This window comes from Pseudomonas sp. N-137, assembly GCF_034555295.1.
Classification (GTDB): domain Bacteria; phylum Pseudomonadota; class Gammaproteobacteria; order Pseudomonadales; family Pseudomonadaceae; genus Aquipseudomonas; species Aquipseudomonas rhizophila.
The window spans coordinates 400,524-513,771 of record NZ_JAXUDQ010000006.1; the positions used below are offsets into that span (position 1 = coordinate 400,524).

The window sequence follows — 113,248 nt, forward strand, 5'->3', positions numbered from 1 at the left end:
CAGGTAACGCCCGGACGCCGAGATACGCGAAATGTGCACCGCGTAACCGGTGTCGATCAGCTTGACGATCTTTTTGCTGTCGCCGTCGACCAGGGCAATCTTGCCGTCATCGCGCAGGGTGACTGAAAACAGGTTTTGCAGGTTGAGTGAATTGAGTTGCCGGGTGGGCCGGTCTTCAGGTTTGACCAGCACCTTCCAGGTCTTGAGGGTTTCGGCCATGCCCCATTCCGGTGGGGTAGGCGGGGTGTGTTGGATGAACTTGGCCATTACCGTGATCTGGTCTTTGGTCAGGGCGTTGGAGGTGCCCCAGTTGGGCATGCCGGCGGCTGAACCGTAGGTAATCAGCGCCTCCAGGTAGGCCTGGCCGCGGCCCTGGGTGATGTCGGGTGTCAGCGGTTTACCGGTGGCGCCCTTGCGCAGCACACCATGGCAGCCGGCGCAGCGCTGGAAGTAGATTTGCTTGGCCGCGTCGAAGTCGGCCTGGCTCAGATCCGGCGCGCCTTCGGTCTTGACCATGCGGGCGTCTTGCGGCGCAGCGGGTGGGTTGGCGAAGGCATTGAGTGCAGCCAGCGCCGTACACAGCGCCCCGACCCCCATGACCCACGATTTTTTGTGGCTGATCAGCATTCCATTTCTCCTCAGGCATGACCCGCGCGGCCCTGCAATTGACGTTCGGCGCGCAGATTCTTGGTGCGCTGCAAGGCTATGCCCAGGCCGGTGGTTACCCGCTTGACGGCGATCAAGTTTGCCGGCCACAGCCCTTGCCAGGTTGTCGCAGGGGCCCGTAGCGTGGCTGGCAATCGTGTTATCTGATCAGGTCATGCCATGAACGCTATCCACACCCTTGAACACCCGGCCGAACCTTTCTACCAACCCCAGGACAACGAGCTGGCGTTGTTCGAACAGGCCTGGCGGCACGGCATGCCGGTGCTGGTCAAAGGCCCCACCGGTTGCGGCAAGACCCGTTTTGTCCAGCACATGGCTCACCGTCTGAAATTGCCGCTGTACACCGTGGCCTGCCACGATGACCTGAGCGCAGCCGACTTGGTGGGTCGTCACCTGATCGGCGCCCAGGGCACTTGGTGGCAGGATGGGCCTCTGACCCGAGCGGTGCGCGAGGGGGGCATCTGTTATCTGGACGAGGTGGTGGAGGCACGCCAGGACACCGCAGTGGTGTTGCATCCCTTGGCCGATGATCGCCGGCAGCTGTACCTGGAACGCACCGGCGAGGTTCTCCAGGCACCGCCGTCGTTCATGCTGGTGGTGTCGTACAACCCCGGTTACCAGAACTTGCTCAAGGGCATGAAGCCCAGCACCCGCCAGCGTTTCGTGGCGATGCGCTTTGGCTATCCCACGGTTGCCGATGAAGAGCGCATCGTTGCCCGCGAGGCCGGAGTGGATATGGCTCTGGCGGCCCAGGTGGTGCGGTTGGGGCAGGCGCTGCGTCGGCTAGATCAGCATGATCTGGAGGAGGTGGCCTCCACGCGTCTGCTGATTTTCGCCGCGCGCATGATCGGAGCCGGCATGGACCCGCGCCAAGCCTGTCTGGCCTGTCTGGCCGAGCCGTTGAGCGACGATCCGCAAACCGTTGCCGCATTGATGGATGTGGTCGATGTCCACTTCGGCTGAAGCCGCTGCGCTGTCCACCCGGCGATTGCCAGGGGATCTGGCAATGTGGTTTTTCATCCTCGCCGAACTGACGGTGTTTGCCTTGCTGATCCTGGCATTCGCCGTCGCCCAGGCATTGAACCCGCCGTTGTTCAGCGAAGGCCGGCAGTTGCTGGATCGCTCCACCGGCCTGGCGATGACCCTCAGCCTGCTGAGCGCCGGGTTATTCGCAGCCTTGGCCCAGGAGCAAGTCCGACAGGACCGGCCACGCCAGGCGGCGCTGCTGTTGTGGCTGGCCTTGTTGGTTGCCGGCGGCTACGTGGCGCTCAAGCTCATCGAGTACGCCCACTTGTTGGCCAACGGTCTCGGCCTGGAGCACAACACCTTCTTCACCTTGTACTGGATCCTCACGGCGTTTCACTTTCTCCATGTGTTGCTGGGCATGGTGATCCTTGCCTGGCTGGCCGAGGGTTGCCGGCGGCGGCGTTACGGGGCGCAGCAGTGCAGCGGGCTGGAATCCGGCGTGCTGTATTGGCACATGGTGGACCTGGTCTGGGTGTTGCTGTTTCCGGTTGTCTACATTCTCGGTTGAGCGGAGGTGCTCATGTCGGTTTCCCGTGTCTTGATCGTCTGCTGGATGACACTGGCCGTGCTGAGCATCGGCACCGTTGCCCTAGGCCAGGTCGCTGCCACCGGGCTGGTGTCCATCGCCATCCTCGCGGTGGCGGTGACCAAGGCCTGGTTGATCGCCGACGGCTTCATGGAGCTGCGCCATGCGCCGCGATTGTGGCGCTGGCTGGTGTTGAGCTGGGCGGCGCTGCTCGCGATTGTGATCTCGTTCGCGCTCTGAATCCCGACGTACTCCCTGTGGCGAGGGAGCTTGCTCCCGCTGGGCTGCGCAGCAGCCCCTACAGCAACAACTCAATCCATCTGACACTCCGCGTCAGCAGGTTTTAGGGTCGCTTCGCAACCCAGCGGGAGCAAGCTCCCTCGCCACAACAGCTCACCTGGCTTCCTGGCTGTGCTGGAACAACCCACTAAAACCATCGGAGATTCTTGATCGCCATCAAGCGGGTTCTGGACCCTCGCTTCCTAGAATGGACACGCCAAGCAATGAGGAAGTGACCATGTCAGATACCTTTACCAAAGGCATGGCCAGGAATATTTATTTCGGGGGAAGCGTGTTCTTTTTCCTGATATTCCTGGCCCTGACCTACCACTCGGAACAGACCTTTCCAGAGCGCAGCAACCAGGCGCAATTGAGCGAATCGGTGATACGCGGCAAGGGCGTCTGGGAGCGCAACAACTGCATCGGCTGCCATACGCTGCTGGGCGAGGGCGCGTATTTCGCGCCGGAGCTGGGCAATGTGGTCAACCGGCGCGGTGGCGAGGAAGCCTTCACGCCGTTCCTGCAGGCCTGGATGAAAATGCAGCCGCTGAACGTTCCCGGCCGTCGCGCCATGCCGCAGTTCAACCTCAGCGAACAGGAAGTCGACGACATCGCCGAGTTCCTCAAGTGGAGTTCGAAAATCAATACCAATGGCTGGCCGCCAAACAAGGAGGGCTGAGAGATGAGCATGGCTAATCCGCATCTGAAATTCGCCTCGCAGGCCGTCGCCAAACCTTACTTCGTGTTTGCCCTGATGTTGTTCCTGGGGCAGGTACTGTTCGGTTTGATCATGGGGCTGCAATACGTGGTCGGCGACTTCCTGTTCCCGCTGATTCCCTTCAACGTGGCCCGCATGGTCCACACCAACCTGCTGATCGTCTGGCTGCTGTTTGGCTTCATGGGCGCGGCGTACTACCTGATACCCGAGGAAGCCGATCGGGAGCTGCACAGTCCGAAGCTGGCGATCGTGCTGTTCTGGGTGTTCGCCGCCGCCGGGGTACTGACGATCCTGGGCTACCTCTCGGTGCCCTATGCCACGCTGGCGAAAGTTACCGGCAACGATTTGCTGCCGACCATGGGCCGTGAGTTCCTGGAGCAACCGACAATCACCAAGATGGGCATCGTGGTGGTCTGCCTGGGTTTCCTCTACAACATCGGCATGACCATGCTTAAGGGCCGCAAGACCACGGTCAGCATGGTGATGATGACCGGCCTGATCGGCCTGGCGGTGTTCTTCCTGTTCTCCTTCTACAACCCGGAAAACCTCGTCCGCGACAAGTATTACTGGTGGTGGGTGGTGCATCTTTGGGTTGAAGGCGTCTGGGAACTGATCATGGGTTCGATGCTCGCCTTTGTGCTGATCAAGGTCACTGGCGTGGACCGCGAAGTGGTCGAGAAGTGGCTCTACGTGATCATCGCCATGGCCCTGATTACCGGGATCATCGGCACCGGTCACCACTTCTTCTGGATCGGCGCACCCGAGGTCTGGTTGTGGGTCGGATCGATCTTCTCCGCGCTGGAACCGCTGCCGTTCCTGGCGATGGTGATCTTCGCCTTCAGCATGGTGAAGAACCGTCGCCGGCAACACCCCAACCGCGCCGCCACCTTGTGGGCCAAAGGCACCACGGTCACCGCGTTCTTCGGCGCCGGCGTCTGGGGGTTCCTGCACACCTTGGCACCGGTGAACTTCTACACCCACGGTTCGCAACTGACTGCGGCCCACGGTCACCTGGCTTTCTACGGTGCCTACGCGATGATCGTCATGACGCTGATCAGCTACGCCATGCCGCGTCTGCGCGGGTTGGGTGAAGCGGCGGATGAGCGCTCGCAGCGCCTGGAGATCTGGGGCTTCTGGCTGATGACGCTGTCGATGGTGATGATCACCTTGTTCCTCACCGCCGCCGGTGTCGTCCAGGTGTGGCTGCAACGCTGGATGGCGGACGGCAGTGCCTTGCCGTTCATGGCGACGATGGACCATTTGAAGCCGCTGTTCTGGGCGCGTCTGGTCAGCGGCGTCGGGTTCCTGGCTGGTTTGCTCTGCTACCTGTTCAGCTTCCGCCAACGTGGCCGCGCCGCTTTGCGCGCACCGGCGGCGGTGGTGCCGTCTTGAAAGGCCACCACTGAGGCCGTGGCGAGGGAGCTTGCTCCCGCTGGGCTGCGCAGCAGACCCTTTTTTATGGGCGCTTCGCACCCAAGCGGGAGCAAGCTCCCTCGCCACAAAAGCGATGCGAGCCAGTCCCTCCACCGCAACGCGTCGATAGGAGAATAACCATGGCATTCACCCTTGAACTGGAAGAGTGGGTCGGCAGCGTCTGGCACCGTTTCATCACCCGACGAGCCAGTGTGGATTTTCCCGAAGCGCGGGTGGAGTTGATCCCCCGGCAGCGCGCTCTGCATGTACTGTTGCGCGCCACCGGTGGTGCTTCTCACCTGGGTGTGGAGGCCGTCAGCGACCGCGACCTGCTGCTGCGCCGCAACCTGTTGCAGCAGATCGCCGGCACCTGCAAGCAAGTGCCATTGGCCTGGTGCGATGGCGACAACCTGCGTTTGCCGGCGAGCCTGGCGGCGTTTCCCGATGCCGGGTTGAACGAAGAACTGTACCGCTGGCTGGCGTTGCTGGCCGCGCAAGCGGGGCCGATGAAACATTGGGGACGTGACAACCAACGCTGGACCCTGGCACTGCTGGGGCGTTACCCGGCGCTGCGTGGCCGATATCGGCGGCTGGTGGATGCGCATCTGTCGTTGCGTCCCGACCCACAATCATTGCCCCCGGCCGAGGCGGCCCTGGAGCGCGCGCTGTGTCAGGCCTTGCGCGAACCGGGCAGCGTCGAGCATTTTCCGCGCAGTGAGCGGGCCGCCTGGCCGCTGCCGCTGTGGCTGTATCCGCCCCAGCATCTGGGCAATCCCCAGGCGGCCAACCTCGAGGAGTCCGAGCAATACCTGGCGACGCCGCCGGGTGAGCAGCAGGGCGGTCGCAAGCGCGCCGAGCGCATCGACGACACCACCCGGGACGGTGGGTTGCTGATCGTGCGCCTGGAGAACCTGTTCAGTTGGACCGAACACGTGGACCTGGATCGCTGGGCGGACGACAGCGAAGACCCGGACGCGGCGCGAGTCGCCGAGGACCTGGACCAATTGACCCTGTCGCGCACCCGCTTGCGCAAGGGCGGCGGTTTGAAGTTGCACCTGGACTTGCCGCCGGCCGATGTGGATGACATTCCCCTGGGCGCGGGCATCCTGTTGCCGGAATGGGACTACCGCAAGCAACGCCTCCAGGACGATTTCGTCAGTGTGCAGACTTTCATTCCCCGGGACTGCGAACCTCAGCCGCTGCCGAACCGCCTGCGCGCCTCGGCCCAGCGTTTGCGACGCCAGTTCGAGCACCTGCGCAACGATCGACAATGGCTGCGCCAGCAAACCCAGGGTTCGGAGCTGGACCTGCAAGCTTGGCTGGACTTCCACGTCGAGCGTCAGCACGGCCAATGCAGCGAACGCGGCTTGTTCATGGAACAACGCCAGACCCGCCGCGACCTGGCTTGCCTGCTGTTGGCCGATCTGTCGATGTCCACCGATGCCCACCTCAACGACGAACACCGGGTGATCGACGTGATCCGCGACAGCCTGCTGCTGTTCGGTGAAACCCTGTCGGTGCTGGGGGATGATTTTGCCTTGTACGGGTTCTCTTCACTGCGCCGACAACAGGTGCGGATGCACGAGATTAAGGCGTTCAACCAAGGCTATGACGACCACACCCGCGGTCGGATCCAGGGCCTCAGGCCCGGTTACTACACGCGCATGGGCGCCGCCATTCGCCAGGCCACCCAACGGCTGGAAGGGTGCAAGCGGCGACGCAAGTTGCTGTTGCTGGTGAGCGATGGCAAACCTAACGACCTGGATCTCTATGAAGGGCGCTATGGCGTGGAGGACACCCGCCAGGCGGTGCTGGAGGCTCGGCGTCAGGGGCTGACGCCGTTTTGCATCACCATCGATCGTGAAGCCGGGGATTACCTGCCGTACATGTTCGGCGCCAATGGCTACACCTTGATCCGTCAGCCGGAGCAACTGCCGCTGCGTTTGCCGCAGTTGTACCGGCAGTTGACTCAGGATTGAGGGTTCAGGCGATGTCGCGGGGTAACCAGAAAAACATGACGACGCAGAATATCGTCAGGCCGACACAGAACCAGGTGAAGCGTCGCAGGCGGCGCTCGCCAGCCAGCCCTGCCTCGGCCGGTAGCGGCATGCCGCACTGGCGACATTCGCTTTGATTGGCGGGGTTGGCGTGTTGGCAATACAGGCAGGTGGGTTGCGCGCTCATTCGAAATGTTCCAGGCGCAGGCGGTCGAGAATGGCGATCTGGCGACCGTCCTGGGTGATGATTTTTTCATCGATCAGCCGGCGGATGATCCGCGAGAAGGTTTCTGGCTGGATCGACAGGTGTCCGGCGATCAGTTGCTTGGCCATGGGCAGCTCGAACTGGCTGTCCACGGTTTGCAAGCGTACCAGTTGTGTCAGCAGGTAGCGCACCACGCGGTGGGTGGCGTTTTTCAGCGACAGGGTTTCAATCTCGTTGACCCGTTGGTGCAGGCGCACACAGAGCTTGCCGAGCAGGGCGAAGGTCAACCGGCTGTTACTTTGCAAAAGACGCATGTACGTGGCATTGGACAGGCGATACAGCTGGGTTGGCCCAACGGCCTCTGCGCAAGCGACGTAGTTCGGCGTGTCCATCAGCATCATGGCTTCAGCGAAGGTCTGGCGCTCGCCGATCACCTCGAAGACTTTTTCCTGGCCGTCCGGCGTCAACCGGTAGATTTTCACCGCGCCGGAGATCACGAAGTAAAACGCCTGCGCCGGTTCGCCTTGGCGGAACAGCGGTTCGCCCCTGTCGACATTCAGCAATTGGCTGGTACTCATCAGTTCGTCGAGCTGTTCTTCGTTCAACGGTTCGAACAGGTGATGACTGCGCAGAATCTGGTGATGAACACGGTGAAGCACCATGGCATGAGTCCTTGTATGGCAGGGAAATGAATCGGATTCAGACGAGGCTAAGGGACAGGCCGCTGGCCAGACCAACGACGCAAGAGAGCAGGACGAACCAGGCGAGCGGCAGCGCGACGTATTTCATGGATAACCCCGGCAAAAAAAAGTCTGTGCCCTGCCAGAGCAAGAGACGGGCCATGCCCGCAACCGTTGATTTGCGGGGCCGTACGGTGAGATGGGTATAAATGACCCTGTACTGTTAGGGTGATAATCACCATGACAGGGTTATATTTACCCGGTTGATGGCCATTTGTGGGAGCGAGCCTGCTCACGATGGCGGCTTATCAGTCAGCGGAGATATCGAGCTGACCGGCCTCATCGCCAGCAGGCTCGCCCCTTCAGGGGATAAACAGACGGTTTATTGAGTGGGGCGGTGCACCCTCGAACAGTTTCGGCAAGCCCCTTGCAAGTACCTGGGTGAGGCGGGCTGGCTTGATCTGAGACAAGGCCCGCCGGTGCCGATAGCTGATCATTCGAACCCTGATTGTTGACCCCTCACCGCTGGCCCGTCCCGCGCTGAGGTAAAGGAGTGGTGTATGCAAGTGCTTGACCGTCGCAAGGCCATGGCCATCCTGCCGTTGTGGCGGCTGGCGTTTCGGCCGTTCTTCCTGGCCGGGTGTGTGCTTGCATTGTTGGCCATACCGTTGTGGCTGGCGGCGTTTACTGGAAGGCTGTCGGCCTGGCAACCGGCCGGCGGCTGGTTGGCCTGGCACCGTCATGAACTGCTGTTCGGCTTCGGCCTGGCAATCATCGCCGGGTTCTTGTTGACGGCGGTGCAGACCTGGACAGGTACTCCGGGGCTCAGTGGCAAACGTCTGACGGCGCTGGCGCTGTTATGGCTGGGCGCGCGACTGGCCTGGCTGGTGGATGCGCCCTGGCCATTGCTGACGGTGCTGGAGCTGGGTTTCGCCCTGGCGGTTGCGGCGTTGATGGGCATTACGTTGTGGCGCGTACGGCAGAAGCGCAATTACCCGATTGTGCTGGTCTTGTTGCTGTTGGCCGTCGCTGATGGGTTATCCGTGTACGGTCTGGTGCAACATGACGAAGGTTTGCAGCGCCAAAGTGTGCTCACGGGCCTGTGGCTGGTAGCGGCGATGATGGGGCTGATCGGCGGGCGGGTGATTCCTTTCTTTACCCAGCGCGGTCTGGGCCGGGTAGAGGGCGTTGCCCCCTGGCCGTGGCTCGATCGTCTGTTACTGGCGGGGTCGGCACTGGTGGCGCTGCTGTATGCCTTCGGCCCGGCGCTGTCGACCAGCCTCTGGGTCGGCCTGTTGTTCGCCGCGCTGGCGGTGGGGCACGGGGTGCGACTGGTGCGTTGGCATGATCGGGATTTGTGGCGAGTGCCGCTGCTGTGGTCGCTGCACCTGGCCTACGCCTGGCTGGCGCTGGCTTGCCTGGGCATGGCGCTGTGGCATTTCGGCGTCGCGCTGAACCCGAGCCTGGCGGTGCACAGCTTGTCCATCGGCGCCATGGCCGGGTTGATCCTGGCGATGATCGCCCGCGTCAGTCTGGGCCATACCGGGCGAGCCCTGGAACCGCCGGCCGGCATGACCCTGGCGTTCGTCCTGCTGAACCTGGCATGCCTGAGCCGAGTGCTGCTGGTGCTGCTGTTCCCGTTGGCCGCGCTGTGGCTGGCGGGGCTGTGCTGGACCCTGGCATTCGGACTCTACGCCTGGCGTTATGGGCCGATGCTGTTGCAGGCCCGCGTGGATGGGCATCCAGGATGAGCCGAGGGGGTCGATGATGTATGGGGTTTTGCTGGTCACTCATCTATTGGCGGCTATCGCTTTTATCGGCACGTTGTTTTTCGAGGTTTTTATCTGGCATGCCGCCCGCAGGCCTTTGGCCCAAGGCGTCAAGGACGCCGCCGACCCGGCTATCGCCAAGCGTTCGCGGCAGGTGTTGCACGGGGTGGTGCTGGTGCTTTACAGCGCCGGCATCGCGCTGGCCTGGCAGCATCGCGGTGCATTGAGCCAACCGTTGAGCAACAGCTTCGGCCTGTTGCTGAGCCTGAAGATCCTCCTGGCCTTGAGCATCATCGGCCATTATTTGTGGCTGGCGTACTGGCTCAAGAGCGGGCGGCTGACCCCGGACCGCGCCTGCTGGCTGCGTCGCAGTATCCTGGGACACATGGTGCTGATTGTGGTGTTGGCCAAGGCGATGTTCTATTGGCAGTTTTGAGCAGGAATGAGAGCCACAAACGGCTGTGGGAGCAAAGCTTGCTCGTGATGGCGCAATGTCAGTCGGTATCAATGTTGACTGATCCAGCGCTATCGCGAGCAAGCTTTGCTCCCACAGGGGTAATGGCAATGTTTGAGAGTCAGCGAACGGGTTTCATCGCATTGACGAACAACACATTGTTTTCCAGATGGATGTGCTGCATCAGGTCATCACGAAACTCCACCAGCCCGCGATACAGGGCGCGCCAGGTGTTGCAGGCATCGGAGGGCGGGGTGATCTGGTCGGTCAGGGCAAGCATGGTTTCCAGCGCTTCACCGTGCTGGTCGTGTTCGTAGCGCAGTACCTGGATGGGGGCCGAGGCCCGATCACCCAGGCCCTGTTGCAGCATCGGGAACAGCACCTGCTCCTCCTTGAGCATGTGGCCTTCGAGTTCCTGATACATGTCCTGCAAGTGATCGGCCAGGCCGACGGGGCAACTGGCCCGGGCGCCATGGACCATCTCGACGCGGCGGGCCAGACGGATCAATTCCGGCAGCTGTTCGCGGTGACGGGCGTGGTAGCGTTCCAGGATGTGGGCGATCAACAGCGCCTGGGGTTCGTCGCGCCAGTCATGGCCCAGTTCCCCAGCGGCTTGCAGGGTGCGCAGGGCATCGGCGATCAGCAGTGGGTTCAGGCCCTTGCCCAGCGCTGCTTCGCGCAAGGATTTTTGCCCGCCACAACAGAAGTCGAGGTTGTAGTGATGGAAGGTACGGGTGGCACCGGGAATGTCGCAGGCCAATTGGCCGAGGCTTTGTTCCAGCAGATCGAGGCTCATCATGTTTCCTTGGGTTGAATCCCGGGAGGGACAGATGAGCGAACTTTGCAGCCGACGTGCCAGAATTAACTGTCTGAAAATTAACGGATAAATATTTACCAGGGTGATTCTCACCCTGGCTGCAAGGGGTCAAACGAACCCTGGAGGGTAATCACTACCATGCTGCGTGAAAGCCTGGCCGCCGACCTGATCGTCGAGTTGCCCAATGCCGTTCGATTGCAACGCCTGGTACAGACCCTGCGCGAATACTTCAACAGTGGCGCCGTAGGCTTGTTGCGCCTGGACGATGACAGCCTCAGGCCCGTCGCCACTGTAGGCCTGGTGCATGAAGCGCTCGGCCGTCGGTTCGTGATCGCCCAGCATCCGCGTCTGGCGGCGATCATGGCGTCGCGCGAACCTACCTGGTTCGAGCCCGACAGCCGCTTGCCCGACCCTTATGACGGCTTGCTCGATAACCACGTCGGCGAGCCGCTGCCGGTGCACGACTGCATGGGCGTGAGCCTGTACGTGGAAGGGCGGCTCTGGGGCGCGATCACCCTGGATGCCTTGCACGCCGGCACCTTCGACAGCCGCGCAAGGGAAGAACTCAAACGGTGCACCTTGCAGATCGAAGCGGCGGTGCGGGTGACCCGGCTCGAGCAGGAAAACCGCAGCCTGCGCGCCTCGCGCAGTGATCTGCCGGATGTCCGTCGGCCGGCCGAGGAGGGCGAGATCCTTGGGCGCAGCGAGGTGCTGGATCAACTGCTCAACGAGCTGGACGTATTGGCCGACTCCGAACTGCCGGTGCTGTTGCTGGGAGAAACCGGTGTCGGCAAGGAGTTGTTTGCGCGTCGTTTGCATCGCTTGTCCCGGCGCAGTCACAAGCCGCTGGTGCAGGTCAATTGCGCAGCCTTGCCCGAGTCCCTGGCCGAAAGCGAACTGTTCGGCCACGTCAAAGGGGCATTCTCCGGCGCTACGACTGACCGCGCGGGGCGTTTCGACGCGGCCAATGGCGGCACGCTGTTTCTCGACGAGGTGGGTGAATTGCCGTTGAGTGTGCAGGCCAAGTTGCTGCGCACCCTGCAAAACGGCGAGATCCAGCGCCTGGGTGCTGACAAGCCGCTGCACGTCGATGTGCGGATCATCGCCGCCACCAACCGCCACCTGCCGGACAGCATTCGCGATGGGCTATTTCGCGCCGACCTGTATCACCGGCTCTCGGTCTACCCGGTGCCGATCCCGCCGTTGCGCGAACGCGGTAGCGATGTGCTGATGCTAGCCGGGCATTTCCTCGAGTTGAACCGCACGCGCCTGGGCTTGCGCGGCTTGCGCCTGTCACCGGCCGCTGAACAGGCGCTGCTGGCGTACTCCTGGCCGGGCAATGTGCGGGAGCTGGAGCACGTGATCAGTCGCGCGGCGTTGAAGCAACTCAGCCGCGGGGCCAGTCGCAGCCTGATCATGACCCTGGAGCCGCAGGTGCTGGACCTGGACGTCAGTGCCAGCGGATCCACGACCCACGCGACACTTGAACAGTCTCTAGAGGTCGCCGATGTACCATTCCAGCCGCTGAATGAAGCTGTCGACACTTGCCAGCGCCAGGCGATCCTCAAGGCCCTGGAGCATTGCGGGCAGAACTGGGCCGGTGCGGCGCGGCTGCTGGAGGTCGACCCGAGCAACCTGCATAAACTGGCGCGGCGGTTGGGGCTCAAGTAGCCGGCGACCTATTAGACCGAGTCGTCTTCATCGCGAGCAGGCTCGCTCCCACAGGGAACTCCATAGGCCCAATGTGGGAGCGAGCCTGCTCGCGATGGCATCGGCACGTTCAACACAAGATCCGCCATTGACAACGATCAAGGCCTGCCCACGCGACAGAACCCACACTGGAGCAAATCCATCGTGGAGATCATCGTCATGCCCCTTTCCCTGGCCAAAATGCGTCGTCAGTACACCCTGGACGGGTTGGATGAAGCCCAGGCACCGGACGATCCGATGGTTCTGTTCGGGTTATGGATGCAACAAGCCCGCGACACCGAAAGCCCGCCGGTGGAAGCCAACAGCATGACCCTGGCGACCGTGGACGAGCAGGGCCGGCCGCACTGTCGGGTGCTGCTGCTCAAGGGGTTCAGCGATGAAGGTTTCACATTTTTCGGCAACTACGACAGTGGCAAGGGACGGGACCTGGCGATCAATCCGTGGGCGGCCATGACGTTTTTCTGGCCGGGGCTGGAACGGCAAGTGCGGGTTGAAGGGCAGGTCCACAAGCTCGATTCCGGGCTATCGGATGCCTATTTCATTTCCCGCCCCCTGGCCAGTCGTCTTGGTGCCTGGGCCTCGCCGCAAAGCCGTGAGCTGGAGGATCGGGCCGCCCTTGAGGCGTTGCTGACGCAGACCGAACGACGGTTTATCAATCAGCCAGTGCCGCGTCCCGAACACTGGGGCGGCTACTGCCTGAGGCCTGAACGGCTGGAGTTCTGGCAAGGCCGCGCCGACCGTCTGCACGATCGCCTCGACTACCGCCTGCAAGAAGGCGCCTGGCAGCGTAGCCGACTGGCACCGTAAACGCCGAGGGAGGTACCTCTATCGGGGAATAGGCCCGGCCCCGATTGCGGTTCAGGCTGGGCCATCTTTTTTTAAAGGACGGCTGACCATGGCCCATCTGACGCAACGCCACTTTCAACCGCTGAATATTGCGGTGCTGACCATCAGCGATACCCGTAGCTCCGAAACCGATACCTCCGGGAAAACCCTCGCCGATCTGCTGCAAACCGCCGGGCATGTGCTGATCGACCGTGGGCTGGTGAAGGACGATATCTACCAGATCCGCGCCCAGGTCTCGCAGTGGATCGCCGACCCTGAAGTGCAAGTGGTGCTGATGACCGGCGGCACCGGTTTTACCCCCCGCGATAACACTCCCCAGGCGGTGCTGCCGCTGCTGGACAAGCAGGTGGACGGGTTCGGCGAACTGTTCCGGCAGGTGTCACTGGCAGAGATCGGCATGTCCAGCCTGCAATCAAGGGCATTGGCGGGTATGAGCAACGGCGTATTGGTGTGCTGCCTGCCGGGTTCGCCGGGCGCGTGTCGCACCGGTTGGGAACAGATCCTGGTCGGTCAACTGGACAGCCGCACCGGCCCGTGCAACTTCACTCCCCACCTCAAGCCGCAGCCCGGCGTTGTCGTTGAGCCTTGCGGGACGCGCTCATGAGCAGCGGCGCGTGTGGCAGCGTCTGTGAGAGCGGCGCGCTGATGCCGGTGGATGAAGCCATCCGCTACCTGCTGGATCAGGCACCGCTGCCGCCTCCGGTGCAACGGGTGGCGCTGGACCAGGCCCTGGGTCGGGTGCTGGCGACAGACATCCGCAGCCCCATGAACTTGCCTGCGTGGGACAACAGCGCCATGGACGGTTATGCCCTGCGGGCCGCTGACCTGCCAGCCGCCGGAGGTTATCTGACCCTGGCCGGGCGCATTGCCGCCGGACAGGCATCCAATAATCCGCTGCAGCCCGGGCAGGCGGTACGGATTTTCACGGGCGCGCCGCTGCCGCCGGGGGCAGACACCGTGGTGCCCCAGGAAAGCTGTCAGGTAGCAGGTGAGCGGGTCTGGTTGCCACCGGTCAATGACGGCGACCATGTGCGCAAGGAAGGCGAGGAAGTGCGCCGAGGAGACCTGTTGCTTCGTGCCGGCAAGCGCTTGCGGGCCCAGGAGCTGGGGTTGCTGGCCGGTGCCGGGATTGCGCGAATGGAGGTCTATCGGCCGTTGCAGGTCGGTCTGCTCAGCAGCGGCGATGAACTGCGCGAACCGGGCGAAGCATTGGCGCCGGGGCAGATCTACAACAGCAATCGCCATAGCCTCGCGGCACTGCTGCGCGGCTGGGGCATGGAGGTGCATGACTACGGCGCCATGCCCGACAAGCTGCTCGCCAGTCGCCAGGCCTTGAGCCTGGCGGCGGCCGAGTGTGATGTGCTGCTGACCTCCGGCGGCGTTTCGGTGGGCGAGGAGGATCATCTCAAACAAGCCATCGAAGCGCTGGGCAGCGTTGACCTGTGGCGCCTGGCAATCCAGCCGGGCAAACCGCTGGCCTTTGGCGAAGTGGCCGGCAAACCCTGGATCGGTTTGCCAGGTAACCCATCGGCGGCGCTGATTACCGCGTTGATCGTCGTGCGCCCGTTCCTGTTCCGGGCCCAAGGCATGGACGAAGTAATACCGGTCCCGTTGCAGTTGCCGGCCGGGTTTGACTGGCCAAAGCCCAACCGGCGGCGGCAGTACCTGCGGGCGAAACTGGTCCCCGGTGCCGATGGTTCGCTGTGTGTCGAGCTGCATCCCCAGCAAAGTTCGGCCATGTTGGCTGCCGCATGCTGGGCCGACGGTCTGGCCGTGGTCGAGTGCCAGGCGCACGTGCGCATGCTCGACAAGGTGATGTACTTGCCGTTCGCGAGCCTGATGCATTAACGGCAATTGATTGTCGTCAAGGTCGCCGCCGATGAGCTGACTAGACTGGCGGCGCTCCGAGTTTTCTCATGAGGATGCCCCATGCAACTGGTTTGCCCGGCAGGGAATCTGCCTGCCCTCAAAGCGGCGGTGCGCCAAGGCGCCGATGCCGTCTATGTCGGCTTTCGCGATGACACCAACGCCCGGCATTTCGCCGGGCTGAACATGGACGACAAACAGTTCGACGCGGCGGTCGCGCACATCCGCCAGCACCAACGCAAACTCTATGTGGCGGTCAACACCTACCCACAACCCAAGGGCTGGGAGCGTTGGCAGCGCGCGGTGGATCGCGCCGCCGATCTGGGCGTCGACGCCCTGATCGCCGCCGACCCCGGGGTGCTCGGCTACGCCAGCCAGCGCCACCCACAACTGGCCCTGCATCTTTCGGTACAAGGTTCGGCGACCCATGCCGCGGCGCTGGCTTTTTACGCCGAGCGCTACGGCATTCGGCGTGCGGTGCTGCCACGGGTGCTGTCCCTGGCCCAGGTGCGGCAGGTAGCAGCAGCGAGCCCAGTGCCGATCGAAGTCTTCGGTTTCGGCAGCCTGTGCATCATGGCCGAGGGCCGTTGTCACTTGTCCTCTTACATCACCGGTGAGTCGCCGAACCTGTGCGGCGTGTGCTCACCGGCCAAGGCAGTGCGCTGGAGCGAAGACGCCGACGGCCTGAGCGCACGCTTGAGCGAGGTGCTGATCGATCGCTACACCCCTGACGAGCCGGCCGGTTACCCGACCCTGTGCAAGGGCCGCTTCCTGGTCGGCGGCAAGCGCTTCCATGCCCTGGAAGAACCCACCAGCCTCGACACCCTGGACCTGCTGCCGGAGCTGGCGGCCATCGGCGTCGAGGCAGTGAAGATTGAGGGCCGCCAGCGCAGCCCGGCCTACGTTGAACAAGTGACCCGGGTCTGGCGCGCCGCACTGGATGCCCACCGGGCTGCGCCGCAACGATTCCGGGTGCGGGAAGAATGGCGCCAGGTGTTGGCCGGTTTGTCGGAAGGCAGCCAGACCACCCTGGGCGCTTACCATCGATCATGGCAATGAGGGAGGCCAGATGAAACTCAGCCTGGGACCGGTCCTGTTTTACTGGGACAAAGCGCAACTGGGGAATTTCTACGCCGAGATGTCGGCCTTGCCGCTGGATGTGATTTACCTGGGGGAAACCGTGTGCTCAAAGCGCCGGGCATTCTCCCTGGATCAATGGCTGGGCCTGGGGCGCGAACTGCAAGCGTGCAGCCAGGCACAGATTGTGTTGTCGAGCCTGACGCTGATCGAAGCGGCCTCGGAGCTGTCATCCTTGCGTCGGCTGTGTGACAACGGCCAATTGTTGGTGGAAGCCAATGACATGGGCGCGGTGCAGTTTCTCGCTGAACGCAAGTTGCCTTTCGTGGGTGGCCCGGCGTTGAACCTGTACAACGGCCATGCCCTGGGGCAATTGCTCGACAGCGGCATGATTCGCTGGGTACCACCTGTGGAATGCTCGGCGGCGCTGATCGGCGATGTGCTGGAGCAGGTGCGGGAAATGGAACGCGAGGTCCCCGAGGTGGAGATTTTTGCCTACGGCCACTTGCCCCTGGCTTATTCGGCACGCTGCTTCACCGCCCGGGCCGAAAACCGGCCCAAGGACGACTGTCAGTTCTGTTGCATCAACTATCCCGACGGCCTGGCGTTGAGCAGTCAGGAGGGCCAGCAACTGTTCACCCTCAATGGCATTCAGACGATGTCCGGTGAGGTGACCAATCTGTTGGCCGATTACCCCGCGCTGATGGCCAGTGGCGCCGACGTGCTGCGTCTGAGCCCGCGCGCCCAGGGCATGGCCGAGGTGGTCAGGTCCTTCGACAACGTTCGCCAGGGCGAGGCACCACCGCTGTTTGTGGCCGGTTGCAACGGCTATTGGCACGGTCATGCCGGTATGTTGAAAGTTGAGGAGGCGGGCCTGTGCTGAGTCGAAAAAAATGGTTGCTCAAAGGCGCTGACCGGGTGCTGCCGCTGGTGGGCAAGGTGCCGTTTGTCGTACAGCGCCTGGCGTTGCAGCAGGCGCTCAACCGTTGCCTGGCCGAGCCGCTGCGCGATGGCGGGTTCGAGGTGTTGCGCGGGCGTTGGCTATGCCTGCGGGTGCCGGACCTGAAGTTGTGCTGGTACCTGACGCTGTCGCGGGATGGACTGCGCATTGCCGAACAAGCCGAAGCCCAGGTCAGCATCAGCGGCAACTGGCGTGAATTTCTCTTGCTCGCCAGTCGGCAGGAAGATCCCGACACGTTGTTCTTCCGGCGACGCCTGGTGATTGAGGGCGACACCGAATTGGGGCTGGCGCTGAAGAACCTGATCGACAGCCTCGACCCGGAGGTCTTGCCGCCCTGGTTATGGCGCAATCTGGAACGGGCGGGCAAGGGATTGGCGGCGGCCTGATGAAAGCTCCAGGCTCACTGCCCCTGGTGTACTCCTGTTCCGGTTGTTCCAACGTGGCGCAACTGGCCAACACCGTCGCCCTGCGCCTGGACCGCGCCGGCCTGGCCGAGATGTCCTGCATCGTCGGGGTCGGCGGGCATGTGCCGGCACTGGTCAACAAAGCGCGCTCGGGGCGGCGGATCATCGCGCTGGACGGTTGTCCGTTGCAGTGCGTCCAGGCGTGTTTGCAGCAGCATGATCTGGAAGCGGATGTGCATGTGATTTTGAGCCAGTTGGGCTGGCGCAAGCGTTTCGGCGTCGATTGCACGCAAGAGGAGGGGGACGCGTTGTTTGAGCGGTTGATACCGATGATCGTTGAAAATGACACAGCAGATAGTGAGTCTGGCTGAGCCTGTGGCGAGGGGATTTATCCCCGCTGGACTGCGAAGCAGTCCCAATGCGCTGTGTCAGACAGTTTGAATAGGGGCCGCTTCGCGCCCCAGCGGGGATAAATCCCCTCGCCACAAGGGAATTGGGGCTGCGCGGGTTATTGCTGGTAAGCGTCCAGCTCATCTTCGGCCAGGATGCGAATGTTGCGCCGCTCCATGGCAATCAGGCCACCGTCTACCAGGCGATGGAGAATGCGCGAAAAAGTCTCTGGCTGGATTCCCAGCTTGGAGGCCACCAGGCGTTTGGACACCTGTAGCACCACCTGGCCGTCGCGCGGGTCGCGTTCCTGAAGCAGAAAGTTGATGACCCGCCGGCTGGCGCTGGCCAGGGTCAGGTTGTCGATGTCCTTGAGGCGCTGGTGCAAATGGATACTCATGCTCGCCAGGATCGCCAGGCAGACCTTCGGCTGGTCTTCCAGGGCCTTGCGGTAATGAGTGCCTTCGATACTCACCAGTACGCTGTCCTTGAGCGCCGACGCACTGACCGGGTAGCACCGGGCCTGGCTGAACAGCAGAGCCTCGGCGAAGGTCTGCCCGGGCTGGATGATTTCCACCAGGTTTTCCTGGCCTTCACCGGTGACCCGGAACAGCTTGATCTGACCGCTGACCAGCAGGAAAAACCGCTTGGCCGGGTCGCCCTGGTGCATGAGCGTGCTGTTGCACTCCAGGCGTTTGAGCACGGCCAGGTTGCACACGTCTTCGAAGACCCGCTCCGGTAACTGGCTGAACAGGTGATGACGACGCAACAGTAAAACGATGGAAGGATGAGTCAGCATGGCGTACCTCCGCGTGCCGTCATGGTAGAACCCCACGCGCCCCCGGCCTATGCCTCCGCAGGCCTACCTCGGAAGAGGGAGGTGCGTCCCCGCTCAAACACAAACCCTGTGGGAGCGAGCCTGCTCGCGATAGCGGAGGGTCAGCTTGCAGGGATGTTGAATGTGCCGCCGTCATCGCGAGCAGGCTCGCTCCCACAGTTTTTTCGAGTCGTGCGCAGGCGCTGTATTCGCCTGAAACACCCTGTGGAAGCAAAGCTTGCTCGCGATAGCGGAGGGTCAGCTTGCAGGAATGTTGAATGTGCCGCCGTCATCGCGAGCAAGCTTTGCTCCTACAGGAGGTGTGGTTTGCCGGGCTAGCCCACTCCGCGCAGATGCTCCATGGCCCACACGGCGGCTTCGACCCGTGAGCGCAACCCCAGTTTGTGCAGCAGGTTCTTCACATGGACCTTGACCGTGCCTTCGGTGATGCCCAGCTTGTGGCCGATGACTTTGTTGCTGCAGCCGCCGGCGATGGTCTTGAGTACCTGGCGCTCGCGTTCGGTCAGTTCCACGTCGGCCTGGCGGGGAGGGGAGCGCAAGGCCTGGGCCATGACGCGGGTCAGGCCGGGGCTGATCACCAGCGCGCCGTTGAGGGCATCGCGGATGTACTGCACCAGCAACTCCGGCTCCATGTCCTTGAGCAGGTAACCGTTGGCATCCAGGCGCAGGGCATCGCGAATGTCGTCCTCGGCGTCGGATACGGTGAACAGCAATACCTTGCCGGTGTAATGCATGGCCCGCAGCCGGCGCAGGGTTTCGATGCCGTTCATTTGCGGCATGTTGTTGTCCAGCAGGACCAGGTCAGGTTTGAGCGGTTCGATCAGTGTCAGGGCTTCTTCGCCGTGGCTGGCTTCGCCGACGATGTGCAAGTCGTCTTCGAGTTCGAGCATTTGGCGGATCCCTCGACGCATCATTGGATGGTCGTCGACCAGCAGGAGGGTGTGACGCAGGGGGGCGTTCATGTTGCGAGACCTTCGCTGTGTTGGCCCAGGAATTCCGGTTGGAAATGCACCTGGATACGGGTGCCCTGGGGCGTTCGGGAGATAATTTGCAGTTGGCCGCGCAAGCTGCGGGCCCGTTCGTTCATGATGTTCAGGCCGTGGTGTTCGCGCTGGTCCACTTCGCCACTGAAGCCCCGGCCATCGTCTTCGACCGACAGTCGCACGGTTTCGCCTTCCTGGCGCAGTTCGAGCCAGGCGTTCTCTGCGTGGGCGTGGCGCAGGCAGTTGGAGAGCGCCTCGCGGGTGATCTGCAGGATATGGATCTGCTCACTGGCCGACAGCTCGAAGGCCAGGGTGTCGACGAACAGATGCACCCGGAAATCGCCCCGGCGGGAGAATTCTTCAGCGGTGTCCTTGAGTTCCTGGACCAGCCCGTCGTCGTGGATCTGCAAGCGGAACGTGGTGAGCAGCTCGCGCAACTGCCGGTAGGCATTGTTCAGGCCTTCGCGCAGTTCGGCGGTGACGGTTTCCAGGGTTTGCACCGGTTCGCCGCGACGCATCAGGGTTTGCATACGGCTGACTTGCAGCTTCATGTACGACAAGGCCTGGGCCAGGGAGTCATGCAGTTCGCGGGCGATGATCGTGCGCTCATCGAGCAACAGCAGGCGATGGTCCTGTTCGCGCTGGCGCTTGAGAGACAGCGAGGTGCCGATCAGGTTTGCCAGGGCCTGGATCAGTGCGGTTTCCCAGGGTTGCGCCGCGTGACCGTCGACAAAATGCGCCTTGAGTTCACCCAGTTCCGTGCCCTGGTTACTGATGCTGAACGTCTGCGGCCGGGCGCTGTGGTGTTTCTGGCAGGTGGCGCAATCGCTGCTGGCGCAGACCTCGCGGCTGTTGGCGCCATGCAGCGACAGCAGTTGCCGGGCGGGCGCCTGCAACTGGCCTTGCAGACACAGCGACAGGCGCAGGCCCGGCAGTCGCTGCTGGAACCGGCTGATCAGTTCATCCAGCCCTTCGGCATTGGCCTGCCGCGTGGCCAGGCTGCGGCTGCTCTGGTACAGCAGCTCCAGGGCGGCATTGGCCTGTTGCAGGTTCAGGGTCTTTTGCTGGACCTGATTCTCCAGGGTGCGATGGGATTGCTCGATGGTCTCGGCCATGGTGTTGAAGCTGGTCGCCAGTTGGCCCAGTTCATCCTCTGACTGATGGTTGACCCGCACCTGGAATTCGCCACGGCGAAAGCGCTGGGTGGCGTCCACCAGTTCCTGCAAGGGCGTGACCACACCGTACTGCAATTCATACAGACCGATCAGCAGGATGATCATGGTGGTGAACAGCGCCATGCCCTGGATCGTCTGTTGCCAGGCTTGCTTGTGCTCGCTCTGGCGTTGCAACAGGGTGACGAACTGGTCCAGTTGCGCAACGAAGGAAGCGGCACTGGCCTGGAAGAACGCCGAATCGCCGCGTTCGATGGCCGGGCGCAAGGTCTGGTTCCAACGCTGCATGAGGCTCTGATAACTCTGATGCAGGGAGGTCGCCGGTCCGTCTTCCAGCACGGCGCGCAAGGACGGGCTTTCGAGACGTCGTTGCAGGCTGTCGATGATCGCCGGGACATCGTCGCTGGCCCCGGCTGCCAGTTTCCAGCTCAGGTGATAGGTCTCCATACGCACGGAACCGGCGGTGTTGATGGCGGCCGCGTCGCCCTGGCTGAACCAGGCAATCAGACCTGCGCTCAAGGAACTGGCCAGGGCGAGGATGGCGATCAGGATCACCGCCAGCCCGGCGCGAGCGGGCAGGGAACTGCGCAGCCACCGCATCATCGAGACTGGCCCTGGAGGAAATTCTGCAAACCGAACATGGGGACGCCCTGGCGTTGGGGGGGTATAGCAGCCGATCCCGGGCGCACTACCTCTAAAGAGTTGTCGGCCGCTACGTTTCGATAAAAGCCACGGCCGAAATGTTCAAAGCCTTGATAAATAAAGGTTCTTATCAACTTCAGGCTCTACCCCCTAAGAGGTAGACGGCCCCAGCATAGGCCAGTACCGCCGGGACGCACGTTGACCCAGGTCAAGTTTTTACGGGGTAGGCATCACTAGGCTGCGCTCATCGAACTGACGGGGAGTGCATCGAGATGCGAGCGCAAGTGCAACAAGGGTTGGTACTGGGGATGAGTACCCTGGCCTTCACCGTGTGCTTCATGGTCTGGATGATGTTTGCCGTGCTCGGTGTTCCGATCAAGGAAATGCTGGCGCTCAACGAAACCCAATTCGGTCTGCTGGCCGCCACGCCGGTGCTGACCGGTTCCCTGGTGCGCTTGCCCCTGGGCCTGCTGACCGACCGCTTCGGCGGGCGCATCGTGTTCTTCCTGCTGATGCTCTCCTGTGTGCTGCCGTTGTACCTGATCACCCTGGCCACGGCTTTCTGGCAGTTCCTGGTGCTGGGCCTGTTTGTCGGGCTGGCCGGTGGATCGTTCTCGGTGGGCATCGCTTATGTGGCCAAGTGGTTCGACAAGCAGAATCAAGGCTTCGCCATGGGTGTGTTCGGCGCGGGCAACGCCGGCGCCGCGCTGACCAAATTCCTCGCTCCTGCCTTGATCGCCTTCGGTTCCTGGCACCTGGTGCCGAAGGTGTTCAGCGCCATTCTGTTCATCACCGCGCTGCTGTTCTGGTTTCTCACAACCGAGAAGAAGGAGCACAGCGGCACCGGCGGCGCCACGTTGCGCGAGCAACTGAAAACCCTGAAAGAACCAGCGGTGTGGCGCTACTGCCAGTACTACTCGATCGTGTTCGGCGGCTATGTAGCCCTGGCCCTGTGGATGACCAAGTACTACGTGCAGGAATACGGCTTCAGCCTGCAAAGCGCGGCGCTGCTGGCGGCCTGCTTCTCCCTGCCCGGTGGCGTATTGCGGGCCGTCGGTGGCTGGATGTCCGACCGCTGGGGCGCCCAGAGCGTGACCTGGTGGGTGTTGTGGGTCAGCTGGATCTGCCTGTTCCTGCTCTCGTACCCACAGACCCAACTGCAAGTGCAGACCGTCAACGGCACGGTGGATTTTCACATCGGCCTCAACGCCACGCTGTTCACCGTGCTGCTGTTCGTGATGGGCATCGCCTTCGCGTTCGGCAAGGCCTCGGTCTTCAAGTACATCGCCAACGACTACCCGAAAAACATGGGCGCGGTGTCCGGCATCGTCGGCCTGGCCGGCGGCCTGGGCGGGTTCGTGTTGCCGATCATGTTCGGCGCCCTGGTGGACCTCACCGGCGTGCGCTCGTCCTGCTTCATGTTGATGTACGGCGTGGTCTGGGTCTCCCTGACCTGGATGTACTTCAGCGAAGTTCGCAAGCGCCCGCTGCTGGGTAAACAGCCGCCGGCCAGCCAATCCCCGTTTTCCAGCATTGCCCAAGGAGAAGAACATGTCCGTTCTGCAAACGCCTGAAAAGGGCCCGGTCATTCATGACTGGCGTCCGGAAGACCCCGCGTTCTGGGGCAAGAGTGGCAAACAGACTGCCCGGCGTAACCTGTGGATTTCCATCCCGGCGCTGCTGTTGGCCTTCGCGGTGTGGATGGTCTGGAGCACGGTGATCGTGCGCCTGAACGCCATCGGTTTCAGTTTCAGCACCGACCAGTTGTTCTGGCTCGCGGCGTTGCCGGGCCTGTCCGGCGCGACCTTGCGCATCTTCTATTCGTTCATGGTGCCGATCTTCGGCGGTCGTCGCTGGACGGCCCTGAGCACTGCGTCGCTGCTGTTGCCGGCGCTGTGGATGGGCTTTGCCGTGCAGGATCCGGCCACGCCTTACAGCGTGTTCGTGCTGATTGCGCTGCTCTGCGGCTTTGGCGGCGGTAACTTCGCCTCGAGCATGTCCAACATCAGCTTCTTTTACCCCAAGTCCCAGCAGGGCACGGCCCTGGGCCTGAACGCCGGGCTGGGCAACCTGGGCGTGTCGGTGATGCAGTTCAGCGTGCCGCTGGTGATTTCCTTCGGCGTGTTCGGCTTCATGGGCGGCCAGCCGCAGGTACTGGCTGACGGCAGCTCGCTGTGGCTGCAAAACGCCGGTTTTATCTGGGTGCCGTTCATCCTCGCCGTGACCGTGATTGCCTGGTTCGGCATGAACGACCTGTCCAGCGCCCGCGCTTCGTTCAGTGAGCAGGCAGTGATTTTCAAGCGCAAGCACAACTGGCTGATGTGCTGGTTGTACCTGGCGACCTTCGGCTCGTTCATCGGCTTCTCCGCCGCGTTTCCGCTGCTGATCAAAACCTCGTTCCCGGAAGTCATCGCCCTGAAGTTCGCCTTCCTCGGTCCGCTGGTCGGTGCCCTGGTGCGGCCACTGGGTGGCTGGCTGGCGGACAAGCTCGGCGGCGCGAAGGTTACGTTGTGGAACTTCGTGCTGATGATCGCGATGGTGTTCGGGGTCCTTCATTTCCTGCCCCAAGGCGGCCAGGGCGGCAGCTTCTACGGCTTCCTGGGGATGTTCATGTTGCTGTTCGTCACCACTGGCGTGGGCAACGGGTCGACCTTCCGCATGATCCCGGTGATCTTCCGCACCCTGCATGAAAAAGCCAGCCGCGGCCAAAAGCCCGAGCTACGCGAACAAGCGCTCAAGAACGCCGGCAAGGAATCGGCCGCAGTGCTGGGTTTCAGCTCGGCCATGGGCGCCTTCGGCGCGTTCTTCATCCCCAAATCATTCGGCACTTCGATGGCCCTGACCGGCGGCCCGGAGATGGCCTTCTACATGTTCGTCGGCTTTTACCTGAGCTGCATCGTGGTGACCTGGTGGTGGTATGCCCGCAAGGGCGCCGCAACACCGTGCTAAGCCGAACCTAAACCTGCGTGGGCGGGGCGCAGACCCCGCGGAGCAAGCCTGAGAGGAACACACTGTGAGTCATTTACTGGATCAACTGCGGTTTTTCAACCGCAAGCAAGGCGAGTTTTCCGAGGGGCACGGCGAGACCCGCAAGGAGTCCCGCGACTGGGAGAACGTCTACCGCTCCCGCTGGCAGTACGACAAGATCGTGCGCTCCACCCATGGGGTGAACTGCACCGGCTCGTGCTCGTGGAAAATCTACGTCAAGAACGGCCTGATCACCTGGGAAACCCAGCAGACCGACTACCCGCGCACCCGTAACGACCTGCCCAACCACGAGCCGCGTGGCTGCCCTCGTGGCGCCAGCTACAGCTGGTACATCTACAGCGCCAACCGGCTCAAGTACCCGAAGATCCGCAAGCCATTGCTCAAGCTGTGGCGCGAAGCCCGGCAGACCCTGCCGCCCGTGGAAGCGTGGGCCAGCATTGTCGAAAACAAGGCCAAGGCCGACTCGTATAAAAGCAAGCGCGGCATGGGTGGTTTCATCCGTTCCAACTGGGAAGAAGTCAACGAGATCATCGCCGCCGCCAACGTCTACACCGTCAAGCAATACGGCCCGGATCGGGTGGTTGGCTTCTCGCCGATCCCGGCGATGTCGATGGTCAGCTACGCCGCGGGTTCGCGTTACCTGTCGCTGATCGGTGGCGTGTGCCTGAGCTTCTACGACTGGTACTGCGACCTGCCGCCAGCCTCGCCGATGGTCTGGGGCGAGCAGACCGACGTGCCGGAATCGGCCGACTGGTACAACTCCAACTACATCATTGCCTGGGGCTCCAACGTCCCGCAGACCCGTACCCCCGACGCGCACTTTTTCACCGAGGTGCGTTACAAGGGCACCAAGACCGTGGCGATCACCCCGGACTATTCGGAAGTCGCCAAGCTCACCGACCTGTGGCTCAACCCTAAGCAGGGCACCGACGCGGCACTTGCCCAGGCTTTCAACCATGTGATCTTCAAAGAGTTTCACCTGGACAAGCCCAGCGCCTACTTCACCGAGTACGCCAAGCGCTACACCGACCTGCCGGTGCTGGTGATGCTCAAGCCGATGCTCGGCGTGGCGCCGGGCTCCGGCTACCAGCCTGATCGCTTCCTGCGCGCCAGCGACCTGACCAACAACCTCGGCCAGGACAATAACCCGGAGTGGAAAACCATCGCCCTGGATGCCAGCGGTGAACTGGTTTCTCCCCAAGGCTCCATCGGCTATCGCTGGGGCGAAGAGGGCAAATGGAACATCCTGGCCCGTGAAGGCGGCGAGGGCCGTGAGATCGACCTCAAGCTCAGCCTGATTGGCGATGACGTGGCTGAAGTGGCCTTCCCGTATTTTGCCGGTGAAGCCCAGGAGTACTTCCAGCATGTGGCCGGTGACGCGGTGCAGTACCGCCGGGTGCCGGTGCACAACGTGGTGCTGGCCGACGGCAGCGTGGTGAAAGTCGCCACGGTGTTTGACCTGTCGGCGGCCAACCTGGCCATCGACCGTGGCCTGGGCGGCGCCAACGTCGCCAAGGACTACGACGACGCCTCGGTGCCCGGCACCCCGGCCTGGCAGGAGCAGATCACCGGTGTGAGCCGCGAGAAAGCGATCCAGATCGCCCGCGAATTCGCCGACAACGCCGACAAGACCCGTGGCCGTTCGATGATCATCGTCGGCGCGGCGATGAACCACTGGTACCACATGGACATGAACTACCGTGGGCTGATCAACATGCTCATGCTGTGTGGTTGTGTCGGCCAGACCGGCGGCGGTTGGGCCCACTATGTCGGCCAGGAAAAACTCCGTCCGCAATGTGGCTGGCTGCCCCTGGCCTTCGGCCTGGACTGGAACCGTCCGCCACGGCAGATGAACGGCACCAGCTTCTTCTACGGCCACAGCTCGCAATGGCGCCACGAGAAGATGAGCATGCACGACGTGCTGTCGCCTCTGGCGGATAAATCGCAGTTCCCTGAGCATGCCCTGGACTACAACATCCGCGCCGAACGCGCCGGCTGGTTGCCCAGCGCGCCACAATTGAACACCAACCCGCTGAACATTTGCCGCGATGCTGCTGCCGCCGGCATGGACCCGAAAGACTACGTGGTCAAGTCCTGGCAGGACGGCAGCCTGCGGTTTGCCTGCGAACAACCCGACAGCCCGGAAAACTTCCCGCGCAACATGTTCATCTGGCGCTCCAACCTGCTGGGCTCCTCGGGCAAAGGCCACGAGTACATGCTCAAGTACCTGCTGGGCACCAAGAACGGCGTGATGAACGAAGACATCGGCTTTGGTGGCGAATCCAAGCCGACCGAGGCTGAATGGGTCGACAACGGTGCCATCGGCAAACTGGACCTGGTGACCACCCTGGACTTCCGCATGTCCTCGACCTGCGTGTATTCCGACATCGTCTTGCCGACCGCGACCTGGTACGAAAAAGACGACATGAACACCTCGGACATGCACCCGTTCATTCACCCGCTGTCAGCGGCTATCGACCCGGCCTGGGAGTCGCGTTCGGACTGGGAAATCTACAAGGGCATCGCCAAGGCGTTCTCCGCCATGTCGGTCGGGCACCTGGGTGTCGAGAAAGACCTGGTCACCGTGCCGTTGATGCATGACAGCGTCGGTGAACTGGCCCAGCCGTTTGGCGGCACTGACTGGAAAAGTGCCGGCGTGGCGCCGCAACCGGGCAAGAACGCACCGAACCTGCAAGTGGTGGAGCGCGATTACCCCAACATCTACAAGCAGTTCACCTCCCTGGGCCCGATGCTGGAGAAGCTCGGCAATGGCGGCAAGGGCATCAACTGGAACACCGACGATGAAGTGAAATTCCTCGGTGAGCTCAATCACCATGAAGTCGACGCCGGTATCAGCCAGGGTCGGCCGAAGATCGACAGCGCCATTGATGCGGCCGAGGTGATTCTGTCCCTGGCCCCGGAAACCAATGGCCAAGTGGCCGTCAAGGCCTGGGCGGCTCTGTCGAAATTCACCGGCATCGATCACAGCCACCTGGCGCTGTCCAAGGCCCACGAGGCGATTCGGTTCCGCGACATCCAGGCGCAGCCGCGCAAGATCATTTCCAGCCCGACCTGGTCTGGCCTGGAAGACGATCACGTCAGCTACAACGCCGGCTACACCAACGTTCACGAAGCGATTCCATGGCGCACCATCACCGGCCGCCAGCAGTTTTACCAGGATCACCCGTGGATGCAGGCGTTCGGCGAGCAACTGATGAGTTATCGGCCGCCGGTCAACACCCGCACCATCGAAGGCGTGAAGGGCAAGCGCAGCAATGGCGAGACCGAAATCGTCCTGAACTGGATCACCCCGCACCAGAAGTGGGGCATCCACAGCACCTACAGCGACAACTTGCTGATGCTCACCTTGAGCCGCGGCGGGCCGATCGTCTGGCTTTCGGAAATCGACGCCAAGCGCGCCGGTATCGAGGACAACGACTGGATTGAATGCTTCAACGTCAACGGTGCGCTGACCGCCCGTGCGGTGGTCAGCCAGCGGGTCAAGGAAGGCATGGTGATGATGTACCACGCCCAGGAACGGATCGTGAACGTGCCCGGCTCGGAAACCACCAAGACCCGTGGCGGCCACCACAACTCGGTGACCCGCGTGGTGCTCAAGCCCACTCATATGATCGGTGGCTACGCGCAACAGGCCTACGGTTTCAACTATTACGGCACGGTCGGTTGCAACCGCGACGAGTTCGTCGTGGTGCGCAAGATGTCCAAGGTCGATTGGCTCGACGGTTCCAGTGGCGATGATCTGCCGCGTCCACTGCCAACCGATATCGAGGAGAACTGAGATGAAAATTCGCTCACAAATCGGCATGGTCCTGAACCTGGACAAATGCATCGGCTGTCACACCTGCTCGATTACCTGCAAGAACGTCTGGACCAGCCGCGAAGGCATGGAATACGCCTGGTTCAACAACGTCGAATCCAAGCCTGGCATCGGTTACCCCAAAGAGTGGGAAAACCAGGACAAGTGGAAGGGCGGCTGGATCCGTAACGCCGACGGTTCGATCAACCCACGCATCGGCGGCAAGTTCCGCGTGCTGGCGAACATCTTCGCCAACCCGGACTTGCCGAGCCTGGACGATTACTACGAACCGTTCGACTTCGACTACCAGCACCTGCACACCGCGCCTTTGGGCGAGCATCAGCCCACCGCACGGCCGCGCTCTCTGGTGTCCGGCAAGCGCATGGAGAAAATCGAGTGGGGCCCTAACTGGGAGGAGATCCTTGGCACCGAGTTTGCCAAGCGGCGCAAGGACAAGAACTTCGACCAGATCCAGGCGGACATTTACGGCGAGTACGAAAACACCTTCATGATGTACCTGCCGCGCCTGTGCGAGCACTGCCTGAACCCGGCGTGCGCGGCGTCCTGCCCGAGCGGGGCGATCTACAAGCGCGAGGAGGACGGCATCGTCCTGATTGACCAGGAGAAATGCCGCGGCTGGCGCATGTGCATCAGCGGCTGCCCGTACAAGAAAATCTATTTCAACTGGAAGAGCGGCAAATCGGAGAAATGCATTTTCTGCTACCCGCGCATCGAAGCCGGGATGCCGACGGTTTGCGCTGAAACCTGCGTCGGCCGCATCCGCTACCTCGGGGTGTTGCTGTACGACGCCGACCGCATCAGCGAAGTGGCGAGCACCGCCAACGAGCACGATCTGTATGAGAAGCAACTGGAGATCTTCCTCGACCCGAACGACCCGGCGGTGATTCGCCAGGCCCTGGCCGACGGCGTGCCGCAGTCGGTGATCGACTCGGCGCAACGCTCGCCGGTCTACAAAATGGCCGTGGACTGGAAACTCGCGCTGCCGTTGCACCCGGAATACCGCACCTTGCCAATGGTCTGGTACGTGCCGCCACTGTCGCCGATCCAGAACGCTGCGGCGGCCGGCACCGTGGGCATGAACGGGGTGATCCCGGACGTCGACAGCCTGCGCATTCCGCTGCGCTACCTGGCCAACATGCTCACCGCTGGCGATGAAAAACCGGTCAAGCGCGCCCTCAAGCGCCTGCTGGCGATGCGTGCCTACAAGCGTTCCGAACAGGTGGACGGCGTGCAGGACCTGCAAGTGCTGGCCGATGTCGGCCTGAGCGTGAACCAGGTGGAAGAGATGTACCGCTATCTGGCCATCGCCAACTACGAAGACCGTTTTGTCGTACCAAGCGCCCACCGCGAAGACGCCATGAGCGATGCGTTCGCCGAACGCTCCGGTTGTGGTTTCAGTTTCGGCAGCGGTTGCAGCGGCAGTTCCGACACCAACATGTTCGGCGCCAAGAAGGCCAACCGCCGCGACGTCATCAAAACCGTGCAGTTGTGGGAGGAATGAACATGCGCATTCTCAAGGTGATTTCGTTGCTGCTCGATTATCCGACCGAAACCCTGGTGGCCGGTCGCGACGAGCTGGAGCAGGCGATTGTGCAGGCACGGGAAATCAGCCCGAAGCAGCGCGCTGCGCTGTTCGAACTGCTGGAACTGATCTGTGGCCAGGACCTGATGGACGGCCAGGAGCACTACGGCGCGCTGTTCGGCCGTGGGCGCTCGCTGTCGCTGCTGCTGTTCGAACACGTCCATGGCGAGTCCCGCGACCGGGGCCAGGCCATGGTGGACATGATGGCCCAGTACGAAGAGGCCGGTTTTGCCATCGGCGTGAAGGAACTGCCCGATTACATCCCGCTGTACCTGGAGTTTCTCTCCACCCGCGAAGACATCGAGGCCCGCGAAGGACTGGCCGATGTGGCGCATCTGCTGGCCTTGCTGGCGGCGCGCCTGGAAGAGCGCGAGAGCGCCTACGCCAGTTGTTTCCGGGCCTTGCTGCAAATCGCCGGGGCCGAGCCCCAGGTGGCCGTGGCCGAGTTGCGTGAGCAGGTCAAGGCCGAGCCACGCGACGACTCCCTCGAAGCCCTGGACAGGATCTGGGAAGAGGAAGCGGTGGATTTCATGAAGGCCGAGCAGCAGGACCGTTGCAGTTCGCTGCCGAGTGCGCCGGGCAAGGCCCGGGACGAAAGCGCGGTGCCGTTGCATTGGGTGGATTTTCAGCATGAAGGACGGGCCGCTGCGCCCGCCGGGGAGGTGGGCAATGTCTAAATGGGATCTGTTGATGTTCGGGGTCTACCCCTATGTCGCCTTGGCGATTTGCCTGATCGGCAGTTGGGCGCGGTTTGACCTGTCCCAGTACACCTGGAAGGCCGGCTCCAGCCAGATGCTGAGCAACCGTGGCATGCGCGTGGCGAGCAATCTGTTCCATGTCGGTGTGTTGTTCGTCCTGGCCGGCCACTTTGTCGGCCTGCTGACGCCGGCGGCGATCTATCACCATGTGTTGAGCACTGAGAACAAACAGTTGCTGGCGATGGTGTCCGGCGGGTTCTTTGGGGTGCTGGGTCTGATCGGTCTGGTGATGCTGCTCAACCGGCGGCTGAGCGACCCGCGAGTGCGCGCCACGTCCAGCACGTCGGACATCCTGGTGTTGGTGGTGCTGCTGGTGCAACTGGTGTTGGGGTTGATGACCATTGTGGCGTCCACCGCCCATATGGACGGTTCGGTGATGGTGATGCTGGCCGACTGGGCACAGAACACCGTGCTGTTGCGTCCGGTGGAGGCGGCCGCGGCCATTGCGCCGGTGGGCTTGGTCTACAAGCTTCATGTGATACTGGGCCTGACCCTGTTCGTGCTGTTCCCGTTCACCCGTCTCGTCCATATCGTCAGTGCGCCGGTCTGGTACCTGGGGCGTCGTTATCAAATCGTGCGGCAGAAGTTCTAAGGAGACGATCATGGCTAGTGGATGCGGATGTGGCGGCGGTAACGGGGGCAGCGGCGGCTGCGGTTCTTCAGCGAAAGCAGCGCCAGTGACCCCGCCGCTCAGCGATATCGAGCCGGCGGGCGCGGTGCAGTTCGAACCGGCCCAGTCCGGGCCGGTGCCAGGTGATGAAGCCCCGGCACAATTGATTGCCAGCAGTGAGCAGGAGTGGCCGATCATCAGCGTCAACGGGGTGTCGATCACCCCCCAGGCGATGGCCCAGGAGCTGCAGTATCACCCGGCTGAGAGCCGCGAGGATGCGGTCTACCAGGCGGCCCGGGCGTTGGTGATCCGGGAGTTGCTTCAGCAACGCATCGCCGAGCTGGGGCTGGCGTTGCAGGTGGGCGCCGGTGAAAACGAAGAGGAGGCGGCCACGCGGCTGTTGCTCGAGCGTGAGGTGCAGGTGCCGCAATGTGATGAGGCGACCTGCCTGCGCTACTACGAAAGCAATCGGGCGCGCTTTCACAGCGCCCCCTTGCTGGCGGTGCGGCACATTCTGCTCGAATGCGCACCGGACGACGCCGAAGCGCGCGACCAGGCTCACGGCCAGGCCGAAACCCTGCTGCAACGCCTGGACGAGTTCCCCGGCAGCTTTGCCGAACTGGCGTTGAACCACTCGGCCTGCCCGTCCAAGGCACAGGGCGGCTCGCTGGGGCAGATCAGCAAGGGCCAGACCGTGCCCGAACTGGAGCGCCAGTTGTTTGCCTTGCCGGCGGGCCTGGTGGGCAAACCGCTGGAAAGTCGCTACGGCTGGCATGTGATCAGCATCGATCAGCGTGTCGAAGGCCAACCGTTGCCTTATGAGGCGGTGGCGACGGCGATTCGCACCCAGCTGCAACAAGGCGTGTGGCAGAAGGCGCTGGTGCAGTACCTGCAAACCCTGATCGGTGCAGCGGACATTCGCGGCATTCATCTTCAGGGCGCCGACTCGCCGCTGGTGCAGTGAGCACCGGCTCAATCAGGGGACAGACATGAACGCCGTGTTGCAGGACGGATTTGGGCGCCAGATCGACTATCTGCGGATGTCGGTGACCGATCGTTGTGATTTTCGCTGTGTGTATTGCATGGCGAAAAACATGACCTTCCTGCCGCGCCAGCAGGTGTTGACCCTGGAGGAACTGCACCGATTGGCGCGGTTGTTCGTGGGGCTGGGGGTCAAGAAAATCCGCCTGACCGGTGGCGAACCGCTGATCCGTCCGGGCATCGTCGGGTTGTGTCGCGACATCGCGGCATTGCCCGGCCTACGGGAACTGGTGATGACCAGCAACGGTTCGCAGCTGGGGCGACTGGCCCGGCCGCTGGTCGATGCCGGAGTCAAGCGCATGAACATCAGCCTGGACAGCCTGGATGGCGAGCGCTTTCGGGCGATCACCCGCAACGGCGATCTGGATCAGGTGCTGGCGGGCATTGAAGCGGCGAAGGGCGCAGGGTTCGAGCGGATCAAGCTCAACTGCGTGGTGATGAAAGGGCGCAACTTCGATGAAGTCCCGGCGCTGGTGCAGTACGCCATCGAGCAACGCATCGACATCAGCTTCATCGAGGAAATGCCCTTGGGTGAGGTTGGGCGTGCCCGGGGCGAGTCGTTCTGTTCCAGCGATGAGGTGCGGGCAGTCATTGCCAATCATCACCGCTTGCTCGACAGCACCGAAAACAGCGGCGGCCCGGCGCGTTATGTGCGCCTGGAGCAGCACGCGCAGACCCGGATCGGTTTCATTTCCCCCAATACCCACAACTTTTGCGCCAGTTGCAACCGGGTGCGCATGACCGTTGAAGGGCGGTTGCTGCTGTGCCTGGGACAGGAAGATTCTCTGGACCTGCGCAGTTTGTTGCGGCGCTATCCGCTGGACGACCAACCGCTGATCCAGGCGGTACAACAGGCGCTGCGCGGCAAACCCCTGCGTCACGATTTCAACCCTGGCGGGGAAGTGCAGATTGTGCGGTTCATGAACATGAGTGGTGGGTGAGCCTCAGCGCAGATGTTGAATGGACCGCCGTTATCGCGAGCAGGCTCGCTCCCACAGGGATTTGTGGTGTACGCAGAAAGAGCAGACACCTGAAAACCCATGTGGGAGCGAGCCTGCTCGCGATGGGTTATACCGGTCGACATCTCAAGCGGCTGATCCACCCTCGATTCTTGATATCGATCAATTGCAACCCTCACTTTTGGTCGTACTCTCCACTGCATATTGTGTTTGAAGATTGTTAATTATCTATATGTAGTGTCTGGAGCCAAAATGCAGAGCACGTTGATCTCAGTAGGCTGTAACCGCTTGCACAAGCGCGATGGCAGTGTGGTTGCCTTCGACGCGGACAAGATCCGCCAGGCGCTGATCGCCGCCGGCAAGGCCACCGGCGAATACGCTGAGGGGGAGGCTGAAGGGTTGCTGGAAGCGGTGCTGACGCGATTGGAAGGACAGACGCGCTTGAGCGTCGAGCAGATCCAGGACCGTGTCGAGCGAGTACTGATGGACGCCGGTTTCTTTCTGGCCATGCGTGCCTATATCGTCTACCGCGAGCAACATGGACGCCTGCGCCGGGATCGTCGCACCCTGGTGGAAGTTGCCACCTCGATGAACGAATACCTGGACCGCGAAGACTGGCGCGTACAGGCCAATGCCAACCAGGGTTACTCCCTCGGTGGGCTGATCCTCAACGTATCGGGCAAGGTCACCGCCAACTATTGGCTCGACGAGGTCTACAGCCAGGCCATCGGCCAAGCGCACCGCGAGGCCGACCTGCATATCCACGACCTCGACATGCTCGCCGGCTACTGCGCCGGCTGGTCGCTGCGCACGCTGTTGCACGAAGGCCTCAATGGGGTGCCGGGACGGGTCGAAGCCGGGCCGCCCAAACATTTGAGCAGCGCCTTGGGGCAGATGGTGAATTTCCTCGGCACGCTGCAAAACGAATGGGCCGGTGCCCAGGCGTTCAGCTCGTTCGACACCTACCTGGCGCCGTATGTACGCAAGGACAGACTCAGCTACGACGAGGTCCGCCAGTCGTTGCAGGAGTTCATCTACAACCTCAACGTCCCGTCACGCTGGGGCACGCAAACACCTTTTACCAACCTTACGTTCGACTGGGTCTGCCCGGAGGATTTGCGCGAACAGATTCCGGTGATCGGTGGCGAGGAGATGCCGTTCGCCTACGGTGATCTGCAAGTGGAAATGGAATTGATCAATCGCGCCTACATCGAGGTGATGCAGGCCGGTGATGCAAAGGGCCGGGTGTTCACTTTCCCGATCCCGACCTACAACATCACCCATGACTTCCCGTGGGACAGCGAGAACGCCGACCGCTTGTTCGAGATGACCGCCCGCTACGGTCTGCCGTATTTCCAGAACTTCCTCAACTCGGACATGCAACCCAACCAGGTGCGCTCGATGTGCTGCCGCCTGCAACTGGATGTGCGCGAGTTGCTCAAGCGCGGAGGAGGCCTGTTCGGCTCGGCGGAACAGACCGGCTCACTAGGTGTGGTGACGATCAACTGCGCACGCCTGGGCTACCTGTACAAAGGCGATACCAGCGCATTGCTGCAACGCATCGATACGCTGATGGAACTGGCGAAGGAGAGCCTGGAGGTCAAGCGCAAGGTCATCCAGCACCACATGGACGCCGGGCTGTACCCGTACACCAAGCGCTACCTGGGCACCCTGCGTAATCACTTCTCCACCATCGGCGTTAACGGCCTGCACGAAATGCTGCGCAATTTCACCGATGACCAGCAAGGCCTGCATACCGAGCAAGGCCGGGCATTCGCCCTGAAACTGCTGGATCACGTGCGCGCCACGCTGCTGCGCTTTCAGGAAGAAACCGGCCACCTCTACAACCTGGAAGCCACCCCTGCCGAGGGCACCACCTACCGTTTCGCCAAGGAAGACCTCAAGCGTTACCCCGATATCTTGCAGGCCGGCAGCCCGATCGCCCCGTATTACACCAACTCGTCGCAGTTGCCGGTGGGCTTCACCGACGATCCGTTCGAAGCCTTGGAGCTGCAAGACGAACTGCAATGCAAATACACCGGCGGCACCGTGCTGCACCTGTACATGGCCGAGCAGATTTCCTCCACACAGGCCTGCAAGCAGCTGGTGCGCAAGGCCCTGGGACGCTTCCGGCTGCCGTACCTGACCATCACGCCGACGTTTTCCATCTGCCCGGTTCACGGCTACCTGGCCGGGGAACATGAGTTTTGCCCCAAATGCGACGAGGCCTTGCTGTTGCAACAGCAGTTGGCAGGCAGCGTTCACTGATCCGATCCATCGACCGCAAGGAGCTTCATCCATGAACGCATCACAATCTCTTCCGCAGGCACAGCGTCAACGTTGCGAAGTCTGGACCCGCGTGATGGGTTATCACCGTCCGGTGGCGGCCTTCAACCCAGGCAAACAGTCCGAGCATCGCGAACGGGTTCACTTCACTGAAAGCGCGGCCGGGCGTCCATGAGTCGAGCGCTACGGGTTGGGGGCATGGTGCCCCTGACCACCCTCGATTATCCGGGCCAACTGGCTTGCGTACTGTTTTGCCAGGGCTGCGCCTGGCGTTGTCGTTATTGCCACAACCCGCAACTGATCCCGCCGCGCGGCAGCGAAGAGGTGGATTGGTGTCGGGTGTTGGCATTTTTGCAACGTCGCCAGGATCTGCTTGACGCCGTGGTGTTCAGCGGTGGTGAGCCGACCCTGCAGGACGGCCTGGCGCCAGCCATGGAGCAAGTGCGGCAGATGGGTTTTCGCATCGGCCTGCACAGCGCCGGCATCAAACCGGCGGCCTTCGCCAAAGTGGTCGGGCAAGCCGACTGGGTTGGCTTCGACATCAAGGCCTTGCCCGAAGACGCCCTGGACGTGACTCGGGTTCATGGCAGCGGTGCCGCCAACTGGCGCAGCCTCGACTATCTGCTGGCCAGCGGCGTGGATTATGAATGCCGGACCACCGTGCATTGGCATTTGTTCGATCCCGAACGGTTGTTGACCCTGGCTCGCCGCCTGAGCGAGCAGGGCGTCACGCGTTTCGCTGTGCAACTGGTGCGCACGGCCCGGATGCTCGACCCCCATCTTTCCAGTGTTTCGGCACAGGCCTTGCAGCCGGAGTTGTGGGCCGCCATGCGCGAGTTGTTTCCCTCGTTCGTTTTACGCAGTTGACCGTCCCCGGGGATGAACGACCGACAGCGGTTCGGGATCGCCGGGCCGCTCTTTTTTATGGCTTTTTTTATGGTTTTCAAATGCGCTGCCAATCGGCAGGTAGTTGAACAGGGAGCATTTGATATGACCAGACTCACCACTGCCCACCGTATCGTGATCGGTTTTGCCATCGCGCCACTGGCGTTGATCGCCCTGGCGTTATACGCCTTGAACGACCTGGCCACGCTGCGCGACCAGGCGGTGCAAATCGTCAGACAGGATTGGCCGAAGATCGACCCGATCATGGTGATCGCCACGGGTGTGCGCGATAACGCCAGGAACACCCGGGACCTGTTGATCGACAAGAACAACGCGCAGGTCCAGCAATCGATCGACATGACCCGGCAACGTATTACCCAGGCCTTTACCACGCTGGAGCCGCTGTTCGATCAGCCGGAAGGCAAAGCGGCGTATGCGGCACTGAAGAAGCACCGTGAGGCGTATGTGGCCGCGTTCGTTCAGGTGCAGGCGTTGATTCGCCAGGGTGCGATGGACGACGCGATGACACAACTCAAGCAGGGCGTGATGCCGGCCGAGCTTGAGGTCTACAAAAGCCTGGAAGGGCTGATGGCGATGCAGGGCCGGTTGTTTGTCGAGCGTGAACAGCTGGCCCAGGCGCGCTACAGCGACGCGCGGCGCAACATGCTGACACTGGTGCTGGCCTGCCTGGCCCTGGTCAGTACCGTTGCGGTCCTGGTGACCCGCAGCGTGACCCGTCCGCTGGGTGGCGAGCCCGATGATGCGGCGCGGGTGCTGAGCCAGATTGCCCAAGGCGACTTGACGATCCGCGTGCCGCTGGACGCCGGGAGTGCAAACGACAGCGTAATGAGCAACATGCATGACATGCAGCAGAGCCTCAACAGCATGGTCCGGCACATTGCGGCTTCGGTGGATCGGGTGGCCAGTTCCTCCGAAGAGCTGAGTGCGGTGAGCAGTCAGACCAACAGCACCCTGGAACTGCAAGGCCAGGAAATCGAACAGGCCGCGGCGGCCGTGAACCAGATGACGGCGGCGGTGGACGAAGTGGCGCGCAATGCGGTGAGTACCAGCGAAGCCTCGCGGATATCCGAGCAAACCGCCCAGCGCGGTCGTGAGCAGGTTCAGGAGACCGTTGCTTCGATCAGCGCATTGGCGCTTGGGGTGACGGACTCCTCGGGACGCATCCAGCAGTTGGCAGGCAGGGTCGAGCACATCAGTTCGGTGCTGGACGTGATCCGCGGCATTGCCGATCAAACCAATCTGCTGGCCTTGAACGCCGCCATTGAAGCAGCCCGCGCTGGCGATGCCGGGCGTGGTTTTGCCGTGGTGGCCGACGAAGTCCGGGCACTGGCCCATCGCACCCAGGATTCGACTCGGGAAATCGAGGAGATGATCGGCAACATCCGCCAGGACAGCGAGCACGCCGTGACCGCCATGCAAAGCAACAGCGAACTGGTGCAGACCACTTTGCAAGTGGCCCGCCGCTCCGGCGATGCCCTGGATGAAATCGCCCGTTCGATCTCGCAGATCAACGAGCGCAATCTGATGATCGCCAGCGCCACCGAAGAACAGGCGCTGGTAGCCCGAGAAGTGGACCGTAACCTGGTGGGTATTCGCAACCTGTCCGAACAGGTATTGCTCGGGGCCCGGCATACTGATACTGCCGGTCAGGACCTGGCGCAGATGGCCGGCTCACTGCATGAGACCGTGGCGCGGTTCAAGGTCTAGGCCAGCCCCGCGTCAGATGTTGTGAACCACACAAATCCGCCGTGATAGCAAAGCTTGCTCGCGAGGCGTCTGCACAGCCAACACCGCTCAAACTGACCCACCGCGATCGCGAGCAAGCTTTGCTCCCACAGGGTTTTGCGTCGTTCCAAGGTATCGTGAACGCCAGCGATCCGCTGTGGGAGCAACGCTTGCACTGCGTGTTCACCATCCCCAGAACTGCAACCACCAGCCATAACCCACCAGGCCATTGGCCAATACCAGGCAGGCCATTGCGAGGGGCCGGCGGGTTGCATGTTCCAGGCGCTTGTAGCCCAGCCACAGACTCCAGGCGATTGCCGCGACCAGCAGCGCGGCCCGAGCCGGTTGTACCCAGTCGAGCAACAACCCTTCATAGCGCAGCAGTTTGACGGTGGTGGCCGACAAGCCGAGGAACAACCCTGCACCGCCGAGGGGCGTCAGGGTGATGGCCAAGGGCCAATACTGTGCAGGATCGCCCGAGAGTCTTGCCGCCAGGCGCATCAACAGCAGCAGCGACGTGCCCAACAGCAAGGCACTCATGCCCAGATAAGCGACGATGCAAAAGCCATCGAGCCAACTGAAGCTGTCATTGAGCTGCGGATAGTGGGTCAGCAACCACCAAGGGGCGTTGTCTTGCAATGGCCAGAACAGCTCATGGGCGACCAGCCATTGGGCCAGGCTCTGCTTCATGGCAATGAACCAGGGGCTGACGGTCCACTGAAAAGCCCCCATGGCCAGGCCAATGACGCCGAACAACAACAAGCGCGCGTCCCAAGGCGAAAGGGTGGTTGCGCTCGAGTGAAGGATTTCCTCGTTACTGGAACGGGCTATCAGGTGTACCGCATCGCGCTGGCCGCTGCAGCGACCACAGGCGTGGCAATCGGCGGCACCGCGCATCCGGCGAATGTCCAGCAATGGCGCGCAGTTGGGAGGCGGTCGGCGCGGCGCGGGGTTTTCCAGCCAGCGTTGCTCGTCCACCTGGAAGTGCACCGGTGCCAGGCGAGCAAGCAGGGCGAAGACGCCACTGACTGGACACAGGTAGCGGCACCACACTCGCTTGCCTCGGGCGAACAGCAGGCCAACGATCACCGCTGCGACCGTCGAGCCCCCCAGGATCAACAGCGCCGCCTGGGCATAGTCATAGACGCTGATCAACTGCCCATAGATCGTGGTCAGGCAGAACGCCAGGGTCGGCCAGCCGGCCCAGCGCACCCCGCGTGGCACGCCCAGGCCTTTGCCATACTGGCTGGCCCATTCACTCAAGGCACCTTCAGGACACAGCACGCCACACCAGAGTCGACCGAACAGCACAATCGACAGCAACACGAAAGGCCACCAGATGCCCCAGAACATAAACTGCGCCAGCAGCGTGAGGTTGTCCAACAGCCGAGCCTGGCTGCTGGGCAATGGCAACAGCGCCGGCACCACCAGCAGCACCGCATAGAACAGCACCACCGCCCATTGCACGGCGCGAATGGTTGCGCCGTGGCGCCGCATGCCGTCGCCCAGACGTTTCAGCCAGAGGTTCAAGTCGGACATGGCAGCGTTTGCGCTTTGCGTGGCCGCAGCCAGCCGGCAACCCCCAGCCAGTAGCCGAGCCACACCAACAAGGTCATGGCACTGGGACTGGCTCGATAGCCGGTGAAATCCGCCAGGAAACCGCCCAGGCCATGGCCGTCATCCAATATCGCGCTGCTGTCCCAGAGCGCGTCGCCGATGCCTTGGTAGACCACTTCGGGCCAGTCCATCGCCAGCAACTGACCGCTGATCCGCTCAATGCCGCTGACCAGCAGCGCTGCCCCCAATAACAACAGAATGGTTTCGCTGATGGCAAAGAAACGCGGCCATGAGATGAACCGTCGACTGCCGTGCAGCAAGACGATGGTCAGCAGCGCCAGCAGCAGGCCGGCCACCGCGCCCACGGCGAACAAGCCCAGTGGCGCCCCTTGCAGACGCGCCCCGGCGCCATACAGGAAGACCACGGTTTCACTGCCTTCGCGGCTGACGGCCAGCAGCGCCAACACCATCAGCCCCCATCCACCTTGGCGGCTGAAACGATGGTCGGCGTGACGCGTCAGATTCTGTTTCAACGTCCCGGCGTTTCGGTGCATCCAACCGACCATTTGCACGATCAGCAGACTGGCGACCAGCGCCAACGCCGCCTGGAACCATTCATTGGCCGCGCCGCTCATGGCTTCGCCGACTAACAGAATCAGACCGGCCAAGATGCCCGACAACAGCAAACCCAGCGCCACGCCAGCCCACACGAACTGCAACAAGCGACCGGCCTGTTGCTGCCGGCTGACCCAGGCCTGGAGTATGCCGATTACCAACAGCGCCTCGACGCTTTCGCGCCAGACAATAAACATGGATTGAGTCATGCAAACACCTCCTGTTCGCCGACTACTGGGCGAGGATGCCGCCCTCGGGCAGTTGCGGGTTGAATTCATCGAAAAACGGATAGTGCCCGGGGCGCAGCGGGTGAATGACGACAAACGTGGTAACGCCGGGCGACAGGACCTTTTCCACCCGCAGGGGCGTGCTCTCGAATTCCGCCGGACCCTGGCCGACGTTTTTCAGCACGATCTTGAAGCGCTGCCCGGCCGGTACTTCCAGCAGCGGCGGGGTGAAATGGCCGTCGCGCATGCTCAACTCGTAAGTAAGCAGTTGGGCATGGGCGACTGAAGGCAACAGCAAGCCGGCCAGCACCCAGCCGGCCAGTTGTCGCGCTGTTCGGCTCGTTGAACGACGCATCTTCAATACCCGCCTTTTTTGCCAATCCCGGCGTAGACGAATTCGTAATGCAGTTCACAGCGCTCGAACCACGGTGCCACGCCGGTTTCCTTGTCGGTATGACGGCCGAGGGAGCCATGGCCGCCGGGCGGCAGGACAGTGAAGGTCAATTGGTATTTGCCGGGGCCCAGCAGCTTGACGTTGTCGCCATAGTGCGGCCCGTCATTGGCCACCATGGCGTGGAAGTCGCCCTTGAGCGGGGTGTCGTTGCCTTGTTTTTTCAGTTGGAACGACACGTTGAGGTAGGGCACGAAGCTGCCTTCCTGGAAACCTTGCTGGTTGTCGGCCGTGGCCCTGATATCGGCCTCCAGGTGAACGTCAGACTCGGCGGTTGGGCGCATCATGCCGGCCGGGGCCATTTCGATCGGTTGCAGGTACACCGCGCCGACCTCCAGGCCCGGGCACATTTGCGGTTCGCCAATGGGGTATTCCTTGGCCTGGGACAGAGGGGCGAGAAACAGCAGGGCGAGAGACAGCGGAGCGAGGGTACGCATGGGAAGACTTCCTGAGGACTAAGGGATGGCCGAGTCTAGGAAGCTTTGCTGCGAATAATAATGATTCTTGTCAATTTTCGAGGCATTTAACCCGCCAGGAACGCCGATACCGTCATGCCGGTGGTTCTTGATCGATATCAAGGGCACTTTGGCCCTGACACGCTAGGGTACAGGCACACCCATCGGCTATACGGGGGCGTCATGGCAAAGCCTTTTCCAATCAGTCCGAAACATCCCGAGCGCATTTGCTGGGGCTGCGACCGTTATTGCCCGGCCAGTGCCCTGGCGTGTGGCAACGGTGCGGATCGAACCATGCACCCGGCCGAAATGATCGGGGAGGATTGGTACCTGCATGGTGATTGGGGGGTGGAGTTGGTGGACATTAGCGCCAAGGTCATCGATCCAAGCACCACTCACCCGAAGGAATGAAGTGAACCTGTGGCGAGGGGATTTATCCCCGCTGGGCTGCGCAGCGGCCTTAAGATTTGCGGTCGCTGCGCAACCGAGCGGGGATAAATCCCCTCGCCACATTAACGCCCATTTTCCCGGACAGGGGATCACAACTTCGGCAACTGCCCGATCCGCCCCATCATCTCGGTCACGATCTGCAGGTCCAGAAGAAACTGCTCGACCGTCTTGAACTCGTTGTCGTTATGCCCGGTGTACTTGACGTCGGGCATGGCCAGGCCGAACTGCACGCCGTTGGGCAAGTCATGAACCGAGGTGGCGCCAGCGGAGGTGCCGTACTTGTGCTCCATGCCGAGGTTTTCGCTGGCCACGGCCAACAGTGCCTTGACCCATTCACCGTCCGGGTTGCGATACATCGGCTCATCGATTGAATAATCGAACGCCACGGCGACCTCCGTCTTCTTGCTCCAGGCGGCCAGTTTGTCGGTGATTTCAGCCTTGATCGCTTCCGTCGGCTTGCCCACCGGCACGCGCAGATTGACGGCCAGCTTGAAGGCTTTGTCATCCATGCCGACATACGTCAGGGAAGCGGTCAGCGGCCCCATGAAGGCGTCGGAAAAGCCAATCCCCAGTTTGCTTCCCAGGTAGTCCAGGCCCCAGTTGTCGGCGGCATAGCGGGCGGCATCGGTGATGTGGTTGTGCTTGAGCGCAACCTTGCCCTCGAGGCTGTTGATGAAGTCCAGCATCCTCGCCACCGGGTTGACCCCGGACTCTGGTTCTGAGGAATGGGCGGAGACGCCTGTGAAGGTCAGTTTGACGTCCTTACCGACGACCGCGGTGGTCACCTGGAAGTCGCCGCCATTGCCCTTGGCATACGCGGAAGCGGCTTTTTGCAGCGTCGCGGCCAGTTCAGCAGGCTGATCGCCCACGAAGGTAGCGACCGATGTGGACGGAATCTGATTGGTGGCCAGGCCACCGGTCATCGCCGTGATCTCAGCGCCTTTGCCCTGGGCCGCACGCCGGGCGAAGTTGGCCATGACGGTGCCATAGCCTTTTTCGGCAATCACCACCGGGTAGCCGCCATCCAGCGCCAGGTTGTAGTTGGGGGTTGGGTTGCGCTCGAAGTAATAGGGGATGGCGTCGCCGGTGGTTTCCTCGGTGGTGTCTACCAGCAGTTTGAAATTCCTCGCCAGCGGCAGGTTTTCTTCCTTGATGATCTTCATGGCGTACAGCGCCACGACAATGCCGTTCTTATCATCTTCGGTGCCCCGCCCGTACATGCGGTCGCCCACCAGGGTGACCTTGAACGGATCCAGACGAGTGCCGTCTTTCAATACCCAGTTTTCCGGGGTCACCGGCACGACGTCGGCATGGGCGTGAATGCCCACGACTTCGTCGCCACTGCCATGCAGTGAAATCTCGTAGACGCGGTTGTCGATGTTGCGAAAGTCCAGGTTGAAGGCTAGGGCAAGGCGCTTGATCTTGTCCGCGATCTTGAGGAACTCGGGGTTCTCGTGCTGGGCAACACCGTCCTTGCGAAAGGTCGGGATCGCCACCAGTTCGCGCAGGGTTTCGGTAGCGGCGTTGCCGTATTTCACCCGTGCATAGAGGCCGAGCAGACGATGAATTTCGTTCTGCTGCTCAGCCGTAAGGGGTTTGTTGTCGAGGAACGTGCTGATGGCCGGGCCGAGCTTGGCGGTTTCGGCCAACTCACTCCTGGCCACATTTCCCAGGAACTGCCTGAAGTCGGTGACGGAGGTGTCAGCGAGGGTTTTGACGAGGGACGAACTCTGTTGCGCAGTGATGTTGGCCAAGGCGGGTGGGGTGATCGACGCCAGGCTGGACAGCAGCAGGGTGCTCACGGCCAGGTGCTTGAGGGATAAGTTCATTGGTAGAGGCATTCCTTTGCAGACGGTGGGAAAGAAGTGACTGATTGATGGAACACTCACTTACAACCTAGCACCGAGAAGGACCTGCCGGGAGTTTTGTAATCAACATTAATGCATGCCGATCCATTGCTATCGCGAGCAGGCTCGCTCCCACAAGGGATTAGGGGTGGTCACACGATCTTGTGTCCACTTTGCAATCCCTGTGGGAGCGAGCCTGCTCGCGATAGCTTAATGCGGCGCGCGAGGGATCGTCTTGAGCAGGTCTTCCGGGCTGATGTGACCGACGATGGGCTCCGCGCTGCTGCCCGGCAGCGGCAGGTCGAGGATGTGCCCCTTGATCTTGCCGACCACATGCATCTCGCAGGGTTTGCAGTCGAACTTCAGCGTCAGCACCTCGTCACCATGGATCAACTGCATCGGCGCAACCTTGGTGCGCACGCCGGTGACGCCCTTGGCCTGCTTGGGACAGAGGTTGAACGAGAAACGCAGACAGTGCTTGGTGATCATCACCGGCACTTCACCGGTTTCTTCGTGGGCTTCGAACGCCGCATCGATCAGTTTCACACCGTGGCGATGATAAAAATCCCGGGCCTTCTGGTTGTAGACGTTGGCCAGGAACGACAGGTGCGACTCCGGGTACACCGGCGGAGGATTGGTCTCGGCCTTGCGCCCCCCTCGGGGATGGGCCTCGACACGGGCGGTGGTCAGGGCTTCGATGACTTCGCGGCGCACTGCCTTGAGCTGCGAGTTGGGAATGAAATACGCCTGGGGCGCATCCAGCTCGATGGCGGTGGCGTGGTACTCGGTGGTGCCCAGTTGGCCGAGCAGGTCGTGCAGTTGCTCCAGCGCCTGCTCCGGCTTGTTCGCCAGGCCGAATGGCCCGTCCAGGCTGACGCTGGCGCTGACGCCTTCCTCGCTGGTAGCAGTCAGCTCCAGGCGCTCTTCACGCAGGCGTGCGACCCAGGCAACGCCCACCCGGCGCTCGGCGGAGGTCTTGAGCAGCGCTTGCTGCCAGTTGTGGTCCAGGTTACGACTCAGCGGGTGGTTGGGGCGTAATGTGTGCAACCCTGCCGGCATTTCGTTGGGCTCGACGCGGTAGCGGTAACGCTTCTGGCCGTCTTCCTCGAATTCGCCCTTGGGCTCGGCGATGTTGGCGCGAAAACCCACCACTTCACGCTTGACCAGCACGTTGAGGCCATCGCCGTTGGACAGCGGATCAAAGGTCACGACTTGCAGGTCGCGCTTGCCGACTTTTTCCACCACGCCCACCGGCACGCCGGTAAAGGTCGGGGAATCGAAGGCGCCGATGTCGATCTTGCGCTCGCTGACGAAGTAGTCGGTGCTGCCGCGGTGGAACGTCTTCTCCGGGTCGGGCAGGAAGAAGTGCGCGGTGCGACCGCTGGAGGCGCGGGCCAGGTCCGAACGGTCTTCGAGGACATCGTCCAGGCGCTGGCGGTAGTAGGCGGTGATGTTCTTCACATAGCCCATGTCCTTGTAGCGTCCTTCGATCTTGAACGAACGCACACCGGCTTCGACCAGGGCGCGGATGTTGGCGCTCTGGTTGTTGTCCTTCATCGACAGCAGGTGCTTCTCATAGGCAACCACCCGGCCCTGATCATCCTTGAGGGTGTAGGGCAGGCGACAGGCCTGGGAGCAATCACCACGGTTGGCGCTGCGGCCGTTCTGGGCGTGGGAGATATTGCATTGGCCGGAAAACGCCACGCACAGCGCGCCGTGGATAAAGAACTCGATGGCCGCGTCGGTTTCGTCGGCGATGGCGCGGATTTCCTGCAGGTTCAACTCCCGCGCCAGTACCAGTTGGGAGAAACCGGCCTGATCAAGGAACTTTGCCCGTGCCAGGGTACGGATGTCGGTCTGGGTGCTGGCGTGCAGTTCGATCGGCGGGATGTCCAGTTCCATCACCCCTAGATCCTGGACGATCAAGGCATCGACACCCGCATCGTACAACTGGTGGATCAACTGGCGGGCCGGCTCCAGTTCGTTGTCATGCAGGATGGTGTTGATCGTGGTGAACACCCGGGCGTGGTAGCGATGGGCGAACTCCACCAACCGGGCGATATCACTCACCTCGTTACAGGCGTTGTGACGCGCGCCGAAACTCGGGCCACCGATGTACACGGCGTCAGCGCCATGCAGGATGGCCTCGCGGGCGATGGTCACGTCGCGGGCGGGGCTGAGCAATTCCAGATGATGTTTGGGCAAGGACATTTGTTTTTAGTCAGGCTGATCACGGTCGAAGCGCGCATTGTAGCCGCCAGGCGCCCGGCCGGCACCTGTGGACTTGGATTTGCGCGATATGACCGATATGCGGCTTCGCCCCGTGGGTCATCCCGGCGAAGCATCAGGGCTGCACCAGCGGTTTCTCCCGGTGTTTTTTGCCAGATACAAGAACGCATCAGCGGCCTTGATCAGCATGGCCGGGGTCACGTCCTCGGTGCTTGGCCGGCAGGTGGTGATGCCCGCGCTGGCGGTGACCAGGCCCAAGGGATGGTCGCCGTGTTCGATGTTCAGCGCCCTGATGGACTCCAGAATCTCTTGTGCGATCGTGGCGGCCCCCGCGCTGTGGGTGTCGGGCAGCAAAATGGTGAATTCTTCACCCCCGTAGCGCACCGCCAGGTCGCCGGGCCGTTTGATCGCTTGCTGGATCGCCCCCGCGATCGCGCGCAGACAGTCGTCCCCGGCAGCATGGCCGTATTTGTCGTTGTAGCGTTTGAAGTAATCGACATCAAGCATGATCAAGGCCAAGGAGGCGTGCTGACGCCTGGCCCGGCGAATCTCATCGGCCAATGCAATGTCCAGCCGTCTGCGGTTGCCCAAACCGGTCAGGCTGTCGGTCAGTGCCATGTCCCGCATGGTTTGGTGGGCGCTGCGAATCTGTTTCTCCATGGTCATTCTGTAGCGCAACTGGCTCAACACGATCAGCCCGAAGCCGACGAGTATCACGATCAGGAATATCAGTACGAAGCCGGTCTTGAGCAGATCGTGACGCCAGGGGGTGATGATCGATTCGCGAGACAATCCGGCCTCGACCACCAGCGGATAAGTGGTCAAGGCTCGGTAGCCATAAATGCGTTCAGTGCCGTCGACGACGGCCCTGGCCTCGGCGACGCCCTGATTGGAGTTGGGCAAGTGGTCACGGAAGATCACGCTATTGACCAGGCTCTTGCCGACCACCGAGGCGACGAAGGGCCGCCGGACCAGAATCGTGCCATCTCGCAGGGCCAGGACCAGAGCTCCCTTGTCGTCGATCTTGAAGTCGCCGTAGTAGTCCACGAAATAGCTGACCTTGACCGTTCCCAGCAACACACCGGCGAACGAGCCGTCAGGATTGTTCAAGCGGCGGGAGATGGGGATGATCAGGTCATTGGTGGATCGGCTCCTGATCACTTCGCCGATCCGCACGCTTCGGTCCTCGTGGGTGCGGTGATACTGGAAGTAGTCGCGGTCGGCATTGTTTGCCGAGTCTGGCGTTGTTTGCTTGTCTGTCACTATCCACTGCCCGTCGGGGCCGTAGATAAACAAACCGTGCAACTGCGGCATGATGGCCGACTGTTGCACCAGCAGTTTATGGATGCGCGGGATGTCGATGTTCTGCAGGCCATCGCCTTCAACTCGCTCGCTGAGTGCTGCGGTCACCACGTCCACTTGCCGGATGGTGTCTTCGGCGTGCTGGGCCGTCGCTCGCGCCAGGTTTGTCACCGAATCGCGGGCCGAGGCAAAGGCAGAGCGATAGTCACGCCATGTTCTCCAGCCTTCAACGGCCAGGAACACCATCACCACCACCAGCATGAAAGTGATGGTGAGCCGCAGGGCAGCTCCGGCCCGCGCTACCTGAGGGGGAAAGGATTCGTCAGCACTTTCTTTCTTTAGCTGCGGCCGTTCACGTCCGAGCATTAACATTTCCTTCTACAGCAGCGCGACTGCGCATTATTAGGGCGCAGGCTACCTTATCCGATAACAGGACGTTAGCTGAAGGATTCGAGGCAGGCACAGATCGCCAAAGCACGGGTGGATATAAAAGGCCATAACTCGCAAATTCACTCAAAAAAGCTGTACAAACCATACTTCATGTACAACTATTGAGCGACCTTCGGCAATCCAGTGATGTTTTTTCAATGGCAAGGTCGTTTGCGTTCAAGAAAAGCCTGAGCCGGTTCATGGCCTGCGTTTTGGTGCTTTACGCCAGCCAAGCTCTGTGCGACTGGCGCACGGTACTGCCTGACGCCCGTCTGGTGGGGCAAGCCGATTATTCCTGGTACGGGTTCGATCTCTACCAGGCCAGGTTATGGAGTGCGACCTTGCAACCCAGCCTGGAAACGCCGCTGGCACTTGAGCTGAATTACCGCCGCACGATCAGCAAGCAAACCTTGGTGCAAGCGAGCATCGAGGAGATGCGCCGAATCGCGGGTAAATCCCTGGACCCAGTACAGCTCGACAGCTGGAGCGATGACATGCGGCGGTCCTTCGTCGACGTCAGGCCAGGCAGTCAAATCACCGGGCTTTACCTGCCCGGCAAGGGTTGCCGCTTTTATGTCGACGGGCGCTTGACCCATGAAGTCGCCGACTCATCGTTCGCTCGAAGTTTCTTCGCCATCTGGCTCGATCCCCGCACCCGGCATCCGGAGTTGCGGCAACAGCTGCTGGGGCTCAATAACGCGCGCGTAGGGGGGCAAACACCATGACTCGGCTAATGGTTGGACTGCTTTTAATGATGAGTTTGACCAGTTGCGGGAACGTGAATGTCGATCGTTATGCCGACCAGCAACCGCAGCTGGATCTGGTGCGCTTCTTCAGTCAGCCAATCAAGGCCTGGGGCATCTATCAAAAACGTTCCGGCGAGGTCATCAAGCGTTTCGAGGTTGAGATATTGAGTCACCGTGAAGGTGAACAGCTGATTCTCGATGAGCGCTTTCTCTACAGTGATGGCAGCCGACAACGGCGCGTATGGACGCTGACCCCCGATGGCCCGGGGCTCTGGCGCGGTCGCGCCGACGATGTGATCGGCGAGGCGCGGGGAGAGGTGGCCGGCAACGCGCTGCGCTGGCGCTATCGATTGAACCTGCCAGTAGACGGATCGACTTACGAAGTGACTTTTGACGACTGGATGTACTTGATGGACGAAGACACGATGATCAACCGCTCGAGCATGAGCAAGTTTGGCGTCGAGTTGGGCCAGGTCACGCTGTTTTTCCGTCGTCAGGGCGGGGGCGCGCCATGAACCTGCAAACCCTGATCGAGCTGGCCATCGAAGGCCGGGTACACGAGCTGGAGTTATGGTCGCTGGAGGGCGGTATCTACGTGTTGCGTGCGCGACTGGACCGCGGGTTTCGTACGTTGCTCGACGACTCCGGACGAACATTGCATTTGCGATCCACCACCCATTTGCGTGAGTTGCTGCGTGACGCGCCGCGGTTACCCTGCATGTTGGTACAGCATGTCGTTCACGACGAAATGTGTGGCCAGCGCGAGGGGCCGATAGAGCCTTTGCGTGTGCCACTTTTTCTGGATGAACCTTGGTAATAATGTTCGCCTGGCGCGGGTTCTGACCTCAGTGGGGATCAGCCAGGCGCAACGCCAACGGCAGCCAGAGTGCCCACAGGGGCGCCAACACCAGAGCGGTTCCCACGATGCCAAGCGGCAGCGCAACGCCGGCCAGTGGAGCGCCTGCGCAATAGGCCAGCGGACCGCCGACCATGCCCACCAACGCACCGCGCCAAACAGGCTGTATGGCCCAGGCCAGGCTGTGCCGCAAGCTTGTGGCAAACACCAGCCAGAGCAGCGCAAGCCAGAGGGGCAGGGCGGTCTGAGCGAATCCGAACAGACCCAGCACACCCAGGCTCCAGTCCAGCACCATGCCGCACAGCCCCACGCGCATCACTGCACGCAACTCGGCCCGGGGCTGTGGACAGAAGCTCAGGTGAGCCAGCAATCCTGCCGCCACAGCCAGGAGCCACCAGGCATTCTGTGCGCCCAGTACACAACCCCACCAGCCCAACTGGACCCAGAGTGCGTTGACGATCAGGCCCGCGCGACTCATCAAGCCTCCCGCCGCTCCAGCAAAGAGAGCTGACGCGCCCCGGGAGCGGCAAAGAGCAGTTGCGCGACGCCGATGGCACGCTCCTGGAATCCGCCTTCGCAGTAACACAGGTAGAACTCCCACAGGCGTTGGAAGGTTTCGTCGTAACCCAGCTCCAGCAGCGCTTGGCGTGATTGCCGGAAGTTCTCGTGCCAGTGCTTCAGCGTGCGGGCGTAGTGCGCGCCGAAGTCTTCCAGGTGCAGCAGGTTGAGCGGTGTTTGACGGCTGGCGGTGTTTAGCAGAACGGACAACGATGGCAGCGCGCCGCCGGGAAAAATATGCCGCTGGATGAAGTCCACCGAGCGGCGTGCCTGCTCATAACGCTGGTCGCGAATGGTGATGGCTTGCAGCAACATCAGGCCGTCATCCTTGAGCAGAGCGCAGCAGCGTCGGAAGTATTCGGGTAAATAGCGATGACCGACAGCTTCGATCATTTCGATCGAGACCAGCTTGTCGTAGCGCCCCTCCAGATCGCGATAGTCCTTGCACAGCACCTCAATGCGCTGCTGCAGACCCAGTGCCTCAACGCGCCGGCAGGTATGGGCGTACTGCTCGTGCGACAACGTTGTGGTGGTCACCTTGCAGCCATATTGGCTGGCAGCATAAATCGCCAGGCTGCCCCAGCCGGTGCCGATTTCCAGTAGGTGGTCGCCGGGGCGCAGGTCGAGCTTGCGACAGATGCGTTCGAGCTTGTTGAGCTGGGCTTCTTCCAGGCTTTGTTCGGGGCTTTCGAACATGGCGGCCGAGTACATCATGGTGGGATCGAGCAAACGCTCGAACAAGTCATTGCCCAAGTCGTAATGGGCAATGATGTTGCGCCGAGAGCCGCGCCGGCTGTTACGGTTGAGCCAGTGCAGCCAACGCAGCACCGGGCGGCCGAGGCGAGCCAGACCACTGTCCATCGCATCGAGCACGTCCAGGTTGGCGACGAACACGCGGGTCACCGCCGTCAGGTCGTTGCTGCGCCAGTACCCCTGGATATAGGCCTCACCGGCGCCGATCGAACCGTTACTGGCGAGCATGCCCCAGACGGCGTCGTCAAGAATTTCGACTTCGGCCTGCAGAGCACTGGCCGGATCGCCGAAGTTTAGCGATTCCCCATCGAGCAGCAGGCGCAAGTGGCCTTGGCGCAGGTGTCGTAATTGGCCGAGAACGACTTGCTTGAAGACGCCGCCGTTGAACAGGCGAAAGCTGCCGGCCTTAGTAACGCTCAGGGTGGGTTCGGGCATGGTCGGGGTCCTTGTGGGCGGTTTCGCCGACGCTCAGGCCGTTTTGGCTGGCCTGATGGTCGTGCAGGGGCGTGCGTTTGAAGAGCAGGCGCAGAGCCTGCCAGTAAATGGCGCTCAAGGTGCGCAGGCTCATCCACGGGAAGGCCAGGAAGTGGCGACGCACAGCCGCGGCATCGAGAGGTTGGCGCTTGAGCGCAAGGTCGGCCTCGAACACCTTGCTGCCATCGCGCCAGTTCTCCATATGCACCCGGATATGTGAGTCCGCGATCAGAAAGCGCATGCGGTAGTCCATGTCCCGAGGCAGGAACGGTGATACATGGAACGCCTTGGCCACCCGGAACGTATGGGGTTCACCGGGGCTTACCGGCAACACATAGTGATAGCGCTCGCGCCATGGGGTGTTGCGGACCTCACAGAGAATGGCCGCCAGACGCCCATCGGTTTCGTGGCAGAAATAGAAACTCACCGGATTGAAAGACAACCCCCAACTGCGCGGTTGGGTCAGCAGCTGGATTGCGCCCTGGGGCGCGGTGCCCAGGGCCTGGGCAAGCAATTCGCGCACCGCGTCGAGCAAGGGGACGCCCAGACGTGTGCGAGCGGGCAGGTAATCGCGCTCGCGCCAGCACAGCGGTGCCAAGGGCCACCCCCGCAGCAGGCGGGACAGACCCAGCACCTGGCTTTGTTCGGCGAGGTCCAGATAAAGCATGCCGATGGGGTATCGGAATCCATGGGCGCGGGGTGAATAGCGGCGATGGTCGATCCAGCCGCGGCACAGGCTGCTATTCAAAGGTATTCTCCAAAATGCCCGGCCACATCCAGCCCACTGACCACACCGTCTTCGTGGAAACCATTGGCCCAATAGGCGCCGCAGAAATAACTGTGCTGACGCCCTTGCAGATCACCCTGGCGAGCCTGGGCGGCGACGCCGGCGAGGCTGTATTGCGGATGCGCATACTCGAAGCGAGCCAGGACCTTGGCCGGATCCACCACGTCACTCTGATTGAGGCTCACGCAGAAGGTCACCGGGGCGTCCAGACCCTGGAGGATGTTCATGTTGTAGGTCAGCGCAGCAGGCGCTCGCACCGAACCACCCAGTCGGTAATTCCAACTCGCCCAGGCCTGGCGGCGCTGCGGCAAGACACCGGTGTCGGTATGCAGCAGTACTTCGTTGCTGGCGTAGGCCAGGGCACCGAGCACCTCACGCTCTGCTTTGCTTGGCGTTTCAAGCAGCGCCAGGGCCTGGTCGCTGTGGCAGGCAAACACCACTTTGTCGAAACGCTCAAGTCCCGCCGCGCTGAGTATGTTCACGCCTGTCGCGTCGCGGCTCACGCGCTGCACCGGGCAGTTGAGCCGGATATGCTGGCGAAAGTGCGCGCATAACGGGTCGATATAACCCCGCGAGCCGCCCTCGATCACTCGCCATTGTGGGCGTCGGTTGACCGATAGCAGGCCGTGGTTATGGCAGAAGCGCACGAAGAACTGCAGCGGAAACTCCAGCATTCTGGCAGGTGACATCGACCAGATCGCCGAGCCCATGGGCACGATGTAATGGTCGATGAAACGTTGTCCATAATTGTGGACATGCAGGTAATCGCCCAGCCGGGTGGTGCTGTCGATGCGCTGCGCCTTCAAGTCGGCCGTGGCCTGCCGGTTGAATCTGAGGATGTCCTGCAACATGCCCCAGAAGCTCGGCGACAGCAGGTTGCGTCGTCGGGCGAAAAGGCTGCGCAGGGTATGCCCCTTGTACTCCTGGCCGGTGGCCGGGTCATGCACCGAAAAGCTCATTTCAGTGGCACGGGAAGTCACGCCCAACTGGTCCAGCAAGCGGATGAAGTTCGGATAGGTCCAGTCGTTGTAGACAATGAAACCGGTGTCTACGCCATAACGCTGGCCTTGCCATTCCACGTCCACGGTGTGGGTGTGGCCGCCGATCCGGTCGTCGGCTTCGAACAGGGTGATCTGGTGCTGGCGAGCCAGCAGGTACGCGCATGTCAGCCCCGATATGCCGCTGCCGATGATTGCGATGCGCATGTTTCAAGACTCCTGTGAAGAGCGTGCCAGGCGCCGGCCAAGGGCCAGGCGCCAACGGGCGGGCAAGCGTCCGAGCAGGCGCAGGACGAAGGTGAAGGACCATGGGAAAGCGATGTCCAGCGGTCGCGCGGGCAGGCGCTGGGCGATATGCTGCGCCGCGCGTTGTGCCGACCAGCGCATGGGCATCGGAAAGTCATTGCGGCGGGTCAGCGGGGTGTCGACGAAACCGGGGCTTACCAAGGTGACATCGATGCCCTCGGCGGCCAGATCGATGCGCAACGATTCGAACAAATAGCGCAACGCCGCCTTGGACGCGCCATACGCGCCGGCACGCGGCAAGGCCAGCCAGGTCACCGCGCTGCACACCCCCACCAGGTGCGGGCGCTGGCCTCGGCGCAGCAAGGGCAGGGCGGCTTCCAGGCAGTGGCTGGTACCCAGCAGGTTGGTGGTCAGTACCCGTTCGACCAGTCGCGTGTCGAAGTGCCCCGGCTCCAGGTATTCGCAGGTTCCGGCATTGAGAATCACCAGGTCCAGCGCCCCCCATCGAGCGTCGATGGTCCGGCAGATATCGGCCACTTGCGCTGGATCGGTCAGGTCGCCCGGCAGCACCAGGACCTGATCCTCATAGCGAGTCGCTAACGCTTGAAGGGGCGCGACTTGGCGCGCACTCAGCGCCAGACGGTGTCCTTGCTCAAGAAGCTGCGAGGCCAATGCTGCACCGATACCGCTGCTGGCGCCGGTCAACCAGATACGACTCATGCCAGCCTCCGCTTCAGCCAGCCGATCACCGAGCCAAACAGTGGTAGGTGCTCGTAGAGCAGGGCACCCGCGTCGAAGAAGTCCTGGTGCAGGTAGACCCGTTCGTTCCAGCGCAAATAACTGCAGCCTTGCAGGGAGATAAGTGCGCCGCCGGCCAGACGTGGGTGGCTGTAATGCAGCGTCCAGCGTAGATAGCCCTCGCCGGGGCCGACCTCATCAAAGCCATGAAAGTCGTAGCGCACCTGATCGACGTTGGCATACATCTGCGCGAAGTAGTTGCGCAGTGCAGGTAGGCCTTCGATCCGATGCAATGGGTCCTGGAACTTAATGTCAGCGCTGTAGAGGGTATCGAGCTCGGCCAGGTGACTGGCGTCCAACTCGGCGAAGGCGCGGGCAAAACGCTGGAGGTAGGCAGACATGTCAGGCTCCGAATTATTGTACAGGTAGTTATTCCTGTACAAGTTTTCGAAGCCTACTGCACGACTTGTACGTTTTAAAGTGTTTTGTATAGGTATTTGTAAATTTGTATAGCTTTTCTGCTGAGCGAGCCCGGTCATGACCGGGCTCGGCTGTTTCAGTGAAACGGCTGAATGTCAGTCAGGTGCGTTGCAGAAACCACGAATCACCTCGCAGGCCTGGCGCAAAGACGCATCGTCCAGGGCATAGGCGATACGGCAGTTTTTTCCTTGCCAGCAACGATAAAAACCCTCGTTTCGCAAATTCCCGGCTGCCGACAGAATCGCTTCGACACCTCCTGTCGATCGTCGCAAACGCAGAACAAGAAAAAATCCAAACCCGAGGCGGCGCCATGCCGGCCTGAACCATCCCACTGCCGGAAGTGCACAGACATGCCCGTTGAGACCCTACAGATAGATACGCTTGTTATAGGCGCCGGCCAGGCCGGCGTGGCCATGAGTGAACATTTGAGCCGCCAGGGAGTGCCTCATCTTGTGGTGGAGCGCAACCGCATTGCCGAGGCCTGGCGCACTGCGCGTTGGGATTCGCTGGTGGCCAACGGCCCGGCCTGGCACGACCGCTTTCCGGGGCTGCAATTCCAGGGGCTCGACCCTGATGCCTTCGCCACCAAGGATCAAGTGGCCGATTACTTCGAAGCCTATGCCAATACATTCAAGGCGCCGATCCGTACCGGCGTTGAGGTCAGGAAGGTCCAGCGTAATGTCGGCCGCCCAGGCTTCAGCATTGAGACCAGCGAGGGCCCGATTGAGGCCATCCACGTGGTGGTCGCCACCGGGCCCTTCCAACGGCCGGTGATTCCGTCTATCGCCGCGGATGTGGCGCAAGTCACCCAGATGCACTCCGCCCAATACCGCAATCCCCGGCAGTTGGCCGAGGGCGCCGTGCTGGTAGTCGGGGCGGGCTCGTCGGGGGTGCAGATCGCCGATGAGTTACAGCGCGCCGGCAAACAGGTCTACCTCTCGGTGGGCGCCCATGATCGCCCGCCACGGGCCTATCGCAACCGGGATTTCTGCTGGTGGCTGGGTGTGCTCGGCGAGTGGGATGCGGAGGCCGTCCAGCCGGGCAGGGAGCATGTGACCATCGCCGTGAGCGGTGCCCGCGGTGGCCATACGGTGGACTTTCGCAGGCTGGCCCATGAGGGCATCACCCTGGTGGGCCTGACGAAGTCGTTCAACGCTAGCGTCGTGACGTTTGAGCCCAACCTTGCCGAAAACATCGCCCGTGGCGATGAAAACTACCTGGCGCTGCTGGATGCCGCCGATGCCTACATTGCCCGCAACGGCCTGGACCTGCCGCCGGAGCCTGAAGCGCGCCGGCTATTGCCTGACCCGCACTGCCTGACCCATCCGATCCTGGAACTGGATCTGGTGGACGCTGGGGTGACCACCGTGATCTGGGCCACTGGCTACTCGGTGGATTACAGCTGGCTGAAGGTCGACGCGCTGGACGCTAACGGCAAGCCACGGCACCAGCGGGGTGTTTCCAGCGAACCGGGTGTGTATTTCGTGGGCCTGCCCTGGCTGTCACGGCGCGGGTCGGCGTTCATCTGGGGCGTGTGGCACGACGCCCGGCATATCGCTGACCACATCGTGAAACAGCATACCTATCTCAACTATCGAGACGCTTCGCAGCGCCAGAACGAGGACGTTCAAGCCACGGCGCTCGATAGCGATTCGAACAGTTCGAAAACCAGCCTCATGGGAGTCCGTTGATGCCTACCCACACTCGCATCCGCATGTTCAACACCAAAGACACCTATCCCAACCAGACGCTGGACAACGACTTGTGCCAGGCCGTGCGCGCCGGCAACACCGTCTACGTGCGCGGTCAGGTTGGCACTGATTTCAACGGCCAGTTGGTAGGTCTGGGCGATCCGCGTGCCCAGGCTGAACAGGCCATGCGCAACGTCAAGCAATTGCTGGAAGAGGCCGGCAGCGACCTGAGCCACATCGTCAAGACCACCACTTACCTGATCGACCCGCGCTATCGCGAGCCGGTGTACCAGGAGGTGGGCAAATGGCTCAAAGGGGTGTTCCCGATTTCCACCGGGCTGGTGGTCAGCGCCCTCGGCCAACCGCAATGGCTGATGGAAATCGATGTGATCGCAGTGATCCCCGAATAAGGAGAGTGGAGCATGACTTTTTCCATTGTCGGGCGTTGCGCCGAGACGGGCCAGTTGGGCATCGCCATCAGTTCCTCGAGCATTGCCGTCGGCGCCCGTTGCCCCTGGTTACGGGCCGGTGTCGGCGCGGTGTCGAGCCAGAACATCACGCTGCCGGCCCTGGGTCCGCAGATCCTCGACGAACTGGCCGGTGGCCTGGCCGCCCAAGAGGCTGTCGAGCGCGCCCTGGCGCGCAATGGCTACAGCCAGTACCGCCAGGTGGCGGTGGTGGATGCCCACGGGCGCACGGCGATTTTCAGCGGCAGCCACGCCTTGGGCACCCATCGCGCGCTGGCCGGTGAGCAATGCGTGGCGGCCGGCAATCTGTTGACCAGTGTGGGCGTGATCGACGCCATGGTTGCCGCATTCGAGCACAGCGAAGGTTGTCTTGCCGCGCGCCTGTTGAGTGCGTTGCAGGCCGGGCAGAGCGCAGGTGGTGAAGCCGGAGCGGTGCATTCTGCGGCGCTGTCGGTGGTGGATGAACTCACCTGGCCGATCGTCGATTTGCGTGTCGACTGGGCCGAGGAAAACCCCATTGCTGAGCTGGAAAAACTGTGGCTGGCCTATCAGCCGCAACTGCAGGACTACCTGACCCGCGCCCTCGATCCGACCCTGGCCCCCAGCTACGGAGTGCCGGGTGATGAGTGAGCTGCGCAGCCGCGCACTGCTCGCCAGCCTGGTGGGCTTTGCCACGGTCAGTCGCGAGTCGAACTTGGCGCTGATCGAGTTCGTGCGTGGCTACCTCCACGATCTGGGCGTGAGTTGCGAACTGATCTACAACCCCGAGCGGACCAAGGCCAACCTGCTGGCGAGCATCGGCCCAGCGGTGCCCGGTGGGGTCGTGCTGTCCGGTCATACCGATGTAGTGCCGGTGGACGGACAGCACTGGACGGTCGATCCGTTTTGCCTGAGCGAGGCCGGCGGCAAGCTGTACGGCCGGGGCACCGCCGACATGAAAGGCTATTTGGCTTCAGTGCTGGCAGCGGTGCCGATGTTCCTCGCCAGCCCGCTTCGCCGGCCCGTGCATCTGGCGTTCTCCTATGACGAAGAGGTCGGTTGCTTGGGCGTGCGCAGCCTGCTGCAAGTGCTGGCGCAACGTATTCCCCAGCCTGCGTTGTGTCTGATCGGCGAGCCCACCCAACTCCAACCGGTGTTGGGCCACAAGGGCAAGTTGGCGATGCGTTGCCATGTCAAAGGGGCAGCCTGTCATTCGGCCTATGCGCCCTACGGGGTGAACGCCATCGAACAGGCAGCGCGCCTGATCAGTCGGTTGGGGGAGATCGGCGCGAATCTGGCCGAACCTTCACAGCACGATGCGCGCTTCGATCCGGCGTACTCCACGGTGCAGGTGGGCGTGATCCAGGGCGGTACCGCGTTGAACATCGTCCCGGCCGATTGCCGCTTCGATTTCGAAGTGCGCGCCTTGCCGGATTTCGCCCCACAGGTCGTCGTCGAGCAATTGCGCGATTACGCCGAGCAGGCGCTGCTGCCGGCGATGCGGGCCGTGCAAGGCGACACCGCGATCCGGTTTGAACCACTGTCTGCCTACCCGGGCCTGGCAACCCGACCTGACAGCGCCGCCGCGCGTCTGGTGGCCGAGCTGTGCGGCAGTGATGCCTTCAGCACCGTGGCATTCGGCACCGAAGGCGGCCTGTTTGATCAGGCCGGAATCCCGGCGGTGGTCTGCGGCCCCGGCAGCATGGATCAGGGGCACAAAGCCGATGAATACGTGAGCGTTGAACAGATGGCGGCCTGCGACCGATTGATGGATCACCTGGCGAGTCATCTCAGCGACCCCAACGACTTCTGAGACAAGGAAATTGCGGTGAACGATTTCAATGATTGGAAAAGCCGGGCCGCGCAACTGCGCCTGAGGGATGACGCCCTGATTGACGGCTTGCCTCATGAGGCAGTCGATGGCACACGGTTGCAGGTCATCAACCCCGCCACCGGACAACGGTTGGCGAACGTGGTGACTTGCGGTGAACAAGACGTCGATCTTGCTGTGCTCAGCGCCCGCAAGGCCTTCGAACAGGGGCCGTGGGCACGCATGGCACCGGTCGAACGCAAAGCGGTGCTGCTGCGTCTGTCGCAATTGATGTTGGCCCACCGCGAGGAGCTGGCGCTGCTGGACTCGCTGAGCATGGGCAAACCGGTCATGGATGCCTGGAATATCGACGTGCCCGGCGCAGCTCATGTGTTCGCCTGGTACGGCGAAAGCCTCGACAAACTCTACGACCAGGTCGCGCCTTCGGCGGCGAATGTCCTGGCTACCATCACGCGGGTGCCGCTGGGTGTGATTGCGGCGGTGGTGCCGTGGAATTTTCCGCTGGACATGGCCGCCTGGAAGCTCGCCCCGGCACTGGCCGCGGGCAACAGCGTGGTGCTCAAGCCCGCCGAGCAGTCGCCGTTTTCGGCCTTTCGCCTGGCCGAACTGGCCCTGGAGGCAGGGTTGCCGCCAGGGGTGCTCAACGTCGTGCCGGGCCTGGGTGAGCAGGCGGGGCGGGCGCTGGGTTTGCACCCGGATGTCGATGCACTGGTGTTCACCGGCTCTACCGAGGTCGGCAAGTACTTCATGCAGTACTCGGCGCAATCGAACCTCAAGCAGGTTTGGCTGGAGTGCGGTGGCAAGAGCCCGAACCTGGTGTTCGCCGATTGCCAGGACCTGGACCTGGCGGCGCAAAAGGCCGCGTTCGGGATTTTCTTCAACCAGGGAGAGGTGTGCTCAGCCAACTCACGGTTGCTTGTGCAACGTTCGATCCACGATGAATTCGTCGAGCGCTTGATCGACCAGGCACAGCGCTGGCAGCCAGGCAATCCACTGGACCCATCAAGCCGCGCCGGAGCCATCGTCGACACCCGCCAGACCGCGCGAATCATGCGGTACATCGAACAGGCTCAAGCCGAAGGCGCGCGGCTGGTCTGCGGCGGTCGCCAACTGAACTTCGAGGGTTCCAGCAACTTCATCGAGCCAACGATTTTTACCCAGGTGACCCCCGCGATGCAGCTGGCGCGCGAAGAGGTGTTCGGGCCAGTGCTGGCGATCAGCGCATTCGAGGATGAGGAGCAAGCGATCGCCATGGCCAATGAACATATCTATGGGTTGGCGGCATCGCTATGGACCGATGACCTGAACCGCGCCCATCGCGTGGCGCGCCGACTGAATGCCGGCACCGTCTCGGTGAACACCGTGGATGCGCTGGACGTCACGGTGCCCTTTGGGGGTGGCAAGCAGTCGGGGTTCGGTCGCGACCTGTCACTGCATTCGTTCGACAAGTACACGCAACTCAAGACGACGTGGATTGAGCTGCGTAGCTGACGGCCGCTCCACAGGCTTCCCCCTTAATCGATTTGTTCTCCCTAAAACAAGAAAACGGAGCAACCGATGGACAGTTCCTCAAGCGTGCAGTTACAAACCGCTCTCCCATCGCGCAGTGGCCCGCGTCGACGCCTGGGCCTGAGTGCCCTGTTGGCGGTGGCCGTGGGCCTGGTCGTTTCCCAGGGCGTCATGGTGCTGATGCTGCAAGGCGCCGGGATCGCCGGCATGGGTTTTATCATACCGCTGGCCTTGGCCTGGCTGCTGGCCTTGAGTTACGCCTGTTCGTTTTCCGAATTGGCGCTGATGATTCCTCGCGCCGGTAGCTTGAGCAGTTACACCGAAGTCGCCATCGGCCAGTTCCCGGCGATTCTGGCGACTTTCTCCGGCTACGTGGTGGTGGCGATGTTTGCCCTGTCGGCAGAGTTGTTGCTGATGGAGTTCATCATCGAAAAGGTCTACCCGCATTCGATGCCACCGCTGAGCGTCGCCCTTGGCGTGCTGTGCCTGTTCACCGTGCTCAATCTGTTCAACATCGATATTTTTTCGCGGCTGCAGACCGTGTTGGCGCTGGTGATGACGGTCTTGCTGCTGGTCATGGGCCTCGGCGCGCTGACAAGCGAAGGCGTCAGCAACGTATCGACGCTGGTAGCGACTGCTGGCTGGAACCCGATGGGGCTGGGGGTGATTGCCCTGACGGCACTGGCCGTGTGGGGTTTTGTCGGGGCTGAGTTCGTCTGCCCGCTGGTGGAGGAGACGCGGCGCCCCGAGCGCAATATCCCGGCATCGATGATGATCGGTCTGACCGTGATCTTCGTCATCATTTGCCTGTACTGCCTGGGGGCCTTGCTCACCGTTCCGCAGGCCGAGCTAGCCAGTAACGGTCTGCCGCATTATCTGTTCGCCACCACCGTGTTCGGCGAGGCGGGGCAGGTGTTCCTGGTGTCTGCCGCCATCACCGCTACGTGCAGCACACTCAACAGTTCCCTTGCAGCTATTCCGCGGATGTTGCTGGGCATGGCCCGCAGTGGCCAGGCGTTCGGGGTATTCAAGTTGCAGGGCAAGCGCAGCGGGGCGCCATGGGTGGCGGTGCTGTTCGTGGCATTGGTCACCGGCCTGCCGCTGTTGCTGATGCACGACAACCCCGACGCGATCAACCTTCTGCTGCTGGCTGCCGCGTTGGCCTGGTTGCTGGCTTACGTCATTACCCACATCAACGTGATCGCTTTGCGCCGGCGTTACCCGCACGTGCACCGGCCATTCCGCACCCCGTTCTACCCCTTGCCGCAGTTGTTCGGCATCGCCGGCATGCTCTTTGCCATCTGGCATGTTTCCCCCAGCCCCGAAATGACCGTTCCGATCTTCACCAGCGCCGGTGCGGTGCTGGGCATCGTCTCGCTGATTGCGGTGGTGTGGGTCAAGTGCGTGATGGGTAAACCGCTGTTCAAGCCTGAGCCGCTGGCACCCGCCCAAGGCATCGATACCGACAAGATCAACAAGCAAGGAGACCTGCAATGAACGCACCATCGAACCCACCCCGCAGCACCCGCGAGTATCAGGCGCTGGACGCGGCGCACCATATCCATGCGTTCCTCGATCAGAAGGCCCTCAATGCCGAAGGGCCCCGGGTGATCGTGCGCGGCGAAGGCCTGGCGTTGTGGGACAACGACGGCAAGCGCTATCTGGATGGTATGTCGGGCCTGTGGTGCACCAACCTGGGTTATGGGCGCCAGGACCTGGCCGCCGCGGCGAGCCGTCAGCTGGAGCAGTTGCCGTACTACAACATGTTCTTCCACACCACCCATCCCGCGGTGGTGGAACTGTCGGAACTGCTGTTCAGCCTGCTGCCGGGGCACTACAGCCACGCGATCTACACCAACTCCGGCTCCGAGGCCAACGAGGTGCTGATTCGCACGGTGCGTCGCTACTGGCAGATCCTCGGCAAGCCACAGAAGAAAATCATGATTGGCCGCTGGAATGGCTACCACGGTTCGACTCTGGGCGCCTCGGCCCTGGGAGGCATGAAGTTCATGCACGAAATGGGCGGGGTGATCCCGGATGTGGCGCACATTGATGAACCGTACTGGTTTGCTCACGAAGGCGACCTGACGCCGGCAGAATTCGGTCTGCGCGCCGCGCGCCAACTGGAGGAGAAGATTCTCGAACTGGGCGCCGACAATGTCGCCGCGTTCGTGGCCGAACCTTTCCAGGGTGCCGGCGGCATGATCTTCCCGCCCGAGAGTTACTGGCCTGAAATCCAGCGTATTTGCCGCCAGTACGACGTGCTGTTGTGCGCTGACGAAGTGATCGGCGGTTTCGGCCGTACCGGTGAGTGGTTCGCCCATGAATATTTCGGTTTCGAACCCGACACCCTGTCCATCGCCAAGGGCCTGACCAGTGGCTACATCCCCATGGGCGGCCTGATTCTCTCCAAGCGCATGGCTGAGGTGCTGGTGGAGCAGGGCGGGGTGTTCGCCCATGGCCTGACCTACTCCGGGCACCCGGTGGCAGCAGCCGTGGCGTTTGCCAATCTCAAGGCGCTGCGCGACGAAGGCATTGTCACTCAGGTCAAGGAGGACACCGGGCCGTACTTGCAGCGTTGCCTGCGGGAAGCCTTCGAGGGTCACCCGCTGATTGGCCAGATCCAGGGCGCCGGGATGGTGGCGGCGCTGCAACTGGCCGAGGACAAGGACAGTCGCAAGCGCTTTGCCAATGAGAACGAGATGGCCTGGCAATGCCGCACTTTTGGTTTTGAGGAAGGTTTGATCATCCGCTCCACCCTGGGCCGGATGATCATGGCCCCGGCGCTGGTGGCCAGCCATGCCGACATCAACGAACTGGTCGACAAGACCCGTATTGCTGTAGATCGCACCGCCCGCGCTTACGGTCGCCTCTGAGTCCCGTCGCCGGCTCGTGCGGGCGAGCCGGCCTTTCGAGGAACCGCTTCATGTCCAGATCCTTGCGTTGCAATATCGCGTGTGCCCTGGTGCTGCTGAGTAGCAGCGTCCTGGCCGCGCCGCAGAGCCTCACCGTGATCTCCTTTGGTGGCGCCACCAAGCAGGCCCAGGACAAGGCCTACTTCCAACCCTTCAACGCCAGCGGTGCAGGAAGCATTGTCGCCGGCGAATACAATGGCGAGTTATCGAAGATCAAGGCCATGGTCGCGGCCGGCCACACCAGTTGGGATGTGGTCGAAGTCGAAAGCCCCGAGCTGTTGCGCGGTTGTGAGGAGGGCCTGTTCGAAAGACTCGATCTGAGCGCCTTGGGTGATCCGGCGAATTTTGTGCCGGGAACACTCACCGAATGTGGCGTGGCCACGTATGTCTGGTCGATGGTCCTGGCCTATGACCAGAGCAAGTTGGCCAAGGCCCCCAAGTCCTGGGCGGATTTCTGGAACGTCACCGAATACCCGGGCAAGCGCGGGTTGCGCAAGGGGGCCAAGTACACCCTGGAAATTGCCTTGCTGGCCGACGGGGTCGAGGCGCAGGAGTTGTACAAGGTGCTCAACACCCCCGAAGGCGTGTCGCGGGCGTTCGCCAAGCTGGACCAGATCAAGTCGAACATCCAGTGGTGGGAGGCCGGTGCGCAACCGGCGCAGTGGCTGGTGGCGGGGGACGTGGCGATGAGCGCCGCCTACAACGGTCGTATCGCTTCGGCGCAAAAGGAAGGCATGAAGCTGAGCATCGTCTGGCCGCAAAGTCTGTATGACCCGGAGTACTGGGCGGTGGTCAAGGGCACGCCGAACAAGGTCCTGGCCGAGCAATTCATTGCCTTTGCCAGCCAGCCGCAGGCGCAGAAGGTGTTCTCGGAAAACATCCCTTATGGGCCGGTGCATCGCAAGGCGCTGGCGTTGTTGCCTGGAGCGGTCCAGGAGCAGTTGCCTACCGCCGAGGCCAACCTGGCCGAAGCCCGGGCCGTGGATGCCGAGTTCTGGGTTGACCATGGTGAGGAGCTGGAGCAGCGCTTCAACGCCTGGGCAGCCCGCTAGCCACAACGTTCATGCACCTTCAATGGCTGGCTCAGGCCAGCCATTGTTTGAACTGCTCTTTGCAGTAATCCACAAACAACTGGGCAGGTTTGGTCAGGTGCGCGCGCTTGAGCCATCCCGCCACCAGGGCCGAACCGGTGACGTCCTCGGCGATGTTGACGCACACCACTTGCTGCCCATCGTAGGTGCAGGTGGAATGTGGCCGGGTTACCAGCAGCGCAAATCCGAACGATTGCCCGACCATGCCACGCACCATTTCGATCGAGGGTGAGCTGAAAACAATGTTCGGTGTCAGGCCCAACTCCTCGAAAATGCTCACGAAATAGGTCCGGCTGGGTTGCACGTCCAACAGAATCATCGGCTCCAGCGCCAGATCGCGCAGGGACACCTGAGCCTGGCTGGCAAAGCGGTGCTCCGCTGGCAGCAGTGCGTAGGGTCGTTGCGGCGCCATCAGCGCCTCGGTCTCGATGGTGCCGTCGAGGTCGTGCTCATAAAAAATCGCCAGATCGAAACGACCCCCCGTCAAACCTTGCACCAGTTCCTGTTGCTCACCGTCCTGCAGACGGATCTCCACGCCGGGGTAACGCTGGCGAAAACCGGCGATCAATCGTGGCAAGTACAGTGGCGCGACAGTCTCGAAGCAGCCGATGTCGATCTGACCGCTGACCACGTCGTTGTCGGCCAGCGCGTTCTGCTCGAACTCTCGCGCCATGCGCAGCAGTTCCTGGGCTTTGCGATAGAAGCGAGCACCGCTGGGGGTTAGCGACACACCCTGGGCGTGGTGACGGATGAGCAGCTGCACGCCGAAACTGTCTTCCAGCCCTTTGACGGCGGTCGCAATCGAGGGCTGGGCGATGTACAGCTTGCGGGAGGCTTCGGCGACGCTGCCACATTCGACGGTGGTGACGAAGTACTTCAGCTGACGCAAGGAATAGGACGCCACGGCACACCTCGATCCGGATGATTTTTGCCTACCTTACCTTGTGCACAGAGGGCAGTGGGCGGGCATTGCGACGGATTTTACTGGGCAGTGACGATATTCAGGCTGGCTTGGGGATGAGCGCCTGAAAAAAACGCCTGCCCAAGCATCATCGGCAGGCGTCTGGGAAAGACCGGCGCAGAAAGGAGGGACTGGCCGGGGTCGGAAACGGACTCAGGCCACCGGGATCAACGGGTCGGCGGCGGCCAGGGCGGTCGCGCGATCAGCCGCGGGCGGATAGATCCACACGGTGTTGATCTGGGTCTTAAGCTCCTTGGCTTCCTGCCCGACCAACTTGAGCTGGCGATCCCAACCCTCGGTATACACCGCGCCCCAGGCACCCAGGTCCAGACAGGTCACGTACTTGGGTTGGCTATAGGCCATCGGCGCGACGCCCAACAAGTCGGCCGCGACGTTGTTGCCGGCATAGCGGCCCAGGGCTATGGCGTGCTGGCAGGACATGGCCGCGTAGTTACCCAGGGTGTCGGTGGCGGCATAGGCCACGTCGCCGGTGGCAAATATGTCGTTCTGGCCCAGGACTTTCAGGTTGGCATCGACGTGCAGGCGACCCTGGCGATCGCGAGTGCCGGGTATCTGTTGGGTCAACGGACTGGCGCGGAACCCCACGGTCCAGATCACAGTATGGGACTCGATACGCTGGCCGCTCGACAGGGTGACGCCACCGGCATCCACCGATTCGACCGAGTCGTTGACGATCCACTCGATACCCAGATGCTCGGACGCTTGGACAATGGACGGACGAATGCCGTCGCCCAACGCTACGCCGATCTGCGACCCGCGATCCACCACGATGACCCGGATGTTAGCGTCTTCACCCAGGACCGCGCGCAGGCGCGCGGGCATTTCGGTGGCGGTTTCGATCCCGGTAAAGCCGCCGCCGGCCACCACCACGGTGTTGCGGGCCGGTCTGTCCGGAAGATTTTTCAGGGACTTGATATGGGCTTCGAGGCGGGTTGCCTGTTCGATTTCATCAACGTCGAAAGCATGTTCGATCATGCCTTCAAGGTCTGGGCGGACCAGTTGGCTGCCCGCCGCGAGCACCAGACGGTCGTAGCCCAGGCTGCCCTCGGTGCCGAACACATCCACGTAGGCGACCTGTTTGTTGTCGACATCGATACGGCTCGCCGAACCTTGTACGAATTTCACGCCCACCGCGTCGAACAGGCCACCGAGCGGGGCGGCCATGGTGTGGACGTCCGGCTCATAGAAACGAGGACGGATGCGCAGCTCAGCCTGGGGGGCCAGGACGCTGATCTGCACGTCATTACGATCGTGTTGGTCCAGCAGCCGGGCGGCGCTCAATGCGCTCCAGACCCCGCCGAAACCTGCGCCAACAACCAGAATATGTTGTTTCATGATGAGCTCCCGAAGACAAAATCGATACGTTGAATTGTTTAACTGTTTCAGCGTGACCGTGTCGCGAACTACTCCAAAAGCGCCTGGCTGCAATGAGTTGCCATCGAGCACATTCAATTTCAGTTCGCTGTAGGGAAGCTTATTGGCAGGGCCTGTGTTTAACACTTCTACATAAGGTCATCCGGCCTATGCCTGGGTAGGGGGGATCTATACAAAGGTATGAGGTCGCGACGATGGCGCGGCATCAGGAAGGCCGGCCAACTACCGACTCGATGCAGGCGATCAATTGAGCGCAGTCGAAGGGCTTCGGGAAAAACGCCACCGGCTCGGGCGCACCGGCGCTGACACGGGGTGGCACGCCAGGGTATCCGCTAATGAAAATGATCGGGATATGAATGCCCAGGGTCGACAGTCGATCGTACAGCTGAATACCGGTCATGCCAGGCATTTGAATATCCGATATCAGGCACGCTGTGTTTTCAAGTTCACAGGAAGATAAAAAGTCCAAGGCGCCCGCGTATGTTGTAACCCGATATCCGTGGGAACGTAACAAGCCATCCAGTGCAATTCGAACTGACTCGTCATCATCAACAATTGAAATAGTTGCGGTATTGGACATGTCGATACCCGGAGGTGATATCAGGTAGCCATAAAGGCGCCTGTATCACTGCAAGATACGCCGTCCAATAGTCCCGCCAAGTATACGTGTGTATGAACTTTCTACTGCTCGCCACGCCATTCCAGCACCTGGGCCATGCGGACCAGATCGGCAAACGAGCCTGCGCACATTTTGCGCATGGCTTGGCCGCGGTGAATCTTGACCGTGATTTCGCTCAAGCCCAGTTCCCCAGCGATCTGCTTGTTCATCAGGCCTGACGCCGCCAGCGCCATGACCTGTTGCTCGCGCGGGGTCAATGTGGCGTAACGGCCAAGCACTTGCTGATGGCTGCGTTCGGCGTCGCGCCGCTGGCAGTCCTGTTGATGGGCGGCGGTCACGGCGTCGATCAGGTCTTGTTCGCGAAACGGCTTGGCGAGGAAATCCACGGCACCGGCCTTCATCGCCCGCACGGTCATGGCGATATCACCGTGACCGGTCATGAACACGATGGGCAGATGGACGTTGGCCGCGGCCAGCGCCCGTTGGCACTCCAGGCCGCTGATGCCTTGCAGCCGTACATCCAGAACCAGGCAACTGGGCAGGTCGGGCCTGGAATGGTTCATGAACTGTGCGACCGAATCGAACAGATGCACCTGCAGGCCGATGGAGCGCAGGAGACTGCCGAGGGCTTGGCGCAGCGGTGCGTCGTCGTCAACGATATAGACGATGGGCTCGTTGCCGAGGACCGGTTTCGTGGGCTGCATGGCGTTCATTTCCCGCTCCCCGACAGAGCGGTGCCCGTGAGCCGCGGTAGCGCGAACCTGAACGAGGTGCCTTGGCCGGCCTCGCTGGTCGCCCAGATCCTGCCGTCATGGAAGTCGATGATGGACCGGCAGATGGAAAGGCCCATGCCCAGGCCGTTTTCCTTGGTGGTAAAAAACGCATTGAACAAGGACGGCAGGACCTCGGGGGCAATGCCGGTTCCGTGGTCAGTCACCTCCAGCAGAACTTCGTCATCACCCATCCAGGTGCGTATGTGCAGGGTTCGTTCGTGTGCCTTGACTGCGTCCATGGCGTGGCAGGCATTGATGATCAGGTTGATGATCACTTGCTGCAGTTGCACCCGGTCTGCGCTGACCTGGCTGTCGGTCGCTGCCAGCTCCACCTTCGCCCGGACTTTATGATGAGCCAGTTGCTGCTGGACCAGGTTCAGGGTCTCGCGGACGATGTCGTCCAGCGGCTCGGGCTGGCGCACCGGGTCGCATTTGCGCGACAGCGCTCTGATACCGCTGATGACCTCGCTGGCGCGACAGCCGTTGGCGACGATTCGGTCGAGGCAATCCAGGGCTTCCCCGAGATCGGGCTCCGGACGTTTGAGCCAGCGGCGGCAGGCCTCGCCACTGCTGGTGATGGCCGTCAGTGGCTGATTGACCTCGTGGGCGATGGACGCGGCCATTTCCCCCAGGGAGGTCAAGCGCGTGACGTGGGCCAATTGGCTCTGGGCGCGGAACAATGCGTCTTCGGCCTGCTTGCTGGCGGTGACGTCCATGAGCGCACCCAAGTACTGGAAACGGCCATGCTGGACGAGCAGGGGGCTGGCGATCATGTGGATGTGCTTGATGCGCCCATCAGGCATCAGCAGGCGCAGCTTGACCTCGATCTGCGGTTCACCAGCGGCGGCCTGTTGGAAAACCCCGCGTGCCAACTCCAGGTCTTCAGGGTGAGTGCGCGCCAGCATCATCGACACCGTCGGTGTCTTGTTGGGCGAGTACTCGAAAATCCGTGCCGACTCCTGCGACCAGGTCAACGCTTGGCGATCGCCGCGAAAGCCCACGCTGCCGGTCTGGCTCAGGCGCTGAGCGCCGATCAGGTAAGCCTCGTTGTGCCGCAGGCTGTCGGAAGCCTGCTTGCTGCGCAGCGCCAGGAACGCAATGGCGGACAATGCGGTCAGGCAGCGAAAGAAACCGGTGGTCGATTCCCAGCGGTGATAGCCGCCGTTGTACAAGAACATCGCGGTGAGCAAGCCCATGCACATCAGCGCGACGGTGATCACCAGATTGATGGAGAACAGGTTGGCCGCCATCAACAACAAGGTGATGTACAGCAGGGTCGGCGCCAGGTCGGAATGGGTCTCGGAGTTGATGATGACAATCCCGCAAGCCACCACCAGGCCTACCAGCCAGCCGAGGGCGTTGACCAGCGGATGGGTACTGATTCCCATCGACAGTCGCGGCCCCTTCTGGCATGGGGCGTATCGCAGGCTGTCATAGACGTTCTTGAGCATCGCGGAGGGTAGGGGCACGCTGGCAGACCTTTTGTTTTTACGTGGTCTCGCTCTGGGATGTCGGGGGACAGAGCATCGGTTCGTATCTTAGAAGCGCCGCTTGGGCTGAGGTAGGACATAAAACCCTGAAATTCCGCCAGGCCGTGCCAATACTTTATTTGTGGCGAGGGGATTTATCCCCGCTGGGCTGCGCAGCGGCCCCCAAACCAGGCAACTCGGTGTGCCAGGAAGATTGAGTTCACTGCTTTAGGGCTGCTGCGCAGCCCAACGGGGATAAATCCCCTCGCCACTAAGGCAGTGTTCGCCACAGGGCTTGGTATATACCGAAGTATCGATGAAGCCGCCCAAAGGGTGGGTGGAGTGTCCCCACGTACAACAGACACTGGCTTGCCTCGGGGATTACGCTTTCAACACCTCGTCGCCGTAGGCCTTGATGGAGGGCGCAGGCGATGATCTTGTCCACTCCTGACTCAATGGCCTGGCGCCTGGGGCGACGACGATGATGAACAGAAATGACCTGCGTCGTGCTGACATCAATTTGCTGGTGGTCTTCGAAACCATGATGCACGAGCGAAACGTGACCCGCGTCAGCGAAAAGCTGTTCCTCGGCCAGCCAACGATCAGCAGTGCCCTGGCACGCCTGCGGTTGATGTTCGATGATCCCTTGTTCATCCGTTCGGGGCGGTTGATGGAACCGACCTCCCGGGCGCGGGAAATCTTCTCCAATCTGTCACCGGCGCTGGACGGCATCGCCGCAGCCTTGAGCCGCTGCCAGGCGTTCGAGCCAGCCACCAGCGAGGCGACCTTCCATATCGGCCTTTGCGATGACGTCGAGTACGCACTGCTGCCGGAGTTGTTGCGGCGCCTGCGGATCGAGGCACCGGGCACCACCTTGGTGGTGCGCCGGGCCGATCAATGGCAGGTGTCCCAGCTGTTGGCCAGCGGCGAGATATCCCTGGGCATCAGCCCGACCCTGGAGCTGCCGGCCAATGCCCGGCGCAAGACGCTGCGGCCGATTCGACCGATGCTGCTGCGCGCCGATTCGCAGCCCGGCGAACTGACCCTGGATGAATTCTGCCGTCGGCCCCATGCCATCGTGTCGTCCATGGGCAATGTCATCGATGATTCGGACCGGGCGTTATGCCTGATGGGCCGACAGCGCCGGGTGGTGTTGACCGTGCCGCAGTTCAGCGCCTTGCCCATGCTGTTGGCCGGGAGCGACATGATTGCTATCGTGCCGGATTACGTTGCCCTGGCGATGGCCGTGGTGGCTGGTATGCGGGCTCAAGCGGCCCCGATCTGTTTGCCCCAGCACGAGCTTTCCATGGTCTGGCGCGGTGCTTCGCACAATGATCCGGGGGAGCGTTGGCTGCGCTCCCGTTGCAGCGCACTCCTGGCTGAGCAGGGCGACTCGCAGGCGCGATCCTGGAAAGTGGCCTGACAGGCCAGTAGCGCAAGTTTCGCGCTTAACGGGAAAACCGGCTGCGATACTCGCGGGGGGAAATCGACAGGTGACGCTGAAATGTGTGACGCATTCGTTCCTCGTCACCGAAACCGCAGGCGCGGGCGATCTGGTCGATGTTGCGCTGAGAGTCTTCCAGCATTCGCCGCGCCGCCTCAAGGCGGAACATCTCGATGGCTTTGGCCGGGGTGCGGCCGGTCTGGCGTTTGTAGACCCGGGCAAAATTGCGCGGGCTCATCCTGGCCTCGCGGGCCAGTCGCTCGACGGTGAGGTTGTTGTCGTCCAGATGTGCGCAAATCCACACGTGCAGTTCATCGAAGCCGGCGCTCTCCTGCATCTGCAATTGCAACAGTTGGCTGAACTGCGCCTGACCGCCGGGGCGTTTGAGAAACACCACCAGCTCACGGGCCACCTGCAGGGCCACGTCGCGACCGCAATCGGCTTCGACCAATGCCAGGGCCATGTCGATGCCCGCGCTGACACCGGCCGAGGTCCAGACGTTGTCCTGCTGGATGAAGATCGCATCAAGATCCACCTCAACCGACGGGAAACCACTCTTGAGCATCTCGCACATGGCCCAATGGGTGGCGGCCCGGCGTCCGTCCAGCAAGCCGGCCTGGGCCATGAGGAAAGTGCCGCTGCACACCGATGCGGTGCGCCTGGCCTGGACCGAGGCAATGCGCAGCCATTGCACCAGATCGACACAGTCGATCATCGCCTGCCGAATGTCCGGTGCGCCGGGGACAATCAGCGTATCGATGAGCGTCCCGTCGAGCTCCCGCAGGGCACGGGTATCCACGACCAGGCCTTCGGCGCTTTGCATCAATCCGCCTGCCAGACTGGCGGTGTGCATGGCGTAGCCGGGCAGGCCGCGTTCGGTCATGGCCTTGGTGGCGGCCCAGAACACTGTTTGGGCGCCGGTCAGGTCCAGCAAGCCCATTTGCGGATAGGCCAGGAATACCAGGGTGCGCGGTTGGGAAATGGACTCGGCGGCGAGGCCGACATCCAGGGTCATCTCGTTCATGATCGTTTCGCGCGGGGTGTTTGTCAGGGCCGGTGAAAGAGTCTATCCGTTTTCGGCACAATTGAACGAATGGCCTACCCAGCGGAATGGAACTTGCCTGAGCTTTGATCCATAAGCCCTGGAATCATCAAAGGTCGGGTCAATGAACAATGACAACATGGCGCAACCAGCGGTCTCGTCGGAGGGACTGCCGATGCTGCCGATCAATCGGTTCCGCACCACAGACATCGACGAGCACGCCCGGAACATGGGCGGTTGGCAGGTTTGCTACGACCAGTTGACCCCCGGGCGCTTCGACGGCGAGTTGATCGAGTTCCGCTCGGAGTGGATGCAACTGGTGCGCGACCGCTCTAATCAGGCTCTGACCAAGCAAGGCACGGCCTGGGAGGGCGCCATCACCTTCAGCGTGCCGCTGAGTGCGGACGGGCCGGTCTTTTGTTCCGGGCACCCGATTGTCGAGCCCAGCCTGTTGGTCGCCCGTGGGCATAACCTGCCCGAGCTGCGCACGCCCCAACATCTGGATCTGCTCGGTGTCGCCATCGACGAGCAGGCGTTGGAGCATGTGCTGGAACGTCAAGGCAGCCGCTTTCGAATTACCGATCTTCCCAAGTGTTACCGTCTCGGCAACTCGACGCTGCCCGCCGAGCTTGCGGCGTTATTCGATGAGCTTGAAGGGGGCGAGCAGGGGCGTGACTCGTTGCTGGGTTACGAGTCGATTCGTCGTGGCCTGCGTGACACGGTGATGCTGCACATACTGGAACTGGTGGCACCGGACGAGGCGCCGCCGCTCAGCCCCACGGCGCGCAAGCGCATGGTCGACCGCGCCCGGGAGTACGCCTTGGCCCATGTCGATGAGCCGCTGTCGATCCTCGACCTGTGCAACCACATCGGGGCCAGCCGACGCAAACTGCAGTATTGCTTCCAGGAAACCCTGGGTATCAATCCGGTGGCCTATTTACGAGCGTTGCGCCTCAATGCCGTGCGCCGTGAACTGCGCAACGGGGATCAGGCCCTGGGCGTCCAGGAGGTGGCGGCACGCTGGGGCTTCTGGCACTTGAGCCGCTTTTCCAGCGATTATCGGGTGCTGTTCGGCGAGACACCTTCCCAAACCCTGCGTCGCACGCATCTGTGCTGAAAACGGATAACGGCTGACCGGCCGGCTCCCTAGGATGACCCCAACACCACAGGGTTGGAGGGGCATTCGATGAATCAAAATAAAAAAGCAAACGCCTGGCGCTGTACTTGGTTGACCTTGGGGCTGATCGGTATGGGGGGCGCTGCCCATGGCACCGAAAACGGTGCGCCGACCACGGCGGTCGGGGTCTATGATTTCGGCGCGGGCATGATGCCGCCGGCCACGCCCTTTGGCACCGTCGGCCTGCGCACCGCGTTCTATTCGGCCAACGTGCAGAAGGACCGCCACGGCAAGTCCGTGGACAACAATTTCTCTCTGGATGTGCTGTCCATCGGCGTCGCCTATATGCGCATGACCGATTACACCGTGCTGGGCGCCAAATATGGCTTCGGCGCCGTGGTGCCGTTCTTCCAGATGGACGCTTCGGTACAGGTGCAGACGCCTATCGGTCCGCTGGACCTTGCGGCCGATCCGTTTCGCATGGCCGACATCCAGTTGTTGCCGCTGATCCTGCAGTGGACCCTATCGCCCAACCTGTTCGTCAACACCCAGTTCCAGATCCAGGCACCGACTGGCGACTATGACAAGAACCGGCTGATTTCACCGGGGCTCAACCACTGGACCTTTTCGCCGATCCTCAACGCCACTTACATCTCCGACAGCGGCTTCGAAGTGTCTTCCAGTTTCGAAGTCGACATCAACACACGCAACCCGGCCACTGACTACAAGAGCGGCGTCGAGTACCGCCACGAATTCGCGGTGGGCCAGCACGTCGGGCCCTGGACCGTGGGCGTGGGCGGGTATTACTACCGCCAGTTCAGCGATGACGATGCGCCAGGGCTGCAATCGGGCAATCGCGCCCGGGTGATGGCCGTCGGGCCGGCGGTGAGCTACTTCAAGCCCGGTATGCCGCCGGTATGGCTGCACGTCTACAAGGAGTTCGACGCGCGTAACCGTGCCGAGGGCTACACCACGGCACTGCGCATTTCTCACAGTTTCTAAAGGGGCTCCCATGAACCAATCAAGTTCCATTTCAACGGCCGCAGCCCCGTCACGCCAGGCCACGGGTCGGCGTGAAGGGCTGGTGCTGATGCTCGGCAGCAGCCTGACCATCATGGGCTCGGTGATGGTCGCACCCATCTTGCCCCGTTTGGGCGCCGAATTCGGTCCCATGGAGCCGCGAGCCGATCTGCTGGTGCCGCTGGCGATCACCGGGCCGGCCCTGACCATTGCCCTGTGCGCGCCGTTGGCCGGTTGGCTGGCGGACCGGGTCGGGCGCAAGGCGCTGCTGGTGATTGCCACGTTGCTCTACGCAGTGCTCGGCGCGCTGCCGGCGATGCTCGATAACCTGCCGGCGATTGTCGGCACCCGGCTGCTGTTCGGCTGCGCCGAGGCGGCGGTGATGACCTGTTGCGCGGCCCTCATTGCTGACTACTGGCACGGCGAAGAGCGCTTGCGCTACGTCAACCGGCAAGTGGTGACCATCGGCCTGGTGGGAGCGCTGTTTTTTGTGGTGGGTGGGGCGCTCGGGGAGCATTCGTGGCGCTCGCCGTTCCTTTTGTACCTGCTGCCATTGTTGCTGGTGCCCGCCATGATGAAGGTGCTGTGGGAGCCGTCGATGGCCAAGCGACCAAGGGCCGAGCAGCAAGCGGACGAATCGGGTCCGGCCAAGGTCGCGGTACGGTCGCTGGTGATCGGTTACCTGATGATTCTGGGCGGCATGGTGCTGACCTTCGTCGTGCCGATCCAGGCACCGACGCTGTTGGTCAGCCTGGGCATCGCCTCCAGCACACTGATCGGCATGGCGGCAGGCTTGAGCCTGCTGGCGACCCTGGGCGGTTCGTTGATGTGGCCCTTGCTGCGCCGTCGCTTCGGCATTGCCGGTTGCAACGCGCTGTTGCTGAGTCTGATAGGGCTTGGGCTCTGGCTGCTGATGCGCGCCCAGAGCTACAACGCCGTGCTGGTGGCGGTCTTCATTCAGGGCCTGGGTTCCGGATTGCTGGTGCCCAACGTGATGGCTCCCGTGATGAATGCCTTGACTGCCAGCACCCGCGGCCGTGGCCTGGGTGGGTTCACCTCGTTTCTGTATATCGGCCAGTTCGTTAGTCCGCTGGTGGTGGCCTCTGTGGGCGCCTTCGCCAGCGATCTGCGCCAGTCGATCCAATGGCTGGCAGTCGCCAGTTTTGCCGCCGCGCTGCTGTGGATCGCTGTCGGTCTGCGTACTCGAGGCCATGGTCAGGCGACCACTCTCGGCTCCCGTCAATCGTCATGAAACAAGGAATCTGAAGCATGGGCATGCAAGACATCCATCACTTGATGGACAACGAAGACGCCAGCGCACTGGCCGAGTGGGTCAGGCGCGGCGAGATCCGCCCCGGCGAACTGCTGGAGGCGGCCATCGAACGTCTTGAACGGGTCGAACCGCAGCTCAATGCGGTGGCCGAGCGGTTATACGATTCGGCGCGGGAAGCGGCCGACACGCCTGAGGTCGGGCAAGGTCTGTTGGCGGGCGTGCCGACGTTGATCAAGGACCTGTTTTCGCCCGTTGCGGGGGCGGCAATGACCAACGGTTCACGCTCATTGGGCGATTTTCGCGCGGATTTCGAATCCGAAGTCGTCACCCGCTTGCGCCGTGCGGGGTGTCAGGTAATGGGCACCAGCACTTCACCGGAGTTTGGCACGTCGTACTCCACCGAATCTTCGCGGTTTGGCGCCACCCGAAACCCTTGGAGCACCCGGCATAGCGCCGGTGGTTCCAGCGGTGGCGCGGCAGCGCTGGTGGCGGCCCGGGTCGTGCCGTTCGCCCACGGCAACGATGGCGGCGGGTCGTTGCGCGTGCCGGCGTCATGCTGTGGCGTCTTCGGGTTCAAGCCAAGCCGCGGCCTGCTGCCGTCCGGGCCGATGATCGGCGAGGGGTGGGCGGGGATGGGCACGCCCCATGCGATCACCTTGTCGGTGCGCGACAGCGCCGCGCTGTTGGACGCCACCGCCGGAATGGACCTGGGAGCGCCCTATGCCGCGCCGGTCCAGACGTTGCCCTATGTGACGGCGTTGCAGCGCGATCCGCAACCGTTGCGCATTGCCCTGGTGGAGCAACTCGGTCCCTGGCCAACATCGCCACAGAGCCTGCAGGCCGTAGGCGAGGCGGCGCGGTTGTGTGAGTCCCTCGGCCACCGTGTCGAACCGGTAAACCTACCGGTGGTATTACCGGAGTTTCTCGATCAGGTCTTCACCATCATCGGCGCAAGCACTCGCCATTACGTTGACCTGCTGGGCCAGATGCGCGGGTTCGCGGTACAGGCCGAGGAGCTGGAGGTGCGCACCCGGATCATCCTGCGGGACAAGGGCAACGTCAGCGGCGCCCAGTACGCGGCTGCAGTGGAGTGGATTCATACCCTGGGTCGACAACTGGCGACGTTCATGCACGATTACGACCTGATCCTCACCCCGGTCCTGACCCGTGAACCGGTACCGATTGGCGAGCTGGACGTTGAGGACGTGTGCATGAGCCTCGATCAACTGCTGGAGCGTTACCACAGCTACTCGCCATTCACCGCGCTATTCAATGCCAGCGGTCAGCCGGCGATGTCCGTGCCGTTGTCCTGGAGCAGCAACGGCCTGCCGATGGGCGCGCACTTCGCCGGTCGCTTTGGCGAAGAAAGCACCCTGCTGGCCCTGGCCGCGCAATTGGAACGCGCCCAGCCGTGGCGTGGCCGGGTGCCTGCGGTGAACGCCTGTCGTCGTTGAAGACGGCGATGTCTCAATAAAGTGAAGCGGGCCGGTTCCAAGCACGGCACATCCAGCGTCGATGGAATGCCGATCTCGATGCCTGATCAGGCCCGCTTCCCACCACTCAGCCGTGCCCCTCCCTAAAACGCTGATCAAAATCCTCCGCTAACTGCGCCAGAGTGATGCTGCCCAAACGCTTGAGCAGCAACGCCTGAGCCTCATCGAACGCATCCGTCAGCGCCGCATTCACCGCTTGTTCCACCAGGCACTGCGGGTGATCGGTGGACAGGCCGATGGCAAAAATCGACGTGCTACCCAAGGCCTGATGGATGTCGAGCAGGGTCATCTCTGCCAGGGATTTGCTCAACGTCCAGCCGCCGCGATGGCCTTTCTCTGACGTGACATAGCCCTGTTCCTTGAGCAGCGCCATGGTCCGGCGCACCACCACTGGGTTGGTGCCGAGCATCTGCGCGATGGTGTCGGAGGTGGCGGATTGCTGGTGACGGTCCATGTGGATGAGTACATGAAGCATGCGGGACAGGCGCGTGTCGTTTCTCATGGTAACGGCGTTGTTCTGTGGTTGAGACGGGGTGGAGTATCGCCTGTAATTGCAAAAGTTACGAGATCGTTGACAGGCGCTTTTCAAGGAACTTACGATGTGTCGAGACTTTAGCGGTCCTTCGAAAACCACCCTTGGAGAAAGATCATGGGCTACGACGTCATCATTACAGGCGGCAGCTACGCGGGTATGTCGGCAGGACTTCAACTGGCACGGGCTCGGCGAAAGGTGCTGGTGATCGATGGGGGGCAACGCCGTAACCGGTTCGCCGCGACTTCCCATGGGTTTCTTGGCCAGGATGGCCGCGCACCCGCTGACATCGCCGAGGATGCCCGCGCCCAGCTCATGGCTTATCCGACGGTGGAGTGGGTGTCGGACACCGTGGTCCAGGCGCGCAAGGAGGAGGGCGGCTTCACCCTGGAAACTGCCCGTGGGCAACATTTCCAAGCCCAACGCCTGCTGCTGGCCACCGGAGTGGTCGATGATTTGCCGGCGGTGCAAGGCCTGGCTGAGCGCTGGGGCAAAAGCGTTTTCCACTGTCCTTACTGCCACGGCTATGAGTTGGACCAAGGGCCGATAGGCGTGCTGGCGACGTCGCCAATGTCGCTGCACCACGCCTTGATGCTTCCCGACTGGGGGCCGACGACGTTCTTCACCAATGGCGTATTCGAGCCCGACCCGGAGCAGCGGGCCAGCCTGGAACTACGTGGGGTGACGCTGGTAGCCGAACCGGTCGAACGCATTGAAGGCGAGCGGGCCAATGTGGTCCTGGAAGGGGGGCGCGTAGTTGCCATCGATGGTCTGTTCGTCTTGCCCCGTACCCGCGTGGGCAGCTCGTTGGCCGCATCTCTGGGGTGTGAGTTCGAGGACGGCCCGCTCGGTGCCTTCATCCAGACTGACATGACCCGCGAAACCAGCGTGCCGGGAGTGTTTGCCTGTGGTGATGCGGCCATGCCGTTCGGCTCGGTGGCACTGTCGGTGGGCGATGGTGTGCGGGCGGGATCGGGCGTGCACCGATCGTTGATCTTCGGCGCACACTGAAAACCCGCTTCCCGCGCTGCCCCCTAAACCTGTACCGCCCCGGTCGCCACGGCGAAGGCGAGCATCACCAGGCTGACGCCCCAGGCCCAGAAAAAGGTGTAGGCCATGTGTTTGCGCAACTCGACGCCGGACAACGCCAGGGCCAGATACACGCTGGGCACCACCGGGCTGATGGAGAAACCGGTGTTTTCACCGATCAGCATGGCCCGGGCCACCGCTTCCAGGGGAACGCCCGCGGCGGCGGCCACATCCCTGATCACCGGCAACAGGGCAAAGTAGTAGGCGTCCGGCGAAAAGATCATCCCCAGGGGAACGCCAAAGAATCCGACGATCACATGCAGGTACTGAGCGGATCCGCCAGGCAGAAAGTCGATCAGCGCCAAGGCCATGCCGTCGGACATTTTTGCCCCGGACAGCACCCCCAGCAACACGGCGGCGGCCATCATCACCAGCACCATTTGCAGGGCATCGGATGCGTGGGCCTTGAGACGTTCGGCCTGGGTATCCAGGGAAGGGAAGTTCAGCGGCAGGGCAATGCCCAATCCCACCATGAAACAGGCATAGAGCGGAAAGATACCGGTGAACAGGCAAGCCAGGATCGCGCCGGTCAGGGCCACGTTCAGCCAGTACCGCAGGTTGCGGGGCGAGAGGCCGAACTCGCGACCTTCGGTGGACAGACTGTCCAGATCGACGCTGGCGGCCGCTCCCAGTGACATTGGCCGGCGACGCTGGGCTCGCGAGCCCAGCACGGTGGCCACCAGCAACATGCAGACCAGCCCCACCAACTGCACCGGCAGTAAACCTAGCCAAAGCTCCGTGGCGTCCAGCCCGGAAACTGCGGCAGCCCGAGCGGTGGTGCCACCCCAAGGCACCATGTTGATGACCCCGGCGGTGGTGCCCACCAGGCACAACAGCATGGCCGGGCTCATGTTCAGGCGCTTGTACAACGGCAACAGCGCCGGAATGGTCAGTAAAAATGTCGCGGCGCCCACCCCGTCCAGATGCACCACTGACGTCACCAGCACCGTGACCAGCGCCACAGCCAGCGGCTTGCCACCGGTACTGCGGATCAGCAGGTTGACCAGCGGGTCGAACAGCCCGCGATCACGCATGATCCCGAAGAACAGAATGGCAAACAGAAACAGCGCGGCGGTGGGCGCCACGGTGATCAGCCCGGCCTTGATGAACTCGCCGATCTGTCCGGGGTTGAAACCGGCCAGCAGGCAAGCGGCGACGGGGAGGGTGGTGAAGGCGACGACGGGGCTGATCCTGCGCAGCAATATCAGCCCGATGATGACCAGCATCATCAAAAAACCCAACGTTGTAATCATGGTGCAGCCTCTCTTTTTATTGTTGTCGACGGTACGGGCGCGTGAATCCTTCAGCCCTGTGGTTGGGGCAGGCGCAGGGACAGCAGCAGATAACTCAAACTCTTGCCGTGGCGGTCCAGGCCGCAACTGAGGTTTACGCCGCCTTCCAGGGCGTCTTCGAGGACGAAATTCAGCGCATGCAGGTTCGGCAGTTCATAGCGATGCACCTTGGCAGGCCGGCGCGTGGCGAATTGTTCGGCGACTCGTTCGCAAGTCAGTTCGCGCAGCAACCATGGGTAGTGCGCCGGATCGAGGGGGAATACCGCAATGCTGAGGATGTTGCCTTTGTCTCCGGCACGAGCGTGGGCGAAGTCGGCGAGGGTGACCAGGTTCATCAGTACCACTCCAGGGTCGTGTGGATTTCGCTGCGCGGCAGCAGGAAGCTGCGGGTGGTGACGGCTTCAGCGAGGTGCCGGCGCACGCCGCCACCGCCGGCCGGACCGTTGGTGTAAAGCGACTCCACCTCAGCCAACAGGATCTGGACTGTTGCCTGGTCGGTATGGGTCAGGCCGACGCGCACACGCACATCATCAAGGGCCGGCGCCAGGGCCAGTCGTTGTTGCAGATAGCGGCCACCGTGATCATTGAACAGACTGGCGACACCCGACAAATCGATCCAGGGCTGTACGCCTGGCGCCAATCGGTCAAAACGTTGCAGCAGAATTTCCCGGGCCAGGGCGGCACGGGCCACGGCACCGGGGCCGGCATAGGAAATTTCCGCCTCGCCGAACCAGAGCCCACGCACACCGGCCAGGCCCTTGAGCGTATCGGGGCGCGGATGGCCCAGCAGGCCGCTGATCTCAACGCGGTCTTCACCCAGGTCCCGGACGCGGGCCTGCCCCAGGTCCAGCACCACGTCCGGGGTCAGGTAGCGGCGCGGATCATGCACCTCGTAAAGCAATTGTTCCTTGACCGTTTGCTCGCTGACGCGGCCCCCGCAGCCCTGGGTTTTGCCGATGATCAAACGTCCATCCTCATGGATTTCGGCAATGGGGCAACCGAGGTTCGCCGGGTCCGGGATCTCTTTGATCCCAGGGTGGGCAAAGTACCCGCCGGTGACCTGGGTGCAGCACTCCAGCAAATGCCCGGTCGCGGTGGCGATGGCCATTTTCTGCCAATCGTCGGCGGCCCAACCCAGCCCGTGGCGAATCGCGCCCACCGCCAGCGAAGGGTCGGCCACTCGCCCGCACAGCACGATACCGGCACCTTCTTGCAGCGCCGTATGAATGCCGTCGGCACCGGTGTAGACGTTGACCGAAACCACGTCTGCCGGGTCCACGGGCAGCCATTGCTTGAAGCGCGGTGTGGTTTCTTCCAGCAGGTCATCGCCCAGTACGCAGGCAATTTTCAAACTCGGATAGCGTCCTGCCAGTGTTGCTCGCAGGCGCTGCGCGGCGGCTCTGGGATTGGCTGCCCCCCCATTGGTAATGATGGGGATGCCGGCGTCGATACACACATCCAGCATCGGCTCGAGGAAATCGAACAGGCGAGAGGCGTATCCGGCTTGAGGATCGAGGCCCCTGCGCAGTTGCGCTTCGGCCAGCGTCCGTTCGGCCAGCAACTCCAGCATGATGTAGCGCTGGCCGTTTCGTTGCGCCAGGTCCTGGGCCAGGCGCAAGGCGGCGTCCGGGCGATCATTGGCAAAACCGGCGCCGCATCCGACGAGAATTTTTTTTGTCATGTCCGTTTCCACTGATGGGATGGCCCATAGTGGCGGCCATGGATTGTTCTGTGAATTTTAAAGGTAGAATCAATTGATCCATTATCTTTATAAGTACGGCCATGAACGTTTCTTTCCGACAGCTTCGTGCCTTTATCCTGATCGCTGAAACCTCAAGCTTCACGCGCACCGCTGAACAGCTTCACCTGTCCCAGCCAGCGCTGAGCTACAGCATCCGCAAACTGGAGGAGACCATGGGTCTGCAGTTGCTGGCGCGTAACACCCGCAGTGTCGAACTGACGCTGGCCGGTGAACACTTTCTGCCCCAGGCCAGGCGCATGCTCAGGGACATGGACGATGCCGTACGGGACGCCCGCGACACCCTCAGCCTGAGTCGTGGCTCCCTTCGCCTGGCGGCACTGCCCACGGCCGCCGCTTCGTTCCTGCCTGTGGTCATCGCTTCGTTCCAGCGCAAACACCCGGGTGTAAGGGTGAGCGTACTGGATGGTCGGGCCGGGGAGATCATGGGGTGGGTGCAGCGCGGTGAGGTGGACGCGGGCATTACCTCGTTACCCGACGACCTGTCCGGGCTGAGCTTCGTGCGCCTGTTGGATGACAATCTGGTGTTGCTGACCCACAAGGATCATCAGCGCGACAGTCTGGACGACTGGAAACGCAGGCCCTACATTGCCCTGACTCCCGACACGAGCATCCGGCCCTTGGCCGACGCAGCGTTGCGCTACCTGAATGTCGAGCCTGAGCCGGCTTGGGAGGTGGCGCACATGAGTACCGCCACTGCGCTTGTACGCGAAGGGTTGGGATTTTCCCTGCTGCCGGCCAGTTGCACGGCGGTGTTCAATATTGGCGAGCAATGCGAGGTGATTGCCATCGACCAGCCCGGCAAGCGTTCGATCGGCCTGTTGCAACGCAAGCCAGTGGCCCAGTCGCCGTCGTTGAGCCAGTTCATGCAGCATTTGCGGCAGACGCTGCGTCAGCAATGACAGTTCCATGGTCATCGCGAGCAGGCTCGCTCCCACAGTGTGTAGAACCCTTGTGGGAGCGAGCCTGCTCGCGATAGCGGGATTGCCGCCAGTGCCAAGCGATCTGATCAAACGCTATTGGGTGCCAAACATCGCGGTCCAATAAATCCCCGCATCGCTCTTCGGATCCACCGCATAGCCGGCGCCCAGTTCCTTGAACTGCGGGTTCATCAGATTGGCGCAATGACCGGGGCTTGCCAGCCAGCCGTCCACCACTTTGAGGGCCGTATCCTGTCCGGCGGCGATGTTCTCACCGATCAATTGGCCGAGGTAACCGGCCAACTCGGCGCGGTCGCCCGGCATACGGCTGTCGCGATCCTTGTGGTCAAAGAAGTTGTTGTTGGCCATGGCCCGAGTGTGGTTCACGGCGGCCAGGGCCAACGTAGCGTTCCAGGCCAGCGGCGTCGTCGCCGTGAAGGCTTCGGTGCCGCAGCGGCGCGGTTGGGCACGCGCACTGTTGATCAGCTTCAGTAGCTTCTGACCTTCGGCTTGCCAGTCTCCCAGACGCGCCGACAATAGCGGGCGCGCCAACACGATGCGCCATTCGCGATCCAGGCGACTGACGCCGATGTCGACGAACTGTGGATCCAGCACCACCTGGCAGAAGCTTTCCTGCACGGCCTTCATCGCGGCTTGCGCGTCCCGTGGCCCGGACAGGCTGATGGCCTGTACGTTGACCATCGGGTAGGCCGTGCGGGCCAACGCCTGCTGCAGGTCACCAATGCCGTTGGCCGACAGGATCAGCCGCGAATCCATGGCCAGCGGCGGTAGCTCCAGAGAGGCCTGATCCGCACAACTTTGCGACTGACTGCGATAAAGGTTGATGGACTCGACCAGTTGCGTCTCTTCGGTGGCCAGGACACTGGTGGCGAAGGCCAGCCCCAGCGACAGCCCGATAAGACGCATGACGGATGAAATGGCACGCATGTAAATCTCCCTTGAGCGGACGGCGCCTATGATGCGCAATTTTTGCCCGGCTGGGGCAACGGTATTCACGCTCTCTTGAAATCCCTTGCAACGGCACCGTTGGGTACCGTTTGGGACAATCCTCAAGTAGTGGGATCAATTTTCAGGCAAATAAGTCCATCTCCGTCGATTCAAGGGCAAAACTTGCGAATTATCAGCTCATCCAGTTCCCGCCATCGACGTTATAAGTCTGTGCTACCACATATTCGCTCTCCGCCGAGGCCAGGAATATCGCCATCCCCACCAGATCCTGCGCGGTGCCCATCCGGCCATAGGGCACTTGCGCGCCGACCTGACGCTTTTTCTCTCCCAGGGGCAGGTTTTCATGATGGGCGAACAGCGCATCCACACCATCCCAGTGCTCACCCTCCACCACACCAGGGGCAATGGCGTTGACGTTGATTCGATGCTTGATCAAATCAAGGCCGGCCGACTGGGTCAGGCTGATCACCGCAGCCTTGGTGGCGCAATACACCGCCACCAGAGCTTCTCCACGTCGGCCGGCCTGGCTGGCCATGTTGATGATTTTGCCGCCATGCCCCTGGCGGATCATCTGCCGGGCGGCGGCCTGCAGCGTGAACAGTGTGCCGGCGACATTGATGCAAAACAGCCGTTCGTAGCTTTGGCGCGTAATCTCCACGATAGGCGCCAGGTCGAACAGCGCTGCGTTATTGACGAGGATATCGAGCTTGCCCGTCCGGGCCACGACCGCCTCGATGGCCTGGTCAATCGAAGCTTGTTCAGTGACGTCCATTTTGACCGCGTAGGCGCTGTCGCCCAGTTCGGCGGCGGTGGCTTGGGCGCTTCCAAGATCGATATCGGCAATCGCCACAGTAGCCCCTTCGTTGATATAGGCCTGGGCGAACGTTCTGCCAATACCACGGGCAGCACCGGTGACCAGCGCGCTTTTTCCTTCCAGTCGTTTCATGGGTTGTCCTGTCTCGAATGACAAAATAAACAGCAGGGGAGCGCGGCTCACCATCAATGACGTGCCGATTACAGCAGCGCCATTGGCGCCGGACAAACGCGGGAGGGATCATCGGCTGGTACTTTTTTAACGCCGTGACGTGTCCCTTGGCCGGGTTAAAAAAGTATCGGTGGACGATCAGGTCAGGGCTGGTGAACCGACGCGCGCCGAGCGTAAGGTGCTGCCTACAGCGATAGAGACGCGCGACATGCCTGATCACCCAACGCCCCTGTTCGAGCAGCCACCCGCCGAACTTGAAGTCATCCTGCCTGAGCCCGAGCACAGTTTTCGCTGGTATGAGCACGACTATCCGTATCCGCTGGCGCGCTGGAACCACCATCCCGAATTCGAGATCCATCTCATTCGTCGGGGCAGCGGTAAATTGCTGGCGGGCGATTATATTGGTCCATTCGGCCCCGGCCACGTGGCGATGATCGGCCCGGGCTTGCCCCACGATTGGATGGGCGACCTGGCCCCGGGCGAGTACTTGGCTGGAAGGGACGTGGTGCTGCAATTCGATGGCGCAACGCTGTTGAGCCTGCGCCGGACGCTACCTGAACTCGGGGATTTACAGCCGCTGTTCGAAAGGGCACGACGAGGTCTGGTCTTCAGCGACGACACCGCGGTGAACGCCGCAAGGCTGTTGGAGAGCATCGGCCCGGCCCAGGGACTCGGGCGGCTGGCATTGTTTCTCCAACTGCTCAACACACTCAATCTCGCCCCGCAGGAGCAGGCCCAATGCCTGGCCAGCCCTTGTTATGCACCCAGCCTGGATGCCCGCAGTTCCGAACGCATCCACAAGGCCTTCGAGTACCTGCAGACTGAACTCACGGGTGACCTGCGCCTGTCGGTGATTGCTCGGCAACTGGGCATGAGCGAGCCCGGTTTTTCGCGTTTCTTCAAACGCATCACCGGACACGGTTTCATTGACCTGATGCGCAAGCTCCGAGTCCAGCGAGCCTGCCGGTTGCTGTTGCACAGTGAAATGCCGGTGACCGATATCTGTTTTGAGGTGGGTTACAACAACCTGTCCAACTTCAATCGGCACTTTCGCATTGAGATGCACCAGACGCCCAGCGAGTATCGATCAGCTAGACCCTGAACTGCTTCAGCAACCCGTTCAATTGCTCACTCAGCGACTTGAGACGGGTACTCGCCAGGCTCGATTGTTCAGCCGCCAGGGCGGTGCTGTGGGAGAGGCCGGCGGCCTGGGTCACGTTCTGATTGATGTCTTCCACCACATGGGCCTGTTGCAGCGTGGCGCTGGCGATGGAGGCGTTCAGGCTGTTGAGATTGCGCAGGGCCTGACCGATGGCGTTGAGGCTGGCGCCGGCCAGCCCGGCTTGTTCAATGGTCAATTGCGAAGCACGGCTGCTGTCGCTGATGACTTTCACCGCCGCTTCGGAGTGGTTCTGCAAGCGTTCGATCATCGCCTGGATCTCGGCGGTGGACTTCTGCGTGCGCTGGGCCAGCAGCCGCACTTCATCGGCCACCACGGCAAAGCCCCGACCTTGTTCACCGGCGCGGGCCGCTTCGATCGCGGCGTTGAGGGCCAGCAGGTTGGTCTGCTCGGCAATGGAGCGGATCACCTCCAGCACACTGCCGATCTGGGTGCTTTCGCTGGCCAGGGTACGAATCACCTCGACCGCCTGATCAATGGTCTGGGACAGTCGGTCAATCTGCTGCAAGCTGCCATCGATATTCACCTGGCCCTGCTGGGCCTGGGATTCGGCGTCGCGCATTTCGCTGGCGGCGTGTTCGGCATTCTTGGCGACGTCTTGCACGCCGTAGGTCACTTCGTTGATCGCAGTCGCCACCAGTTCCATCTGTTGCGATTGTTGCTGGCTGCGCTCCTGGGCTTGGGCGGCGTCGTTACCCAGGTCGTTGGACGATTGCCCCAGGGCCCTGGCCGAGTCCTGCAACTGGCTGACTACTTCGCGCAGTTTGGCGGTAAAGGCATTGAAATGCCGGGCCAGTTGCGTCACTTCATCCTGGCCGTGGGTGTCGAGGGTGCGGGTCAGGTCGCTTTCACCGCTGGCAATGTTGGCCATGGCATTGACCGTTTCCTGCAACGGCCGAACGATGCTGCGCACGATCAGGGTCAGGAGCAGGCCCATGAGCAGGGTGATCGCCAGGCCGATCAGCGAAGCCTTGATCACTTGAGAGCGGAATTCGGCCTCCACGTCATCGACATACACGCCTGAACCGATGATCCAGCCCCACGGCTCGAACAGTTTGACGTAAGAGGTTTTCGCCACCGGCGCCTCGGCGCCCGGTTTCGGCCAGAGGTAATCCACCATCCCGGCGCCCTTGGCCTTGGCAATGGCGACCATCTCGTTGAACAGCGCAAAACCATTCGGGTCGCGAATCGCCGAGAGGTTCTGACCTTCGAGTTTCGGGTTGGTCGGGTGCATGACCATCACAGGCGTCAGGTCATTGATCCAGAAGTAATCACTCTGGTCATAGCGCAAGCCGCGCACCGCGCTAAGGGCCTGCTTCTGCGCAACCTCGCGAGTCAGGGTGCCAGCCGTTTCCAGACCATGGTAGTAGCTCAGCACGCCGCTGGCAGTCTGGACCACATGCTGGGTTTTCTGCACCTTGGCCTGATACAGGTCGGTGTGGATCTGCTTAAGCATGAACGCGCCTAACGTGAACAACATCACGATGGACACGACCAAGATGAGCCACAAGCGTCGGCTGATCGACACACTGCGCAAGCTATTCATACGCTGTCACTCCGGTTTCTTATTCTTGTCATCTGCGACCGCCTGAGTCTGGCGTCAGGCGGGTATGCCTTTGTGTCCTGAGTCATAACGCGGCAGCGTTATCAGGGCTTGTCTGATAGGATTTCGGCCCCGCGGCGCAAAACCTGAGCCTGTTCCGGTTTTTTCATTGGTTTTTTTGAGAAATCGCAGTCACCGTGCGCCTGCTGTTTACACCTGCATAACGCTTAAATTTTGATGAGACGTGCGCAAGCATAGTCTTTTGGGGGATGAATGGATTTGTGGACCGCCTTTCAGGCACTGATTCTTGGCGTGGTAGAAGGCTTGACGGAGTTCCTGCCGATCTCCAGTACGGGGCACCAGATCATTGTCGCGGACTTGCTCGAGTTCGGCGGCGAGCGCGCGATGGCGTTCAACATCATCATCCAGCTCGGGGCGATCCTGGCGGTGGTGTGGGAGTTTCGGCGCAAGATCTTCGACGTGGTACTGGGTTTGCGCACCCAGCCCAGCGCTCGTCGGTTTACGGCCAACCTGCTGATTGCCTTCATGCCCGCTGTGGTATTGGGCGTGTTGTTTGCAGACCTGATCCATGAATACCTGTTCAACCCGATCACGGTGGCCATGGCGTTGGTGCTGGGCGGTTTCGTGATGCTCTGGGCCGAGAAGCGCCAGCACACAGTGCGCGCCGAAACGGTAGACGACATCACCTGGAAGGATGCACTGAAAGTCGGCTTCGCCCAGTGCCTTGCGATGATTCCCGGCACCTCCCGCTCAGGTTCGACCATCATCGGTGGCTTGCTGTTCGGGCTGTCGCGCAAGACCGCGACCGAGTTTTCATTCTTCCTGGCGATGCCAACCATGGTCGGCGCGGCGGTCTACTCCGGCTATAAATATCGCGAGCTGTTTGTGCCGGCGGATTTTCCGGTGTTCGCCATCGGCTTCGTCACGGCGTTCATTTTCGCCATGATCGCGGTCAGGGGCTTGTTGCTGTTCATCGCCAGCCACAGTTACGCCGTATTTGCCTGGTACCGGATCGCTTTCGGCCTGTTGATCCTGGCCACCTGGCAATTCGGTTGGGTGGACTGGACGGCGGCCCAGCCATGAGCCGTCCAGGCCGTGAGCCGGGCCCAGCCGTGCAGAGTTTGCGGCTCAAGCTCGTGGTATTTGCGCTGGTGTGCGCCTTGCCGCTGCTCGGGTCACTTTTGCTCGGGTTGCGCGCGGTGTCCTGGGTGCCGCTGACGGCCTACGGGCTCGTCAGCGTGGTGGCGTTTCTGTTGTACTGGAGCGACAAGCGCAAGGCCCGCGCTGACGCCTGGCGCACCCCGGAAAACGTATTGCACGCCGTGGAGCTGGCCGGGGGCTGGCCCGGGGCGTTGTTGGCTCAGCAAGTGTTTCGCCACAAGACTCGCAAGGTGTCGTTTCAGGTGGTGTTCTGGTTCATCGTGTTGCTGCACCAGGTGTTCTGGATCGACCAGTTATTCCTGGGCAGTCATCTGCTGATGCTTTTCTGAGCTTCACGACAGCAGCAAACCCACCTGGGTGCGCTTGGGCAGCTTGCTCACCACCAGTTGGTGGGAGCGCTGCAGCAGGCCACGCAGTTCATCGGCGCCCAGCGGGTAGGGCGTCTGCATGATGACCCACTGAGCCCGCGCCAGATAGGGCGCCGGGTGGATCCCCGGGCGGTCGCAATGCCCCAGGAACAGATCCTTGTCCACCTTGAACGCCAGTGATTCGCCCCGCAGGTTCTGCAGGGCGAACATCTTGTTGCCGGCAATGGAAAATACCCGCACGCCGCCCCATTTGTAGTCCTCCCTGGCGCCCGGCAAACCCAGGCAGAACTGCGCGACATCCTCTTCGCTCAAGCTCATATTTTTCTATCTCCACAGCCATCGAATGCTTCTACCAAGTGGTCGATCCACGCGCGCACCGCTGGCAACATGCCGCGTCGATGCGGATAGACTGCCTGCAGCCAGCCGTCCGGCAGCGACCACTCGGGCAACAATTCCACCAGTGTGCCGTCCTGCAGTTCCTCCTCGCAATACATGCTCGGCAACAAGGTGAAACCCAGGCCGGCGAGGGCGCAGGCGCGGCGCACAATGAAGTCGTCGATGCCCAGCCGGGCTTCCAGGGCCAGTTCGACGGGCTCTGCGTTGGCCTTGAGCAGGCGCAGATGGACCAGGCGATCGGCGTCCAGCGCCCCGAGTATCGGCAGTTTCTTGAGATCCTCCGGGGTATTGATCTGCCGTCCTGCGACGAACGCTGGGCTGGCGACCATGATCAGCCGCGCCTGACGCAGCCGTCGCGTCATCAGCAGCGGGTCTTCGTCCCCCAGATCGCGCACGCGCAATGCCACGTCGATGCCTTCGCTTACTAGGTCAACCCGCCGATTGACCAGCATCATTTCCAGCTGCACTTGAGGGAATTTTTCCAGGAAGCTGGCGATCACCCCGCCCAGCATCTGATGAGCCAAACCCACCGGACTGGAAACCCGCAGGCGCCCGCGCGGCTCAGTGGACATGCTCGCCACGGCTTCATCGGCCATCTCGGCTTCCAGCAGCATGGCTTGGCAATGGCGCAGATAACGCTCGCCAACGGCCGTGAGCTTCAACTGGCGGGTGGTACGTTGCAGCAGTCGGGCGCCAAGGCGCTCTTCCAGTTCAGCGATACGCCGTGACAGCCGCGACTTGGGAATACCCAACAGGCGTCCGGCCGCGGCGAAACCACCGGCTTCGACCACTTTGGCGAAGTAGTACAGATCATTGAGGTCTTGCATATCGAGTTCTATTGTCCTGTCAGTGGAACGAACTATCGCATTAATACTGACTTATCGGCTATTGGCTTCATCGATAGGATTGTTCTCAATTGATCGCTTGGTCGCGATCCTCACTTGGAGAGCACTCATATGAAACTGTTGCACATCGACTCGAGCATCCTGGGCGACAATTCCGCGTCCCGCCAACTGAGCCGTGACGTGGTTGAGGCCTGGAAAGCTGCCGAAGCGGACGTCGTCGTGACCTACCGCGACCTGGCGGCCGATGCCATCAGCCATTTTTCCGCCCAGACCCTGATCGCCGCCGGCACCAGCGCTGAACTGCGCGACGCTGCCCAGAAGCACGAGACTGACCTCAGTGCCTCGACCATGGCCGAATTCCTGGCGGCGGACGCGGTGGTCATCGCAGCGCCGATGTATAACTTCACCATTCCGACTCAACTCAAGGCCTGGATCGACCGTATCGCCGTGGCCGGCCAAACCTTCCGCTACACCGAAGCCGGCCCCGAAGGCCTGTGTGGTGGCAAGAAACTGGTGATCGTTTCCACCTCTGGCGGCCTGCATGCCGGCCAGCCAAGCGGCGTAGCGCATGAGGATTATCTGAAGGTCATGTTCGGTTTCCTCGGCATTACCGACATCGAGTTCGTTCGCGCCGAGGGCCTGGCTTACGGTGACGAAATGCGCAGCAAAGCCATAAGCGAAGCCAAGCTGCAGATCAGCGAGCAATTCGCCGCAGCTTAAAGACCGCGCAAAAAAACACCAGGCCTGGGCGAACCGGCCTGGTGGGTTTGCACAAGGTCGATCAATAAGCGGCTGTTTCGGTACGGCGCCGCAGCAGTAAAGTCAGCCCCAGTCCGATGATCGACAGCAGTGCCGCACTGAAAAAGATCGAGGAATACCCCAGATTCAACGCCACCGCGCCCATCAAGGGCCCGGCAATCGCCAGCGCCAGGTCGAAGAACACCGCATAGGCGCTCAGTCCTGCGCCACGGCTGGTATTCGGGACTTGCTTGATGGCCTCCACACCCAACGCCGGATACACCAGCGACAGCCCGAAACCGGCCAGCCCCGCGCCGATCAGCGCGAACGCGGTAGAAGGTGCCAGCCACAGCAACACCAGCCCCAGGGTTTCTATACACATGCAGGCAATGGCCGTCCTGAAGCCTCCGAAGCGGGCGATGCTGGAAATGAACAACAAGCGCGACAGAATGAAACAGACGCCAAACACTGTCAGGCACCAGGCCGCCCCTGTCCAGCCGCGACTGACATAAAACAACGTGATGAAGGTGGTGAGCGTACCGTAGCCGATCGACGCCAGGCACAGGCTCGTCCCGTACGGTGCTATACGCCCGAACACCGCCCAAAAGGGCAGGCGCTCGCCTCGAATGACCGGCACCGATGGCTTGTTGCGTATCAACAGCAGCGCCGCGCCGGCCAGCAGCGACAAGGCGATCCCCAGGCTGACAAAGCCCAGCTCACTGACCATTACCACTCCCAGCGGAGCGCCGATGGCAATGGCCCCATAAGACGCGATGCCGTTCCATGAGATCGAGCGGGCCGTGTGTTCGACCCCCACCTGGCCCATGCACCAACTGATGGTGCCCACGCCAATCAGGCCCTGAGCCACCCCGAGCAGCAAACGCCCGGCGATCAGGATCAACAGGCTCAGCAGTGGAAAGCTTTGCAGCAGCGTCGAAAGCAACGTCAGCAAACCACTGAGGACGATCCCGTACAGCCCATAAACGATCGCCCGCTTGGTGCCGATACTGTCCGACAGCCGCCCGGCCATGGGCCGACTGAGCAGCGTCGCCAGATACTGGGAGCCGATGGTCAGCCCGGCCACCACGGCACTGAAGCCCAACTGTTCGTGGACATAGCCCGGCAACACGGCAATCGGCAGGCCGATGCAGAGAAAGGCGATGAAGGTATAGAAGACGATGGAGATGATCTGCCAGGTGATCGACAGGGAACTGGGGGGGGATGGGTGTGTTGGCATGAGGCTCGTTCGCGGGCAGCGGTAAGAGGGGCTCATCATGGCGCGCGGCGGGAATAAAAGAAAGCAGGCTAACGGTTTGCCCGGGTGGTGATGGTGCCGACGCTATCGCGAGCAGGCTCGCTCCCACACTGGCCGCAGGGCTTGGAAGAACATCGGTTCCTTGTGGGAGCGAGCCTGCTCGCGATGACGGTAGGTCGGCCAATACCAAGTCGACTGAAACGGCCAAATCGCAAGCAAGCTGTGCTCCCACAAGCGGTTCTACCTTGAAAACAAAAAGCCCCGTCACAACGGACAGGGCTTTTCACTTGCAGCTTGAAGCTTACAACTCAGCGCTGCTCTTAAATCAGCACACCCTGGCTGCGCAGGTAATCGTCATAGGTGCCGCTGAAGTCGATCACGCCATCGGCGCTCAACTCGATGATGCGGGTGGCCAGGGACGATACGAACTCACGGTCGTGGCTGACGAAGATCAGCGTGCCCGGGTAGTTTTCCAGCGCCAGGTTCAGCGCCTCGATGGATTCCATGTCCAGGTGGTTGGTCGGTTCGTCCATCACCAGCACGTTCGGCTTTTGCAGGATCAGCTTGCCGAACAGCATGCGACCCTGTTCACCACCGGAAATGACCTTGACCGACTTGAGGATCTCGTCGTTGGAAAACAACATGCGGCCCAAGGTGCCGCGAACCAGTTGTTCGCCGCCCTGGGTCCACTGGCCCATCCAGTCGAACAGGTTGACGTCGTCTTCGAAGTCGTGGGCGTGGTCCTGGGCGTAGTAACCCAGTTCCGCGGCGTCGGTCCATTTCACAGTACCGGCGTCCGGCTCCAGTTCATTGACCAGGGTGCGCAGCAACGTGGTCTTGCCGATGCCGTTCGGGCCAATGATCGCCACGCGCTCGCCGGCTTCGACGGTGAAGCTGAAGTCCTTGAACAACGGCTTGCCGTCAAACCCTTTGGCCATGCCTTCGACAATGACCGCCTGACGGTGCAGCTTCTTGGTCTGTTCGAAGCGAATGAACGGGCTGACACGGCTCGATGGCTTGACCTCGGCCAATTGGATCTTGTCGATCTGCTTGGCACGGGAGGTGGCTTGCTTGGCCTTCGAGGCGTTGGCCGAGAAGCGGCTGACGAACGATTGCAGTTCGGAAATCTGCGCTTTCTTCTTGGCGTTGTCCGACAGCAGTTGCTCGCGGGACTGGGTCGCCACGGTCATGTACTCGTCGTAGTTGCCCGGGAACAGGCGCAGCTCGCCGTAGTCCAGGTCCGCCATGTGGGTGCAGACACTGTTCAGGAAGTGACGGTCGTGGGAGATGATGATCATCAGGCTCGAACGCTGGGTCAGCACGTTTTCCAGCCAGCGGATGGTGTTGATATCCAGGTGGTTGGTCGGCTCGTCCAGCAGCAGCACTTCCGGGTCGGAGAACAACGCCTGGGCCAGCAGTACCCGCAGTTTCCAGCCGGGCGACACTTCGCTCATCGGGCCGAAATGCTGCTCGATGCCAATTCCCAGGCCCAGCAGCAGTTCACCGGCACGGGACTCGGCGGTGTAGCCGTCCATCTCGGCGAATTCGGTTTCCAGCTCGGCCACGGCCATGCCGTCTTCTTCGGTCATTTCCGGCAGCGAATAGATGCGGTCGCGCTCGGCCTTGACCTTCCACAGCTCTTCGTGGCCCATGATCACGGTGTCGATCACGGTGAATTCTTCGTAGGCGAACTGGTCCTGGCGCAGTTTACCCAGGCGCACGTTCGGCTCAAGCATGACCTGGCCGCCGGACGGTTCGAGGTCGCCGCCGAGGATCTTCATGAAGGTCGACTTGCCGCAACCGTTGGCGCCAATCAGACCGTAGCGGTTACCCGCGCCGAACTTGACAGAGACGTTTTCGAACAGTGGCTTGGCGCCGAACTGCATCGTGATGTTAGCTGTAGAGATCAAAGGTTTATCCTGCGGAACATTCAGAGTAGCTAAGGGTGCGGCAGTACCTGTTCAGTACCTGTTTGCGCAGGTCCCGACCGCGCGAAAGCTTCGCGGTCGCAAGCGCAAGGGTCCATCCGGCATAAGAGGACAGCAGCATACGGAGCGCTTGACCCAAATAGACGTACGCCGAAGCCGGAATCCGGTATCGGCCAAAAAGGGGGCGCGTAATGTTTGGCGGCAATTGTACTGATCTGGCCGCGTTAACGATAGGGTGTAACCCAGGCAAGACAGTTTTTCACAACGCAGGGATAACCTTTGGTTACGAGTTGTGGCTAAATTGCCATCTCACTTACGCCATTCCCCACGCTGTTCGGCTGTGCGGGAAGTGGCAGCCTGTCCACTTTTGATGTGTGCGGATACTGTGAAACTCATCATTGCCGCGATCTATCTTCTCTCTATCGGTTATGTGCACCTGCGCGGGCGCGTTCGGCACAAGCTCGGACGCCAGTTGAGCGACCATTCGTCCTTCCTCGCGCCGATCAACTGCCTGCTTTACCTGTGCTCGAAACTGCCCAACAAGCCTTTCCTGAACCCGGCGCAGTTTCCCGACCTGAGCCCGTTGCAGGCCCATTGGCAGGAGATCCGCGCCGAAGGCCAGAATTTGCTGCGAGCGGGGGAGATCAAGCGCTCCAACCAGTACGACGATGTGGGCTTCAATTCGTTCTTCAAGACCGGCTGGAAGCGTTTCTACCTGAAGTGGTACGCCGACAGTCATCCCTCGGCCATGAAGCTGTGTCCGCGCACCACTGAACTGGTGCAGAGCATCGGTTCAATCAAGGCGGCGATGTTCGCCGAACTGCCACCGGGCTCCAAGCTGGTTCGTCATCGCGACCCGTATGCCGGGTCCTACCGGTATCACCTGGGTCTGGAAACGCCCAACGATGCCGGCTGCTACATCAATGTCGATGGTGAGCATTACCATTGGCGTGATGGCGAGGCGGTGATATTCGACGAGACGTTCATTCATTACGCCCAGAACACCACGCCTCACAATCGCATCATTCTCTTTTGCGACGTGGAACGCCCCATGAGATTTCGCTGGGCCAGTGCCTTCAACCGCTGGTTCAGCCGCACCGTGATGGCGGCCGCCGGAGCGCCCAATGACGCCGGAGACAAAACCGGCGGCCTGAACCGGGCGTTTTCCAGGCTTTACAGGATTCGCCTGCAAGGCAAGGCGCTGAAGAAGCGCAACCGCAAGCTGTATTACTTGCAGAAGTGGGCGTTCTTCGGCGGTCTGCTGGCGGTCTTCATCTGGATATGAGCGGGTGACTCTCCGTACCTGCGTCATTCCCCAGGTTTTTGCGCATCCAGTTGCTCCCACATCCTGGCCGTGATTCGCTGGCGATGGTTGTACCCCTCCCAAGGATCGGCGCCCAGGTTTCTGGCCCGTTCTAGGGCCGTATAGATGTCCCACTGCTGGGCGTTACGCAGACCGTCAAGCTCGGCCCGGGCAATCGGCACGGATACCGGCAGACCTGGCCGAGCGCGCACGGAATAGGCGCTGACGGTGCTGGCGCCCCGGGCGTTACGCAGGTAGTCGACAAATATCTTCCCGACACGGTTCTTCGGCCCCATGGTCGCGGTGATCCGCTGCGGCATCTGCCGGGTCATGAACAGGGAGATGGCCTTGGCGAAAGCCTTGGTAATGTCCCAGCCTTCACTGCGCGCCAGCGGCACGATGACATGCATGCCTTTGCCTCCGCTGGTTTTGAGGAAGGCCTGCAAACCCAGTTCGTCGAGCACCGAGAGGGTCAGGCGAGTCGCCTCGATCATCGCGCTCCAGGGCAGCGACGGGTCGGGGTCCAGATCAAGAACGAACAGGTCCGGCGTCTCGATCCGATCATGCGTGGCGGCCCATGTGTGCAACTCCACCGTGCCCATTTGGGCCGCGCTGACCAGCGACTGCACACTGTCGATTTCCATCAGCGCGGCATGCCCGGGATCCAGTCGCGGATCCAGCTGTTTGATGTGGGGAATGTCCAGGCGATCGGCGTGTTTCTGAAAGAACTGCTCTTCGCCGATTCCCTCTGGCGCCCTGAGCAGGGCAACCGGGCGCTGCTTCAGGTGCGGCAGAATCCAGGGAGCGATGTCCTCGTAGTACTGCGCCAGTTCGACTTTCTGCACGCCGCTGACACTGTCGATGACGCGCTCAGGGTGGGAAATCTCCAGCCCTGAGACCTGTAGGCTACGGGCTTTGCCGCGAGGCGTGGTTTTGGCGGGCAGGGGTTTTATCGGAACTGGCTGCTGACGCACAACCTTGCTTGCCGGTATGTCGTTCTGCAGATCCAGGAACACTGCCTGGCGCACCAGGCCGTCGCGGGTCCAATCAGCGAACTCGACTTCACAGACCTCGGTTGGCTCTACCCAATGCACGCCGCGGCTTTGCGCGCTGCTGACCGGTGCGACCAGTGGCGAATCGTCCCGCTCCAGGCTACAGAGTTGCTCGTGCAGTTGTTTGAGCCGGGCTTGTGCGAACCCTGTGCCGACGCGACCGGCATACATCAATCCCTTGGGCCCGTTGACCGCCAGCAACAGTGCACCGAAACCACTGCGCCGGCCTTTGGGGCGGGTGAAGCCGACGATCACGAACGGCTGGCGCAGACGGCACTTGAGTTTGATCCAGTCGGCGCTGCGGCGCGACACATAGGGGCTGCCCAGGCGTTTGCCGATCACGCCATCGAGTGCGAGGGCGTTGGCACTTTCAAAAATGTCGTGCTGGTTGGCGGAAAACGACTCAGAGAAGCGCAGGCGCTTGCTGGCATTGTTCTTCAGCGCCTTCTTGAGGGCTGCCCGGCGTTTTTCAACCGGCGCCTGGCGCAGATCGACGCCATTTAAAAAAGGCGCATCAAACAGGACGTACACCAGGTCTACCGTGCGGCCAATCTCGAACGACTGTCGCAGGGCCACAAAGTCAGAGTGGCCGTCGTTATCGAGCGAAACGAGGCCGCCGTCGAGCCAGCTGTCACCCAGATTCAGCTCAGACAACGCATCGGCGTGCAATTGCAGTCGGTCGGTCCAGTCCTGTTGATTGCGGCTGAGCAAACGCACTTGACCCGCTTCAATGCGGGCCATCAGTCGATAGCCATCGAACTGGACTTCATAACGCCATTCACCGGCCGGGGGCTGCTCAACGGGGGTGGCGCGTTGCGGCAACAAGCGCTCGGGAAGGGCACTGCTACCGGTCTGGCTCTGCCGGGTGCGCTTGCGGCTGTGCTTGTGCTCCGGCTCGGCACCGGACAAACGGGCGTATTCACTCTCGGCCTTGGCCATGACGGATTCCCTTGTATTGCTGGCGCCCGGGGATTAGCCCCGGGAGGCCTTGGTGGCTTTTTTCGCGGGAGCGGACTTGCTGGTCTTTGCGGGCTTTGCAGCGGTTTTTCCGGCAGGCTTTTCTGGCGCCTTGCCCTTACCGCCCAGGCTGCGCTTGAGCAGTTCGGTAAGGTCGATGACATCGGCGCTCTTGCGTTGCTCTTCACCCGGATCGGTTTCCACCGCCTCCAGACGGCCTTCTTTGGCCTTTTTCTCCACCAGTTCCATGATCTTGTCTTCGAAGCTGTCCCGATACTCTTGCGGTTCCCAATCGGCGCTCATGTCCTGCACCAGCCGCTTGGCCATTTCCAGCTCCCCCTTGGCCAGGGTTGGCTTGATGACTTCATCGCCCAGTTCCAGGATGTCGAGTTCGCGCACTTCGGCGGGCCAGCGCAGCATCACCAGCACCAGCGCAGACTCCAGCGGCATCAGCGCTGCCAGATGCTGGCGGGTATGCAGCACGACATGGGCCAGCGCCACCTTGTTGGTCTTGATCAGGGTTTCGCGCAGCAGGGCGTAGACCTTGCCGCCGCGTTTGTCTGGCGCCAGGAAGTAGGGCGTGTCGATGTTTTGCAGGGGAATTTTGTCGCTGTCGACGAAAGAAAAAATATCGATGGTCTGGGTGGACTTGGGGTGGGCGGAGCGAATCTCCTCTTCGCTCAGCAGGACGTATTGACCCTTCTGGTATTGCACACCCTTGACGATATTTTCCTTGGTCACTTCCTTGCCGGTGACCTTGTTCACTCGCTTATAGCCAACCGGGTCCATGCTGCGCTTGTCCAGCCAGTCAAAATCCACTCCCTGGGAGGACGTGGCCGACACCAGCGCCACAGGAATGTGGACCAGTCCGAAGCTGATTGCGCCTTTCCAGATTGCCCGTGCCATGGAGGGGGTTCCTTGCCGATGAATGAGTCATTCAGGTGACCTTGCGGCGTTCGCAAAAGTTTCCATGGAGCGCCGGTTGACCCGCCCCGCATTGCCTTCGAGACGCTTGGTTACATCTTCGGACGGACATTTCCCTTAACAACGGCGAACCGGCGGCGTAGCGTGCTTTCGATATGCCTGAATCCAAGAGGTGCTCCGATGAACAGGCTGCTACTCGCTCTCATGACGCTGTTGCTGACCACCGCCGCCCACTCGGCAACGCCCGACTGCGGGGCCATGGTCCTGGCCCAGAACCTGCCAGGTAACAACAATCCCTATAACAGCCCGATCCGCCGGGCCAATCCCAACAGCATGCAGGGCACCCGGCCCAACGTGCCGATGATCCATAACAACCCGACCGTTCCCGTTCCCCGGGCACCCACGCTGGAAAATGGCGGTATCGGCAACGGGTATCCCCGTTCCGGTCAGCCTGCCGGCTCGCCACGGCCTACCATCAAGCCCAATCCACCGCCGAGGGACACCTCAAACGACATTCGCTGAGTGCCGAGCCCTGGCAGTCTTTATTCACACCACAGAAGGAAGTGTGCATGTTGCGTAAAACACTCCTGGCCGCATTCTGCGCCAGCGCTGTACTGACTCTCGCCACCCCGGCGTCTGCTGCGCAAACCCGGCAGCTCAAGAGCGAGGAGGGCACGGTGGAGGTGACCACCGTGGTCAAGGGGCTCGAACACCCCTGGTCCGTGGCTTTCCTGCCTGACCAACAGGGCATGTTGGTGACAGAGCGAGCGGGCAACCTGCGTCGGGTCAGCCCGGATGGCCAGCTCTCGGCACCATTGAACGGCGTACCTGAGGTCTGGGCCAGAGGCCAGGGCGGTTTGCTGGACGTCGTGCTGTCGCCGGACTTCAAGCAGGACCGCACGGTCTACCTGTCTTACGCCGAGGCCGGCGATGACGGCAAGGCAGGCACCGCCGTGGGCCGTGGGCAATTGTCCGAAGACCTGCAGAGCCTGAAGAATTTCAATGTGATTTTCCGCCAGCAGCCCAAGCTTTCCACCGGGAACCACTTTGGGTCGCGCCTGGTGTTCGACCGGGACGGCTATCTGTTCATCACCCTGGGGGAAAACAACGAGCGGCCCACGGCCCAGGACCTGGACAAGCTCCAGGGCAAGATCGTGCGCATCTACCCCGACGGCAAGGTGCCGGACGATAACCCGTTTGTCGGTCAGGCAAACGTACGCCCCGAGATCTGGTCCTACGGCGTTCGCAACCCCCAAGGGGCGGCGCTCAATCCCTGGAACGGTACGTTGTGGGAGAACGAGCACGGTCCCAGGGGCGGCGATGAGCTGAATATCATCGAACGCAGCAAAAATTACGGCTGGCCGCTGGCGACTCACGGCATCAACTACTCTGGGGCGCCGATCCCGGAAGCCGGCGGCAAGACCGCCGAAGGCACGCTTGGCCCTTTTCATGTATGGGAAGTGTCACCCGGGCTGAGCGGCATGGCGTTCTATGACAGTGACCGCTTCAAGGCCTGGCAACACAGCGTGTTCATCGGTGCGCTGGTGTCCCGGAATCTGATCCGCCTGGAACTGGAGGGTGACAAGGTCGTGCACGAAGAACGCCTGCTGGGTGAGCTTGGCGAGCGCATCCGCGACGTGCGCCAGGGGCCGGATGGTTTCCTGTACGTACTGACAGATGATGACGATGGGGCGCTCTATAAAGTCGGGCTCAAGTGATTCGCAACAGTGCCCATTGACTTGCCAGCCAGCGGCAGGCTAATTTCCAGGCATGACCAGCACCGTATTGCGTAGCCAGCCAAGCATTATTACCGCCATTCCTTATTTGGCGGGCTAGCTGACGACTGCACCCAACCCGCCTCCGAGGCGGGTTTTTTCTTTCTGTCTCCGGAGTTTTGTCCAAACCAGGAGACCGCCATGCCTACCACCCGCCCCGAGCAAGCCCTGCTAGAACATTACGTCAAGAAGATCCTGGCCGCGCCGGTGTACGAACTGGCCGTACGCACGCCGTTGCAAGCGGCCACCGGACTGTCCGAAGCCTTGGGCAACCGGATCCTTCTCAAGCGTGAAGACCTGCAGCCGACTTTTTCTTTCAAGATCCGTGGCGCCTACAACAAACTGGTGCAACTGACCGCCGAGCAACGGGCTCGCGGTGTCATCACCGCTTCAGCGGGCAATCATGCCCAGGGCGTGGCGCTGGCCGCGCGGGAGCTGGGCATATCGGCCAGCATCGTCATGCCACTCACCACACCGCAGCTCAAGGTGCTGGGCGTGCGCAACCGGGGCGCCGAAGCAGTGCTGCACGGGGAGAGCTTTCCCTTTGCCTTGGAATACGCACTGGAGCTGGCCCGACAGACCGGACGAGAGTTCGTTTCGCCCTTCGATGATCCGGACGTGATCGCCGGGCAGGGCACCGTCGCCATGGAAATCCTGCGTCAACACCCAGGCAGCCTGGACGCGATTTTTGTCCCGGTCGGTGGCGGGGGGCTGATTGCCGGGGTCGCGGCCTACGTCAAGTACCTGCGCCCGGAGGTTCGCATTGTCGGGGTGGAGTCACAACATTCCGCCTGTCTCCAGGCGGCGCTGGCAGTCGGTGAACGGGTCAGTCTGGCGAGCGTGGGAACCTTTGCCGATGGCGTGGCTGTCGCACAAATAGGGGCCTACGGCTTCGACATCTGCCGTTTCTGCGTTGATGACGTGATCACCGTCACTGACGACCAATTGTGCGCAGCCATCCGAGACATCTATGACGATACCCGGTCGATAACCGAGCCCTCGGGCGCCTTGGCGGTCGCCGGCATCAAGCAGTACGTCGCCCAGACCGGCGCGCGAGGCCAAACACTGGTGGCAATCGATTCCGGCGCGAATATCAACTTCGATAGCCTGCGCCATGTGGCAGAGCGGGCTGGCGCCGAAGTCATTTGACGTTTTTTACGCGACGTCACACTTTTTTCGAAGCAGCCGACGGGTGCCCACTCACCCCTGCGCAATAGGGTCTAATCTAGCTTGCGACAGGATCACTGGCGATTGCAGTTTGCATGAGGAAAATCCCGCTTCCTTGCAATTTGCACGCGCGCTCTCACAGTCCTGGACGCTAAGTAGTTGATTTGGATCAATCGGGATTTTCTTTAAAGCAGGCATATTTTTTGCGGGATGATTAGGGAGTCGCTGCACGGGCTCATTAATTAGAAAACGCCAAGAACGAACGAACGGCACGGCATTCGTAGTCCCAGTCCGCAGGGAAGAACGGACGAAAATACCGCCGTCGTGAACATAAATTGGCCGCCTCAACAGGAGAGAGTCGCCATGTTTTTATCTGCCCTCGAAATGCGAAACATCATTGAAAGCAGCTTGCTGCCCAAGCGCTCGCAATGCACGTTGTCACCTGATTTGTCGATGACAATCAAGATCTATGACGATCATGAAACCGATCGTGTGGCATTGATCAAAACCGATATCGATGCCAATAAACTCAATGGCTGCCGGGCAATCAACGACCTGATCGCCGAGTTGCGCTCCGAACTCGACCAAAATCACCACACCGGTAATCACTTCCATCAGCAACACCGCATGACCGGGCGCTGATCACGGCCTTGTCTTCCCAGGAATCACCTCCGGGTTCGGTCATTGTCCGAACCCGGTGCCGTGCTTTTTCCCAAACAGCTCAATCCAATTGTTGCCGGTAAGGCAGATCCGGTCCGGTCCGGCCGCATGTCAGCGCAGCTGCGCGCATGGCAAAAGCGAGCATCTCGCTCACCTGCTCACGGGTCAGGGTATGCAGGCCTTCCACCGAATCCAGTTGGTGCTCGGTCAGCCAGGTAATCAACGCCGCCTGGAAGGTGTCCCCGGCGCCCACGGTATCGGCGATCTGCACCGAACATGCCGGCATTGACCAGGAACCGTGCTGGCGGCTGAATACCGTCGCGCCTTGACTGCCACGGGTAAGGAACACCAATTGGCAACGGTGCTCCATCCAACGCTCGATGATGGTCTGTGGCGGTTGGTCGGGATAAAGAAGACTCAGGTCTTCGTCGCTGACTTTGATCAAATCGGCATATTCGACCAGCGTTGCGATTCGCGAGCGCCACAGTTCGATGTCCGGTTGCGGGTTGAGTCGCACGTTCGGATCCAGGCTGACCAGGCGTTTACCGCTCTCGCGTCGCACCAAGGCCAGTAGGGTGTCGGCAATCGGCTGCACCACAAGAGAGAAGGAGCCGACATGCAGCCCCCGTACGTGCTCACCGAGCACCGGTAGGTGGTCCAGGCCTAGTTGCCGGTCCGCGCATCCTTCACCGCGAAAGCTATAGTGGGGCGAACCGTTGGCACCGACCGCCACCATTGCCAGGGTCGTAGGCGCGTCGAAGTCCAGTGCGTACTCGGTGCTGACACCTTCGGCAGCCAGGACCTGATGCAAGCGTCGGCCCAGGTAGTCCGTGGACAGCCCGCCAAACAGTGCCGATTCCACGCCCAGGCGTCGCAACCCGACTGCCACGTTGAACGGCGAGCCGCCCGCGATGGCTTTGAAGTTGACCTGCGACGCCGGACCGCCCATCTCGTTTTCGCTGAAAAAATCAAACAGTGCTTCACCACATACCAAATACATAGTTCTTTTATCTCAAAGGGTTGCGATACGTTCTTGATAGTTGGCATAAGCTTTTTGCGATGCTGCGACCTGCTCGGTAATGGGCCGGGTTTCGCTGGCTGGGTCGAGCTTGACACAGCGCTCGCACAGATCGGCCAGGCTTTGCTGTGAGCCTGAATGGCACCACGCCGCCTGAATCGCCGCACCCAGGGCGGCCGCTTCGCTCTGTTCAGTGCAAATGACCGTGGTATCCATGATGTCGGCGACGATCTGCCGCCAAACCGGGCTTTTCGAACCACCGCCGATCAAGCGGATGCTCTGGGCCTCGAGCCCGTTGGCGCGCAGCAGGTCCAGGCCATAGCGCAAACCGAAGGTGGTGCCTTCGACCACCGCCCGACACAGATTGGCCTGGGTCAGGTTGGTGGTGGTCAGCCCGAAAAGGCTGCCGGTGGCATGGGGCAGGGCGGGAACTCGCTCGCCGTTGAGAAACGGCAGCATGCACACGCCTTCGGCGCCTATCGGGGCCCTTGCCACCAAGGCGTTGAAGGCGTCGATGTCCAGCTCCAGCAGCTCGCGCATGGCCCCGGTGGCGTTGGTCAGGTTCATGGTGCAGATCAGCGGCAGCCAGCCGCCGCTGGATGAGCAGAAGGTTGCCACCGACGGCTGCGGACTGACCGCAGGTTCGGCGGCATAGGCGTAGACCGTGCCGGAGGAGCCCAGGCTCATGGTGATCACGCCGGGCTGGATGTTGCCGGTGCCGATAGCGCCCATCATGTTGTCGCCACCTCCGCTGGCCACCAGCGCGTCGGGATTGATGCCCAGGTGCGCGGCAACGGCCGGCAGGATCCGCCCGACCGGCTGATGGGCCTCGATCAGCTCCGGTAATGCCGATTGCAGCCGACCGCTGGGATCGATGTGCTGCAGCAACCGCGCGTCCCATTGACGGGTGCGTACGTTGAAATAGCCGGTGCCCGAGGCGTCGCCGTATTCGCTGCAATGGCGGCCGGTGAGCCAGTGATTGAGAAAGTCGTGGGGCAGCAGGATGCTGGCGATGCGTTCGAAAACCTGGGGATGCTGCTCCCGCGTCCAGAGCAGTTTGGAAACCGTGTAGCCCGGCGCGATCACCACGCCGAGGCGTGCGAGACTGCCGTCTTCACCCCCCAGGTAGGCCAAAAGCCGATCGTTTTCCGGCGTCGTCTCGGTGTCGCACCACAGCTTGGCCGGGCGCAAGACCTGGCCCTGGTCGTCAAGCAGCACCAAGCCGTGTTGCTGGCCGGACACGCCGATGCCGAGGATCGCCTGGCCATCGACCCCGGCGGCGGCCAGGGCTTGGTGAGTCGCCTGGGTGAACGCATCGAGCCATTGCTGGGTGTCTTGTTCACGGCGACCGTTGGCCCCGCTGATCATGCTGTGGGCAGCGGCACCCTGGCCGAGCACCTGGCCGCTGAGCGTATCCAGGATCAGTGCCTTGGTGCCTTGGGTGCCGCAGTCGATGCCCAGGAACAGTTGTTGGTTTGCCATAAAAATCCTTGGGTGAGTCAGATCGATATCTGCAAGAAGTCATCGGCCGGTAAACACAACCCCCGTGGCGAGGGAGCTTGCTCCCGCTGGGGCGCGAAGCGGCCCCATCAACCTGACAACTGGGTGTCTCAGGCCGATCCAAGGGGCTGCTGCGCAGCCCAGCGGGAGCAAGCTCCCTCGTCACAGAAGCGGATTGCGTGCGCAGTTTAGTCCGCGTCAGCCAACACTCGCTCAAGCGTCCGCGTGACCCCGTGTTCGCGCAAGCTGTTGCAGCACCACTCGAAGGCTGCCACGAACTCGGGCGAGTGGGGAATGGCCGTACCGAAAATCTCTTCGACCTCCAGCAGGCGCTGGGTCACCAACGCATCGTCGGCCACCAGCGCCTGGCAGAACGCCGCCCGCGGGTCCGGGATCGAATACGTCACGCCGTTCTCATCCACGCCCTTCAGGTACACGGCCCAGGCCGCCACCACCAGCGCCGCGCGACGGGTTTGGCCGCTGTCGGCAATCAAGCGGTTGATCGTCGGCACGGTGAATTTGGGAAACTTCGACGAGCCGTCCGAACACACCCGCTCCAACTGGTCGGCAATTGCCTGGTTGGAAAAACGCTCCACCAGCGTGTTCTTGTAGTCGGTCAGGTCGATCCCTGGCACGGGTGCCAGTTGCGGGGTCACGTCCAGGTCCATGTAGGCACGCATGTAACGCACGAACAGCGGGTCGTTCATGGTTTCGTGGACGAAGCGATAACCCTTGAGAAAACCCAGGTAGGTCAGCGCCAGGTGACTGCCGTTGAGCAATTTGATTTTCATTTCTTCATAGGGCGAGACGTCATCGGTGAACTGCACGCCGACCTTTTCCCAGGCCGGGCGACCGTTGACGAATTTGTCTTCCAGGACCCACTGCACGAAAGGCTCGCAGACCACCGGCCAGGCATCGTCGACCCCATGCTCGTCATGCAGTTGCAGCCGGTGGGCGACGCTGGTCATGGGCGTGATGCGGTCAACCATGGCGTTGGGGAAGCTCACGTGGCGATCGATCCATTGGCCCAGCTCGGCGTCGCGCAACGCGGCGAATGCCAGCAGCGCCTTGCGGGTCACGGCACCGTTGTGCGGCAGGTTATCGCAGGACATCAGGGTGAACGCCGGGGTGCCGGCGTCCCGGCGCCTGGCCAAGGCTGCGCAAAGGAAACCGAAGACGGTTTTCGGCTCGTCAGGATGGGCCAGATCGTGCTGGATCTGCGGCAGGTGGGCCATGAACTCGCCGTTACTGTCGTCGATGCAATAGCCGCCCTCGGTAATGGTCAGCGAGACGATGCGGATTTGCGGGTCGGCCAGTTTGTCGATCAGGGCCTGGGCGCCGTCTTCGGCCAGCAGCATGTCATTGATGGCTCCGATCACCCGGATTTCGGTGTCGTCGGTGTCCCCCAGCTCGTACAGGGTAAACAGGTAGTCCTGGCTGGCCAGGTCATCCCGGGCGCGGCGATCTTCGGCCCGCAAGCCCACGCCGCAGATGGCCCAGTCCAGGTCGGTGCCGGTGTTCATCAGCGCATCAGTGTAGTAAGCCTGGTGCGCGCGGTGGAAGCCGCCGACGCCGATGTGGGCGATGCCCTGGCTGATATCGCTCAAGGAATAAGCGGGCAGGGCGACCTCAGGGCTGAGGTTGTGCAGGTTCTGTCGATTGAGTTTCATCACAAGTCTCGGTAATCAGGCGGCGATGCGCAGCGCACGGGTGACCGCCACGCCCTCGGCATCGAATAAGTGGCAGTGTTCAGCATCCAGGTGCAGGTTCAGTTGCTCACCGAAACGGCTCGCCAGGTCGCCGCGCACGCGCATGGTCAAGGCTTCACCGGAGGCGGTGACGACGTGACAGAAGGTGTCGCTGCCCAGACGTTCGCTGACATCGGCGGTGACTTGCAGCGTGCAATCGCCCGGTTGTGCCAGGTTCAAATGCTCCGGGCGAATCCCCAGGGTCACCGCGCCGCCGACGCTCAGGCTGGCCCCACTCAGGGGCAGGCTGATCCGGGTGCCGGCGTCCAGCAGGACCTCACAACCCTGGTTCTCCAGCCGTGTGACTTTGCCTTTGAGAAAGCCCATTTTTGGCGTACCGAGGAACCCGGCGACAAACAGGTTGGCCGGCTGGTGATACAGCTCCAGCGGCGAGCCGATCTGTTCGACGCGCCCGCTGTTGAGCACCACCACCTTGTCGGCCAGGGTCATGGCTTCGACCTGATCGTGGGTGACGTAGATCATCGTTGCCTGCAGCTCCTTGTGCAGGCGCGCCAGTTCCAGGCGCATCTGCACGCGCAGGGCGGCGTCGAGGTTGGACAGCGGCTCGTCGAACAGGAAAATCTTCGGGTTGCGCACGATGGCCCGGCCAATCGCCACACGCTGGCGCTGGCCGCCGGACAACTGCTTGGGCTTGCGTTCAAGCATCGGCCCCAATTCGAGGATGCGCGCCGCTTCGTTGACCTTTTTCTCGACCTCGGCCTTGGGCACGCCGGCCAGGTCCAGGGCGAAGGACATGTTCTTGCGCACACTCATGTGCGGGTAAAGCGCGTAGGTCTGGAACACCATCGCCAGGTCGCGCTTGGCCGGACTGACTTCGGTGATGTCCCGGCCGTCCAGTTCGATGGTGCCGTCGCTGACTTCTTCCAGGCCGGCGATCAACCGCAGCAGCGTGGACTTGCCACAACCCGACGGGCCGACAAAGACCACGAACTCACGGTCGTTCACTTCAAGGTCGATGCCCTTGATGATGGAGAAACCTTCGAAGCCTTTTTGCAGATTCTTGATTTTCAGGTTGGCCATGATGATGGGCCTCCACTTCTGATAATGGTGTAAGGCGCGTTATTTCACGGCGCCGAAGGACAAACCGCGTACCAGCTGTTTCTGGCTGATCCAGCCGAAAATCAGGATCGGTGCGCAGGCCAGGGTCGAAACGGCCGACAACTTGGCCCAGAACAAGCCTTCGGGGCTGGAGTAGGACGCGATCAGAGCCGTCAGCGGCGCGGCTTTGGACGAGGTGAGGTTCAGCGACCAGAACGCCTCGTTCCAGCACAGGATCAGCGACAGCAGTACGGTGGAGGCCAGGCCACCCTTGGCGATGGGCAACAGGACGCGAACCATTTCCTGCCACAGCGTGGCGCCATCCAGACGCGCGGCTTCAAGGATGTCGCGGGGAATGTCCTTGAAGTAGGTGTAAATCATCCACACCACGATCGGCAGGTTGATCAGCGTGTAGATGATGATCAACGCAGTCCGCGTGTCCAGCAGGCCAAAGCTCTTGGCCAGCAGGTAGATCGGCATCAGCACGCCCACCGGTGGCAACATTTTGGTGGAGAGCATCCACAGCAACGTGCCCTTGGTGCGCTGGGTTTCATAGAACGCCATGGAGTAGGCCGCCGGCACCGCAATCAGCAGGCAAAGGGCGGTGGCGCTGAAGGAAATCACCACCGAGTTCCAGGCGAAGCTGAAGTAGTTGCTGCGCTCGTTGATGTGCAGGTAGTTCTCCAGCGTCGGCGTGAAGATGAACCGCGGCGGCGTGGCGAACGCGTCGATTTCGGTCTTGAAGCTGGTCAGCACCATCCAGAAGATCGGGAAGAAGATCAGGATCGCGATGGCCCAGGCCAGCGTACCCAGCAGCAGGCTTTGCAGGCGACGGGATTGTTGAAGTGTCATGGCTGCGGCCTCAGTTCTTGTCGGTGAGGTTTTTGCCGATCATCCGGACCAGGATGATGGCGGCGATATTGGCAATCACCACGGCAATCAAGCCGCCGGCCGAAGCCATGCCGACGTCGAACTGCACCAGCGCCTGGTTGTAGATCAGGTAGGCGAGGTTGGTCGAGGCATAGCCGGGGCCGCCGTTGGTGGTGGTGAAAATCTCGGCGAACACCGACAGCAGGAAAATGGTTTCAATCATCAGCACCACCGCAATCGGGCGCGCCAGATGGGGCAGCGTCAGATGCCAGAAAATCGCGATGGGCCCCGCGCCATCCAGGCGGGCGGCTTCTTTCTGTTCCTGATCGAGGGACTGCATGGCCGTCATCAGGATCAGGATCGCGAAGGGCAACCATTGCCAGGACACAATGATGATGATCGACAGCAGCGGGTAGTGGGCCAACCAGTCCACCGGCTGTGCGCCGAACAGTTTCCACACCGAGGCGAGAATTCCCGAGACCGGGTGGAAAATCAGGTTCTTCCAGATCAGCGCGCCCACCGTGGGCATGATGAAGAACGGTGAAATCAGCAATACCCGCACGATGCCCCGGCCGAAAAACTCGCTGGCCTCCAGCAGCGCACTGATCAACACCCCGAACACGATGCTGATCAGCAACACGCTGCCCACCAGCAGCAGAGTGTTGGTCGCCCCGGGGACGAAGCCCGAATCGGTCAGGAAGTAAGTGAAATTCTCCAGCCCGACAAATTCGTTCTCGCCGGGGTAAAGCAGGTTGTAGCGGATCAGCGAGAAGTAGACGGTCATGCCCAGTGGCACGATCATCCAAAGCAGCAGCAACCCCACCGAGGGGCTGACCAGAAACCAGCCTGGATTGGCCAAGCGGTTTTTGCGAACCGGTGGGGCAATCTCGCTGTGTGCTTTGGCGGTTGTCGTTGAACTATTCATGGCATTGAACCGATTTGTGCGGGCCTACAAAAATCCATTGTGGGAGCGAGCCTGCTCGCGATAGCGCAGGGTCAGGCAACATAGATGTTGAATGTGCCGGCCTTATCGCGAGCAGGCTCGCTCCCACATTGACGTCGGGGTTACTTGGGATAACCTGCGCGTTTCATCTCGCGTTCCGTGGTGGACTGCGCTGCGGTCAACGCCTGGTCCACGGTCTGCTGGCCGGTCAACGCGCCCGAAAAGAACTTGCCGACCTGGGTGCCGATGGCCTGGAACTCAGGAATGGTCACCAACTGGATACCGATATAAGGCACAGGCTTGAGAGTGGGGGCTTTCGGGTCAGCGACTTTCAACGACTCCAAGGTCACCTTGGCAAACGGCGCGGCCTTCATGTAGTCGTCGCTATAAGTCGACGTACGTGTGCCTGGCGGTACGTTGGCAACGCCATCGGTCTTGGCGACCAATTGGCTGTATTCCTTGGACGTCGCCCACATGGTAAAGACCTTGGCCGCTTCCTTGGCTTTGGAACTGGCGGGGATGGCCAGCGACCAGGAGTACATCCACGAGGTGCCTTTGTCAGTCGTTTCATGGGGGGCGAAGGTGAATCCGACGTGATCGGCCACCTTGCTTTGGGTCTTATCGGTGACGAACGAACCGGCGACGCTGGCATCGACCCAGATTGCACATTTGCCGCTGTTGAACAGCGCCAGGTTCTCGTTGAAACCGTTGCTGGAAGCGCCCGGCGGGCCGGATTTCTTCATGTTGTCGACGTAGAAGTTCAGGGCATTCTTCCACTCGGGGCCATTGAACTGCGGCTGCCACTTCTCATCGAACCAGCGCGCGCCAAAACCGTTGGCCAGGGTCGTGATCAGCGCCATGTTTTCGCCCCAACCAGCCTTGCCTCGCAGACACAGGCCATATTGCTCCTTGGTCTTGTCAGTGAGTTTTTCCGCGAACTCACCGATCTGGGTCCAGGTCGGGTGTTCGGGCATGGTCAGCCCGGCGTCCTTGAACAGGTCGGTGCGGTAGTAGGTGATCGAGCTTTCGGCATAGAACGGCAGGGCGTAGAGCGTGCCCTTGACCGATAGGCCTTCACGCACGGACGGAAAAATATCATCCAGGGCATAACTGGCCGGCAAATCCTTCATCGGCTCCAGCCAACCCTTGGCCCCCCAGAGTGCGGCTTCGTACATGCCGATGGTCAGCACGTCGAACTGCCCGCCCTGGGTGGCGATGTCGGTGGTCAAGCGCTGGCGCAGGACGTTTTCTTCGAGCACCACCCAATTGAGCTTGATGTCCGGGTGCTCAGCCTCGAAGGTCTTCGAGAGCTTTTGCATGCGGATCATGTCGCTGTTGTTGACGGTGGCAATGGTGAGGGTCTGTGCGCCGAAACTGACGCTGCTGAGGGTCATGCAGGTGGAGACAAGCAGAGCTTTTACCGAAGGTTTCATCGCGCACTCCTTTTCCGCGCCCAAGGGCTGCGGAAGGACAGTTATTGTTTTTGTGTCTTCCGGATGAAGGGAAGAATGTGCGCTGATTACAGCCCTCAATCGCCGGCGAGACAAATCATCCGTCGCACTTGCGCTGATACTTTTTTGCACTGGATGGGATTTGGTCTGAGAAGGGGTTAGCTGTGGCGAGGGGATTTATCCCCGCTGTGTGGGAGCAAGGCTTGCCCGCGATGAGGATGACGCGGTCTTCCGGAGAACCGAGGCGCCTGCATCGCGAGCAAGCTTTGCTCCCACATAAATCCCGCCACAGAGATAATCCGGGATTGTCAGCCCTGGTTCTGTTCGGTCAACCGCTGCACCGCCAGCCGCCGGTAATGGGAAGGGGTCATGCCCTTGAGCTGCTGAAAGCGCCGGTTGAAGTTGGATATGTTGTTGAAGCCCGATTCAAAACACACGTCCGTCACCGGTTTGTCGCCGTCGGCCAACAACTCGCAGGACTTGCTGATACGCAGGCGATTGACGAACTCGATGAAACAGCGGCCGGTGGCTTGTTTGAAGACGCGGCTGAAGTACGTCGGTTTCATGCCCAGATGGTCGGCCACTTCTTCCAGGGACAGTTCCCGTGCGTAATGGGCAAAGATGTAATCCACCGCGCGGTTGGTACGGTCAACGCTGTGCTCATCCGCCGGTTGCGCAGCGGTGGCCCCGGAAAGCAACTGATAGTCATCGGTTGCGGCCAGCAGCTCCATCAGGATGAAAAAATGCCCCAGGCGACTCATGCCTTGGGAATCGGCGATGCGCTGCATCAGGATCATGGCCTGGCGGATAGTGCGCTTGCAGCGAAATTCGATGCCGTACTGGGCGCGCTCCAGCAACGGCGCGACGGTCTTGAGCTCGGCAAACACCTGATGGCCGCTCTCGAACAGCTCGTCGGTAAAATTCACCAGCATGTCACGCTTGGGCACCACTTCGTCCTCGGCGACCTGGCTGATCCAGTTGTGGGGCAGGTTGGGGCCGGTGAGAAACAGCGATTGCGGGTAAAAGTTGCCGATATAGTCACCGATGAATACCTTGCCGGAGCTGGCGACGATCAGGTGCAACTCGTATTCCTTATGGAAATGCCAGCGCACCAGCGGGCACGGGAAACCGTGCTGGCGATAGATGATGGACAGCCCGTTATGGTCGTCCATCAGCTCATAGGAAGGGTCGGTGACTCTTGCAGTTCGGGTCATGGCCTGGCGCTTTTATTGTTATTGCCGCTGGATAATGCCCCCTTCGCCGCACGGGTGCTACCCCGTAACGCTTCCGGCCTGACTGTTGCGGTTCTTCTCCTCAATCCACTGGGACATGTATTGAGTGCTCTTGTGCTGGTGATGACGCAACATGCTGCCGGTGAAGTTATCCCGGCGCCGTTGCTCAAGGTCGGCGCGACAGGCTTCGAGGCAATCGATCAGCGCCTGGGCGTGGACCTGTCGGCGGTAACGGTCCGCCAGCAGCGCCAGGCCGTTATCCCGGGCGCGGGTCCAAAGGCTCTGCTCGCGGTACAACTGCACAGCGGCGTGGGCGATATCTTCGGCGCTTTGGGCAATCGCTCCGGGCCAGGGCATTTCACCGTGCATGGCTTCTGCGCCGATGGGTGTGGTGACATTGGGTGTGCCGCACAGCATGGCATCGATCAGCTTGCCCTTGATGCCGGCACCGAAACGCAACGGCGCCAGACAGACACGTGCCGCCGACATGACCTGCAGCGCATCCTCGGCCCAATTCATGATGTGAAACCCTTGGGCCGCGTTGTGCAGCGCCGCAGCCTTAGGCGGGGTGTAGGCGCCATACAGGTGCAGTTGCGCATCAGGCAGCTGTTGGCGGATCAATGGCCAAATGGCGTTTTTCATCCAGAGCACGGCGTCCCAGTTCGGCGCGTGGCGGAAATTGCCGATGCTGAGGAAATGCGCCCGGTCTGCGAACGGCACGCGTGCTTCGCTCGGCAGGTCCAGCATCAGTGGGCACCAATGCAAGAGGTTGCGGGGCAGTTTGAAGTGCTCTACCAGCAACTCGATCTCGACTTCGGACACCATCAGGCTCAGGTCGCACCGGTACAGGGCGGCGATTTCCCGCTTGGCCAGGTCGGTGCCGGCCATCAACTCGAACGCTTGAGGCAGGTCCTGCGCAAACAGATCGCTGAAATCCTGGGAAACGTCATCCTTCTTCAACCGATCCTTGAGCCGCTGATGCCGGGCGTGGCGCAGGCTTTGCAAATCGGACGTCTCCAGCACCCGAAGGGCGCCGGGGCAGTGTTTCTCGACCCGCCAGCCGAACTGTTCTTCCATCATGAACTGGTCGAACAACACGATATCCGGGGCCAGTTCAGCGATGAATGTATCGAAACTGCTGCTGTTGAGCTCGATCGGCACTTCGCCGATCCCCAGCGCGATCAGGTCGGCACGGTTCTCGCCAGGGCCCGCGGGACTGCTGAAGGTGATGTCCCAGCCTTGCCCAAGGAAGGCTTCGAGGATCTGCATGACGTGCCCGCTGGCAGCCGATGAACGCGGCTCGGGCCAGACATAGCCGATAACCAGGACCTTGGTGGCGGTGGGTTGACGCATGAGCGGGTGCTTCCTTGGAACGAATCGACGTGGGCGCTATCAGCGCGGGGCGCCGATAGTGACCAACAATTGCGTCAGGCTCAAGAAAGAATGCCGTTGACCTTGTCGCGCAACTGATCGATGGAAAAAGGCTTGCCAATCACCGCCATGCCTTCAGGCACATCGATGCTTTCGGCGTAACCGCTGGCAAACAGAATGGGTAACTGAGGCCGAGCCGATCGGGCCTGCTTGGCCAGCTCGCGACCGTCCATCACCGGCAGGCCGACATCGGTCATCATCAGGGCGATGGGCTGCGCATCGTTACGCAGATACGCCAAGGCCTGTTCGCAGCCGTCCGCTTCCAGTACCTGGTATTCCAGCTCTTCCAGCACGTCGACAATCAACATACGTACGATGTCGTCGTCTTCGACTACCAGAATGGTCGGCTGGGTATCAGGAGCGGGGTTGTGCATGGTAGACATTCTCAGGGGATTGGGTTGGGGAGGTGTGCCAAAAAAACGGCCTTATGCATGAGTAAGTAGCGAGGGGGCACAAGTTCCCTGGGTTGTACAAGAAAGGATCTATAGTACAAGAGCTGACAAGGATCGTCGCTTCCTCAGGCTTTTCGTGGAGTTTGCGCCTTTGCCCCGTCAGAATGTGGATCCAACCGGTATTTTTCGGCAAACTCCACGGTTTTCAACTGTCCACCAAGGCTTATTCCATGACTCCTTCGTCTTCGGTTGACGAGCAAAGTTTTCGCAAGCTCCTGAGCCGCAATATCAGCCTGCCACTGGGCATGGGCGCCCTCAGCGCGGTGTTTTTCATTGTGCTGATCACCTATCTGCTGTCGGTGATCCAAT

The 113,248-nt window shown here is 61.7% G+C and carries 107 protein-coding genes (2 of these 107 only partly in view); 57 read left to right on the forward strand and 50 right to left on the reverse strand.

The window, feature by feature from the left end; translation table 11 throughout:
* On the reverse strand, positions 1-516 hold the 5' end (the start) of the coding sequence (nirS, locus tag T3A99_RS04065) for a nitrite reductase (RefSeq protein ID WP_231990623.1). 1,053 nt of this gene lie to the left of the window's left edge; only the first 516 of its 1,569 coding nucleotides appear in the window; it begins with the start codon at positions 514-516; its stop codon lies off the left edge, out of view.
* Between the two features lie 309 nt (positions 517-825).
* On the opposite strand from nirS, the gene T3A99_RS04070 reads away from it, so the two are divergent.
* The 6 genes from T3A99_RS04070 (at position 826) to T3A99_RS04095 (ending at position 6,607) form a co-directional block, all read left to right on the forward strand.
* Positions 826-1,629: a CbbQ/NirQ/NorQ/GpvN family protein gene (locus tag T3A99_RS04070; RefSeq protein ID WP_076384504.1), complete on the forward strand. Its 804-nt coding sequence runs from the start codon at positions 826-828 to the stop codon at positions 1,627-1,629.
* Entirely contained in the window at positions 1,613-2,200 is a 588-nt protein-coding gene (locus T3A99_RS04075; RefSeq protein ID WP_076384506.1) for a cytochrome c oxidase subunit 3 family protein, read from the forward strand. Before T3A99_RS04070 ends, T3A99_RS04075 begins: the two co-directional genes overlap by 17 nt.
* Positions 2,201-2,212: 12 nt before the next feature.
* The gene (locus T3A99_RS04080) at positions 2,213-2,458 is read left to right on the forward strand and encodes a cytochrome C oxidase subunit IV family protein (RefSeq protein ID WP_047225836.1); all 246 of its coding nucleotides are present in this window, start codon (positions 2,213-2,215) and stop codon (positions 2,456-2,458) included.
* Positions 2,459-2,735: 277 nt separating this feature from the next.
* Positions 2,736-3,176 (forward strand): c-type cytochrome, encoded by a 441-nt coding sequence (locus tag T3A99_RS04085; RefSeq protein WP_047225837.1) that lies wholly within the window; start codon positions 2,736-2,738, stop codon positions 3,174-3,176.
* A 3-nt stretch (positions 3,177-3,179) separates the two neighbouring features.
* Positions 3,180-4,607 carry a cbb3-type cytochrome c oxidase subunit I gene (locus T3A99_RS04090; protein ID WP_047225838.1) on the forward strand — a complete coding sequence of 476 codons (1,428 nt, stop codon included), beginning with the start codon at positions 3,180-3,182 and terminating at the stop codon, positions 4,605-4,607.
* A gap of 161 nt (positions 4,608-4,768) precedes the next feature.
* Positions 4,769-6,607: a VWA domain-containing protein gene (locus tag T3A99_RS04095; protein ID WP_322833969.1), complete on the forward strand. Its 1,839-nt coding sequence runs from the start codon at positions 4,769-4,771 to the stop codon at positions 6,605-6,607.
* 4 nt (positions 6,608-6,611) lie between these two features.
* Here T3A99_RS04095 and T3A99_RS04100 read toward each other — a convergent pair whose 3' ends face one another.
* The 3 genes from T3A99_RS04100 to T3A99_RS04110 are packed head-to-tail and all read right to left on the reverse strand — an operon-like array spanning position 6,612 to position 7,673.
* Complete coding sequence (locus T3A99_RS04100; protein ID WP_107322424.1) at positions 6,612-6,812, reverse strand: protein DnrP; 201 nt, start codon at positions 6,810-6,812, stop codon at positions 6,612-6,614.
* Complete coding sequence (locus T3A99_RS04105; protein WP_047225841.1) at positions 6,809-7,492, reverse strand: Crp/Fnr family transcriptional regulator; 684 nt, start codon at positions 7,490-7,492, stop codon at positions 6,809-6,811. Before T3A99_RS04105 ends, T3A99_RS04100 begins: the two co-directional genes overlap by 4 nt.
* Positions 7,493-7,529: 37 nt before the next feature.
* Positions 7,530-7,673 carry a hypothetical protein gene (locus T3A99_RS04110; RefSeq protein WP_172833795.1) on the reverse strand — a complete coding sequence of 48 codons (144 nt, stop codon included), beginning with the start codon at positions 7,671-7,673 and terminating at the stop codon, positions 7,530-7,532.
* 397 nt (positions 7,674-8,070) lie between these two features.
* Between T3A99_RS04110 and T3A99_RS04115 the strand changes: the two genes are divergently transcribed.
* Together T3A99_RS04115 and T3A99_RS04120 are read left to right on the forward strand one after the other, a co-directional pair.
* Positions 8,071-9,261, forward strand: coding sequence for an NnrS family protein (locus tag T3A99_RS04115; protein ID WP_322833970.1), 1,191 nt, complete (start codon positions 8,071-8,073; stop codon positions 9,259-9,261).
* Between the two features lie 13 nt (positions 9,262-9,274).
* The gene (locus tag T3A99_RS04120; protein WP_047225843.1) at positions 9,275-9,715 is read left to right on the forward strand and encodes a membrane protein; all 441 of its coding nucleotides are present in this window, start codon (positions 9,275-9,277) and stop codon (positions 9,713-9,715) included.
* Positions 9,716-9,854: 139 nt separating this feature from the next.
* Here T3A99_RS04120 and ytfE read toward each other — a convergent pair whose 3' ends face one another.
* A complete protein-coding gene (gene ytfE, locus T3A99_RS04125; RefSeq protein WP_047225844.1) occupies positions 9,855-10,529 on the reverse strand; it encodes an iron-sulfur cluster repair protein YtfE in 675 nt (224 codons plus the stop codon).
* A gap of 159 nt (positions 10,530-10,688) precedes the next feature.
* Here ytfE and norR point away from each other — a divergent pair, with 159 nt between their 5' ends.
* The 8 genes from norR to T3A99_RS04165 all read left to right on the forward strand — a co-directional run bounded on the left by norR (position 10,689) and on the right by T3A99_RS04165 (position 17,785).
* On the forward strand, positions 10,689-12,221 hold the full coding sequence (gene norR, locus T3A99_RS04130) for a nitric oxide reductase transcriptional regulator NorR (protein WP_160892323.1): 1,533 nt from the start codon (positions 10,689-10,691) through the stop codon (positions 12,219-12,221).
* 198 nt (positions 12,222-12,419) lie between these two features.
* Complete coding sequence (pdxH, locus tag T3A99_RS04135) at positions 12,420-13,067, forward strand: pyridoxamine 5'-phosphate oxidase (RefSeq protein WP_047225881.1); 648 nt, start codon at positions 12,420-12,422, stop codon at positions 13,065-13,067.
* Between the two features lie 88 nt (positions 13,068-13,155).
* Complete coding sequence (moaB, locus tag T3A99_RS04140) at positions 13,156-13,710, forward strand: molybdenum cofactor biosynthesis protein B (protein WP_160892327.1); 555 nt, start codon at positions 13,156-13,158, stop codon at positions 13,708-13,710.
* Positions 13,707-14,954, forward strand: a complete 1,248-nt coding sequence (gene glp / locus T3A99_RS04145; protein WP_322833971.1) for a gephyrin-like molybdotransferase Glp — start codon at positions 13,707-13,709, stop codon at positions 14,952-14,954. The genes moaB and glp overlap by 4 nt, the downstream gene beginning before the upstream one ends.
* An 81-nt stretch (positions 14,955-15,035) precedes the next feature.
* Positions 15,036-16,031 carry a ubiquinone anaerobic biosynthesis protein UbiU gene (gene ubiU / locus T3A99_RS04150; protein ID WP_047225848.1) on the forward strand — a complete coding sequence of 332 codons (996 nt, stop codon included), beginning with the start codon at positions 15,036-15,038 and terminating at the stop codon, positions 16,029-16,031.
* A gap of 10 nt (positions 16,032-16,041) precedes the next feature.
* A complete protein-coding gene (locus tag T3A99_RS04155; RefSeq protein WP_047225849.1) occupies positions 16,042-16,932 on the forward strand; it encodes a U32 family peptidase in 891 nt (296 codons plus the stop codon).
* Entirely contained in the window at positions 16,926-17,396 is a 471-nt protein-coding gene (gene ubiT / locus T3A99_RS04160; RefSeq protein ID WP_047225850.1) for a ubiquinone anaerobic biosynthesis accessory factor UbiT, read from the forward strand. The genes T3A99_RS04155 and ubiT overlap by 7 nt, the downstream gene beginning before the upstream one ends.
* Positions 17,396-17,785 (forward strand): putative zinc-binding protein, encoded by a 390-nt coding sequence (locus T3A99_RS04165; RefSeq protein ID WP_076384509.1) that lies wholly within the window; start codon positions 17,396-17,398, stop codon positions 17,783-17,785. Before ubiT ends, T3A99_RS04165 begins: the two co-directional genes overlap by 1 nt.
* Positions 17,786-17,922: 137 nt before the next feature.
* On the opposite strand, the gene T3A99_RS04170 is transcribed toward T3A99_RS04165, so the two are convergent.
* The 3 genes from T3A99_RS04170 to T3A99_RS04180 all read right to left on the reverse strand — a co-directional run bounded on the left by T3A99_RS04170 (position 17,923) and on the right by T3A99_RS04180 (position 21,397).
* Positions 17,923-18,600, reverse strand: coding sequence for a Crp/Fnr family transcriptional regulator (locus T3A99_RS04170; RefSeq protein ID WP_047225852.1), 678 nt, complete (start codon positions 18,598-18,600; stop codon positions 17,923-17,925).
* A gap of 353 nt (positions 18,601-18,953) precedes the next feature.
* On the reverse strand, positions 18,954-19,601 hold the full coding sequence (gene narL / locus T3A99_RS04175) for a two-component system response regulator NarL (RefSeq protein ID WP_047229176.1): 648 nt from the start codon (positions 19,599-19,601) through the stop codon (positions 18,954-18,956).
* Positions 19,598-21,397 (reverse strand): HAMP domain-containing protein, encoded by a 1,800-nt coding sequence (locus tag T3A99_RS04180; protein WP_076384511.1) that lies wholly within the window; start codon positions 21,395-21,397, stop codon positions 19,598-19,600. Before T3A99_RS04180 ends, narL begins: the two co-directional genes overlap by 4 nt.
* A 311-nt stretch (positions 21,398-21,708) precedes the next feature.
* Between T3A99_RS04180 and T3A99_RS04185 the strand changes: the two genes are divergently transcribed.
* The 12 genes from T3A99_RS04185 (at position 21,709) to T3A99_RS04240 (ending at position 38,111) form a co-directional block, all read left to right on the forward strand.
* Positions 21,709-23,010, forward strand: a complete 1,302-nt coding sequence (locus tag T3A99_RS04185) for an MFS transporter (RefSeq protein WP_047229174.1) — start codon at positions 21,709-21,711, stop codon at positions 23,008-23,010.
* Entirely contained in the window at positions 22,988-24,385 is a 1,398-nt protein-coding gene (locus T3A99_RS04190) for a NarK family nitrate/nitrite MFS transporter (protein ID WP_047229173.1), read from the forward strand. The genes T3A99_RS04185 and T3A99_RS04190 overlap by 23 nt, the downstream gene beginning before the upstream one ends.
* A 64-nt stretch (positions 24,386-24,449) precedes the next feature.
* Entirely contained in the window at positions 24,450-28,223 is a 3,774-nt protein-coding gene (locus T3A99_RS04195; protein ID WP_076384513.1) for a nitrate reductase subunit alpha, read from the forward strand.
* Position 28,224: 1 nt separating this feature from the next.
* The gene (gene narH, locus T3A99_RS04200) at positions 28,225-29,763 is read left to right on the forward strand and encodes a nitrate reductase subunit beta (protein WP_076384515.1); all 1,539 of its coding nucleotides are present in this window, start codon (positions 28,225-28,227) and stop codon (positions 29,761-29,763) included.
* Positions 29,764-29,765: 2 nt separating this feature from the next.
* Positions 29,766-30,521, forward strand: a complete 756-nt coding sequence (gene narJ, locus T3A99_RS04205) for a nitrate reductase molybdenum cofactor assembly chaperone (RefSeq protein WP_047229170.1) — start codon at positions 29,766-29,768, stop codon at positions 30,519-30,521.
* The gene (gene narI / locus T3A99_RS04210) at positions 30,514-31,194 is read left to right on the forward strand and encodes a respiratory nitrate reductase subunit gamma (protein WP_322833972.1); all 681 of its coding nucleotides are present in this window, start codon (positions 30,514-30,516) and stop codon (positions 31,192-31,194) included. Before narJ ends, narI begins: the two co-directional genes overlap by 8 nt.
* Before the next feature lie 10 nt (positions 31,195-31,204).
* On the forward strand, positions 31,205-32,176 hold the full coding sequence (locus tag T3A99_RS04215) for a peptidylprolyl isomerase (RefSeq protein ID WP_173406920.1): 972 nt from the start codon (positions 31,205-31,207) through the stop codon (positions 32,174-32,176).
* A gap of 25 nt (positions 32,177-32,201) precedes the next feature.
* On the forward strand, positions 32,202-33,194 hold the full coding sequence (gene moaA, locus T3A99_RS04220) for a GTP 3',8-cyclase MoaA (RefSeq protein ID WP_107322430.1): 993 nt from the start codon (positions 32,202-32,204) through the stop codon (positions 33,192-33,194).
* A 270-nt stretch (positions 33,195-33,464) separates the two neighbouring features.
* Complete coding sequence (locus T3A99_RS04225; protein ID WP_047229166.1) at positions 33,465-35,480, forward strand: ribonucleoside triphosphate reductase; 2,016 nt, start codon at positions 33,465-33,467, stop codon at positions 35,478-35,480.
* A 31-nt stretch (positions 35,481-35,511) separates the two neighbouring features.
* Positions 35,512-35,673 (forward strand): anaerobic ribonucleoside-triphosphate reductase, encoded by a 162-nt coding sequence (nrdD, locus tag T3A99_RS04230; protein ID WP_003182303.1) that lies wholly within the window; start codon positions 35,512-35,514, stop codon positions 35,671-35,673.
* Complete coding sequence (locus T3A99_RS04235; RefSeq protein ID WP_047229165.1) at positions 35,670-36,365, forward strand: anaerobic ribonucleoside-triphosphate reductase activating protein; 696 nt, start codon at positions 35,670-35,672, stop codon at positions 36,363-36,365. Before nrdD ends, T3A99_RS04235 begins: the two co-directional genes overlap by 4 nt.
* A gap of 123 nt (positions 36,366-36,488) precedes the next feature.
* On the forward strand, positions 36,489-38,111 hold the full coding sequence (locus T3A99_RS04240; protein WP_305465882.1) for a methyl-accepting chemotaxis protein: 1,623 nt from the start codon (positions 36,489-36,491) through the stop codon (positions 38,109-38,111).
* 201 nt (positions 38,112-38,312) lie between these two features.
* Here the strand turns inward: T3A99_RS04240 and T3A99_RS04245 are convergent, their stop codons facing one another.
* From T3A99_RS04245 to T3A99_RS04260, 4 genes are read right to left on the reverse strand one after another with little or no spacing between them, the layout of a single operon-like run.
* Complete coding sequence (locus T3A99_RS04245; protein WP_322833973.1) at positions 38,313-39,668, reverse strand: 4Fe-4S binding protein; 1,356 nt, start codon at positions 39,666-39,668, stop codon at positions 38,313-38,315.
* On the reverse strand, positions 39,656-40,510 hold the full coding sequence (locus T3A99_RS04250) for an FTR1 family iron permease (protein ID WP_188250820.1): 855 nt from the start codon (positions 40,508-40,510) through the stop codon (positions 39,656-39,658). Before T3A99_RS04250 ends, T3A99_RS04245 begins: the two co-directional genes overlap by 13 nt.
* Positions 40,511-40,532: 22 nt before the next feature.
* Positions 40,533-40,883: a cupredoxin domain-containing protein gene (locus T3A99_RS04255; RefSeq protein ID WP_047229161.1), complete on the reverse strand. Its 351-nt coding sequence runs from the start codon at positions 40,881-40,883 to the stop codon at positions 40,533-40,535.
* 2 nt (positions 40,884-40,885) lie between these two features.
* Positions 40,886-41,416, reverse strand: a complete 531-nt coding sequence (locus T3A99_RS04260) for an iron transporter (RefSeq protein ID WP_047229160.1) — start codon at positions 41,414-41,416, stop codon at positions 40,886-40,888.
* 201 nt (positions 41,417-41,617) lie between these two features.
* Here T3A99_RS04260 and T3A99_RS04265 point away from each other — a divergent pair, with 201 nt between their 5' ends.
* Positions 41,618-41,845 carry a DUF3079 domain-containing protein gene (locus T3A99_RS04265; RefSeq protein WP_047229159.1) on the forward strand — a complete coding sequence of 76 codons (228 nt, stop codon included), beginning with the start codon at positions 41,618-41,620 and terminating at the stop codon, positions 41,843-41,845.
* 128 nt (positions 41,846-41,973) lie between these two features.
* On the opposite strand, the gene T3A99_RS04270 is transcribed toward T3A99_RS04265, so the two are convergent.
* The 3 genes from T3A99_RS04270 to T3A99_RS04280 form a co-directional block, all read right to left on the reverse strand.
* Entirely contained in the window at positions 41,974-43,713 is a 1,740-nt protein-coding gene (locus tag T3A99_RS04270; RefSeq protein WP_139050015.1) for a dipeptidase, read from the reverse strand.
* A gap of 228 nt (positions 43,714-43,941) precedes the next feature.
* Positions 43,942-45,942, reverse strand: a complete 2,001-nt coding sequence (locus tag T3A99_RS04275) for a peptidase U32 family protein (protein WP_139050016.1) — start codon at positions 45,940-45,942, stop codon at positions 43,942-43,944.
* Positions 45,943-46,059: 117 nt separating this feature from the next.
* The gene (locus T3A99_RS04280; protein ID WP_139050017.1) at positions 46,060-47,628 is read right to left on the reverse strand and encodes a sensor domain-containing diguanylate cyclase; all 1,569 of its coding nucleotides are present in this window, start codon (positions 47,626-47,628) and stop codon (positions 46,060-46,062) included.
* Positions 47,629-47,849: 221 nt separating this feature from the next.
* On the opposite strand from T3A99_RS04280, the gene T3A99_RS04285 reads away from it, so the two are divergent.
* The 3 genes from T3A99_RS04285 to T3A99_RS04295 are packed head-to-tail and all read left to right on the forward strand — an operon-like array spanning position 47,850 to position 49,254.
* Positions 47,850-48,416 (forward strand): chalcone isomerase family protein, encoded by a 567-nt coding sequence (locus tag T3A99_RS04285; protein ID WP_047229156.1) that lies wholly within the window; start codon positions 47,850-47,852, stop codon positions 48,414-48,416.
* Positions 48,413-48,952: a DUF3833 domain-containing protein gene (locus T3A99_RS04290; protein WP_047229155.1), complete on the forward strand. Its 540-nt coding sequence runs from the start codon at positions 48,413-48,415 to the stop codon at positions 48,950-48,952. The genes T3A99_RS04285 and T3A99_RS04290 overlap by 4 nt, the downstream gene beginning before the upstream one ends.
* Positions 48,949-49,254, forward strand: coding sequence for a DUF6482 family protein (locus T3A99_RS04295; protein ID WP_047229154.1), 306 nt, complete (start codon positions 48,949-48,951; stop codon positions 49,252-49,254). Before T3A99_RS04290 ends, T3A99_RS04295 begins: the two co-directional genes overlap by 4 nt.
* Before the next feature lie 28 nt (positions 49,255-49,282).
* Here T3A99_RS04295 and T3A99_RS04300 read toward each other — a convergent pair whose 3' ends face one another.
* Genes T3A99_RS04300 through T3A99_RS04325 form a run of 6 tightly spaced genes read right to left on the reverse strand, consistent with a single transcriptional unit; the run spans position 49,283 to position 54,248 of the window.
* Positions 49,283-49,771: a DUF2878 domain-containing protein gene (locus T3A99_RS04300; RefSeq protein ID WP_160892343.1), complete on the reverse strand. Its 489-nt coding sequence runs from the start codon at positions 49,769-49,771 to the stop codon at positions 49,283-49,285.
* Positions 49,771-51,039: an SAM-dependent methyltransferase gene (locus T3A99_RS04305; protein ID WP_139050018.1), complete on the reverse strand. Its 1,269-nt coding sequence runs from the start codon at positions 51,037-51,039 to the stop codon at positions 49,771-49,773. The genes T3A99_RS04300 and T3A99_RS04305 overlap by 1 nt, the downstream gene beginning before the upstream one ends.
* Positions 51,011-51,826 (reverse strand): DUF1365 domain-containing protein, encoded by an 816-nt coding sequence (locus tag T3A99_RS04310; protein ID WP_322833974.1) that lies wholly within the window; start codon positions 51,824-51,826, stop codon positions 51,011-51,013. Before T3A99_RS04310 ends, T3A99_RS04305 begins: the two co-directional genes overlap by 29 nt.
* Positions 51,823-53,070: an NAD(P)/FAD-dependent oxidoreductase gene (locus T3A99_RS04315; protein ID WP_322833975.1), complete on the reverse strand. Its 1,248-nt coding sequence runs from the start codon at positions 53,068-53,070 to the stop codon at positions 51,823-51,825. The genes T3A99_RS04310 and T3A99_RS04315 overlap by 4 nt, the downstream gene beginning before the upstream one ends.
* 3 nt (positions 53,071-53,073) lie before the next feature.
* On the reverse strand, positions 53,074-53,829 hold the full coding sequence (locus T3A99_RS04320) for an SDR family NAD(P)-dependent oxidoreductase (protein ID WP_322833976.1): 756 nt from the start codon (positions 53,827-53,829) through the stop codon (positions 53,074-53,076).
* Positions 53,826-54,248 (reverse strand): nuclear transport factor 2 family protein, encoded by a 423-nt coding sequence (locus T3A99_RS04325; RefSeq protein ID WP_047229149.1) that lies wholly within the window; start codon positions 54,246-54,248, stop codon positions 53,826-53,828. The genes T3A99_RS04320 and T3A99_RS04325 overlap by 4 nt, the downstream gene beginning before the upstream one ends.
* Before the next feature lie 429 nt (positions 54,249-54,677).
* Between T3A99_RS04325 and T3A99_RS04330 the strand changes: the two genes are divergently transcribed.
* From T3A99_RS04330 to T3A99_RS04365, 8 genes are all read left to right on the forward strand, one after another.
* On the forward strand, positions 54,678-56,018 hold the full coding sequence (locus T3A99_RS04330) for an NAD(P)/FAD-dependent oxidoreductase (RefSeq protein ID WP_322833977.1): 1,341 nt from the start codon (positions 54,678-54,680) through the stop codon (positions 56,016-56,018).
* Positions 56,018-56,428: a RidA family protein gene (locus T3A99_RS04335; RefSeq protein WP_003201555.1), complete on the forward strand. Its 411-nt coding sequence runs from the start codon at positions 56,018-56,020 to the stop codon at positions 56,426-56,428. Before T3A99_RS04330 ends, T3A99_RS04335 begins: the two co-directional genes overlap by 1 nt.
* A 12-nt stretch (positions 56,429-56,440) precedes the next feature.
* Positions 56,441-57,115 carry a DUF1028 domain-containing protein gene (locus tag T3A99_RS04340; RefSeq protein ID WP_322833978.1) on the forward strand — a complete coding sequence of 225 codons (675 nt, stop codon included), beginning with the start codon at positions 56,441-56,443 and terminating at the stop codon, positions 57,113-57,115.
* Positions 57,108-58,277 carry an acetylornithine deacetylase gene (argE, locus tag T3A99_RS04345; RefSeq protein ID WP_322833979.1) on the forward strand — a complete coding sequence of 390 codons (1,170 nt, stop codon included), beginning with the start codon at positions 57,108-57,110 and terminating at the stop codon, positions 58,275-58,277. Before T3A99_RS04340 ends, argE begins: the two co-directional genes overlap by 8 nt.
* 15 nt (positions 58,278-58,292) lie before the next feature.
* Entirely contained in the window at positions 58,293-59,786 is a 1,494-nt protein-coding gene (locus T3A99_RS04350; RefSeq protein ID WP_322833980.1) for an aldehyde dehydrogenase, read from the forward strand.
* A gap of 66 nt (positions 59,787-59,852) precedes the next feature.
* Positions 59,853-61,301 (forward strand): APC family permease, encoded by a 1,449-nt coding sequence (locus T3A99_RS04355; protein WP_322833981.1) that lies wholly within the window; start codon positions 59,853-59,855, stop codon positions 61,299-61,301.
* Positions 61,298-62,680, forward strand: coding sequence for an aspartate aminotransferase family protein (locus T3A99_RS04360; RefSeq protein ID WP_322833982.1), 1,383 nt, complete (start codon positions 61,298-61,300; stop codon positions 62,678-62,680). Before T3A99_RS04355 ends, T3A99_RS04360 begins: the two co-directional genes overlap by 4 nt.
* A 50-nt stretch (positions 62,681-62,730) precedes the next feature.
* Entirely contained in the window at positions 62,731-63,771 is a 1,041-nt protein-coding gene (locus T3A99_RS04365) for an ABC transporter substrate-binding protein (RefSeq protein WP_322833983.1), read from the forward strand.
* Positions 63,772-63,802: 31 nt separating this feature from the next.
* Here the strand turns inward: T3A99_RS04365 and T3A99_RS04370 are convergent, their stop codons facing one another.
* The 5 genes from T3A99_RS04370 to T3A99_RS04390 all read right to left on the reverse strand — a co-directional run bounded on the left by T3A99_RS04370 (position 63,803) and on the right by T3A99_RS04390 (position 68,946).
* Positions 63,803-64,714 carry a LysR substrate-binding domain-containing protein gene (locus T3A99_RS04370; RefSeq protein ID WP_107322443.1) on the reverse strand — a complete coding sequence of 304 codons (912 nt, stop codon included), beginning with the start codon at positions 64,712-64,714 and terminating at the stop codon, positions 63,803-63,805.
* A 210-nt stretch (positions 64,715-64,924) separates the two neighbouring features.
* Positions 64,925-66,127, reverse strand: coding sequence for an NAD(P)/FAD-dependent oxidoreductase (locus T3A99_RS04375; RefSeq protein ID WP_322833984.1), 1,203 nt, complete (start codon positions 66,125-66,127; stop codon positions 64,925-64,927).
* Between the two features lie 244 nt (positions 66,128-66,371).
* Positions 66,372-66,746 (reverse strand): response regulator transcription factor, encoded by a 375-nt coding sequence (locus T3A99_RS04380; RefSeq protein WP_316911774.1) that lies wholly within the window; start codon positions 66,744-66,746, stop codon positions 66,372-66,374.
* Between the two features lie 101 nt (positions 66,747-66,847).
* Complete coding sequence (locus T3A99_RS04385) at positions 66,848-67,498, reverse strand: response regulator transcription factor (protein ID WP_322833985.1); 651 nt, start codon at positions 67,496-67,498, stop codon at positions 66,848-66,850.
* A complete protein-coding gene (locus tag T3A99_RS04390; protein ID WP_416221544.1) occupies positions 67,495-68,946 on the reverse strand; it encodes a sensor histidine kinase in 1,452 nt (483 codons plus the stop codon). The genes T3A99_RS04385 and T3A99_RS04390 overlap by 4 nt, the downstream gene beginning before the upstream one ends.
* Positions 68,947-69,508: 562 nt before the next feature.
* Between T3A99_RS04390 and T3A99_RS04395 the strand changes: the two genes are divergently transcribed.
* The gene (locus T3A99_RS04395) at positions 69,509-70,450 is read left to right on the forward strand and encodes a LysR substrate-binding domain-containing protein (protein WP_047229140.1); all 942 of its coding nucleotides are present in this window, start codon (positions 69,509-69,511) and stop codon (positions 70,448-70,450) included.
* Between the two features lie 25 nt (positions 70,451-70,475).
* On the opposite strand, the gene T3A99_RS04400 is transcribed toward T3A99_RS04395, so the two are convergent.
* The gene (locus tag T3A99_RS04400) at positions 70,476-71,486 is read right to left on the reverse strand and encodes a GlxA family transcriptional regulator (RefSeq protein ID WP_047229184.1); all 1,011 of its coding nucleotides are present in this window, start codon (positions 71,484-71,486) and stop codon (positions 70,476-70,478) included.
* Between the two features lie 151 nt (positions 71,487-71,637).
* Between T3A99_RS04400 and T3A99_RS04405 the strand changes: the two genes are divergently transcribed.
* The 4 genes from T3A99_RS04405 (at position 71,638) to T3A99_RS04420 (ending at position 76,377) form a co-directional block, all read left to right on the forward strand.
* A complete protein-coding gene (locus T3A99_RS04405) occupies positions 71,638-72,630 on the forward strand; it encodes a helix-turn-helix domain-containing protein (protein WP_047229139.1) in 993 nt (330 codons plus the stop codon).
* Between the two features lie 69 nt (positions 72,631-72,699).
* A complete protein-coding gene (locus T3A99_RS04410; protein WP_076384567.1) occupies positions 72,700-73,632 on the forward strand; it encodes a SphA family protein in 933 nt (310 codons plus the stop codon).
* Between the two features lie 10 nt (positions 73,633-73,642).
* Complete coding sequence (locus T3A99_RS04415) at positions 73,643-74,902, forward strand: MFS transporter (protein ID WP_322833987.1); 1,260 nt, start codon at positions 73,643-73,645, stop codon at positions 74,900-74,902.
* 17 nt (positions 74,903-74,919) lie between these two features.
* Positions 74,920-76,377, forward strand: a complete 1,458-nt coding sequence (locus tag T3A99_RS04420; protein ID WP_173406932.1) for an amidase — start codon at positions 74,920-74,922, stop codon at positions 76,375-76,377.
* Between the two features lie 106 nt (positions 76,378-76,483).
* Here the strand turns inward: T3A99_RS04420 and T3A99_RS04425 are convergent, their stop codons facing one another.
* Positions 76,484-76,918 (reverse strand): Rrf2 family transcriptional regulator, encoded by a 435-nt coding sequence (locus tag T3A99_RS04425; RefSeq protein WP_047229136.1) that lies wholly within the window; start codon positions 76,916-76,918, stop codon positions 76,484-76,486.
* Positions 76,919-77,065: 147 nt separating this feature from the next.
* On the opposite strand from T3A99_RS04425, the gene T3A99_RS04430 reads away from it, so the two are divergent.
* On the forward strand, positions 77,066-77,959 hold the full coding sequence (locus tag T3A99_RS04430) for an NAD(P)/FAD-dependent oxidoreductase (protein ID WP_173406933.1): 894 nt from the start codon (positions 77,066-77,068) through the stop codon (positions 77,957-77,959).
* 23 nt (positions 77,960-77,982) lie between these two features.
* Here T3A99_RS04430 and T3A99_RS04435 read toward each other — a convergent pair whose 3' ends face one another.
* Genes T3A99_RS04435 through T3A99_RS04445 form a run of 3 tightly spaced genes read right to left on the reverse strand, consistent with a single transcriptional unit; the run spans position 77,983 to position 81,010 of the window.
* Positions 77,983-79,290, reverse strand: a complete 1,308-nt coding sequence (locus tag T3A99_RS04435; protein ID WP_173406934.1) for a CitMHS family transporter — start codon at positions 79,288-79,290, stop codon at positions 77,983-77,985.
* A 50-nt stretch (positions 79,291-79,340) separates the two neighbouring features.
* Positions 79,341-79,664, reverse strand: a complete 324-nt coding sequence (locus tag T3A99_RS04440) for a hypothetical protein (protein WP_171061361.1) — start codon at positions 79,662-79,664, stop codon at positions 79,341-79,343.
* A complete protein-coding gene (locus tag T3A99_RS04445) occupies positions 79,664-81,010 on the reverse strand; it encodes an acyclic terpene utilization AtuA family protein (protein ID WP_322833988.1) in 1,347 nt (448 codons plus the stop codon). Before T3A99_RS04445 ends, T3A99_RS04440 begins: the two co-directional genes overlap by 1 nt.
* A gap of 101 nt (positions 81,011-81,111) precedes the next feature.
* On the opposite strand from T3A99_RS04445, the gene T3A99_RS04450 reads away from it, so the two are divergent.
* Positions 81,112-81,990 carry a LysR family transcriptional regulator gene (locus T3A99_RS04450; protein WP_076384573.1) on the forward strand — a complete coding sequence of 293 codons (879 nt, stop codon included), beginning with the start codon at positions 81,112-81,114 and terminating at the stop codon, positions 81,988-81,990.
* Between the two features lie 114 nt (positions 81,991-82,104).
* Here T3A99_RS04450 and T3A99_RS04455 read toward each other — a convergent pair whose 3' ends face one another.
* Positions 82,105-82,956, reverse strand: a complete 852-nt coding sequence (locus T3A99_RS04455; protein WP_047229130.1) for a CAP domain-containing protein — start codon at positions 82,954-82,956, stop codon at positions 82,105-82,107.
* Between the two features lie 193 nt (positions 82,957-83,149).
* Positions 83,150-83,923, reverse strand: a complete 774-nt coding sequence (locus T3A99_RS04460) for an L-iditol 2-dehydrogenase (RefSeq protein WP_047229129.1) — start codon at positions 83,921-83,923, stop codon at positions 83,150-83,152.
* 247 nt (positions 83,924-84,170) lie between these two features.
* Here T3A99_RS04460 and T3A99_RS04465 point away from each other — a divergent pair, with 247 nt between their 5' ends.
* Complete coding sequence (locus tag T3A99_RS04465) at positions 84,171-85,064, forward strand: AraC family transcriptional regulator (RefSeq protein WP_047229128.1); 894 nt, start codon at positions 84,171-84,173, stop codon at positions 85,062-85,064.
* Here T3A99_RS04465 and T3A99_RS04470 read toward each other — a convergent pair.
* Entirely contained in the window at positions 85,054-86,688 is a 1,635-nt protein-coding gene (locus T3A99_RS04470) for a methyl-accepting chemotaxis protein (RefSeq protein ID WP_047229127.1), read from the reverse strand. The genes T3A99_RS04465 and T3A99_RS04470 overlap by 11 nt on opposite strands.
* 270 nt (positions 86,689-86,958) lie before the next feature.
* Between T3A99_RS04470 and T3A99_RS04475 the strand changes: the two genes are divergently transcribed.
* Entirely contained in the window at positions 86,959-87,789 is an 831-nt protein-coding gene (locus T3A99_RS04475; protein WP_322833989.1) for an undecaprenyl-diphosphate phosphatase, read from the forward strand.
* The gene (locus tag T3A99_RS04480; protein WP_047229125.1) at positions 87,786-88,196 is read left to right on the forward strand and encodes a DUF1294 domain-containing protein; all 411 of its coding nucleotides are present in this window, start codon (positions 87,786-87,788) and stop codon (positions 88,194-88,196) included. The genes T3A99_RS04475 and T3A99_RS04480 overlap by 4 nt, the downstream gene beginning before the upstream one ends.
* A 3-nt stretch (positions 88,197-88,199) precedes the next feature.
* Here T3A99_RS04480 and T3A99_RS04485 read toward each other — a convergent pair whose 3' ends face one another.
* Together T3A99_RS04485 and T3A99_RS04490 are read right to left on the reverse strand one after the other, a co-directional pair.
* Positions 88,200-88,553, reverse strand: a complete 354-nt coding sequence (locus T3A99_RS04485) for an MmcQ/YjbR family DNA-binding protein (RefSeq protein ID WP_047229124.1) — start codon at positions 88,551-88,553, stop codon at positions 88,200-88,202.
* Entirely contained in the window at positions 88,550-89,458 is a 909-nt protein-coding gene (locus T3A99_RS04490; protein WP_047229123.1) for a LysR substrate-binding domain-containing protein, read from the reverse strand. The genes T3A99_RS04485 and T3A99_RS04490 overlap by 4 nt, the downstream gene beginning before the upstream one ends.
* A gap of 129 nt (positions 89,459-89,587) precedes the next feature.
* Here T3A99_RS04490 and T3A99_RS04495 point away from each other — a divergent pair, with 129 nt between their 5' ends.
* Positions 89,588-90,196: an FMN-dependent NADH-azoreductase gene (locus tag T3A99_RS04495; RefSeq protein WP_322833990.1), complete on the forward strand. Its 609-nt coding sequence runs from the start codon at positions 89,588-89,590 to the stop codon at positions 90,194-90,196.
* Positions 90,197-90,257: 61 nt separating this feature from the next.
* Here T3A99_RS04495 and T3A99_RS04500 read toward each other — a convergent pair whose 3' ends face one another.
* Both T3A99_RS04500 and T3A99_RS04505 read right to left on the reverse strand, forming a co-directional pair.
* On the reverse strand, positions 90,258-91,451 hold the full coding sequence (locus tag T3A99_RS04500) for an MFS transporter (protein WP_322833991.1): 1,194 nt from the start codon (positions 91,449-91,451) through the stop codon (positions 90,258-90,260).
* A gap of 338 nt (positions 91,452-91,789) precedes the next feature.
* Positions 91,790-93,379 carry an ABC-F family ATPase gene (locus T3A99_RS04505; protein ID WP_076384583.1) on the reverse strand — a complete coding sequence of 530 codons (1,590 nt, stop codon included), beginning with the start codon at positions 93,377-93,379 and terminating at the stop codon, positions 91,790-91,792.
* Between the two features lie 403 nt (positions 93,380-93,782).
* On the opposite strand from T3A99_RS04505, the gene lpxO reads away from it, so the two are divergent.
* Positions 93,783-94,682, forward strand: a complete 900-nt coding sequence (lpxO, locus tag T3A99_RS04510; protein ID WP_322833992.1) for a lipid A hydroxylase LpxO — start codon at positions 93,783-93,785, stop codon at positions 94,680-94,682.
* 23 nt (positions 94,683-94,705) lie between these two features.
* Here the strand turns inward: lpxO and ligD are convergent, their stop codons facing one another.
* Positions 94,706-96,691, reverse strand: coding sequence for a DNA ligase D (gene ligD / locus T3A99_RS04515; protein WP_322833993.1), 1,986 nt, complete (start codon positions 96,689-96,691; stop codon positions 94,706-94,708).
* Between the two features lie 33 nt (positions 96,692-96,724).
* Positions 96,725-97,615 (reverse strand): Ku protein, encoded by an 891-nt coding sequence (locus tag T3A99_RS04520; RefSeq protein ID WP_076384587.1) that lies wholly within the window; start codon positions 97,613-97,615, stop codon positions 96,725-96,727.
* Between the two features lie 198 nt (positions 97,616-97,813).
* Here T3A99_RS04520 and T3A99_RS04525 point away from each other — a divergent pair, with 198 nt between their 5' ends.
* The 4 genes from T3A99_RS04525 (at position 97,814) to T3A99_RS04540 (ending at position 101,217) form a co-directional block, all read left to right on the forward strand.
* The gene (locus tag T3A99_RS04525; RefSeq protein WP_274090471.1) at positions 97,814-98,155 is read left to right on the forward strand and encodes a hypothetical protein; all 342 of its coding nucleotides are present in this window, start codon (positions 97,814-97,816) and stop codon (positions 98,153-98,155) included.
* Between the two features lie 47 nt (positions 98,156-98,202).
* On the forward strand, positions 98,203-99,351 hold the full coding sequence (locus tag T3A99_RS04530) for a PQQ-dependent sugar dehydrogenase (protein WP_107322458.1): 1,149 nt from the start codon (positions 98,203-98,205) through the stop codon (positions 99,349-99,351).
* Positions 99,352-99,549: 198 nt separating this feature from the next.
* Positions 99,550-100,557, forward strand: a complete 1,008-nt coding sequence (gene ilvA / locus T3A99_RS04535) for a threonine ammonia-lyase, biosynthetic (protein ID WP_080962918.1) — start codon at positions 99,550-99,552, stop codon at positions 100,555-100,557.
* 381 nt (positions 100,558-100,938) lie between these two features.
* Complete coding sequence (locus T3A99_RS04540) at positions 100,939-101,217, forward strand: DUF1652 domain-containing protein (RefSeq protein WP_047229116.1); 279 nt, start codon at positions 100,939-100,941, stop codon at positions 101,215-101,217.
* Positions 101,218-101,296: 79 nt separating this feature from the next.
* On the opposite strand, the gene T3A99_RS04545 is transcribed toward T3A99_RS04540, so the two are convergent.
* The 10 genes from T3A99_RS04545 to T3A99_RS04590 form a co-directional block, all read right to left on the reverse strand.
* Positions 101,297-102,235: a carbohydrate kinase family protein gene (locus T3A99_RS04545; RefSeq protein ID WP_047229115.1), complete on the reverse strand. Its 939-nt coding sequence runs from the start codon at positions 102,233-102,235 to the stop codon at positions 101,297-101,299.
* Positions 102,236-102,247: 12 nt separating this feature from the next.
* Complete coding sequence (gene xylB / locus T3A99_RS04550; protein ID WP_305468465.1) at positions 102,248-103,735, reverse strand: xylulokinase; 1,488 nt, start codon at positions 103,733-103,735, stop codon at positions 102,248-102,250.
* A 206-nt stretch (positions 103,736-103,941) separates the two neighbouring features.
* Positions 103,942-105,423, reverse strand: a complete 1,482-nt coding sequence (locus T3A99_RS04555; protein WP_322833994.1) for a mannitol dehydrogenase family protein — start codon at positions 105,421-105,423, stop codon at positions 103,942-103,944.
* A gap of 15 nt (positions 105,424-105,438) precedes the next feature.
* A complete protein-coding gene (locus T3A99_RS04560) occupies positions 105,439-106,542 on the reverse strand; it encodes an ABC transporter ATP-binding protein (protein WP_047229112.1) in 1,104 nt (367 codons plus the stop codon).
* 39 nt (positions 106,543-106,581) lie between these two features.
* Positions 106,582-107,412, reverse strand: a complete 831-nt coding sequence (locus T3A99_RS04565; RefSeq protein WP_322833995.1) for a carbohydrate ABC transporter permease — start codon at positions 107,410-107,412, stop codon at positions 106,582-106,584.
* 10 nt (positions 107,413-107,422) lie between these two features.
* A complete protein-coding gene (locus tag T3A99_RS04570; RefSeq protein WP_139050046.1) occupies positions 107,423-108,355 on the reverse strand; it encodes a carbohydrate ABC transporter permease in 933 nt (310 codons plus the stop codon).
* Between the two features lie 140 nt (positions 108,356-108,495).
* On the reverse strand, positions 108,496-109,806 hold the full coding sequence (locus tag T3A99_RS04575; protein WP_047229109.1) for an ABC transporter substrate-binding protein: 1,311 nt from the start codon (positions 109,804-109,806) through the stop codon (positions 108,496-108,498).
* A 326-nt stretch (positions 109,807-110,132) separates the two neighbouring features.
* Entirely contained in the window at positions 110,133-111,038 is a 906-nt protein-coding gene (locus T3A99_RS04580; RefSeq protein ID WP_047229108.1) for an AraC family transcriptional regulator, read from the reverse strand.
* Positions 111,039-111,095: 57 nt separating this feature from the next.
* Positions 111,096-112,409: a glycosyltransferase gene (locus T3A99_RS04585; protein ID WP_047229107.1), complete on the reverse strand. Its 1,314-nt coding sequence runs from the start codon at positions 112,407-112,409 to the stop codon at positions 111,096-111,098.
* Positions 112,410-112,489: 80 nt separating this feature from the next.
* Positions 112,490-112,861 (reverse strand): response regulator, encoded by a 372-nt coding sequence (locus T3A99_RS04590; RefSeq protein WP_047229106.1) that lies wholly within the window; start codon positions 112,859-112,861, stop codon positions 112,490-112,492.
* A 248-nt stretch (positions 112,862-113,109) separates the two neighbouring features.
* Here T3A99_RS04590 and T3A99_RS04595 point away from each other — a divergent pair, with 248 nt between their 5' ends.
* Positions 113,110-113,248, forward strand: the 5' portion of a protein-coding gene (locus T3A99_RS04595; protein ID WP_322833996.1) for a response regulator. The gene runs 3,347 nt beyond the window's last position; only the first 139 of its 3,486 coding nucleotides appear in the window; the start codon lies at positions 113,110-113,112; its stop codon lies beyond the right edge, outside the window.

Bases quoted from the DNA above. Each gene is read 5' to 3' on its own strand.
- xylB (WP_305468465.1), bottom strand. From the start codon at position 103,735: ATGGCAAACCAACAACTGTTCCTGGGCATCGACTGCGGCACCCAAGGC.
- T3A99_RS04590 (WP_047229106.1), bottom strand. From the start codon at position 112,861: ATGCACAACCCCGCTCCTGATACCCAGCCGACCATTCTGGTAGTCGAA.
- T3A99_RS04585 (WP_047229107.1), bottom strand. From the start codon at position 112,409: ATGCGTCAACCCACCGCCACCAAGGTCCTGGTTATCGGCTATGTCTGG.
- T3A99_RS04380 (WP_316911774.1), bottom strand. From the start codon at position 66,746: ATGTCCAATACCGCAACTATTTCAATTGTTGATGATGACGAGTCAGTT.
- T3A99_RS04215 (WP_173406920.1), top strand. From the start codon at position 31,205: ATGGCTAGTGGATGCGGATGTGGCGGCGGTAACGGGGGCAGCGGCGGC.
- norR (WP_160892323.1), top strand. From the start codon at position 10,689: ATGCTGCGTGAAAGCCTGGCCGCCGACCTGATCGTCGAGTTGCCCAAT.
- T3A99_RS04365 (WP_322833983.1), top strand. From the start codon at position 62,731: ATGTCCAGATCCTTGCGTTGCAATATCGCGTGTGCCCTGGTGCTGCTG.
- T3A99_RS04120 (WP_047225843.1), top strand. From the start codon at position 9,275: ATGATGTATGGGGTTTTGCTGGTCACTCATCTATTGGCGGCTATCGCT.
- T3A99_RS04095 (WP_322833969.1), top strand. From the start codon at position 4,769: ATGGCATTCACCCTTGAACTGGAAGAGTGGGTCGGCAGCGTCTGGCAC.
- T3A99_RS04400 (WP_047229184.1), bottom strand. From the start codon at position 71,486: ATGACCCTGGATGTCGGCCTCGCCGCCGAGTCCATTTCCCAACCGCGC.
- T3A99_RS04355 (WP_322833981.1), top strand. From the start codon at position 59,853: ATGGACAGTTCCTCAAGCGTGCAGTTACAAACCGCTCTCCCATCGCGC.
- T3A99_RS04570 (WP_139050046.1), bottom strand. From the start codon at position 108,355: ATGAATAGTTCAACGACAACCGCCAAAGCACACAGCGAGATTGCCCCA.
- T3A99_RS04105 (WP_047225841.1), bottom strand. From the start codon at position 7,492: ATGGTGCTTCACCGTGTTCATCACCAGATTCTGCGCAGTCATCACCTG.
- T3A99_RS04080 (WP_047225836.1), top strand. From the start codon at position 2,213: ATGTCGGTTTCCCGTGTCTTGATCGTCTGCTGGATGACACTGGCCGTG.
- T3A99_RS04500 (WP_322833991.1), bottom strand. From the start codon at position 91,451: ATGCCAACACACCCATCCCCCCCCAGTTCCCTGTCGATCACCTGGCAG.
- ytfE (WP_047225844.1), bottom strand. From the start codon at position 10,529: ATGAGCCTCGATCTGCTGGAACAAAGCCTCGGCCAATTGGCCTGCGAC.
- T3A99_RS04285 (WP_047229156.1), top strand. From the start codon at position 47,850: ATGGCAAGGTCGTTTGCGTTCAAGAAAAGCCTGAGCCGGTTCATGGCC.
- T3A99_RS04335 (WP_003201555.1), top strand. From the start codon at position 56,018: ATGCCTACCCACACTCGCATCCGCATGTTCAACACCAAAGACACCTAT.
- T3A99_RS04580 (WP_047229108.1), bottom strand. From the start codon at position 111,038: ATGACCCGAACTGCAAGAGTCACCGACCCTTCCTATGAGCTGATGGAC.
- narL (WP_047229176.1), bottom strand. From the start codon at position 19,601: ATGAACGCCCCCCTGCGTCACACCCTCCTGCTGGTCGACGACCATCCA.
- T3A99_RS04110 (WP_172833795.1), bottom strand. From the start codon at position 7,673: ATGGCCCGTCTCTTGCTCTGGCAGGGCACAGACTTTTTTTTGCCGGGG.
- T3A99_RS04410 (WP_076384567.1), top strand. From the start codon at position 72,700: ATGAATCAAAATAAAAAAGCAAACGCCTGGCGCTGTACTTGGTTGACC.
- T3A99_RS04240 (WP_305465882.1), top strand. From the start codon at position 36,489: ATGACCAGACTCACCACTGCCCACCGTATCGTGATCGGTTTTGCCATC.
- T3A99_RS04525 (WP_274090471.1), top strand. From the start codon at position 97,814: ATGAACAGGCTGCTACTCGCTCTCATGACGCTGTTGCTGACCACCGCC.
- T3A99_RS04475 (WP_322833989.1), top strand. From the start codon at position 86,959: ATGGATTTGTGGACCGCCTTTCAGGCACTGATTCTTGGCGTGGTAGAA.
- moaB (WP_160892327.1), top strand. From the start codon at position 13,156: ATGGCCCATCTGACGCAACGCCACTTTCAACCGCTGAATATTGCGGTG.
- pdxH (WP_047225881.1), top strand. From the start codon at position 12,420: ATGCCCCTTTCCCTGGCCAAAATGCGTCGTCAGTACACCCTGGACGGG.
- T3A99_RS04455 (WP_047229130.1), bottom strand. From the start codon at position 82,956: ATGCGTGCCATTTCATCCGTCATGCGTCTTATCGGGCTGTCGCTGGGG.
- T3A99_RS04470 (WP_047229127.1), bottom strand. From the start codon at position 86,688: ATGAATAGCTTGCGCAGTGTGTCGATCAGCCGACGCTTGTGGCTCATC.
- T3A99_RS04440 (WP_171061361.1), bottom strand. From the start codon at position 79,664: ATGAACCTGGTCACCCTCGCCGACTTCGCCCACGCTCGTGCCGGAGAC.
- T3A99_RS04320 (WP_322833976.1), bottom strand. From the start codon at position 53,829: ATGAGTCGTATCTGGTTGACCGGCGCCAGCAGCGGTATCGGTGCAGCA.
- ilvA (WP_080962918.1), top strand. From the start codon at position 99,550: ATGCCTACCACCCGCCCCGAGCAAGCCCTGCTAGAACATTACGTCAAG.
- T3A99_RS04245 (WP_322833973.1), bottom strand. From the start codon at position 39,668: ATGTCCGACTTGAACCTCTGGCTGAAACGTCTGGGCGACGGCATGCGG.
- T3A99_RS04090 (WP_047225838.1), top strand. From the start codon at position 3,180: ATGAGCATGGCTAATCCGCATCTGAAATTCGCCTCGCAGGCCGTCGCC.
- T3A99_RS04170 (WP_047225852.1), bottom strand. From the start codon at position 18,600: ATGCTGACTCATCCTTCCATCGTTTTACTGTTGCGTCGTCATCACCTG.
- moaA (WP_107322430.1), top strand. From the start codon at position 32,202: ATGAACGCCGTGTTGCAGGACGGATTTGGGCGCCAGATCGACTATCTG.
- T3A99_RS04360 (WP_322833982.1), top strand. From the start codon at position 61,298: ATGAACGCACCATCGAACCCACCCCGCAGCACCCGCGAGTATCAGGCG.
- T3A99_RS04405 (WP_047229139.1), top strand. From the start codon at position 71,638: ATGAACAATGACAACATGGCGCAACCAGCGGTCTCGTCGGAGGGACTG.
- T3A99_RS04465 (WP_047229128.1), top strand. From the start codon at position 84,171: ATGCCTGATCACCCAACGCCCCTGTTCGAGCAGCCACCCGCCGAACTT.
- T3A99_RS04490 (WP_047229123.1), bottom strand. From the start codon at position 89,458: ATGCAAGACCTCAATGATCTGTACTACTTCGCCAAAGTGGTCGAAGCC.
- T3A99_RS04480 (WP_047229125.1), top strand. From the start codon at position 87,786: ATGAGCCGTCCAGGCCGTGAGCCGGGCCCAGCCGTGCAGAGTTTGCGG.
- T3A99_RS04390 (WP_416221544.1), bottom strand. From the start codon at position 68,946: ATGGGAATCAGTACCCATCCGCTGGTCAACGCCCTCGGCTGGCTGGTA.
- T3A99_RS04325 (WP_047229149.1), bottom strand. From the start codon at position 54,248: ATGTCTGCCTACCTCCAGCGTTTTGCCCGCGCCTTCGCCGAGTTGGAC.
- T3A99_RS04180 (WP_076384511.1), bottom strand. From the start codon at position 21,397: ATGATGCGGTGGCTGCGCAGTTCCCTGCCCGCTCGCGCCGGGCTGGCG.
- T3A99_RS04385 (WP_322833985.1), bottom strand. From the start codon at position 67,498: ATGAACGCCATGCAGCCCACGAAACCGGTCCTCGGCAACGAGCCCATC.
- T3A99_RS04070 (WP_076384504.1), top strand. From the start codon at position 826: ATGAACGCTATCCACACCCTTGAACACCCGGCCGAACCTTTCTACCAA.
- T3A99_RS04250 (WP_188250820.1), bottom strand. From the start codon at position 40,510: ATGACTCAATCCATGTTTATTGTCTGGCGCGAAAGCGTCGAGGCGCTG.
- T3A99_RS04555 (WP_322833994.1), bottom strand. From the start codon at position 105,423: ATGAAACTCAATCGACAGAACCTGCACAACCTCAGCCCTGAGGTCGCC.
- T3A99_RS04450 (WP_076384573.1), top strand. From the start codon at position 81,112: ATGAACGTTTCTTTCCGACAGCTTCGTGCCTTTATCCTGATCGCTGAA.
- T3A99_RS04235 (WP_047229165.1), top strand. From the start codon at position 35,670: ATGAGTCGAGCGCTACGGGTTGGGGGCATGGTGCCCCTGACCACCCTC.
- T3A99_RS04545 (WP_047229115.1), bottom strand. From the start codon at position 102,235: ATGTATTTGGTATGTGGTGAAGCACTGTTTGATTTTTTCAGCGAAAAC.
- T3A99_RS04485 (WP_047229124.1), bottom strand. From the start codon at position 88,553: ATGAGCTTGAGCGAAGAGGATGTCGCGCAGTTCTGCCTGGGTTTGCCG.
- T3A99_RS04075 (WP_076384506.1), top strand. From the start codon at position 1,613: ATGTCCACTTCGGCTGAAGCCGCTGCGCTGTCCACCCGGCGATTGCCA.
- T3A99_RS04290 (WP_047229155.1), top strand. From the start codon at position 48,413: ATGACTCGGCTAATGGTTGGACTGCTTTTAATGATGAGTTTGACCAGT.
- T3A99_RS04270 (WP_139050015.1), bottom strand. From the start codon at position 43,713: ATGAACTTATCCCTCAAGCACCTGGCCGTGAGCACCCTGCTGCTGTCC.
- T3A99_RS04430 (WP_173406933.1), top strand. From the start codon at position 77,066: ATGGGCTACGACGTCATCATTACAGGCGGCAGCTACGCGGGTATGTCG.
- T3A99_RS04460 (WP_047229129.1), bottom strand. From the start codon at position 83,923: ATGAAACGACTGGAAGGAAAAAGCGCGCTGGTCACCGGTGCTGCCCGT.
- T3A99_RS04185 (WP_047229174.1), top strand. From the start codon at position 21,709: ATGCGAGCGCAAGTGCAACAAGGGTTGGTACTGGGGATGAGTACCCTG.
- T3A99_RS04445 (WP_322833988.1), bottom strand. From the start codon at position 81,010: ATGACAAAAAAAATTCTCGTCGGATGCGGCGCCGGTTTTGCCAATGAT.
- T3A99_RS04340 (WP_322833978.1), top strand. From the start codon at position 56,441: ATGACTTTTTCCATTGTCGGGCGTTGCGCCGAGACGGGCCAGTTGGGC.
- T3A99_RS04300 (WP_160892343.1), bottom strand. From the start codon at position 49,771: ATGAGTCGCGCGGGCCTGATCGTCAACGCACTCTGGGTCCAGTTGGGC.
- T3A99_RS04495 (WP_322833990.1), top strand. From the start codon at position 89,588: ATGAAACTGTTGCACATCGACTCGAGCATCCTGGGCGACAATTCCGCG.
- narH (WP_076384515.1), top strand. From the start codon at position 28,225: ATGAAAATTCGCTCACAAATCGGCATGGTCCTGAACCTGGACAAATGC.
- T3A99_RS04420 (WP_173406932.1), top strand. From the start codon at position 74,920: ATGGGCATGCAAGACATCCATCACTTGATGGACAACGAAGACGCCAGC.
- T3A99_RS04280 (WP_139050017.1), bottom strand. From the start codon at position 47,628: ATGCTCGGACGTGAACGGCCGCAGCTAAAGAAAGAAAGTGCTGACGAA.
- narJ (WP_047229170.1), top strand. From the start codon at position 29,766: ATGCGCATTCTCAAGGTGATTTCGTTGCTGCTCGATTATCCGACCGAA.
- ubiU (WP_047225848.1), top strand. From the start codon at position 15,036: ATGCAACTGGTTTGCCCGGCAGGGAATCTGCCTGCCCTCAAAGCGGCG.
- T3A99_RS04085 (WP_047225837.1), top strand. From the start codon at position 2,736: ATGTCAGATACCTTTACCAAAGGCATGGCCAGGAATATTTATTTCGGG.
- T3A99_RS04100 (WP_107322424.1), bottom strand. From the start codon at position 6,812: ATGAGCGCGCAACCCACCTGCCTGTATTGCCAACACGCCAACCCCGCC.
- argE (WP_322833979.1), top strand. From the start codon at position 57,108: ATGAGTGAGCTGCGCAGCCGCGCACTGCTCGCCAGCCTGGTGGGCTTT.
- T3A99_RS04520 (WP_076384587.1), bottom strand. From the start codon at position 97,615: ATGGCACGGGCAATCTGGAAAGGCGCAATCAGCTTCGGACTGGTCCAC.
- T3A99_RS04225 (WP_047229166.1), top strand. From the start codon at position 33,465: ATGCAGAGCACGTTGATCTCAGTAGGCTGTAACCGCTTGCACAAGCGC.
- T3A99_RS04115 (WP_322833970.1), top strand. From the start codon at position 8,071: ATGCAAGTGCTTGACCGTCGCAAGGCCATGGCCATCCTGCCGTTGTGG.
- narI (WP_322833972.1), top strand. From the start codon at position 30,514: ATGTCTAAATGGGATCTGTTGATGTTCGGGGTCTACCCCTATGTCGCC.
- T3A99_RS04435 (WP_173406934.1), bottom strand. From the start codon at position 79,290: ATGATTACAACGTTGGGTTTTTTGATGATGCTGGTCATCATCGGGCTG.
- T3A99_RS04265 (WP_047229159.1), top strand. From the start codon at position 41,618: ATGGCAAAGCCTTTTCCAATCAGTCCGAAACATCCCGAGCGCATTTGC.
- T3A99_RS04315 (WP_322833975.1), bottom strand. From the start codon at position 53,070: ATGCGCATCGCAATCATCGGCAGCGGCATATCGGGGCTGACATGCGCG.
- T3A99_RS04295 (WP_047229154.1), top strand. From the start codon at position 48,949: ATGAACCTGCAAACCCTGATCGAGCTGGCCATCGAAGGCCGGGTACAC.
- T3A99_RS04395 (WP_047229140.1), top strand. From the start codon at position 69,509: ATGATGAACAGAAATGACCTGCGTCGTGCTGACATCAATTTGCTGGTG.
- T3A99_RS04190 (WP_047229173.1), top strand. From the start codon at position 22,988: ATGTCCGTTCTGCAAACGCCTGAAAAGGGCCCGGTCATTCATGACTGG.
- T3A99_RS04565 (WP_322833995.1), bottom strand. From the start codon at position 107,412: ATGACACTTCAACAATCCCGTCGCCTGCAAAGCCTGCTGCTGGGTACG.
- T3A99_RS04305 (WP_139050018.1), bottom strand. From the start codon at position 51,039: ATGCCCGAACCCACCCTGAGCGTTACTAAGGCCGGCAGCTTTCGCCTG.
- T3A99_RS04560 (WP_047229112.1), bottom strand. From the start codon at position 106,542: ATGGCCAACCTGAAAATCAAGAATCTGCAAAAAGGCTTCGAAGGTTTC.
- T3A99_RS04155 (WP_047225849.1), top strand. From the start codon at position 16,042: ATGAAACTCAGCCTGGGACCGGTCCTGTTTTACTGGGACAAAGCGCAA.
- T3A99_RS04415 (WP_322833987.1), top strand. From the start codon at position 73,643: ATGAACCAATCAAGTTCCATTTCAACGGCCGCAGCCCCGTCACGCCAG.
- T3A99_RS04540 (WP_047229116.1), top strand. From the start codon at position 100,939: ATGTTTTTATCTGCCCTCGAAATGCGAAACATCATTGAAAGCAGCTTG.
- T3A99_RS04255 (WP_047229161.1), bottom strand. From the start codon at position 40,883: ATGCGTCGTTCAACGAGCCGAACAGCGCGACAACTGGCCGGCTGGGTG.
- T3A99_RS04375 (WP_322833984.1), bottom strand. From the start codon at position 66,127: ATGAAACAACATATTCTGGTTGTTGGCGCAGGTTTCGGCGGGGTCTGG.
- T3A99_RS04330 (WP_322833977.1), top strand. From the start codon at position 54,678: ATGCCCGTTGAGACCCTACAGATAGATACGCTTGTTATAGGCGCCGGC.
- nrdD (WP_003182303.1), top strand. From the start codon at position 35,512: ATGAACGCATCACAATCTCTTCCGCAGGCACAGCGTCAACGTTGCGAA.
- T3A99_RS04425 (WP_047229136.1), bottom strand. From the start codon at position 76,918: ATGAGAAACGACACGCGCCTGTCCCGCATGCTTCATGTACTCATCCAC.
- T3A99_RS04575 (WP_047229109.1), bottom strand. From the start codon at position 109,806: ATGAAACCTTCGGTAAAAGCTCTGCTTGTCTCCACCTGCATGACCCTC.
- T3A99_RS04165 (WP_076384509.1), top strand. From the start codon at position 17,396: ATGAAAGCTCCAGGCTCACTGCCCCTGGTGTACTCCTGTTCCGGTTGT.
- T3A99_RS04530 (WP_107322458.1), top strand. From the start codon at position 98,203: ATGTTGCGTAAAACACTCCTGGCCGCATTCTGCGCCAGCGCTGTACTG.
- T3A99_RS04275 (WP_139050016.1), bottom strand. From the start codon at position 45,942: ATGTCCTTGCCCAAACATCATCTGGAATTGCTCAGCCCCGCCCGCGAC.
- glp (WP_322833971.1), top strand. From the start codon at position 13,707: ATGAGCAGCGGCGCGTGTGGCAGCGTCTGTGAGAGCGGCGCGCTGATG.
- T3A99_RS04260 (WP_047229160.1), bottom strand. From the start codon at position 41,416: ATGCGTACCCTCGCTCCGCTGTCTCTCGCCCTGCTGTTTCTCGCCCCT.
- ligD (WP_322833993.1), bottom strand. From the start codon at position 96,691: ATGGCCAAGGCCGAGAGTGAATACGCCCGTTTGTCCGGTGCCGAGCCG.